This is a genomic window from Pseudomonas sp. NFACC10-1 (genome assembly GCF_900119195.1).
In the GTDB taxonomy this organism is placed as follows: Bacteria; Pseudomonadota; Gammaproteobacteria; order Pseudomonadales; family Pseudomonadaceae; genus Aquipseudomonas; species Aquipseudomonas cerasi.
Genome location: NZ_FPJB01000007.1, coordinates 1 through 115343, shown reverse-complemented (window position 1 = coordinate 115343; position 115343 = coordinate 1). Strand labels below are relative to the sequence as shown.

Here is a 115343-nt window from a genome sequence, read left to right as displayed (position 1 = left end):
CCTGTCCTCGGCTTTTTTCATTCAATAGGTTGATCTCGCATTCGACGAAAAACGTCCGGCAATGCGGCTCGCCCTGGATATCCACCACCTCGTAACGTGGCAGTTCGCAGGCCCGCGACTGGAGAAATTCCTGCAGTCGGGTCTTGGGGTCCTTGTTGGTGTCCACCAGCGTCAGGCTGTCAAACTCGGTTGTCAGCCAGGCCAGGACGCGCTCGCGCGCCGCCTCCATGCCTGCATCCAGATAGATCGCCCCGATCAGCGCCTCGAGCGCGTCGGCGAGAATCGACTCACGACGGAAACCACCGCTTTTCAACTCGCCCGAGCCAAGGCGCAGGTACTCGCCCAGATCGAAACCACGGGCCAGCAACGCCAGGGTCTCGCCCTTCACCAGTCGCGCCCGCAAGCGGGACAACTGGCCTTCGCGAGCCTGGGGGAAACGCTCGAACAGCGCCTCGCCCGCCACGAAGTTGAGAATGGCATCACCGAGAAACTCCAGACGCTCATTGTTGCGACCGGCAAAACTGCGATGGGTCAGGGCCAGGACCATCAGTTCCTGATCCTTGAAGGTGTAGCCGAGCTGACGCTCAAGGCGGCTCAAGGATACGCTCACGGTTTACCCACACTGAATTGCTTGTCGAACTTCAACACCAGATCGATGTTCTGGAACCACGGTTCACGCTGCTCATAGTTCAAATGAGCCTGGAACGCATTGTTCTCCACCGTCACTTTCAACGCCTTGTTCAAATCTATATCCCGAATGCTGTTGACCTGCATGTTCTTACCGACATAACCGTAAAAATCGTCGACCGTGGTGATGTCCAGGGTCTTGTTGGTGTCGACCGCTTCGATGATTTTCTTCATCGTCATGTAGTCGAGGTAGTGCGGAACCAGCTTGAAGGCCGTGCTCGTCGCAAACGCGACCAGCGCCAGTACCAACAGCCAGCCCACGAAAGAAAAGCCTTTTTGAGAAGTAGAGAACGTCATGTTCGACTTCGACCTCAAGAGTGCAACGCCTCCTGACCGGGTCGACTCATGCTTCAGAGGCGTTTCCAGTCAGCCCAAATGACATGCGGCGCTGCTCAGGCAGCGCCGCATCGATTACTTGATCAGCCCTACGCGCGCAAAATTGGGGAAGTGGCTCAGTTTCGGCTCGGGCCAGCTCATCCACACCGCGAACGCCTTGCCTACGATGTTCTTGTCCGGGACCATGCCCAGCTCGTCCTTGGGAATGTTGGGATCATCCCAGTAACGGCTGTCGTTGGAGTTGTCACGGTTGTCGCCCATCATGAAGTAGTGCGCGGCAGGCACTGTCCACTCACTGTCAGGCGGCGCGCGGTAGCGGCTCATTTCCTGACGGATCTGATGTTCGACTTCGCCCAGCTGCTCTTCATACAGTTCCGCGCTGCCCAGTGTACCGGGCTCGGTGCCGATCAGCTTCTTGGCGACCAGCTCGCCATTGATGAACAGCCGCTTGTCGCTGGTGTAGCGGATACGATCACCCGGCAGACCGACGACACGCTTGATGTAATTGACGCTCGGGTCGCTCGGATAACGGAACACCATCACGTCGCCACGCTGCGGATCACCGATCTGAATCACCTTCTGGTCCAGTACCGGCAGGCGAATGCCGTACGCGAACTTGTTGACCAGAATGAAATCACCCACATCCAGTGTCGGCTTCATGGAACCCGAAGGAATCTGGAACGGCTCGACCAGAAACGAACGAAGCACCAGCACGATGAACAACACCGGGAAGAACGATTTGCCGTACTCGACCAGCAAAGGCTCCTTGTTCAAGCGCTCCACGACAGCAATGTCAGGTTCGCCCACGCTGCCCTGATAGTTGGAAATGGCAGCCCGGCGGCGAGGCGCCAGGATGACCAGATCAATCAGTGCAAGCACGCCACAGACGAAGACAGCGATGACCAACAACAGCGGGAAATTTAGTGACATAGGACCTGACTATTCCAACCTGAGCACTGCAAGGAAGGCTTCCTGTGGAATTTCCACGTTGCCGACCTGCTTCATGCGTTTCTTACCGGCCTTTTGCTTCTCCAGCAATTTACGCTTGCGGCTGACGTCACCGCCGTAGCATTTGGCCAATACGTTCTTTCTAAGCGCCTTGACGGTTGTCCGGGCCACAATCTGACCGCCGATAGCCGCCTGAATTGCCACGTCGAACATCTGTCGAGGGATCAGCTCTTTCATCTTCTCGGTCAACGCACGCCCTTTGTAGTGTGCGTTGTCGCGGTGAACGATCAGGGCCAGGGCGTCGACCTTCTCGGCGTTGATCAGAACGTCGAGCTTGACCAGGTTGGCCGACTGGTAACGATCAAAATGATAATCCAGCGAAGCATAACCGCGGCTGACAGACTTGAGACGATCGAAGAAATCCAGAACCACTTCGTTCATCGGCAAATCGTAGCTCACCTGGACCTGCGTGCCGAGGAACAGCATGTCGTGCTGTACGCCACGTTTTTCGATGCACAACGTAATGACGTTGCCCAGGTGCTCCTGCGGCACAAGAATATTTGCGCGAACGATGGGCTCGCGCATGTCTTCGATGGCCGAGAGGTCAGGCAGCTTGGATGGGTTATCGACGTAAATCGTTTCGCCGGTCTTCAGCAACAGCTCGAAGATTACGGTTGGCGCGGTGGTGATCAGGTCGAGATTGTATTCACGCTCCAGGCGTTCCTGGATGATCTCCATGTGCAGCATGCCGAGGAAGCCACAGCGGAAGCCGAAGCCCAGCGCATCGGAGCTCTCGGGCAGGTATTGCAGTGAAGAGTCGTTCAGGGTCAGCTTCTGCAGCGCTTCACGGAAGTCTTCGAAGTCGTCCGAGCTGACCGGGAACAGGCCTGCATAGACTTGTGGCTGAATACGCTTGAAGCCGGGCAGCACGTCGACGTCGGGCGTGGTGCTCAGGGTCAGGGTGTCACCGACCGGCGCACCGTGAATGTCCTTGATGCCGGCGATGATGAAGCCTACTTCGCCCGCTTTCAGATCGACGGTTGCCGTGTGCTTGGGGTTGAACACGCCCACGCTGTCGACCAGATGCAGCTTGCCGGTCGACTTGACGAGAATCTTGTCGCCCTTCTTGACGCGGCCGTGGCGCACACGCACCAGGGACACGACGCCCAGGTAGTTGTCGAACCAGGAGTCGATGATCAACGCCTGCAGCGGATCTTCGATATTGCCGGTCGGTGCCGGAATGGTTGCGACCAGACGCTCGAGGACCTCATCCACGCCCATGCCGCTCTTGGCGCTGCACGCCACGGCATCGGTGGCGTCGATGCCGATGATCTTCTCGATTTCTTCCTTGACGCGGTCCGGATCGGCCTGCGGCAAGTCCATCTTGTTCAGTACCGGCATGACCTCAAGGCCCTGCTCGATGGCGGTATAGCAGTTGGCGACCGATTGCGCCTCGACGCCCTGCCCTGCATCGACCACCAGCAACGCACCTTCGCACGCGGCCAGAGAACGGCTGACTTCGTAGGTGAAGTCGACGTGCCCGGGGGTGTCGATGAAGTTCAGCTGGTAGGTAATACCGTCTTTGGCCTTGTAATACAGGGTAACGCTATGGGCCTTGATGGTGATCCCGCGCTCGCGCTCAAGATCCATGGAATCGAGCACCTGCGCTTCCATTTCGCGCTCGGTCAGGCCGCCGCACATTTGAATGAAGCGGTCGGCCAGCGTCGACTTGCCATGGTCAATGTGGGCGATGATGGAGAAATTGCGGATATGACTCAAATCACTCACGGATCAACACTCAAAAAGGTTGCAGGCAGATTGCCCGCCGAAAAATAGCCGGGAATTGTACCTGAACTAAGCAAGAGGCGTCACGCTTACAGGCACCTGGATCGGCGCACGGTAAACAAACGGGTACAAAAAAGGGTGGCCATGGCCACCCTTTCCTCTTAAACCGACCGGTTACTCGGACAGCTTGAAGGTAATGAAGGTCGCACGGCCCTGACGCAGAACACGCATCGAGACAGAGCGATCCTTGGGCAGGCTTTTCGCCACCTCGGTGAACTGCTTGCTGGACGTGATCGCCTGATTGTTCAGGTGAGTGATCACATCACCCGCCTGCAGACCGATCAGCGAAGCCGGGCCGCCTGTGACTTCCTTGATCGCCACACCACCTTTGAGATCCAGGGATTTCTTCTGCTCGGCGGTCAGCTCGATCACCGATACGCCCAGACGATTACTGCTGCGCTCGGCACCCGTACCGCCAACATCGCCCATTTCCTGACCTTCATCAGGCAGTGCACCGACGGTGACCGTCAGCTTCTGACGCTTGCCATCGCGAATCACTTCAAGTTCGGCCTTGCTGCCGTCCTTGAGGTTGCCGATCAGGTGCGGCAGGTCAGCCGACATGACGATTGGCTGACCGTTGGCGCTCAGAATCACGTCACCCACCTGCACACCACCCTTGGCAGCCGGGCCGTCTTCAAGCACTTGCGCAACCAGCGCGCCGGCAGGCTTGTCCAGGCCAAACGACTCGGCGAGGTCCTTGTTCACTTCCTGGATGACCACACCCAGCCATCCGCGGCTGACTTTGCCATTGGCCTTGAGCTGATTGGCCACATCCATGGCGACGTCGATCGGAATCGCGAACGACAGCCCCATGAAACCACCGGAGCGCGTGAAGATCTGCGAGTTGATCCCGACGACCTCGCCCGCCATGTTGAACAGCGGGCCACCGGAGTTACCCGGATTGATGGCCACGTCGGTCTGAATGAACGGCACATAGGTGTCGTTAGGCAGGCTGCGCCCCTTGGCACTGACGATACCCTTGGTCACGGAATGGTCGAAACCGAACGGCGAGCCGATCGCCAGGACCCATTCGCCGACCTTGAGCGTATTGGAATTACCCAGCTTGGCAGTTGGCAGGTCCTTGCCTTCAATTTTCAGGACGGCAACGTCGGTACGCGGATCGGTACCCACCAGCTTGGCCTTCAACTCGCTGCGGTCGGACAGGCGTACGAGAATTTCGTCAGCGCCGTCGATTACGTGATTATTGGTCAGCACGTAGCCGTCAGGAGAGATGATGAAACCCGAGCCGAGGGACTGGGCCTCACGCTGGCGATCACCCTTGCCAGCACCCGAACCTGGCGGACGCGAACCCGGCGGCATGCTGCGCTCGAGAAACTCGCGAAGCATCGGCGGCAAGCCTTCCAGATCAGGCATTTGCTGATTGGCGACGGCACGGTCCGGCAACTTCTGGCGCGTACTGATATTCACCACTGCGGGCGACGCCTGCTCGACCAGCCCGGTGAAGTCCGGCAGGTTTTCGGCTTGAGCCGTAGCAACCTGACCGAGCATCAGCACAGCGGCAATCAATGAAAAGTAGGATTTCATGCGTGGTATCGACATATGGCTCCCGTTCGTAACGAGGAAAAAATTAAGCAGTCCGAAGCAACCGACTCAAAGACCTCAAGCAGCGATGCTCATCTCTGGATCAGCGACATGGCCTCTGGAAACGACAAAAGGCCAGAGCTGCGAGGCTGTGACCTATAGAAAAAAAACAGAGCTTTTGCAATCTGCAAACCTCACCAAACATTTCAGCGCCTGTGCCCGAGCCAGGTTGAGTGCGGCCTGGCGGCTTCTGTAACCCAGGATGAAAATTTTTACATCCTGGGATCCGTGACTTCAAATGTTTATTTATTGGCTGGAGGTTCGTCGTTACGCATCGACAATGCTATGCGCTCCGCAGTGCCCATCGGAACTTCTCCGACGACCGTCACCATCATGTCGCCCTGCGGCGTGGTGAGACGGCGCGAAACAGCCACTGTAGGGCCTAGCTGGGTGCGAATATCCGAGGAAGATCCACCTTTCACCGACTCGATGAACACCGAAAAACGCGCCAGACCGTCACCATACATCAGATGGGTAACGGAGGATTGCGTGGAGGCGTCCTTGCGCACACCACTGCTGCTGACTTCGAAACCCGGCGGCAGCCAGTCCGAATGCCAGGCCACAGGACCTATGGACGCTTCGGACTTGGTTTTCACCACAGACACGGGTTTGCAATCGGCACTGGTCTTGAGCGCTTGCTCGGACAGAACACCGGCGGTATCGAGATCGGTAAACTGGAAACGTTCGAGCAACTGCCCCTTCTCGCTCAATAGAAGCGACTTGAGCACAAGACCGGTTTCGTTATCCAGGTGAAGTTCGAGGCCGTATCGATGCTGGTCCTTGGGGGACAGCGCAACGATGGTTGCCTGGCGACCGGCCACTCTGGATTTGCCGACAACTTTTATGTCGTACCAGGCGGAGAGTCTTTTGACATCGAAGGCGCGGGCAGATGAGTCGGCCGGATTGGCCACACCCGCTTCGAGTGTGCCGCTGACGCACTGGGTAAGCCCGTCAACACGCAACACTTCCTGAGCAGAACCATCAAGTTGCAGCAAGCGCTCCTGAACATGACCGTCCGCTATGCGGTGCCAGATTCGGTGGGTAGAAAAACTCCCGTTGCGCTCGTATACAAAAGTACCCTGATAGCTCTGCTGCTGATCAACCTTGGCAAGACGATTGATTGCGTCTTGCGCATCATCAGCCTGTACCGGGAGGGCAAGCCATCCACCAAGCAGTAGCGGCAGTAGAGGGACGGCTCGCATGATCCTCCTTAACGGTTTTCCAGACTCGCAGCACGAGCGTATGGCAACGCGCTTTCAGTGCCTTTCAACGCTGCTTCCTGGGCATGCTGACGCAGATAGCCCGGCAGACGCTGGTCACCTTGACCACCGCCCTGCAATACACCATTGGCCATAGGACCAGGCGCTTGCTCGGCGCTTTCAGTGTAGCCAGCCAGTACGGCCGGGCCTTTCACTTGCGGAACAGTCAGGTTTGCAGGCTGTTGGGTCTGCTGTGCCAGTTGCGCACCGGCAATGTCGTCCTGATTGTACAGGCGGACACTAGCCAGAACGGCTACGGTAACCGACGCTGCAACGGCCAGGCGACCCAGCGTACGCCAAGGACCGCGAGCTGCCTTGAGCGGGCTGACTTCATCGGCGATCGCGGCAGATACAGCAGCCGAGATATCCAGATGAGGGATCAGCAGCTCTTTGTGCATCGCTGCACGAGCAACTTGGTAACGCGACCAGGTGGCGCGAGTATCGGCATCGTCAATGGCATTCAATACCCGACGTAATTCCAGTTCGTCCGCTTCATTATCAAGTACCGCGGACAGCGATTCCTGCAGGGCTTCACGACTCATGGCGGGTTCCTCTCTTGGGCTATCGCCGCTGTCTCAGGATTCCTGCAACAACGGCTGCAGGGCTTTATCGATGGCTTCCCGAGCGCGGAAGATCCGAGAGCGCACGGTACCAACAGGACACTGCATGACGCTCGCAATGTCTTCATAACTCAGACCATCGAATTCACGTAAAGTTAGTGCCGTACGTAAATCTTCCGGGAGAAGCTGGATGGTCCGATGGACGGTGCCCTCGATCTCATCCCTCAACAATGCACGCTCCGGCGACTCGATGTCCTTGAGGCCGTGGTCGCCGTCGTAGAACTCCGCGTCTTCAGACCTTACATCGCTATCCGGTGGCCGCCGACCTCGCGAAACCAGATAGTTCTTCGCCGTGTTAATGGCGATGCGGTACAGCCAAGTGTAGAAAGCACTGTCGCCGCGAAAATTTCCGAGAGCACGATAAGCCTTGATAAAGGCTTCCTGTGCAACGTCTTGAGCCTCATGGGTGTCGTGCACGAATCGCACGATCAACCCTAGAATTTTGTGCTGATACTTCAGCACCAACAGATCAAATGCTCGCGTATCGCCACGCTGTACGCGTTCGACAAGCTGCTGATCCTCTTCCTGGGTTAGCATGAACACTCCTCGTTAAGCATGAAGGAGTGTTGCAACTGATATTGTTCAGGCTCGCAAACATAGACTCGGGCTTTTCGCAAAAGTTCTCCCCCTTCAAGCAAGTTTCCTGCAAGCCATCGTAAAGCCTGCACGAAAAACGCAGCTCGACACGGTCGGCTGCGCGAATAGTCTTGTCGCCGGTTTCGCAGTTGATGATCACTTATCTAACCCTGCGAAATCGACGCTGTTCCTGTGTAGGCAACCTGCTATTGAGCATGGTTCTTTAAGAAAAGTTCCATTGGCACAACCGCTGGCGTGAGCCGCAAACTGCATAAAACTCCCTTAAATCAATACACTGGAGCATTTCCAGCAACTCAACAAAAGGAAATCAATAGGCATGACGTCAGGGACTGGAGCACAATCCAGACCCGCTGTGGTCTCACATTGCCATGTAGGCGAGGCTATTGTGCCGTTACCCCAATACTTATACTAGTGGTCGCCAAGGGCAGAATTCGCAGATGAGTCAACATTTTCAGCATGACGTACTGGTAATCGGCAGCGGCGCGGCCGGGTTGAGCCTGGCACTGACCCTTCCCGACCACCTGCGGATTGCAGTCCTGAGCAAGGGCGATCTCGCCAATGGCTCGACCTTCTGGGCACAGGGCGGCGTTGCGGCAGTACTGGATGACACCGACACCGTGCAATCTCATGTTGAGGACACGCTGAACGCAGGCGGCGGCCTTTGCGACGAAGACGCTGTGCGTTTCACCGTCGAGCACAGCCGTGAGGCGATTCAATGGCTGATCGATCAAGGCGTACCTTTTACCCGTGGCGATGACGCAGACACCGACGAAAGCGGATTTGAATTTCACCTGACGCGTGAAGGCGGCCATAGCCATCGGCGGATCATTCATGCTGCAGATGCCACGGGTGCAGCCATTTTTCGCACCCTGCTGGAACAGGCGATCAAGCGACCCAACATTGAACTGCTCGATCAGCGCGCTGCCATCGACCTGATCACTGAACGCCGCCTCGGCCTGGACGGCCAGCGCTGCCTCGGTGCCTATGTGCTCAACCGCCACAGTGGCGAAGTGGATACTTACAGCGCGCGCTTCACAATCCTGGCGTCGGGTGGCGCCGCCAAGGTCTATCTGTACACCAGCAACCCTGACGGCGCCTGTGGCGACGGCATCGCCATGGCCTGGCGTTCCGGCTGCCGGGTGGCGAACCTCGAGTTCAACCAGTTTCACCCCACTTGCCTGTATCACCCGCAGGCCAAGAGTTTTCTGATCACCGAAGCACTTCGTGGCGAAGGGGCCTACCTCAAACTGCCCAACGGCGAGCGCTTCATGCAGCGCTTCGACGAGCGGGCAGAACTGGCCCCGCGCGATATCGTGGCCCGCGCGATAGACCATGAAATGAAGCGACTGGGCATCGACTGTGTGTATCTGGACATCAGCCACAAGCCGGAAGCCTTCATCAAGACGCACTTTCCAACCGTCTACGAGCGCTGCCTGGAGTTTTCCATCGACATCACACGCGAGCCGATACCGGTGGTTCCGGCCGCGCATTACACCTGTGGCGGCGTGATGGTGGACAGCAAGGGGCATACCGATGTGCCGGGCCTGTACGCCATCGGCGAGACCAGCTTCACGGGCCTGCACGGCGCCAACCGCATGGCCAGCAACTCGCTGCTGGAGTGCTTCGTCTATGCCCGATCGGCCGCCGCAGACATCGAAAAGCAATTGGCTGACGTGCAGATGCCCGCCGACCTGCCTGCCTGGGACGCCAGCCAGGTCACCGACTCGGACGAGGACGTGATCATCGCGCACAACTGGGACGAGCTGAGGCGGTTCATGTGGGACTACGTCGGCATTGTGCGCACCAACAAACGCCTGCAGCGCGCTCAACACCGCGTACGCCTGCTGCTGGATGAGATCGACGAGTTCTACAGCAACTACAAGGTCAGCCGTGACCTGATCGAGTTGCGCAATCTGGCGCAGGTCGCGGAACTGATGATCCGCTCGGCCATGCAGCGCAAGGAAAGCCGCGGCCTGCATTACACGCTGGACTATCCCGATATGTTGCCGGAGGCGCTGGACACTATTCTGGTGCCGCCCACCTATGCCGACTGAATTTCAAACGTACACGCAGACGTCGATGAATGTCCGGCGTCAATGCGTCATGCGGGATACAACAACTGTTTATTGATCGTGCTGGCCGACCGGCGATAATCGGGCGAAAACGCAGAATGACCACCCACGGCAAGGCAAGGCTGTCGGGGCATAACTGCACAGGCTGCCAGCCGTCACATGCATTCCACAGCTGCCAGCCTTGATGATCGCGCTTGAGTGCAGTGAATGCCGCCGGATGCGTCAGCAGGATGGAGCGTGGAATCACGCGGACAGCGTGCACCAGGCACATCAGCGCACACAGCGCCGCAGCCCACGCGGCGATGTCAAGCCAGTACAACGCGACCAGTGCCAGCGACTGAACCGCAAGATACGCCGTCACCAGCAGACGCGAAGCCTGCCAGTGACATTCAAAGCGATCACTGGGGCTGGACACGATCCAGAATCATGCGAACCATACGCTGCAATTCAGCGTCTTCGGATTCGGCGCGCTGCATGAACCAGCCGAACATATCCTGATCCTCACAGGTCAGCAGACGGCGGTACAAATCGCGGTCTACGTCATTCAGATGTGGATAGACCTCACGGACAAACGGCACCAGCAGCACGTCCAGTTCAAGCATGCCGCGGCGGCTGTGCCAGTAAAGGCGGTTGAGTTCAACGTCTTCGACCATGGAGCGCTCCTCAAAGTAGGCGGCAAGTATACAGCCGTGAGCCGGGCGCGCGAATCTCGCAATGGTCGCAGCAGTTTTCATGTACCCGTATGCATAACCTCGACTCGGCACTATGATGTGCCCCCGGACTTTTTTCCCAATCTGCGATGACCATGGCCCACACAGCTTTTTTCTGCACGCTAACCCATGAGGGCGTTCTCGCCGTTCGCGGCGTGGATGCCAGCAAGTTTCTTCAGGGTCAGCTAACGTGCAACCTCAATTATCTGAATGAAGACAAATCCAGCCTGGGTGCCCGTTGCACGCAGAAAGGCCGGATGCAGTCGAGTTTTCGCATCGTGTTCGAGGGCGACGGTTGCCTGTTGGCGATGGCTGGCGAACTGATCGAGGCGCAATTGCTCGACCTGCGCAAATACGCAGTGTTCTCCAAATCGAAGCTCACGGATGAAAGCGCAGACTGGGTGCGCTTCGGTCTGCAGGACGGGGACGCTGCGCTGGTCAGCCTGGGGCTGGATCTGCCACAGGAAACCGATAGCGTGGTGCGCGCCGATGATCTGATCGCGATCCGCGTCTCGCCAGGTCGGGCCGAGCTCTGGGTGCGCAGCGCACAGGTAGACAGCATCAAAGCGCGTCTGGCATCGCAGTTGAGCGAAGCCCCGCTGAACGACTGGCTGCTGGGCCAGATCCGTGTCGGTATCGGCCAGGTGTTCGGCAACACCCGCGAAGAATTCATTCCGCAGATGATCAATCTGCAAGCGGTTGGCGGGGTCAGCTTCAAGAAAGGCTGCTACACCGGCCAGGAAATCGTTGCCAGAATGCAATATCTTGGCAAACTAAAGCGCAGGCTTTACCGCCTGACCCTGAGCGGCGAAGAGATCCCGCAGCCCGGTACGGCACTGTTCTCACCGGTGCATGCCAGCGCAGTGGGCAACGTCGTCATTGCGGCACAGGATGGGCAGAACATCGAGCTGCTCGCGGTATTGCAGGGTGATGCGGCAGAAGACGGTCGTATCAATCTTGGTTCGCCAGAAGGCGCGGCGCTGCAAATGAGTGAACTGCCCTACACACTGGACAGCAAACTCGAAACTCAGCGCTAGCAGACGAACACATTCAGCTTCCTAGTGTCTTTAGAGCGATCCAGTACAGCCTGGCGCTCTGAAGAGCGCGCGGATAACTCTGGACACCCCCAACAGCTGCGAGATGCAACATGAGCAAGATGGCTGACGAGGTGCAGAGAAACTTGATCAAGGCCATCGACAGAGATGCCTTGTTTCTCCCCACCCTGCCGGAAGTGGCACTGAGGATTCGCCTGGCTGCTGAGGACACCGAGATCAGTATTTCGGCCCTGAGCAAGGTCATCGGTAGCGATACAGCCCTTTCCGCGCGCCTTATCAAGGTTGCGAACAGCCCCCTGCTGCGCCCGAATTTTGAAGTCAGCGACGTCAATACCGCGATTCGACGCCTGGGCGTCAACTACACCTGCAACCTGGCCATCGGCCTGGTGGTCGAGCAGATGTTCCACGCCAAGTCGCCGGTCATCGAGCAGAAGATGCGCGATATCTGGAAGCAAAGCCTGCAGGTGGCCGGTATCAGCTACACCCTGTGTCAGCACTACACCAGTCTGAAACCCGATCAGGCCACGCTCGCCGGGCTGATCCACCTGATCGGGATCCTGCCGATCCTGACCTATGCCGAAGACCATTACGAGCTGCTGTCCGACCCGATCAGCCTCAACCACGTAATCGACAGCATCCACCCGGTCATCGGCGAGCGCCTGCTGCGCTCATGGGATTTCCCCGAGCCGCTGGCCTGTGTGCCGGGCCAGTTCCAGAACTTCGCGCGCGTCTCGAAAAGCCCTGACTACACCGACCTGGTACAGATCGCCACGGTGCATATCCATAGGAATACCGACCATCCCTTCAGCCTCATCGAAATGGTCGACCTGCCTGCCTACAGCCAGCTGAGGCTCGCCAGAGGCGAAGGCGTGCTCAGCGCCCAGATGGACGAAGCCAAGAGCATGCTCTACTAGCCTCGGCTGGTCCAGGGTGTGTAAAAACGTCACGAGCGAAGGCAAGACAAGGCAAAAACAGGCGAAAAAGCGGAGTCTAGGTGTTCTAAATGAGCATTTTTCGCCTGTTTTTAACGCAGTATTGCCAAGCGCAGTAGTTTTTACACAGTCTGGATCAGGTGGCGCTGAAACTGACCCTTACCTTCAAGCCACGCTCAGCCCCCTCGTGCAAGGTGATCCTGGCCAGATGTGCCCGGCAGATTTCGCCCACAATCGCCAGCCCGAGCCCGGCACCACTGCCCTGCTGGCTGCGGCGATAAAAACGCTCGAAGACCCGCTCACGCTCATCGGGCGGAATGCCGGGACCATCATCCTCGACCTCCAGAACGCCCGGCGCATAGACCCGCAACACGACGTTGCCGCCCGGCGAGGTATGGGCCAGCGCGTTGTCGATCAGATTGCTCAGCAACTCGTTCAGCAAGGTCGGCTCGCCGCGCAGCCAGACCGGCTCGTCAGCCTCCAGCGCCAGCGCAACGCCCCGGGAATGAGCCAACGGTGCCATGGCCATGCCCAGCTCTCTGGCCAATTGACTGAGGTCCAGCTGTTGCGCCCCGCCCTCGGCGATGGCCCTGGCGCCGTTTTCGATGCGTGCCAGGGACAGCAGCTGGTTGGCCAGATGCGTGAGTCGATCGGTGCCGAGCGCCGCCGACTCCAGCGTGCTGCGCCAATGCTCCGGGTCGTGTTCGCGCAGCCCCAGCTCGACCCGCGCCTTCAAGGCGGCCAGCGGCGTGCGCAGTTCGTGGGCGGCATCGGCGATGAATTGCGCCTGGCGCTCGAACTGCACGCGCAATCGTTCGGTGAAGTGGTTCAGCGCCCCCACCAACGGACGCAGCTCGTGCTGCACTTCAACCATCGGCAAGGCGCGCAGATCATCCGGCTGACGCTCCTCGACGGCGGTGCGCAGGCGCTCCAGCGGTCGCAATGCCGCGCTGACCGTGAACCAGACCAGCAGCAGCGCGCCCCCTCCGAGCATGCCCAGGCGCAGCAATGTGTCGGCCATCAGGCTGCGCGCCATGCCCTTGCGCGCTTCCTGGGTTTCGGCAACGCGGATTTCAGCGGTGCCGTTCATGCCCGGGTCGGTCACCGGTTTGAGCAGACTGACAACCCGCACATCCTGGCCCTGATAGATCCCGTTATAAAATTTCGCCAGGGCCGGGTAATCGTCGGTACGCAAGGTACCGGGCGGCGGCGAAGGCAGGTTTTCATAACCGGAAATCAGCTTCTGATGAATGTCATTGACCTGATAGTAGATGCGCCCTTCGCTGTCGTAGGCGAAGGTATCCAGCGCCACGTAGGGAATGTCGGCGCTCAGCGTGCCATCACGCTGGGTCAGGCCGGCAGCGATGGTCCGCGCGGAAGCCAGCAACGTACGGTCATAGGCGGTGTCGGCCACTTCGCGGCCATTCCAGTAAGCGCTCATGCCGCTGGCCAGCATCAACACCACCAGCAGCAGGGCCAGGTTCCACAACAACCGCCAGCGCAGGCTGTTGTTAATCATCACGACTTTCCAGCAGATACCCCAGACCGCGAAAGGTCACGATCGCCACGGAATGCCCGTCGAGCTTTTTGCGCAGACGATGGACATAGATCTCGATGGCGTCGGGGCTGGCTTCTTCATCGAGCCCGAACACCTGCGCCGCCAGTTGCTCCTTGCTCATCACCCGACCCGGCCGGGCGATAAGCGCTTCCAGCACTGCCTGTTCGCGAGAGGTCAGGGTCAGCAGCTCTTCGCCGAGTGTGAAACGCCGCGTGTCCAGATCGTAGGCCAGCACGCCGCAGCGCTGTTGCCGCTCGCCACCCAGCACGCTGCGCCGCAGCAAAGCCTTGACCCTGGCCTCCAGCTCGGAGAGTTCGAAAGGCTTGGCCAGGTAGTCGTCGGCACCCAGATTCAGGCCGTGGACCCGGTCCTTGACGTCACTGCGCGCCGTCAGCATCAGCACCGGCAGGTTTTTGCTGCGCGCTCGCAGACGCGCCAGCACTTCAAAGCCGTCCATGCGCGGCAACCCGACATCGAGAATGGCGACCGCGTACTCCTCGCTGTTCAATGCCAGGTCGGCAGCCACGCCATCATGCAGCACATCAACGGTCAAACCCGCGCTTTTGAGCGCCTGCGCGACACTTTCAGCCAATTGCAGATGATCTTCCACAAGAAGAACACGCATCGCCGTCTCCTGATTGTCACTGTTGTTATCGATCTGGATATCGAGGCTCGTGGCGGTGGAGTTTACAGGCCGGCCGCCGTCTGTGAAGGGCAGAAACGATTCGCGGCTCGCTAATCAAGACGTGAAAGGCAACTGAAAGGTTTACGAAAGGTTTGTCGTTTAGCATCGCGAGACAACCCGATAAAAGGGTACGTAAAAAACAGGCGCCTGGATGCGTCTGAACAATAAAAACAATAAATTGCTAAACGGAGTCACGTCATGTCTACGCCCGTCCAGGCTTGCCAGCCCATGGAGCACCTCCCGTCGAGGATTGCTCTGCGCGCTCCTCACGCCACCTGCTTCAAAACACCACTTCAGCGCAAACGCCCGCCCCTGTGACACAGCACACAGGTTTTCCCGTGCGCGTGACAAAAGCGCATGGTGAACAGCTTCTCTCTGCCAAGAACAACAATATCCCTGGAGACTGAACATGAAATTTTCCCTGCGCCACATAGCCGCTACCGCTGGGTGCATGCTGATTGCCAGCCAGTTGCTTGCCGAACCCAAACGTCCGGAATGCATTGCCCCTGCCTCGCCAGGTGGCGGATTCGACCTGACCTGCAAACTGGTGCAGAGCGCGCTGATCAACGAGAAGATTCTGACCTCGCCGATGCGCGTCACCTACATGCCAGGCGGTGTCGGCGCGGTGGCCTACAACGCCGTCGTTGCGCAGCGCCCCGCCGATGCCGGCACACTGGTCGCGTGGTCCAGCGGTTCGCTGCTCAATCTGGCGCAGGGCAAATTCGGTCGTTTCGATGAGAACGCAGTGCGCTGGCTCGCCGCCGTGGGCACCAGCTATGGCGCCATCGCAGTGAAGAGCGACTCGCCCTACAAGAATCTCGACGATCTGGTCCAGGCGCTGAAAGCCGACCCGAGCAAAGTCGTGATCGGCTCAGGCGGCACCGTGGGCAGCCAGGACTGGATGCAGACCGCATTGATCGCCAAGGCCGCAGGCATCAACCCGCGCGCACTGCGCTACGTGGCACTCGAAGGCGGCGGTGAAATCGCCACCGCGCTGCTCGGCGGCCACATCCAGGTGGGCAGTACCGATATTTCCGACTCCATGCCGCACATTCTGAGCGGCGATATGCGCCTGCTAGCGGTGTTCGCCGAAAAGCGTATCGACGAACCTGAAATGAAAGACATCCCCACCGCCAAGGAGCAGGGCTACGACATCGTCTGGCCGGTGGTACGTGGCTTCTACCTCGGGCCGAAGGTCAGCGACAAAGACTACAACTGGTGGAAAGCTTCGTTCGACAAGATCCTGGCTTCCGAGGACTTCGCCAAACTGCGCGACCAGCGCGAGCTGTTCCCGTTCGCCATGACCGGCGCGGAACTGGACACCTACGTCAAAAAGCAGGTCGCCGACTACAAGTTGATGGCCAAGGAATTCGGCCTGATTCAGTAATTGAACTCAATTGACTGACATTCAGTTGCACCCGCTGCAGGGGCGCGACTCAGGAGCTTCTCATGGTCATACAACGCATCTTCGCTGGCCTGCTGTTACTGGCATGCGCAGGCCTGGCCCTCATGGCCTGGCCTTATCAGGCACCTTTTTCCTATGAACCGGTCGGACCACGCGCCTTCCCGCTGCTGATGCTCGGGCTGATGAGCGTCGCCCTGCTGTACCTGCTGATCAGACCCACGCCCATCGTGCACACCGAGGAAGACCCGGAGCTGGATCGCGAGACCCTGATCAAGATCGGCGTGTGCATCGTCCTGCTGCTGATATTCGCGGGGCTGTTCGAACCGCTGGGCTTCATCCTCAGCAGCATTCTGATCGGCATTCCCATGGCGCGCCTGTATGGCGGCCGCTGGCTGCCGAGCGTGGTGGTGGTGATTCTGATGAGCGTCGGCCTGTACATGCTGTTCGACAAGGCCATGGACGTCCCCTTGCCTTTAGGCCTGCTCAGCGTTCTGGAGAATTAAAATGGATACTTTCGGTTATCTGGGCCAGGGCTTCGGTGTCGCCCTGACGCCTTACAACCTGATCACAGCGCTGTGTGGAACATTGATCGGTACTGTCGTCGGCCTGCTGCCGGGGCTTGGACCGATCAACGGTGTGGCGCTGCTGATCCCTATCGCTTTCGCACTGGGCCTGCCGCCCGAATCGGCGCTGATTCTGCTGGCAGCCGTCTACCTGGGCTGCGAATACGGCGGGCGTATCAGCTCGATCCTGCTGAATATCCCGGGTGAAGCGTCCACCGTGATGACCACCCTGGACGGCTACCCGATGGCCCGCCAGGGCCTGGCTGGCGTTGCACTGTCGCTGTCGGCATGGAGCTCGTTCATCGGCGCGTTCATCGCCACCTGCGGCATGGTGCTGTTCGCGCCCCTGCTCGCCAAATGGGCGATTGCCTTCGGCCCGGCGGAATACTTCGTGCTGATGGTCTTCGCGATCGTCTGTCTGGGCGGGATGGCCGGTGACCGGCCGTTGAAGACGTTCATTGCCGCGCTGATCGGGCTGTTCCTGTCTGCAGTAGGTATCGATGCCAACAGCGGGGTATACCGTTTCACGGGCGACAATATTCACCTCACCGATGGCATTCAGTTCGTGGTGCTGGTGCTGGGCCTGTTTTCGATCAGCGAAATCCTTTTGCTGCTGGAGAAGACCCATCGCGGTCAGGAGGCCGTCAAGGCCACCGGGCGCATGATGTTCAACGTCAAGGAAGCCGCTGCCGTGTTCGTGGTGAACATTCGCTGCGGTCTGCTGGGGTTCATCCTTGGCGTATTGCCTGGCGCCGGTGCGACGCTGGCCAGCGCGGTCGCTTACATGACGGAAAAACGCATCGCCGGCGCCAGCGGCAAGTTCGGCCAGGGCGACATGCGTGGCCTGGCCGCACCCGAGACAGCCATCGGCGCAACGGCCTGCGGCGCCCTGGTGCCGATGCTGACGCTGGGCGTGCCGGGTTCAGGCACCACGGCGGTAATGATCGGCGCCTTGTCGCTGTACAACATCACGCCCGGCCCGATGCTTTTTCAACAGCAGCCGGACATCGTCTGGGGCCTGATCGCGTCGTTGTTCATCGCCAACATCATGCTGGTGATCCTCAACATCCCGATGATTCGCCTCTTCACGCGCATCCTTGCCGTGCCGAACTGGGCGCTGGTCCCGGTGATTGCGATCATCACCGGCATCGGTGTGTATGCGGTGCACGCCACCACGTTCGACCTGTTCCTGATGGTCGGTATCGGTATCTTCGGCTACATCCTGCGCAAGCTGGACTTCCCGCTGTCGCCGATCCTGCTCGGGTTCATCCTTGGCGGTCTGATGGAGCAGAACCTGCGTCGCGCCCTGTCGATCTCCAACGGCGAACTGGGGATCCTCTGGTCCAGCCCGATCACTCTCGGGGTCTGGGTGGTAACCGTGTTCATGCTGCTTTTCCCGCTGCTGCGCATCTGGCGCAAGCGCGCCAGACAGCAGGCCGCTGCGGCGCATGGCTGATTCGTCTCTGCGCCAATGGTGGGCAACGCCGCTGGTCGGCCTGCTGGGCGGCTACCTCGCCAGCCAGGTCGGCTGGCCGTTGCCATGGATGGTGGGATCGTTGCTGGCAATCATTCTGGTGCGCTGCCTGACACCCTGGCAACTGGCGCAGATTCCCGGCGGTCGCAAATTCGGTCAGTTGATCATCGGGATCGGCATCGGCCTGCACTTCACGCCGGTGGTCATCGAACAGGTACTGGCGCATTTCGGGCTGATTTTCATCGGAGCCCTGGTCACCAGTCTGTCGTGCCTGGTCGGCGTGTGGCTGATGCTGCGTACCGGAGAGGATCGCCCTACCGCGTTCTTCTCCAGCATGCCGGGCGGTTCCGGGGAGATGGTCAACCTTGGCGCACGTAACGGTGCAACGCTGAGCAGTGTCGCTGCCGCGCAAAGTCTGCGGGTACTTGCCGTAGTACTGTGCGTGCCGGCGATCTTCAAATACCTGCTGGGTGATGGCGCACCCGCCTTGCATGCCAGCATCGTGGACTGGCGCTGGCTGGCCGTTCTGCTGCCGCTCGGGGCTGCGCTGGCCTGGCTGTGGCAACGCCTCAAACAGCCCAATCCCTGGCTGTTCGGCCCGCTGTTGCTCAGTGCCGTGGCGAGCGTGGTCTGGGATCTGAAGATCGGCCTGCCCAACGGTGCCAGTCAGCTCGGTCAGTTGCTGATCGGCAGCGGGCTGGGCTGTCATTTCAATCGGGAGTTCTTTCGGCGTGCGCCATCGTTCCTCGCGCGCACGCTGCTGGGCACTGCCCTGACCATGCTGATCGCTGCACTGGCGGCACTGGCGCTGAGCGCCCTCACCCACCTGGACCTGCGTTCACTGACGCTGGGCATGATGCCCGGCGGCATCGCAGAGATGAGCCTGACCGCCGAAGTGCTGCAACTGTCGGTGCCGCTGGTCACGGCCATGCAGGTCATGCGCCTGCTGTTCGTGCTGTTTCTTGCCGAGCCGTTGTACCGGCGCTGGAGCAAACGGCTCGCTGACTGAACAGGTCGCTGGAATCCTCTCAAATCAAAGCGCAGGCAAGCGCCAGTCGATCGGCGCGATGCCGTTTTGCTCAAGGTACTTGTTGGCCCGTCCGAAGTGTCCATTGCCCAGGAAGCCTTTGTAGGCTGACAACGGCGACGGATGGACGGAGGTCAGCACCAGATGCTTGGTCGCATCGACCAGTTTCTGCTTGCTCTGCGCATGAGCGCCCCACAGCAGGAACACCAGATGCGGCTGGTGCTCGCTGACCACTTGAATGATCCGGTCGGTGAAGTGCTGCCAGCCTTTTCCTGCATGGGAAGCCGCGTTGGCGCGCTCGACAGTGAGGGTGGTGTTCAGCAACAAAACGCCCTGATCAGCCCAGGATTGCAGGCAACCGTGGTTCGGAATATCGATGTTCAGGTCGCGTTTCAGCTCTTTGTAGATGTTGACCAGCGATGGCGGCGTCGGCACACCCGGTTGCACCGAGAAGCACAGGCCATGCGCCTGATTCGGTCCGTGATACGGGTCCTGGCCAAGGATGACCACTTTCACGTTATCCAGCGGCGTGGAGTTCAACGCATTGAAAATCAGTGGCCCGGGCGGATAGATTTCCTTGCCGGCCGCGTGCTCCTGACGCAGAAACTCGCGCAATTGAGCCATGTAGGGTTGTTCGAATTCGTCACGCAGGGCGTTTTTCCAGCTGGGCTCAAGCTTGATGCGGTCGTCGCTAGTCATGGTTACATCCGGTAAAAACAATGCGCGGACACTAGGAAAGGCGGGCCGCAAAGTCAATGCCGGTTGCGACATGCGCCCTCAAGATCGGACGCAGAGCCTAAAGAAGAGCGTGCCGACGCGAGGCATCGGCACGCTGGTCAGTTCACAGCAGTCAGTCTGCTGCGTTGGCATGACAGTGAGCGCGCAGACTTCAGCTATCGATGCCCACCACGACCATCGCCGCGCCCGCCTCTTCCATGATCACGGCCATCCCGTCCGCCACGCCCACCGTGGTCATCCCAGCCTCGGTCGCCACGGAAGCCGTCGTTGCGTCCGAAGCCGTCATTGCGGCCGAAACCGCCATTGCCGCGAAAGCCATCGTTTCTCCAGCCATAACCCGGTGGACGTCCCGGCTGGTAATAGCGCGGCGGGGGCGGTGGCGCGTAATAGCGGGGTGCCGGGGCGTAGTAGCGAGGCTGGGTGTAATAGCGCGGTTGAGGCGCCACATAGATGCGTCGCTCCTGGTAGTAGGTTGAGCGGTAGCCATTGTCATACGCGTAGGCGCCGCCAACGACAGTCGGCTGCGTGTACACATCGGATTCGTAGTAACCGGGACCTGCGTAGCAACCAGAAAGGAAAAGGGTCAGCAACGTGATAAGCAAGGGTCTTCGATACATGGCGGCCTCCTGGACCGCAATTGGGCCAATCCAGCGACGCTGGTCGGCGTCCGTCAAAGCGGTTGGCGGACGAATTATCTGACATCGAAAAGGCACTCTAGTGCCTTGGGGCAGCGCCGAGGCCTGGCTATGAATGGCCCTTCACCGTCTCGCAAAGGCTCTGCAACCAAGGCCTGCAGGCGTATTTCAACGTTCTACAAAGATGCTACAAAACATTTCACCCACCATTGCCTCATCACGGTGCGCCCTCGCACCAGCACAAGGCGACTCCTGCGACAGATGACCGAAGACGACTCGCCCGGCCCTTGAAAAACAAGGCGCGGCACAAGTTGGCACAACTCTCGCTTGATGATGGGTGTGCAGGAGTCAACACAGGTTCGCGGCACCACAATTTGCAATAGCCGACTAGGGTTCCGGCTTGCCGCCAGGCAAGTGGCTGGTCCGAGAGTTGGCGACCTCCAGTAGAGGTTACACGGCGGGACAAAAGCCCGGGAGACAGGGACACCAGTGGTGTCACGTTGCTCCTGGCCGCCTTTTTTCACTACTGGAGATTTCTCAACATGCAAAAGTCTCGTCTCTTCGGCCTGCTGACGGCAGGCCTGCTTGCTGCGTTGAGCCTCTCGGCGAATGCCGCCCAGAAAGATCACTTCAACGTCTGCTGGACCATCTACGCAGGCTGGATGCCGTGGGAATACGCAGGTAGCCAGGGCATCGTCGACAAGTGGGCGAAAAAGTACAGCATCAAGATCGATGTCACCCAGCTCAACGACTACGTCGAATCCATCAATCAGTACACCGCCGGCCAGTTCGATGGCTGCACCATGACCAACATGGACGCCCTGACCATCCCGGCCGCAGGTGGCGTGGAAAGCACGGCACTGATCGTCAGCGACTTCTCCAATGGCAATGACGGCATCGTGCTCAAGGGCGAAGGCAAGAAAGTCGCCGATCTGAAAGGCATGGACGTCAATCTGGTCGAACTGTCGGTCTCCCACTACCTGCTGGCCCGAGCGCTGGACAGCGTCAAGCTCAGTGAAAAAGACCTCAAGGTGGTCAATACCTCGGATGCCGATATCTCGGCAGCCTTCAATACTGACGATGTACAGGCGGTCACCACCTGGAACCCGATGCTTTCGGACATCAAGGCCAGGCCCGGCGTCACCGAAGTGTTCAACTCCAGCCAGATTCCTGGCGAGATCATGGACATGATGGTCGTCAACACTCAGACCTTGAAAGACAACCCGGCTCTGGGCAAGGCCCTGACTGGCGCCTGGTTTGAAGTGGTCGCGCTGATGAACGCCAAAAACGCTCAGAGCAAGGCTGCGCTGGAACACATGGCCAAGGCATCGGGGACCGATCTGGCCGGCTTCCAGGCGCAACTGGACACCACCAAGCTGTTTGCCACGCCCAAGGAAGCCCTTGAGTTCGCGACCAGCAAACAGCTGCCGGACACCCAGCGCAAGGTGGCTGACTTCTCGTTCGCCCACGGTTTGCTCGGCGAAGGCGCACGCGATGCCGATGCGGTCGGCATGTCGTTCGCCAATGGCGTGATGCTCGGCGACAAGGGCAATCTCAAGCTGCACTTTGACCCCAGCTACGTGCAGATGGCCGTCGACGGCAAGCTGTAAATCACGTTCAGTAGAAAGGTCATTGCCATGCGTTTGATAAACCGCCATCCGGATCGTGCCGGTCGCCTGATACTGGTGATCCTGCCGTTCGCCCTGTTGCTGTTCGCCTATTTCATGGGCTCGGCCACCCGGCTTGCGGAAAACCCCAGCGACAAACTGCTGCCCAGCGCGGTACAGATGGCCGATGCGGTCAAGCGCATGGCGTTCGTTGCCGACCCGCGCAGCGGTGACTACCTGCTGTGGCAGGACAGCGCATCGAGCCTGCAACGCCTGGCCATCGGCTTGGGGATCAGCGCGCTGTTGGGTCTGTGTCTGGGCATCGCAGCGGGCATCCTGCCGTTGTGCGGCGCAACGCTGTCGCCCTTGCTGACGGTACTGTCGATGGTGCCGCCGCTGGCCATTCTGCCGATTCTGTTCATCGTGTTCGGTCTGGGCGAGTTGTCGAAGGTGGTGCTGATCGTGATCGGTATCACACCGATTCTGGCCCGTGATCTGGAACAGCGAGCCCGTGAAATCCCGGTCGAACTGCTGATCAAGGCGCAAACCCTCGGCGCCTCGACCTGGACACTGATCCTGCGGGTGATCCTGCCGCAATTGCTGCCACGCCTGTTGATCGCTTTGCGCCTGGTGCTGGGTTCGGCGTGGCTGTTCCTGATCGCCGCCGAGGCGATTGCCTCGACTGACGGTCTGGGCTACCGGATCTTCCTGGTGCGGCGCTATCTGGCGATGGACGTGATTCTGCCCTATGTGGTGTGGATCACCCTGCTCGCCTGGCTGATGGACTGGGGTCTGAAGGCCCTGACCCGACGTGCCTTTCCCTGGTACGAAGGAGCGCGGGCATGAGCTTTATCAGTGTGCGCAATGTCTGGCAGCAATACGCCGACCAGGTGGTGCTCGAGGGCCTCAACCTGGACGTGGCCGAAGGCGAATTCTGCACGCTGGTCGGTGCGTCGGGCTGCGGTAAATCGACCTTTCTGCGCCTGTTGCTGGGTCAGGAAACCCCCAGTCGCGGTCTGATCACGCTGGACGGGACGGCGCTGCGCAATGAGCCGGATGCCAGCCGAGGCGTGGTGTTTCAGCGCTATTCGGTATTCCCGCACCTGTCGGTGCTCGACAACGTGGCACTGGGTCTGGAGCTGCCCCGCTCGCCCTGGCTCGGCCGTCTGTTCGGCCAGGCAAAAAACGAGGCGCGCGAGCACGCCGCACAGTTGCTCGGCAAGGTCGGCCTGGGGCATGCGCTGGACAAGTACCCGACGCAATTGTCCGGCGGCATGCAACAGCGACTGGCGATTGCCCAGGCGCTGATCATGAAACCCCGCGTCCTGCTGCTGGACGAGCCGTTCGGCGCGCTCGACCCCGGTATCCGCAAGGACATGCATCACCTGCTGCTGGACCTGTGGCGCGAAACCAAACTGACCGTGTTCATGGTCACTCACGACCTGTCCGAAGGCTTCAACCTCGGCACCCGCCTGCTGGTATTCGACAAGGTGCGCCACGACCCGCACGCGCCCGGAGCCTATGGCGCGCGCATCACTTACGACATCCCCCTCAACAGCGAACGCCGCGCCGAGCGCGCCGCCATCGATTCGCTGCTCAACGTTTCAGAGGAGCCCGTTCAATGACTGACTCAACCACGCTTTATCCGGTTTTCGCCGAAGAACTGCTGCCCGGTGGCGGCCATCGTTCGTTCGTCCTCAAGCGCGGTGAATTGCTGCGCCTGACCGACCTGCACGGCAACGCCAACGTCAGCCTGACCCTGCTCAACGCCCACGAAAAAACCGAGCGGCTGAACCTGCCCGACAGCCTCAAATGCCAGCACACCGCTCGCCTGAGCAACGGTCATTGCCTGTATTCGGACATGGGCCGAGTGCTGGCGGCCATCGTCACTGACACCTGCGGCTGGAGCGACAGCATCGGCGGCGTGCTCAATGCGCAGGAAGTCGCTGAAAAATACGGCCAGGGCCGTTATCAGGAATTGCGCAACGGCTTCTTTCGCAATGGCGTCGACAACCTGCTGGTCGAGCTGGGCAAATGGGGGCTGGGGCTGTCCGACCTGTTGATGACCCTCAACCTGTTCAGCCGTGTCGATGTCGACGAGACAGGAACCCTGCACTTCGCGCCGAACAACTCCAAGGCCGGTGACTACATCGAACTCTACGCACCAATGGACACGCTGGTGGTACTGACCGCGCTGCAACACCCGATGGACCCCAACCCGGAATATGCCCCGCAACCGCTCAAGCTCAGCTGGATGAAGGCCGACGCCAGCGTTGCCGAGCACTGCCGTACATCGCGCCCGGAAAACGAGCGCGGCTTCATCAACACCGACCGCCTGTTCGCCTGAGGAGCCCTGTCATGAATTCACACACTCACCTTTGCTGCGACGCAACCATACCGGCAGGCGAGCCGTTCCTGGCCGAAGTCAAGGCCGGGCAGACCGTGCGCATCCTCGATCTGCAAGGCAACCAGGCCGTCGACACGCTGTTTTTCAGCCTGAGCAACCCGCGTGAGCGCTACGATGTGCAGCGCACCCTGCGCCGCCAGAACAGCGTGTACCTGACCACCGGCAGCGTGCTGTTTTCCAACCTCGGCCAGCCGATGCTGACCATTGTCGATGACACCTGCGGTCGCCACGACACACTCGGTGGCGCGTGCGCGCAAGAGAGCAACACCGTGCGCTACGCCCTGGAAAAGCGCTACATGCACAGCTGCCGCGACAACTACCTGCGCGCCTGTGTGCATGACGGCCGCCTGAGCAAGGCCGACATCGGCCCCAACATCAATTTCTTCATGAACGTACCGGTGACAGCCGAAGGCGGCCTGACCTTCGAAGACGGTATTTCCGCGCCCGGCAAATACGTCGAGCTGCGCGCTGAAATGGACGTGATCGTGCTGATTTCCAACTGTCCGCAGCTCAACAACCCCTGCAATGGCTACAACCCGACGCCTGCGCAGCTGTTGATTCGCGACTGACCCGGCACCTGCCCTCAGCAACGGACGACCGTTGCGTAGATTGATCAATAGCGGGACGGCCCGCTTCCCATCACGAAACCGAGCGCGACTGGGTTTCCGGGGTTATGCCATGTTCGACAAACTGCTGATCGCCAACCGTGGCGCCATTGCCTGCCGCATCCTGCGGACCCTGCGTACCTTGCAGGTCAAGGGCGTGGCGGTGTATTCCGAAGCCGACGCTGCCAGCCTGCACCTGATGCAGGCCGACGAAGCCCACAGCCTGGGCGAAGGTGGCGCAGCCGGAACCTATCTGGCGGTGGACAAGATCCTCGCCATTGCCAAAGCCAGCGGCGCCAAAGCCATTCATCCCGGCTACGGGTTCCTCTCCGAAAACGCCGCGTTCGCTCAAGCCTGCGAAGACGCCGGTATCGCCTTCGTCGGGCCAACGCCCGAGCAACTGCGCGTATTCGGCCTCAAGCACACTGCTCGCGCACTGGCCAGACAGCATGGCGTGCCCATGCTCGAAGGCACCGAACTGCTCGACAGCCTTGAATCAGCCATCGCGGCGGCCCGTACCATCGGCTATCCGGTCATGCTCAAGAGCACTGCAGGCGGTGGCGGGATCGGCATGCGAGTGTGCCGCAGCGCTGAAGAACTGGCCGACTCGTTCGAGGCGGTGAAGCGCCTTGGCCAGAACAATTTCAGCGACGCGGGTGTGTTCATCGAGAAATACATCCAGCGCGCGCGCCATCTGGAAGTACAGGTGTTCGGTGACGGCCAGGGCGAGGTGCTGGCGCTCGGCGTTCGCGACTGCTCGGTACAGCGGCGCAATCAGAAAGTACTGGAAGAAACCCCGGCCCCGAACCTGCCGCACGGCATGGCCGAAGAACTCTGCGCAGCGGCTGTCAAACTCGCCAGGGCAGTCAATTATCGCAGCGCCGGGACGGTCGAGTTCGTCTTCGACAGTGACGATCAGCGCTTCTATTTTCTGGAAGTGAACACACGCTTGCAGGTCGAGCACGGCGTCACCGAGCAGGTCTGGGGCGTGGATCTGGTCAGCTGGATGGTGCAACTGGCTGCCGGTGATCTACCGCCGCTGGATCAGTTGCAGGCCGGCCTGAAACCGGTTGGCCATGCGATTCAGGCGCGGCTGTACGCGGAAGATCCGGGGCGTGACTTTCAGCCTTGCCCTGGCTTGCTGACTGCGGCTGATTTCCCGCCTGCCGATGGCCGGACGCTACGTATCGACACTTGGGTCGAGGCCGGCTGCGAGATACCGCCGTACTTCGACCCGATGATCGCCAAGCTGATCCGTTGGGCACCGACCCGCGAGGACGCCAGCGCCGGACTGATCGATGCGCTGAACGAAACGCGTCTGTACGGTGTGGAAACCAATCGCGACTATCTGCGCCAGATCATTGCCGACGCGCCGTTCGCCAGTGGCCAGCCGTGGACCCGCTGCCTGGAAGGTCTGGTGTATCACGCTGACACCTTCGAGGTGTTGAGCGGCGGCACGCAGACCAGCGTTCAGGATTATCCGGGACGACTGGGCTACTGGGCGGTCGGCGTACCGCCATCCGGTCCGATGGACAGCCGCGCGTTGCGCCAGGGCAATGGCCTGCTGGGCAACCCGGAAGGATGCGCCGCGCTGGAAATCACCATGAGTGGGCCGCTACTGCGCTTCAACACCGATGCGGTGGTCGCAGTGACCGGTGCGCATATCCCGATCACCGTCGATGGCCAATCCTGTGCCATGAATACCGCGCTTCTGGTGCACGCCGGGTCGACGTTGTCGCTGGGCACCATCGCAGGTGCCGGTGTACGCAGCTACCTGTGCGTGCGCGGTGGGCTCGACGTGCCGGATTATCTGGGCAGCAAAAGTACCTTTACCCTCGGCCAGTTCGGCGGTCACGGAGGTCGCGCGCTGAGGGCCGGCGATGTGCTGCACATCGCGCCTCTGGTGGAACGCAGTGCGGGACAACGGATTGCCGATGAAGCCCTTGAAGCGCTGACAGATATCCGCCGGATGAGGGTCATTTACGGCCCGCATGCGGCCCCGGAATACTTCACCGAAGCGTACATCGAGAGGTTTTTTGCGACCGACTGGGAAGTGCATTTCAACTCCAGCCGCACCGGCGTACGTCTGATCGGCCCCAAACCCGAATGGGTGCGTGCAGATGGTGGTGAGGCGGGGTTGCACCCGTCCAACATTCACGACAACCCCTATGCGATAGGCGCGGTGGATTTCACCGGCGACATGCCGGTAATCCTGGGCCCGGATGGACCCAGCCTGGGCGGATTCGTATGCCCGGTGACCATCATCGAAGCGGACCTGTGGCAGCTAGGGCAATTGAAGGCTGGCGACAGGGTCCGATTCACTCCGGTAAGCGTCGAGGCTTGTCATACAGCGATGAACTCAACATCTCACTGGAAAAACACCCGTGGGAGCGAGCTTGCTCGCGAAAGCTATATTCCACACACAGAAAACCCATCGACTGTACCGACCTCTTCGCGAGCAAGCTCGCTCCCACAGAGTACCGCAAACTCCCGTGGGAGCGAGCTTGCTCGCGAAGGCTATATTCCTGACCCAGAAAATACATCGGCTGTACCGTCCTCTTCGCGAGCAAGCTCGCTCCCACAAGGCACCGCAAACTCCCGTAGGAGCGAACTTGTTCGCGAAGGCTATATTCCAGACGCAGTAAATCCATCGACTGCAACGCCCTCTTCGCGAGCAAGGTCGCTCCCACAAGGCATCGCAAACTCCCGTGGGAGCGAACTTGTTCGCGAAGGCTATATTCCAGACGCAGAAAACCCATCGACTGTACCGACCTCTTCGCGAGCAAGCTCGCTCCCACAAGGCACCGCAAACTCCTGTGGGAGCGAAGTTGTCCGCATAGAGGATCTGCCCTCCCCGATCATTCTCGACATCGGTCAGGACGATAAACGCCTGGTTGCGCGCCTGTCCGGCGATACCCATCTGCTCCTGGAAATCGGGGCGCCGGAGCTGGATCTGGTGCTGCGTCTGCGCGGCCATGCCTTGATGCTTGCGCTGGAGGCCAAGGCGCTGGCGGGGGTGATCGATCTGACGCCGGGCATTCGCTCACTGCAAGTCCATTACCGCCCCGAACAACTGCCGCTTCGGCAACTGCTCGACATCGTCGCCGGAGAATGGGATGCCGTGTGCGCCGCGAAAGACCTGCAAGTGGCCTCGCGCATCGTCCATCTGCCACTGTCCTGGGATGACCCGGCCTGCCAACTGGCCATCGAAAAATACATGACCACCGTGCGCAAGGACGCCCCCTGGTGCCCGAGCAATCTGGAGTTCATCCGCCGCATCAATGATCTGCCCAACCTCGATGAAGTACAGCGCACGGTGTTCGACGCCAGTTATCTGGTCATGGGGCTGGGCGATGTGTACCTCGGCGCACCGGTGGCCACGCCACTGGATCCGCGGCACCGGCTGGTCACTACCAAGTACAACCCGGCACGCACCTGGACCGCCGAGAATTCGGTGGGCATCGGCGGCGCCTACATGTGCGTGTACGGCATGGAAGGCCCCGGCGGTTATCAGTTCGTCGGCCGCACGCTGCAGATGTGGAATCGCTATCGCGACGTCGCCGCCTTCGAGGGCAAACCATGGCTGTTGCGCTTCTTCGATCAGATCCGTTTCTACCCGGTCAGCGCCGACGAACTGTTGCGTATCCGCCGCGACTTCCCGCTGGGTCGCTTCGCCCTGAACATCGAACACAGCACCCTGAATCTGACTGACTACCAGGCCTTCCTGAGCCGCGAAGCCGAAGGTATTACGGCATTCCGCGCCCAGCAAAACGCCGCCTTCAACGCCGAGCGCGAACGCTGGATCGCCAACGGGCAGGCCGATTTTGAGAGCGATGAAGGCGTGGCGCCGAACACTGAAGCACAGCCTCTGCAACCCGGTCAGCAAGGCGTCGACAGCCACATCGCCGGCAATCTCTGGCAAGTCCAGGTGCAACCGGGCGACCGCGTGGAAGCGGGCGATGTGCTGGTGATTCTGGAGTCGATGAAAATGGAAATCCCCCTGCTCGCCCCGATCGCCGGCGTGGTGCAGGACGTCAGGGTGCAACCCGGCTCGGCAGTACGCGCAGGGCAGCGGGTCGTGGTGCTGGCCGCAGACTGAATCGACCGACTTTTTACTTTCGAGGGAATCCCGTCATGAACGACACAGCACTGCTCAATGACCTGCGCCTGGACACCGTCCGCGCGGCCTACCAGTCCGGCCGGATATCACCGCGCCAGCTGATCCTGGCGCTGCGCGAAAAGGCCGCACGGCTGAACAGCGATTATCACCTGTTCATCCACCTGCTCAGCGCAGCTGAACTCGAGCCTTACCTGGCCGCGCTGGACGATCGTGATCCCAGCGACCTGCCGCTGTTCGGCGTGCCCTTCGCGATCAAGGACAATATTGATCTGGCGGCCATTCCAACCACCGCGGCCTGCCCGGACTATGCCTACTCACCCGAACACTCGGCAAGCGTCGTCACGCAACTGATCGCGCTGGGCGCAGTGCCCATGGGCAAGACCAATCTGGACCAGTTCGCCACGGGCTTGAACGGCAGCCGCTCGCCCTATGGCGCCTGTCCTAACAGCGTGTTGAACGAGTACCCGTCCGGCGGCTCGAGCGCCGGCTCGTCGCTGGCCGTGGCGCTGGGCGTCAGCAGTTTCTCGCTGGGCACCGATACGGCGGGCTCGGGCCGGGTGCCTGCGGCCCTGAACAACCTGGTGGGGATGAAAGCCAGCAAGGGGCTGATTTCCACGGCAGGCGTGGTGCCCGCATGCCGCACGCAGGATTGTGTCTCGACCTTCACCGCCACAGCACGGGAAGCCAGCGAGCTATTGGCGCTGATCGCCACATTTGATCCGCGCGACGAGTACAGTCGTCGCAACCCGCTGTGGAACGACGCCTCGGCTTTTGGCGCACCTCGCCCGTTTCGCTTCGGAGTACCCCGCGCCGAGGACCTGCAGTTCTTCGGCTGTACCGAAGGGCCGAGGCTGTTCAACGCTGCCATCGACCACCTTACCGCGCTGGGTGGCGAAGCGGTCACGGTGGACCTGTCACCGTTTCTCGAAGCGGCGCGGTTGTTGTACGAGGGGCCGTGGGTGGCCGAACGCTACAGCGTCGCCGGGCAGTTAATGGAAGAACACCCTGACGCGGTATTGCCGGTGATCCGCGACGTGCTGGCCAAGGCTCCCCAGGTCAGTGGAGTCGATACGTTTCGCGCGCAATACCGCCTGCAAGTGCTCAAGGCAGCGTGCGATCGGGCACTTGAAAGGCTGGAGTGCGTGGTGACGCCAAGCATCGGCCGCCCGGTGACATTGGCAGAGCTGGCGGCCGAGCCGGTGTTGCGCAATTCGGAGCTGGGTTACTACACGAACTTCGTCAACCTGCTCGATTACGCCGCCGTCGCCGTGCCCAGCGCTTTCATGGGCAACGGTCTGCCGTGGGGCGTGACGTTGTTCGGACGGGCATTCACCGATCAGTACCTGCTCAGTCTGGCCGACGCCTTGCAGCGGCAAACCGCCCTGCCCTTGATTGGCGGCGAATCACCTCGGCTGACTGTGCCGCAGACCACTGCGCGCAACGATATGGCGCGGCTGGTGGTCTGCGGTGCCCATCTGGACGGGCTGGCCTTGAACTGGCAGCTCAGGCAACGCGGGGCCCGCCTGCTGGAAACCACGCAAAGCTCGGCCGACTATCGGTTGTATGCGCTGGCCGGTGGTCCGCCCTTCCGGCCTGGCATGGTGCGGGTGGCCGAACACGGCGTAGCCATCGACGTGGAGGTCTGGGAGTTGCCAAGTATCGAGTTGGGGTCGTTTCTGACCGGCATTCCGGCACCGCTCGGGCTGGGCAAAGTGCAATTGGCCGACGGTCGCTGGGAGACCGGTTTCATCTGCGAAGCCTATGGTCTGGAGGGTGCCCGCGACATCAGCCCTCTCGGTGGCTGGCGCGCGCACGTGCAGCAACAGCATTAAGCATAAAGGCGGCATGCTCAGACGTGCCGCCTCGCTCTTTCAACGCGATGAGCAGTCGCACTACATAGTTATGACCTTCCACGTCGCGCTTCCCGAAATAATGGGCATTCATTCATTTTGACCGCACGTCATGAATCCCATCTGGAGTCCGCTTCGTCAGGACACACTGTTTCACCCGTCCTCTTTGCTGCTGGAACAAACCAGCATTCTGCGCCCCGAGCACAGCAATAGCAGGCACGACACGTTGAACGCGTCGGCGCCGTTTATCCTGCCGGACGGCTTTTCAGCGCCCGAACCGACGCCGTTGCCTGCGATAGCCGAAGAAAGCGAGCCGGAAGACGCCGCGCCACACATCGAACGTCAACTCAGAGCCATGCGTAGCAGCGCAGGTTTCCGGCTGATTGCCGACTCGACATTGCTCCTGAAAGCCTGCCAACTGGACATGGACTTTCCACCGACCCGACAGGATTACGTTCGCCAGCACCTGACCACGCTGCTCAGGCAGCAGAGCGGCAAGGCACTCGACCCGGACGTACTGCAAATCACCTTCAGCGATGATGACCGACCTGCTGTGGACGACAATGGACACGAGCATTACAGCGTCAGCCTGTCGCTGACCGATGTAGCGCTGGCCAGCTTCGACCCCGCGCATTTCCAGGCGCTGTCTCGTAGCCCCCTTGCCGACTTTTCACTGTGCGAAGACACGCCAGCGCTGACCACGGCGCGAATGTTCAAGCTGATCGGCGAGCTGCCGCTCAAACGCAATTACAACGCCGTACTGGAGGCGTTCAGAGCCCGCCACGAGGCGACCTGGCGCACCTTGTCGCGGCTGGCGTTCCTTGACAACCTGGCTCGGCAGCTCAACCACAGGCACATCAGCCGGGACGGTTATTGGCTGGCGCGGGACGCCATGGGACTTGACCGGTCTCCCGTCGATACCGACACGATCAGCATGAGCGGACGAGGTGAAAAATCCGAGGTCCGGGTCCTGACGCTGAATGGCAAACAGGTGCCGGGGATATTTCAGATCAGCTCGAAAACCACGTCGCACTGTTTCATTCACATTCTGGGTGCCAAGGGCAACGTCATCGAATACATCAGCGATGATCCACGCCAGATGAGCAAGCGGCTGTTGACGGCCATGAACGCCTCAGGGCTCTACGGCCAGGTATTTCTTTCGCTTGAGCAGCACGCCGGCATCGTTGTCGAGGCGCCACTGATCGAAGGCGACCTGTTCAGCGCACTGACCCAGGCTTCGTTCGCCGGGCTTCTTGCCGACAGCCACACGCGCAGCACGCTCGACCTGCTCAGGCCAGTCGCTCGCGGCCTGGCGCTGGCAGGTGCAGCCGACCTGTGGCAGACACAGCCGAGCATTTTGGAGCAGATCCCGGTTGCGTCGAAAATGGCCGGCCAGGTCATGGCGAACTATCTGCAGGAAAACCACGCGCTGACGCTCAACCCCGAGCAGGTGTTCATTGCTTATCAACCTGGCTATTCGAGCAACCCCTTAGGCAACCCCCGGTTGCCGCCTACGTATGTGCACACGCCCGACCCGAGGCCGATCAGCCTGAGCGAGGCGCTGATGAGCAATTATCGAGTCGATCATCCTGCTGGCTACAACGATCACGGCGGCGGTACCGTGGTCTTTTTCGACCCCACCGGACAGGGCGACAGTGAGCAGGGTCAGGTACTGGAGATCAGCCCGCAGGCGATCGAGGACTACATCAGAGCTTTCGACTTTCTGACCTGGATGACTCAGCGCATCCACGACTTCTGGGATCAGCAGAGAGCCCCCATAGAACAGGCGTTCAGAACCACGTTCATCAGCCAGGCGCTGATCAGCCTGAAGCGCGGCAGCCTCACGCGCGGCACCTTCGATCTGCTCGTGGAAACCCTTGCGCCGGCTGCGCCCGATCAATGGCGGTCACTCGGTTTTTTCGTTCAAGGCGCGTTGACCGACGGCATGCAGGAGCAATACACCGGCCTGCTGGTACTTGAGCAGCCTGGCTTGCCGAACGTGCTTTATCAGGCAGGACATGCCGATGCGTTCATCGAGTTTGCAGATGACACGACGCTGAAGCTGCATCTGAACCGGGCAGCAGCCAATCCAGAATGGCGTGAGACGGTCATGCGCTATGTTCCCCGCCGCCATCACCAGCGCCTGGACTACCTGCTCAAATTATGGGCCGGGACACACGTGCCCAACCCGCCCGTTTCCATCCTTCGCCCCTGGACCGATGCGCTTTACAACCCTGACACGCGCCAGGCCATGAGCCAGTCGTTGTGTGAAAAAAGGCTGGAAGACACGCCATTCGCTTTTCTGCACCAACTGCTCAAGCAGAACGCACTGGATGACGCAGAGGATCAGATCGTCACGTCGACGCAGGTAACACTGGCGGACTGGACCGACCGGCTTCAGCAATTACAGCGGCTGCTGGTGCCGATGTCATTGTTGCTGACACCTGCGCTTGTCGCCTCCCTGGCGACAGAGATTGGCATCACCTCGCTGGCTATTACCGCAACGCATCTGCCGGGCAGCCGTTACGCAGAGAAAAACCAGGCGCTGCTGGCCACGCTAACGCTGGGCTTGCTGCAACTGGCTCCGCACACGCCAAGAATGCTGCGCTCACTGAGCCGAATCGTAAAACCTGCCGTGAGCAGTTCCCAAACCGTAGCGATTACGCTCGACCGGGCGTTCGGCACACGACCGTTGCGCAGGCAGTTTGTCACACCGCGCCAGACCCGGCTGGAGAAGTTCTTTCACACCGACGCCCTGCTCAAACGCTGGACTGTCAGCACTGCCGTCTCGTCAAACCTGTTGCAGGTCCATGCCTGGAAGCTGGGTAGAAGGTTCCTTTTATGGACGTCGGACAGAGGTCAGGCGCGCACTCTGGTGGTCAGCAGCCACGGGTACTACACGCCGTGGTCCCGAACCGTGAAGATCCCCAATGGCACCGAGATTCGCACCTACGCGCCGCATGGCTACGAACTGGTGGACCCGAAACTGCATCGGGTCGTCAACAAGGATGCCCGGCCATTCGCACGTTCCAACACGGCAGTGCACAGCGTGATGCAGCCCACGCCGCTTGAACCCCTGCTTCTCACCAACAAGCTGATAGCAGGCACTTCGCTGCCCGGCAGACTGAAGAACTACAGCCTGTCCAAGTTTCAGACGGCGACCAGCGAGAGTTATGACGAGATCGCAAGCGTGGTGGGCAACTCGCGGGCGTCGCCCTTGCGCGGCTGGTTGCCGCCGACGCCGATGGATGTTCTGACAGTACGCAATCGCTTTGGCATGCCCCCACCATCGCTGGCCGACCTGTTCGAAAGCCTATCCATTCAAGGCATCCATTACGACAGAATATTGCTGGTGCACTGCCGGTGTGCGGCGATATCGGCGCTGATGAACCGTTCACCCGTCTATCATGCCCCGACAGCGAGCTCGGTGATTGCTAATATGGCCTGAACCAAACACCCCGATCATCCAGCACGGCATTTACCTCCGACATGACAACGGCCCCCCCTGACACCGCGCTGTGCCCCTTGTGCGGCTTCAGCAACCAATGCAGCCTGGCCGATCCGCGTACCGTGGACCAGCCCTGCTGGTGCTTTTCGCAAAGCATCGACCCTGCATTGCTGGCAGCGCTGCCGGATAACCTTCGCGACAAGGCCTGTCTGTGCCCGCGCTGCGCCGGGATCGAAGATGCAGCGCCAGGTCCACAGGCACGCCGGGCCACAGAGTAAGATGCGCACCCCATACTCCGCTCGCTGTTATCGCCATGCGCCTTGATCGTTTCCTCAGCAACCTGCCACGCTTCAATCGTCAACAAGTGCGCCTGGCGCTGGCCAGCGGACGAGTGCAGGTAGACGGCCAGGCAACCCGCGACCCGCATCACGAAGTACGCGAATTCAGTTGTGTGGCGCTTGACGAAGAAATCCTCCAGGCAGGCAAAGCTGCCCGCTACTTCATGCTGCACAAACCCGAAGGCTGTGTCAGCGCGACGAGCGATGCGCAGCATCCGACCGTGCTCGACTTGCTGGACGAGCCTGACAAGCACGAACTGCACATCGCCGGACGGCTTGACTTCAACACCACCGGCCTGATGCTGATAACCAACGATGGTCAATGGTCGCGACGACTGACTCAGCCACAGACCAAAATGCCCAAGGTGTATTACGTCGAGACCGAGCAACCGATCGACGAGCGCTACGCCGCGAAGTTTGCCGAAGGCCTGTATTTCGCATTCGAGAACATCACCACACAGCCGGCGCAATTGACCTTGTTGGGGCCGCGCAGTGCGCGCCTGAGCATTGTCGAAGGCCGCTATCATCAGGTGAAACGAATGTTCGGCCACTTCGACAACAAAGTGTTGCGCCTGCATCGGGAAAACATCGGCGCGCTGGCGCTGGACCACGACCTGCCCCCCGGCAGCTACCGCGCGCTTAACGTCGGGGAAATCGACCTGTTTTGAACGTCATGGCCGCCTGACAAACGCTAGTCGGATCGGCACAGGCTTTTGATCGACTATCGCCTGTCTGTCACGAAACTTGTGCAACGTCATAGGTACGCATACCTGTCTACGCCAGGAGTGACACCTATGTCGCCAGAAAAAGCAGTGCTCGACATACAAGGACAGTTTCGGGTTTATACCGAACTCTATCGCACCGATGCCGCCGCCAAGACCATCATTCTGGTCAACGGCTCATTGGCCACCACCGCTTCATTTACCCAGACCGTCCGCAACCTCTACCCGACCTTCAACGTGGTGCTTTACGACCAGCCCTATTCAGGCAAATCCAAACCGCACAACCTGCATGGTGCGCCACTGACCCGGGAAGAAGAAGGCCAGTTGTTGCTGGAGCTGATCGATCACTTCAACGCCGAGCACGTGCTGTCGTTCTCATGGGGCGGCGCGGCCACGCTGGTTGCCCTGGCGCATCGGCCAAAACGCATCGAAAGCGCGGTAATCAGTTCGTTCTCCCCAGTGATCAACGAGAAGATGCATGACTACCTGTGTCACGGCATCACGCACCTGGGCGCGCATAGCCGTTATGACATGGGCCACTTGATCAACAACACCGTCGGCAAGCATCTGCCTGCGTTGTTCAAGCGCTTCAATTTCCGTCATATCAGCAGCCTGGATGCTCACGAGTATGACCAGATGCATTACCACTTCAGCCAAGTCCTGGAGCTCGACCCGGACAATTACCTGACCGCAGGCAAGAACATCACCGTCCCCGTGCTGTTCATCAACGGAGCCCTGGACGAATACACCTGCGCAAACGACGCCGCCCACTTCTCCAGATACCTGCGCGACTGCTGCTTCAGCACCATCGACGCTACCGGCCACTTCCTGGACATGGAACACAAGGCCGCCTGCCGTGACTCGAAACAGGTGCTGATGAATTTTCTGCAACCGGCACAGACGCCACGCAACGCCCATAACCGCGCTCAGGACTACCCGTCCCTGACCTTCTGAAAACCGCACACGAAGCCACCGTCAGCTGCGCAGCAGTATCATCTGGCGGTTGGTTTTCGGGGTGAGTATCAGGAGGCAAAGCGCTGCGCAGTGAAATTAGCGCTTCAAATCAGGGCAGGGTTCTGGTACAAAGTCAGCCGCTCAGAGCAGCTATCAGAGCGGGTATAGTTTAGTGGTAAAACGAAAGCTTCCCAAGCTTTAGTTGAGGGTTCGATTCCCTCTACCCGCTCCATCTTTCAGCCAATGATTACGGGCATCCCAAGCAATTTCGCCCTAGCGCCTAAGGCAATCAATACCTTCTCGCCGCCCCACCATTAGTTCTTCCGGAATCCCCAAAATTTGATGCACCGTCGACTCCCTCGAGACGGCGTCCTGTCTGACCCGCGCGTCCCCTTCGATCACTCAATACCCCCCTGCCAGGATGTCTGAGTTTTGAAGCTCAACGATCGCCCGGACAACGTCAGGGTACAACTCAATCGACGAAATCTCCTTCTCCAATGCCTCGCTCAGCCCGACGCGTTTAGAAGCGGAGAGAGAAATCCCCAAGTGGTCTGCAATCCCCGCGTACGGAAGGTTTGCAGGCATCGCGAAGTCAAACCCAGTCAGCATGCCCTACCAAGTGAATGAAGCCGGCATCGCCTTGAGTCAGTGCAGCAGACTCCGCGGAGTTGGCGATATTGAATGCGACCTGTCCACGGCTTGTGCCTACGTCCAGCGAGTGGACCCAATGGGCAAGGCCGCCAGCGTCGCTGCCTCTGCCCAGGACATTGTGATACAGCTTTTCGACAAAGACTGCATTGCTGGCGTCGGGCAGGCTTTGGGAAAATTCGACAGATTGCACAAAACCACCCGCAACCTGGGCACCGGTTTCGCCTGCGGCGCCCTGGGACAGCCAGGACTTCAGGCCTTCGATATCGGGAGCACGACCCAAAATGGTATACAGACGACCAATGCTTGCCTGCGCCGAGTCGAGAACGAACAGTTCGCGATCTGCGAAATCGAGCACATTGAAGCCACTCAGTTCGAATTTCGCCGCAGCTCCCGTGGAACGACTGACTGATAGAGTGTCGGTATCGAGCGCGCTGATCGTGTAGGAGGATGCAGCGTCGTTGAAAATAAAGGTGTCTATACCGGCCTTGCCGGCCAGATGCGAAACCGCATTGCTGTCAAGGCTGACTTCCTGCTCACTGATCTGATCATCACCAGCCGTGCCGGTGGCCACGCCCTTGCCCACCACCACATCCAGATTGTTCCAGGCGTTATGAGCCACAATCCTGATGAACCCCGTCTCGCCTTCCGAGAGGTCACGGCTCTCGCGCGAATTCAGGAAGCCATCAGCGACCGTTGCTCGACTCCCACCCGCCTGCAGCAGAGTACTCCAGAACGACACACCGGATTCTTCGCCTGTGCGATGCAATACGGTCTGATAGAGATCAAGGACAAAGTCCCGATCACCAAGCCCGCTGTAGTGCTGCATCGCTTCAGTGGAATTCAGAAAGGCATCGCGAATCTCTACATCCGAACTGCCCATCGCCTGCTGCGTCAGCCAGTGATTCAAACCCTGATAATCGGGCGTCCGACCGAACAGTGAGTAGAGCCTGGCAACGTCAGCCTGATCCTCGGTGAGCGCGATGTGATGAATATCCATGCTAAAACTCAACGAAACAGTGGCGTCACTATCGGCGTTGAAGGCGCCATACCGGCTGCGAAAAGCCATGAGCAGTTCGTCAAGATTGGCATTGCGGTCGCTGAAAGCCAGCTTTTCGACGCTTGAAAGTGTGTCCACGTCGGACGTTTGCGCATCATGAACGCTGAGGGTGGCATTCCTCACCAGCGCAGCATCGTAGGTTGCAAAGTAGCGAGCACCTGCCTCGGTATACAAGGCGGTGTCGATGCCGTTGCCACCATTGAGCACGTCCGAACCCGCCCCCCCCATCAGCCGATCATTGCCATCGCCGCCTTGCAACTGGTCATTGCCCGCGTTTGCATTTAGAAAGTTGTCACTGGCGTTGCCTATCAGCGTATCTGCGCCCGCACCAGTTATGGCGTTCTCGATAACCGTACCGCGCGCGATTGCAATATTCGATAGACCGCCGTATAGGCTGGAAAAAGCTTCACTTCTCAGATCGACTGTCTGAGCACCGACATAGGTGCTGACGTTGATCGTGTCGTTGCCGCCCGAATCATAGATCGTGGCCACCAGGCCAGGCACGAAGTCGGTTCCGGTGTTGATGGAAGTCTTGTTGAAACTGTAGGTATTGTCACCTGTGCGGGTAACGGCGGTGCCGTACAGTGACTGGATGGCTACGATGTCTGCCAGCATGGGGGTAGCGACATAGCCGAAAGAGGCGTTGGAATACGTATTCTCGTCCTGACTGAAGTAGGACATCACCGAGTATTTCCAGCTGTCCTCTTGATAGAAGGCATTGTTGGGGAAGGTCGCGCTCCCGTTGTAATTGCCCGCATGGCCCAACCCCAGCGCGTGGCCGATTTCATGAATGTAGGTTTGCTGATAATACAAACCGTATTTCACCCAATCGGAAGCGATGTTGACGCTGCTGTTCGAGATGATGCTGCCTGCATAATTGGAGTTGCTGTACGCACCGCTTTTTTGTTCGCTGAAATTGATCGCAGCGGCAGCAGTGGTTTCCACAAAGTTTAGGCCGCTGGCATTAGTCCAGGTTTGCAGCGCATATCGAGCAACAGCCTGAGCGCTTGCGCTCAAACTTGCCAGGTTGACAGTGAGCGACCCTCCGGCGTGCACGTCAAAATGGTGCTGGGAATCGCCATAAGCGTCGTGCCAATAGCCATCAGTAAGGTAGTTGGCTTGCTGGTCAAGCGTCAGGTGCTCAAGCATCGCTTGGCTGGTGACTGTCTGTTTGGCCGCACCCTGGCCGGTCGCTCCTTCGGCCCAAAGTTGGGTGAGCGCGTCACACATTGAACACATGTAGAAACTCCGGGGCAAGGCATGCCTGGCCAAGTCAATGACGCAAGAATCGGGTATAGATCGGTGACAAGTTCAAGCCGCCGAGCCGGTTTTGAAAACTGGCGTCATGACCTTCACGCGTTTGCTCCGCCTTGATCTTGACGATCGTGTTGCTCTTCGAGAAGGTACGCCAGGACGCGGTCGAAGGCCGTCAACTTATTGCTGATGAGGTTGTCGGCATGCTTTCTTGCGACTTAAGGCGGTGTTTCCTGGAACCGATGAAATACAGCTGGAGGAGGCTGGAGGAAGCGTTCTGGCTGGGCAGGCGGGCAGGCCGCCCGCCGGGCTGTCACTATGCCTCCCCCCTTACTGCGTCCTGCTCGGCAGCATCTCTGGCTGTGTAAAAAATTGGCTGGGTTGGATGATGCTGTGGCGCCGCTGTTCACGTTGTTGTTCGGCCTGATCCGGGGCAATACCTACACAGATACACAGATACACAGATACACAGATACACAGATACACAGATACACAGATACACAGATACACAGATTCGAATAATGCTGTCCAATAAGGGTTCGATTCCCTCTACCCGCTCCACCGTTCTCATGCCCCATCGATTTACTGAAATCCATTGAGAAACGGCGAGATAGTCAAGCAGTCCTCCTGCGACGTGACGCAGCGACAATCTCCCCCGCCGTTCGAGCGGAATCTACGTCCTTCTCATCGCTGTCCCGGCTCGCTATCGCGTTCAATCGGGTCAAGACAAACTCACACATCCACCCAAACCACTGATCTCCGCTCAGCGAACGCTGCAGCATTGCATCTGGTGGCGCGGGGCATTCATGCGTAAAGCCCATTACTGGTGTGCTCGGATATCCTGAAGCGGAAGCAGATCCATGACGTCACAGAACAATTGCCGGTGCTTCCAGTCGTTTCTGTCGCCAATCACATAGAGGCGTCGCTTGGCACGCGTCGCCGCCACGTTCAGCAGGTTAGGTTCTGAAACAGCCCAGTTGCGAGCACCCGCTCCGGCAGTGTTGCCGCCCAATACGACGATGACGATCGATGCTTCCTTGCCTTGCATCGTGTGGATCGTGCCCGACACTAGCTTACTTCGGAGTATGCGCTTGAGGTTTTGCTGCGCAGCCTTGAAAGGCGTGATGACCGAAATATCTTTCGCCTCTACGCCATCGCCATGCAGCCGCTTGAGCAGGTCGCGTAAGACCTGGCCTTCCGCAGGCACCCAATTTCCTTCGGAAGACCCACTGACATGTATCCACCCTGTCGGCAGACTGGCGAGGGTTTCTTTCTCGGCGCGCGGTGCAATCGTTCCATACACCATTGCTCCGTCGTAGGCGATACGGTTGGCGAGTGCATACATAGGCTTGTCGCAGCGGCGATGCACGACCAGTGGCAATCCTACCCACGTCTTGCCGCCGGCAGGCCCGGCCATGCGTCCCCAAGGAGTGGCTTCGTCAGCCAGCACCTGTGCGGATTTTTGATTGGGAATCCAGTGCGCATCAACCCCGTAACGTGTACGCATGTGCTCCAGCACCGCATCGGATACGGTAACGATGGGCTTGAGTTGCAGCGGGTCCCCCACCAGCAACGCGCGTCGGGACCGCCACAGTGCGCCGACTGCCTGTTGCGGAGCGGCCTGACCTGCCTCATCCACGAGTAACCAGCCAATCTCACTGGCACCCAGCGAGCCAAACGAACGGGCGAATGATGCGAAGGTGCTGCTCAACACCGGAACGACCATGAACAAAGAAGCCCACGCCGAACGGATTGCATCGCGCGACAACCCTTGGAAACGCGAACCGGTCAGCAGACTATTGATCATGAATAAATTGGAACGCAGTCTTGACGCCTCAAGCTCGAAGAACGTCTGGTGGAGCTTCAGTGCCTGGATGAAAACCCGCGCACGTGCCTTCCGCCAGCCTTCAATGCGCCAGGGTTCGGCCAGTTCAATGGCATCCCCATCCCCGATAGCGTTGTCTTTTAACCAAGCAAGTAAATGGTCAGCCTGATGAGTGGTTGCCAGTTCCCAGGCATCGCGCGTAAGCGTTTGGTCCTGCTGCTGCGATCCCTGAAGCACTCGGTGCACGTCAGTGATTTTTCTTTCCGCCTGGACCTTATCGATATCGAGTTGTTGAGTAAGGCGTGCGATCCGCGCGAACTCGGCCTTGGCAACGTCACGTTGGCTTTCCAGCAGTGCTCGAGCGGCATTCCAGTCGCGTCGAGCATTTCCCAGGCTGACTACATTTGACCAGAAACCGGGTCTGGGTGGGAGCATCCCAAGCGCGTCAAGACACTTCTTCAGTGCCGTATTGGCGGGACCACCTTCCTCGTTATCCAGGCGCGAGAGTTCATTGGCTACCTCAATCAGCGACTGTTCGAATGACCTGAGTTTTTCGGAGTCTTCGGCAATCTTCTTCCTGGCCTCGAGGATGGCCAAGATCAACTCACGAATCCGACTGGCGTCACGGCATGCTTTGCGTTCTTGCGCCTTGACCGCCTCGTAGTCAGAGACTGCTTGCTGCCACAACGCTTGACGTTGCTCTGGAGAGCGGACCGCATTCACCTCGGCACTCACATTGAGCCACCCCCAAAATCCCTTCGGGCCCTTCTCTTCCTCGGGTGGAGCATCTTCGCTCTGGCTCTCGCTGTCGTCAGCGTCTTCCATCTCGGCAGAGGAGGCCGAAAAGAGTGCTTCCACGATGTTGTCGACTTCTTCGTCAGGGTCGACCTCCGTCTCGTCTTCTACCTGCGCCGCAGCCTTGTCTTCGCTGCCAAACGGGCGCTGACCATAGAAGTAACGATCCACGAATTTGTTGCGACGCGCCTTACTCCCCAATGCACCGGAAATCAGTCCCCATGCAGGTTTATCCGAGACCAGCTCCCCAAGTTCGGGAAAGTACTCTGCTTCTGGCAGCCAACTTTCATCAATCTTGTCTCTCTGCGGCAGTTCCAGTGTCACATTTTCCACGGCACCGTTGTTGGATGAAGCGACCACGATTTCGAAGCCATACAGTGCCGGGTTGAGCTTGAAACCATATTGCTGCCTGCCACCGTCGTTGGCAGCTTCGCGTCCGTCGCTTGCGAATGCATCGGAAGCACGGCGTAGCTTGGCAAACGCATCGGCGCGGCTGGTGATAATCGCTGCAATAAGGTCGCGCAACAGCGTCGTCTTGCCCGTTCCAGGTGGGCCGTTGACGCCAAGCAATCCTTGACCATCGGCAAGGGTGGACTGGATTGTGTTGACCGCCAGCTGCTGGGAATGCACCAGGCCCAAATGGTGCTCGGTGGGCCAACAGCTACTGGCGTAGGCATCCGGCATCAGTCGCGTCATCAGCGGCAGCGATGCAGACTTATCGTCCACATGCAGGCGAAGCTCGGGATCATGATGGCGCAGGTACTGGTCCAGTGGTTCGCTTTTCACCCCTCTGGAGATCGCATCGGCGACATCGGCAAGATCGTCCAGCAAAAAGCTGTTCAACGGATCGTCTTCCGACTCCGGTTTGTCGGGCTTGACGGGTTGTGAGCGAAAGCGAAAACGATGGCGGTCCATCTCCCCAAAAAAGTCCCCCAGCCCCAGGAACTCGAGGGTCCAGTGAGTCAGTTCGCGCAAGTCTGCGCTTGATACCTCACCTTCGAACAGGCTGTTAGCACGCTCCCTGACGGTCTTTTGGTCGGTCTCGAACCCTCTGGTCCAGTCCTTGCCGGTCAACACCCGCCCGAGAAACCACGCTTCACTCGAAAGCACGAAGCTGTCATCGACAAGTCGGCCCGCCATCGTGAACTTTGCCGCAAACACGGCTGACTCGCGAAACCCGGGCTCCTGGTAGCCCTGATCGGCGCCGTACATCACATCGAGCTTCTCGGCAACGAGACGGCTGTCGTAAAGATGAGCATAGAGCGTGTGGCTCCATATGCGCTTCTTGGGCAGCTCCTGTTGACTGACGATACTTTCCGGGGTCCACGGAAGCAGCGGGCGCTGAATTGACGTGTCATGGATAAACGCTTCGTATCGATTAGCGCGTTTTTTCAGCTTTGGTGCTGATTGTGGTTGCAACAACTCGACCGCATGCCAGTACCGGACGATGCTTTCTTGATCCATCAAAATGACTTCCCCTGACTCACTGATCGGGCCTTTTAAGGTGTTACAAGGCGCGGTGTTGCGTGATAGTAAAACGATTGGGTACAGGTGAGTGCAACTCAAACATCGAAGTCATTGCAGCAGACCGGCATTGGCCTTACCCACCCCCGCCTCTCCCGGCACCCGCGCCTTGGCTTCTTGCGCCGAAACCGGCACCACCAGGTACTGCCGATACTCGCGGAACGCCTGCAAGGCAGAAGCGTCCTGCGGGCGATAGTCGTCGCCGCTATCCTGTTGCCGATTCGCCACACAAGGCCTGCCGATCACGCTCATGCACACGTTGTTTGCAGCCGCTGAAACCGGATCGAACAAGGCGAATGCCGTACCTGGCTGATCCGTATCGTTGAACAGTGGGTGGGCTACGGTCTCGAAGTCGTTTCCCTCGACCAGCAGCTGTGAGGATGAGGTCCGCGACATGATTGCGCCTTGGTAGGTCATACGCTGAAAGACGTTGTTGACCAGTTGGGCACGAACCTGCGCATTGTTCATACCGCCTGAATGCGGTGCTCTGCCGGAGGTATCGTGTACGTAGTTTCTCGACAGCGTCAGCGTGTCCTGACTGCCGAGGAACAGCCATACCCAGTAATGATGGCCATCGCAGGTAGACGAGTAAGGCGTTCGGCCGTCGAACTCATTGCTGGAAATGGTGATGTGTGACGCAGAGCCCCAGCCCGTAACAATCATCTGTCTGCCGATCCGCGCGAAGGTATTGTGATCGATCCAGACGCCATCAGTCTTGTTCAGGGTCAGCGCATCGCCACCCCATACGACACGTGGATTGATATCCGAAAGCGTCAGGTTGCGAACGATCACGTTATGCGCGCCGTCGCCAATGAACAGCCCAGCGCCCTGAATGCCTGCCTTGTCGCCAAGCCCGATCAATGTCTTGTTGGAGCCGACTTTCAGTGGTTTCAGCCCCGCGTTATCGTAGGTCACCATAACGGGCGGCCTTGATTGGCAGAAGTTGTTCGCACCACTCAGTGCAAGCTGCTCACCCCCCTGCGGGCAAGGTTTCACGACGCAGCCAGGCTCAGTGGTTGTTGTATTGCCGTTGGCAATCACGCTCGTGCGGAAGTCGAACGTGCGGTCCAGTACAATCACTCGCGGTGTGTCATCGGTGCAGACCCCGTGTGAGTCATGAGACGAGCAGAGCGCTGATCGAAGTTCATCCAGCGTGGAGGGATGCACGGCAGCAGCGGAGCCTCCGCCGGTCACGCCCTTGGCAAAGCCATCAGGTATGTCTGCTGCGCGCAAGCATTGCGCTCCTGACAGGAGCAGAACCAGAGTGGCAGCGATCTTCAGATAGCCGCTTTGCAAAAGAGAACGCAGGGGCGTCATCGGTTGAGCTTCCCGTCATGCTCGCGGGAATCGCGAGGACAATCTGAATGCTAAACGGACTTCGGCCTGGCCTGCTCCGCTTCCATGGTGCTGGTCAGCCGCCGTTCAGGCACCCTCGCTCACGAAAACCTCTCGCTCCATCCTGACGCTGTCAATCCCGCGCCCATGCCCGTCGACATCGACCGAAACAACAGCAAAGCCCAGGTTCGAGTAGAACCCCTGAACATGCTGACTGGTATCGATAAAGGCTCGGGTGACGCCCGGTAAAGACCGCATGCGCTGCAGCCGGGCCTCGGTCAGAAATCTGCCAAGGCCGCTGCCGTGGCGATCGCTGATGACCATGCCCCAGGTCAGCTCTGCCACTTCCGGGTCTGACAACACCAGATAGCCACCACAGGCAACAACCTCGCCGTCACGCTCGGCGACAAAGTACTGGCCCAGCGGAGCCATCAGAAAGCTGGCAAATTGCTTGCGCTCCACTGGATCAAAGTAGCGTGGGACGTTGGTGTCGAAGATATCCAGACAACGCTCACGATCTGCGAGGGTGTAGGGCCGAAGCATGTCCATTGCGAGCCTTTTTGCAGAAAGAATTAAAGTGCCTGGCGAAATATATCCTGAATCTGCTCAAGATCGGCAGGACGCGGATTGGTCAGGCCACAGGCATCTTTCAGGGCATTGGTGGCCAGCATCGGGAAGTCTTCTTCCTTGACGCCCAGCGTAGCAAGGCCTGCCGGGATTTCCACGGCAGCTGACAATGCACGAATGGCGTCGATGGCCGCCTGGGCGCCTTCTTCCGGAGAGAGCCCACGGATATTGCTGCCCATGGCGTGTGCAACGTCGGTCAGGCGTGCAGCGCTGACGCTGGCGTTGAAGCGCTGCACATGTGGCAGCAGTACCGCGTTGCACACACCGTGAGGCAAATCATAAAAGCCGCCCAGCTGGTGCGCCATGGCATGCACGTAACCCAGTGAGGCGTTATTGAACGCCATGCCGGCCAGGAACTGGGCATAGGCCATGTTCTCGCGAGCAGTGATGTTTGCCCCGTTGTTAAATGCGTCGCGCAAATTGTTGGCGATCAGCGCCATGGCCTGCAACGCGCAGGCATCAGTGATCGGGTTGGCAGCCGTGGAGACATAGGCTTCGATTGCGTGAGTCAAAGCATCCATACCGGTGGCGGCGGTCAGCGATTTGGGCATGGCGACCATCATGTCGGGGTCATTCACCGACAGCAGCGGCGTGACGTTGCGGTCGATGATCGCCATTTTTACGTGCCGGGCTTCGTCGGTGATGATGCAGAAGCGGGTCATTTCACTTGCGGTTCCGGCGGTGGTATTGATGGCAATCAGCGGCAACTGCGGTTTTGCCGAACGGTCGACGCCTTCATAGTCGCTGATATGCCCTCCATTGCTCGCGCACAGGGCAATGCCTTTTGCGCAGTCGTGGGGCGAGCCGCCGCCCAGCGAGATGACGAAATCGCACTGGCGCTCCTGCAACAAGGCAAGACCGTTCTCGACATTGGCGATGGTCGGGTTGGGGCGGGCACCGTCGTACACGACCGAGTCGATGCCCTGCTCCACCAGCAGCCCGGCGACCTGACTGGCCACTCCTGCCTTGGCGAGGCCCACATCCGTGACGATCAGGGCCTTGCGAAATCCGTAGTTGCGTATGGCGAGCATGGCTTCATCAATGCAGCCAGTGCCGATGATGTTCACAGCGGGGATGAAAAAAGTGCTGATCATGACGGACCCTCGTGGGATGCCTGGAGATAGCTCAAGCATCCGCCTTGCGCGAGGTACAACCATTGACCTGGAGCAACGAAGCAGCCCACTGGCAGACCGTTGGTCGAAGACTCTTCGGTCTGCTGGCGCAGGGTGGCTGTTTCAGCCGATGAAACCGTCCGCCTCAAGGAGCGTTTCAAGGCACTGCTCGCTGATGCCATAGAACGTCTTGAGTTCCTGAATGCGTGCCAGCAACTGGGCCGGATCGACCGGCTCGGCACGCTTGACCGCGAGGATCATCTTGTTCTTGTTGGTGTGCTCCAGCGAGATGAACTCGAACACTTTGGTTTCGTAACCGCATGCCTCCAGCAACAGCGCGCGCAGGCTGTCGGTGACCATCTCTGCCTGCTGTCCCATGTGCAGACCGTATTGCAGCATCGGTTTCAACAAGGCAGGACTCTGGATCTGCAGACGAATCTGTTTGTGGCAGCACGGCGAGCACATGATGATCGAGGCACCGGAACGAATGCCCATATGAATGGCGTAATCGGTCGCGATGTCACAGGCGTGCAGCGCGATCATCACATCCAGCGCGCTGGGCGCGACAGTACGCACATCACCGTGCTGGAACGTCAGGCCGGGATGTTCAAGGCCCGCCGCAGCGTTGTTGCACAAGGTAACCATGTCCTCACGTAACTCGACGCCGGTCACTTGCCCTTGCGCCTGCAAGGTATTGCACAGGTAATCGTGAATGGCGAAGGTCAGGTAGCCCTTGCCTGAGCCAAAGTCCGCGACCTTGATCGGCTGATCGAGCTTGAGTGGCGATGAGCTCAAGGCATGGGAAAACACTTCGATGAACTTGTTGATCTGCTTCCACTTGCGCGACATGGCCGGGATCAGCTCATGCTGGCGATTGGTCACACCCAAGTCGGTCAGGAACGGCCGGGTCAGTTCCAGGTAGCGCTTCTTCTCGCGGTCATGTCCGGCTGAAGGGGCCTGACGCTCCTGCTGCGCCTTGCTTTTGAACAGCGTGGTCTTGCCCTTCTTGCTGTATTCCAGCTGCACCTCGTCGGTCAGCGACAACAGGTGCGCGTTCTTGAACGATTCAGGGATCAGGCTGGCAATAACAGCTACTGCTTCAGCAAGCGAAAAATTCTTGGTGATGTCACGAGTCTTGTAGCGATACACGAAGCTCAGGCACGGTTGTTCCTTGACGGTCAGCGGCTTGATGATAACGCGCTGCAGATCGGCCTCGCTGCCCACGTATTTGGCCAGGACCAGCTTGATCAACGAGTTCTGCGACAGACTGGTCTCCAGCAGGCCAAGGAACTGCGCGCGATGATCAGTCGCAGCGATGGGTGACGTGGAGGTAATGACTGACATTGAAAATGTGCCTCAAGCGTCCCGTCCGGGACTCGAAAAATCAGACCGGCATTTTAGGCGCGTCAGCGCGTCATGGGCACCCCTATTTTTCAGGGACTACACATACTGTTCGCGCGGTCGTACACGCCCTGAAGAAACGCACATAAACGGTAAAGTAATCCTTGTCAAAAACGACGCGCCATTACTTGCACGGCATACAAACATCTTTATAGTCGCCTTGGCTGATTACAGACAATCAGAACACACTTCTAGAGTCCTTTGTTCTACTGGAATAACTCGCACAAGGAACGTGCATTATGTTGAGTCAAGCAGCACTGTTGGAAAACGAAAACATCGCTCGGATTACCTTGAAACCCTTAGAGTATCTGAACGCTGTCTTTGATGATGAAAAAAGTGGTGGCCGAAGCGCCGGCCTTGTTCTAACCAAGGAAGACATTCTCAGCCTGAAGCGTTACGAACGACACGCCCTTAATATCCCCACGTCACTCGCTCGCGTCGAACAGCAATTGGGTTTTACCAAAAGTGGCATTCCCGGGCTTGAGCCTAAAGACATGCTGAAGACCTACAAGGCCATTAACAGTCACGGCAAAAGCTGGTCGGGGATCGAGAATGGCATCAAGCGCACCGGAACCAACATTGACCTGTTTGCCGCACAGTTCTCGGGGCAGGGTCAGCAGATCATCAACTACATTGAAAAGATGGATTTTGCCAGGCAGCTGGATCTGACCGTTGCCGATTTATCCATTGAAGAGGTCCGCAACACGCCTCCGGTACCTCTGGGTGAAACTGATCAGAGGGTCTGTGTCACGCTGGCCGAATTTCTGAAGAACACCGCGTCACAAATAAAAAACCATCAGCACGCTGCGCAAACGCTGGCGCAACACATCGAAACGTTCAGCACCGTCCTGAGCGTCCAGCTCATTCCCGGCATCAATGACAAGGTAAAACTGGCAACGCGCTCGGACCTGGACCAGCAAATCAAGGAGCTGGAACAAGATATCGAACAGCTGACGAGAGAAATCGAGCAGAAAAACAAAGAGTATAAAAACACACTGGATAATATTGCCTGGGGTGTTTTCGGCGGCCCCATCGGGGTCGCTATAACCGGAGGTATTTTTGGCGCCAACGCGGAAAAAATCCGAAAGGAAAAAAATCGAATGGTAGCGTCCAAGAGCCAGAAAGTTCAAAGACTCAAGGAAAAAATCCCCTTGGCAGCCGCCGTGCGCAGCCTGCAACTGCTGTTTGATGATATGTATATTCGCATGTTGGACGCTCATAAGGGCGCCACTCACCTGAAAGACCTCTGGGCCCTATTGGCCGCCTACATAGACAGTTCCGCAAACGAACTGGCGGCGATCAGAGACGATCAGGCCCTGCTGATTTTCGCCATGCAGTTTCACGGCGTTGTCATGCCGTGGCTGGAAATAAAAGGCAAAACGACTGAGCTATTGAAGATATTTAATAGTGCGCTGGATCAGTTTAAACGCGAACAGCAACCCGTCATTGTAATAGGACGATAATCATGAGCACTGAAACCCTGGGTGAGCTGTTGATCCTCACCCCGCCTGACACTGAAGTCATGAAAACCGCCCGCCAGAATATTCTTGCGCACGTGACCGCGCTGAAGCTGGACTTTCTGCCGGTCATGAAAGAAAAAATGCGGCCGCTTCAGGACGCCTTGATAAGTGCAGACAAGGTCTATAGCCAGGCACTGGCCACTGTCACCGTACAGCTGAATAACGTATACCTGAAGTCGATCGATCAGAAACAACAACTGATTGAAGCCGACACAAGGCTCAGCGACAAACAGAAACAACAAGCGATCAGCCAGCTGAACGGGCAGCGCATTCGGCAGGTATCGAATCTCACCGCCGTGGTGCGCCGCAGCGCTCAAGCGATTGCCGGACACAGCGATGATATGGCGCAGATCAACCTGACGCTGGAAAATAATCGTTTGCTGGAAACACTCCAGCAACAGATCGACAGCATAACCCAGCGCTCAGCCACGCTGGAAAGCGCAATGGCTTTAATCGCTGCAGACCGACGTCTGCTTGATACAACGATCACGACATTTGAAAAATACAACCTTGCCGATGTGTTCAAGGAAATGCTGCCTACTCCGGAGGAGCTCAAGCTGGTCAACATGACATCGCCGGAACTTGAGTTGGTCAACGCCGGGATTGCCAGACTCGGAAAATTACTCGACAAGGTCAGCAGCGCCTTGAAATACCTTGACCTCATTGAAGAACGCGACCGACTGAGGTCGCGCTATAACGCTCTGCTCGACGATTCCCGCACGGCTACCCGGGAAGCAAAGGCAATCAAAGAAAAACTCGACGAGTTGACAGCGCTCGCAGGCGTTGCGCAGAGCAAAGCGCTTTGGGTACAAGAGGCGAAAAAGGTTTATCAATCGCTCTACCATTTTCTGGATCAGATAACGTCGCCCGTTGATACTTCGACGCTGATCAGCCAGCAGGTCGAACAACTGCAGACTTACATAAAATCGTTTTACGACGTAAAGCGTATCGTCTGACCCGCACGGGTTTCAAGAAAGGCAGGTGTCGATAAACTCGACACCTGCCTTTTGGCCTTACCCCAACACCACCAGCCGATTGGGCAGCTCATTCCTGCCGTGAGTCACAGGAACGTGATCGGCAAGCAACTCGCCACAGGCGTGAATACAACCCAGAAATCCCTGCAGAATCTGCCCGTCCCGAACCTGCTGAGTAAACACATCAACCATCGCCTTCCAGGTGTCGTCGTGCAGACGACTGGCGATGCCATGGTCGACCAGAATTTCGACATAACGCTCGGCCTCGCTGACAAACACCAGAATGCCGGTGCCGTCATGGGTCTTGTGCAGGTTCTGTTCGAGGAACTGCCGACGCGCGAGGTTGCCGGCACGCCAGCGTCTGACCGAGACCGGCACCAGCAAGGCGGATACTTTCGGGATGCGGCACGCCAGCGCCACGATAATGAACGTGCTCATCTGCGCCAGCATCAACTCGTCAGCGCTCAGCCATTGAAAGCAGTAATTGACCGTACCCGGCAGCAGCAGACCGATCAGCCCGGCCCAGATCAGCGGCATGTAGGCGTAGTCGTCGGCACGTGAGGCCAGCACCGTGACCAGCTCGGCGTCAGTGCGCTGTTCGACGCGGTCGATCGCTTCGGCAACCTGCCGCTGCTCGTCTTTGTTCAGTAAAGCCATGGTTCCCTCATTCCCGAATCAATCAACTACCAGTTACCGGAAGCACCGCCACCGCCGAAACGTCCCCCACTGCGATCAGCGGCTCTTTCACGTGAGGGGCGGGTGACGCCGCTCCTTCTGACGCTGATGACTACAATCCCCAGAACGATGAGGGTCAACACGATACCGATCAGCCAGACCTGGTCGTCATTGGTCTGCTCGTCATATTCGGACATCTGACCTGTCGGCTCGGGGTAATCGGGGATCTGCCCGCCCAGTGCCGCGATGATCGCACGTGTACCGCGCTCTATACCGACGGCAAACCGGTTGTCGTCAAACTCCGGGGTCATCAGCATGTCGATGATCAGAGAAGCCTGGGCGTCATTGAGACGATCCTTCAGCGCTCCACCGACCTCCATGAACACCTTGCGCTTGTCGCGATAGACCACCAGCAGAACACTGTCATCCTTGCCGTGCAGCCCCAGGCCCCAGGTGTCCCCGAGTCGAGCGCCGAACTCTTCGATGCTCGTGCCCTGCAGATCCGCGAGGGTCACCACCACCACACGCTCCCCGGTCGCCTTTTCGTGGGCGCTTAGAAGTCTCGCCAGACGAACCGTAGTCTGGCTGTCGAGCATTTGTGCAGCATCCACCACACTGCCGGTCATCGGCGGAAAAACCAGTGCTTCTGGCTCTGCCTCGGCACGCAATACCCCTCCCAACAGCATCACCACGTATAACATCCACTGTGAAACAGACTTCAAAATCCAGACCTCCGGTGTTTTTTTGAATCCATTGAAACGACACGTCTTAGCCAAAACACAAGTTCCCCGGCATAATCCACCGCCAACACCTGATGCGGTCATTATTTGATCGACAGGGTCTGTACAAAAATCAATCAAACCGCCATTTTCGTACACACCTTGGGGAGACTTCGTACAGTGAAGTGGATAGCAACTATCCTTGCATCCCGTGCGAACCATAACGCCAAAGGTCCATAACCCAAAAACTGGCTGTCGGACATTAAACGCGAGTTACTGACAAAAGCCTTGAGAAATCATTCATGAATAAGCTGTGTTTATTAGGTTTGCTGGTCGGTATGGCCAGTCAGTCGGTGATGGCCCAGACCGCTGCCGCCACGGACAATACAACGCTTCAAGCCAAGAATGCCTTCATCGGCAAACTCATGAAACAAATGACTCTGGACGAAAAGATCGGTCAGTTACGACTCATCAGTATCAGTTCGGAAATGCCACAGCCGCAAATTCTCAAGGAAATTGCCGCCGGAAGAATCGGCGGAACGTTCAACTCCATTACCCGTTCGGAAAATCGTCCGCTGCAGGAAGCCGCAGTCGCCAAAAGCCGTCTGAAAATTCCGATGTTCTTTGCCTACGACGTGGTTCACGGTCATCGCACGATTTTCCCGATCAGCCTGGGCATGGCCGCCAGCTGGGACATGGACGCCATCGCACTGATGGCCAGGGTCTCGGCCAAAGAAGCCAGTGCCGACAGCATCGACATGACTTTCGCCCCCATGGTGGATATTTCCCGCGACCCTCGCTGGGGCCGCAGCTCCGAAGGCTTCGGTGAAGACACTTACCTGGTGTCACGCATTTCCGACGTGATGGTCAGGTCCTTCCAGGGCAAGAACGTCGCAGCCAATGACAGCATCATGGCTGCCGTCAAACACTTCGCCCTGTATGGCGCAGTAGAAGGCGGACGCGACTACAACACCGTGGACATGAGCATGACGCGCATGTACCAGGACTACCTGCCGCCCTACAAGGCCGGCATCGATGCCGGCGCCGGCGGCATCATGGTCGCACTCAACTCGATCAACGGCGTGCCGTCGACCTCCAACAAATGGCTGATGCAGGACCTGTTGCGCAAGGACTGGGGCTTCAAGGGCGTGACCATCAGCGACCACGGTGCGCTCAAGGAACTGATCGACCACGGCGTGGCCAAGGATTTCCGCGAGGCCGCCAAGCTGGCGATCAAGGCGGGCGTCGACCTGAGCATGAACGACGCGGCCTATGGCGAGCAATTGCCTGGCCTGGTGAAAGACGGCGAAGTTTCCATGAAGGAAATCGACAACGCCGTGCGTGAAGTGCTGGGTGCCAAGTACGACATGGGTCTGTTCGCCTCGCCTTACGGCCGCATCGGCGTCGCTGCCGATGACCCTGCCGATACCTATTCCGATGACCGCCTGCACCGTGCCGAAGCTCGCGATGTGGCGCGCAAGACACTGGTACTGTTGAAAAACCAGAACGAGACACTGCCGCTGAAGAAACAAGGCACCATCGCAGTGATTGGCGGACTGGCACAAAGTCACCTCGACATGCTCGGCAGCTGGTCGGCAGCGGGTCGTCCCAACCAGTCGGTGACGGTGTATGAAGGGCTGGCCAACGCGGTCGGCGACAAGGCCAAGCTGGTTTATGCGCGCGGTGCCAACGTCAGTGACAACGAACACGTCCTCAACTACCTGAACTTCATCGAGAAGGAAGTAGAGGTCGATCCGCGCCCGGCGCAGGAAATGATCGACGAAGCGGTCAAGGTCGCCGAGCAGGCCGATGTGATCGTTGCCGTGGTCGGCGAGTCGCGCGGCATGTCGCATGAGTCGGCCAGCCGCAGCAGCCTGGACATTCCGGGCAAACAGCGCGACCTGATCAAGGCGCTCAAGGCCACTGGCAAACCACTGGTGCTGGTGCTGATGAATGGCCGTCCGCTGGTTCTGGTCGACGAACAGGAACAGGCTGACGCCATGCTCGAAACCTGGTTCCCGGGCACCGAAGGCGGCAACGCAGTGGCTGATGTGCTATTCGGCGACTACAACCCGTCGGGCAAGCTGGCCATGTCGTTTCCACGCTCGATCGGTCAACTGCCGGTCTACTATGCGCACTTGAACACCGGCCGTCCGTATCACGAAGGCAAGCCAGGCAACTACACCTCGCACTACTTCGAGGAGCCCAATGGCCCGCTGTTTCCGTTCGGTTACGGCCTGAGCTACACCCAGTTCGACGTCTCGGACATCAAGTTGTCGGACGCCAGCATGACGCGCAAAGGCAAGGTGACTGCCAGCGTGACCGTGAAGAATACCGGCAAGGTGGCCGGTGCAACCGTTGTGCAGTTGTATCTGCATGACGTGGCAGCGTCGATCAGCCGTCCGGTAAAAGAACTGAAGAACTTCGAAAAGGTAATGCTTGAGCCCGGAGAAGAAAAAGTCGTGACCTTCACCCTCAGTGAAGACGATCTGAAGTTCTACAACAGCGAGCTCAAGCACGTGGCGGAACCTGGCGAATTCAAGGTCATGATCGGTCTGGACTCGCAAGCAGTGAAAGAAGCGACCTTCAATCTGTTGTAAACCCTGCGCGTGGCGCGTTCGTGAGCATTCGCTCGGGAACGCGCCGACAGGGTCCGATCAGGCTGCGACATGACGCTCAAGCATCGCTACTGGCGCATTACCCTGTACGTGCTGCTGATCCTGGCCGGTGCGGCCCTGTGCGCCGGGCTAGCGATGCGTCAGGCGCAGCGTCACGCCATGTCGGAAGATGCCGCGCGTGCCGAAGGACAGCTGGCACTGTATGCCAATACCCTGCACACCCTGATCGAGCGCTATCGCGCCCTGCCCTCCGTTCTGGCGCTGGACCCGGAAATTCGTGCCGCGCTGAGCGGCCCGGTGACCGGTGAGGTGCAGAACGCCCTCAACCTCAAGCTGGAAAAGATCAACAGCGCGGCTCATTCGTCGACGCTGGAGTTGCTCGACCGGCAGGGTCTGGCGATTGGCGCGAGCAACTGGCGCACGCCCAATAGCTATGTCGGCCACAACTACGCTTTTCGACCCTACTTCCTGCAAACCCGCGCCAAGGGCACCGGGCGTTTCTATGCGGTCGGTGTGACCACCGGAATTCCAGGGTACTTTCTGTCCAGTGCGGTATTGAACGATACCGGCGGGTTCATGGGGGCGATGGTCGTGAAGCTGGAGTTCCCGAGCCTTGAGCAGGAGTGGGATCAGGGTGAGGACCTGCTGCTGGTCAGCGATGAGAAAGGCATCGTGTTCATCGCCAATCAACCAGGCTGGCGCTATCGCGAGCTGCTGCCAATCTCGGTGGAAGATCGTGCCAGCCTGTTGCGCACCCGCCAGTACGACAAGAAGGTATTGTCACCGCTACGCAGCCGGGTCCTCGACAGCTTCAGCGAAAACAGTCATTTGAGCCGTGTCGAAGGCCCGGACGGCACCACGGATTATCTCTGGCAGTCGCTGCCCCTTGCGGATGAGAACTGGACTCTGCATCTGCTGCGCAAGCCGCCCGCGGCCAGTGAGGACGTTCGCAATGCAGGACTGGCTGCCGCGGGTATCTGGCTGGCGCTGGTATTTCTGAGTCTGTTTCTCTATCAACGCTGGCGACTGGCGCGACTGAGAGAACGCAACCGGGATGAACTGGAGCGCCTGGTGCAAGAACGCACGCGTGATCTGCAAACCGCGCAGGACGGTCTGGTGCAGTCGGCCAAACTGGCGGCGCTGGGGCAGATGTCGGCAGCGCTGGCCCACGAAATCAACCAGCCGTTGACCGCCCAGCGCATGCAACTGGCGACCCTGCGGCTGCTGCTCGATCAGGGCCGAATCGATGAAGCCTGCAAAGCACTGGTTCCCGTCGATCAGCAACTGACACGAATGGCCGCCTTGACCAGCCACCTGAAGACCTTCGCACGCAAGAGCCCCAGCGGACTGCGCGAACGGCTGGACCTGGCCACGGTGGTCGATCAGGCCTTGTTGCTGCTCGACCCGCGCCTGCGCGAGGAGCACGTCGACTGCGTTCTGCATGTGTCACGTCCGGCATGGGTGCGCGGCGACGCCATCCGCCTGGAACAGGTACTGATAAACCTGCTGCGCAATGCGCTGGACGCCATGCGCGAGTGCCGCTCCAGGCGCCTTGAAGTGCGTATCGACGCCGTCGACAACCAGTGGCGGCTCAGCGTCAGGGACAACGGAAGCGGGATCGCTGCGAAGGATCTGCCGAGCATTTTCGATCCGTTCTTCACCACCAAACCGGTAGGCGACGGCCTGGGCCTTGGCCTGGCTGTGTCGTACGCCATCATTCATGAACTGGGCGGACAACTGACGGCGCAAAACCATGCGGACGGCGCCGAGTTCTGGTTCAGCTTGCCCAATGACTTTCTGGAGGCCTGACCCGGCATGTTGAATTCGGTCATCGTGGTAGACGACGAGGCGCCCATTCGGCAAGCCGTCGAGCAATGGCTGACGCTGTCGGGGTTCGAGGTGCAGGTCTTCGCCCGCGCCGAAGAGTGCCTGGACCGTATACCGGAGCACTTCCCCGGCGTCGTGCTGACCGATGTGCGCATGCCGGGCATGAGCGGCCTGGAGTTGCTGACCCGGCTGCAAGGCGCAGACCGCGACCTGCCAGTCATCCTCCTGACCGGCCATGGCGACGTGCCGATGGCTGTGGAGGCTATGCGTGAAGGGGCCTATGACTTTCTGGAAAAACCCTTCAGCCCGGAAACCCTGATCAGCAACCTGCAGCGCGCCCTCGAGAAACGCCAACTGGTGCTGGAAAACCGCCGCCTGCATGAGCAGGCCGATGCCAGAACCCGCCTGGACGCCACGTTGCTCGGCGTATCGCCCGGTATGCAGACCCTGCGTCGCCAGGTGCTGGAACTGGCGCAACTGCCGGTCAACGTGATCATCCGCGGGGAGACCGGCAGCGGCAAGGAGCTGGTCGCTCGCTGCCTGCATGATTTTGGGCCGCGCGCCGCCAAACCTTTTGTCGCACTCAACTGCGCGGCCATCCCGGAGCACCTGTTCGAAGCCGAGCTGTTCGGCCACGAGAGCGGCGCCTTCACCGGCGCACAGGGCAAGCGCGTCGGTCGCCTGGAATATGCCCACGGCGGCACGGTGTTCCTTGATGAAATCGAGAGCATGCCGATGGCGCAACAGGTCAAGCTGCTGCGCGTTCTACAGGACAAGCGCCTTGAGCGGCTGGGCTCGAATCAGAGTATCGACGTCGACCTGCGAATCATCGCGGCGACCAAACCTGATCTTCTCGAAGAAGCGCGTGCCGGGCGCTTCCGCGAAGACCTGGCCTACCGCCTCAACGTTGCCGAGCTGCGCCTGCCGCCGCTGCGCGAGCGCCTTGAAGACATCGCGCAACTGTTCAGCCACTTCGCCCGCGCCGCCGCCGAGCGTGTAGGCCGGGAAGCGCCAGCGCTGGATGCCGCACATCTAGGTCAGTTGCTCGGCCATGACTGGCCAGGCAACGTGCGCGAGCTGGCCAATGCCGCCGAGCGCCAGGCCCTGGGGCTGGAGCAAGCCCTGCCGCAACCTGATACGCAATGGCCGGGGCACTCGCTGGCGGCGCGTCAGGAGGCCTTCGAAGCACAATGCCTGCGCGCCTCGCTGGCCCGTCACAAAGGCGACATCAAGGCGGTGCTCAATGAATTGCAACTGCCTCGAAGGACGCTGAACGAGAAGATGCAGCGCCATGCTCTGGTACGCGAAACGTTCCTCGAATGAGGGCTGCGCATATTCCGTACAGCTTGTTCCGGCGATAACCGAACATTTCCCGCAGCGCCGGGTCTGCATACTGTCACGGCCATGTGCGGTCGTGATGGCTGGATACTGGCAAGGCATAATGACATCATACCCGCCTGGCTATTCAGCTCATTTTGACAGTCCGAAAGATGGGGCATTTTCTACCGTGAATACTCCCCTCGACCTCCCATTGGGAGGCGGCGAAATGGGTCGGTTTATCCGAGAGACGGACTGGTCTACGTCCGCGCTTGGACCGAAGCAAGCATGGCCCGCAGCGCTACTGTCTTCAATGAACCTGATGCTCAGTTGCCCGGATAGCATGTACCTGCTCTGGGGCCCTGACTACATTCTGTTCTTCAATGACGCTTACTCTCAGGTGCTGCCCATTGCGGCACGACAGGCGCAGGGCCAACCCATTGCCTCGGTGTGGGGCGATGCCTGGGACGCCGTGCGGCCACTCGCCGAGCACGCGCTGGCCGGACAAAGCCGCCGATCCGACAATATTCAGCGCACCATCGTCCGTAATGGCAAGCCCGAGCAGACCTGGTGGTCGCTGTCCTATTCTCCACTGTACGGCGATAGCGGCCTGATCGAGGGGGTATTCTGCCGGGTCAACGAAACCACTTCGCAGGTCATGGCTGAAGCCCGTCAGTCGGAGAACGAAGCGTTCACGGACCGTGTGCTGTCGAGCATCAACGACTGCATCAAGGTGCTGGACCTCGACTCGCGCCTGACCTTCATGAGCGAAGGCGGCCAGCGGATCATGGAAGTCAGCGATTTCAACGCGATTCGCGGCTGCCCCTGGCCCGACTTCTGGCAGGACCAGGGCAATCTGGACGCCATCGCTGCGGTCGAAGCGGCCAGATCGGGTCAAAACGCCAGCTTCACCGGCTCGGCGCAGACCATGGCCGGCACCACCAAGTGGTGGCATGTGCAGGTCAGCCCGATTTTCGGCAAGGATGGCAAACCGGAAAAGATTCTGTGTGTTTCCCGAGACATGACCCAGCTCAGAGACGCTGAAGAAGCGTTGCTGTCGCTCAACGAGACACTCGAGCAGCGCGTGATCGAACGCACCCAGGACCGTGATCGTATCTGGCGGCTGTCGACCGACCTGATGCTGGTGGCGCAGTTCGACGGGATCGTCTCGGCGGTCAATCCGGCCTGGAATCAGGCTCTGGGCTGGTCGGAAGAGCAACTGCTCAACAGCCAGTTCCTGGCACTGGTGCACCCTGAAGACGTGGAAAGTACGCTGGCCGCCATGAGCGGGCTGGAGAACGGCCGCACTATTCCTCACTTCAAGAACCGCTATCGCCATCTGGACGGGTCGTACCGGACCATCTCCTGGACTGCCGTGCCGGACAAACAATTCATCCATGCCGTCGGCCGTGACATTCAGGCCGAGGAAGAGGCCAATGAAGCGTTGCGGCTTTCGCAGGACGCCCTGCACCAGGCGCAGAAGCTGGAAGCCATCGGTCAACTGACCGGCGGCGTGGCGCATGATTTCAATAACCTGTTGACGGTGATCCGCTCCTGCAGCGACCTGTTGAAATCGCCTAACCTCGAAGAATCCCGTCGCGTTAAGTATGTCGAGGCCATTTCCAGCACGGTAGACCGAGCTGCTCGCCTGACCGGACAGTTGCTGGCGTTTGCCCGCCGCCAGGCCTTGCAGCCGGAAGTGTTCGATGTCTGCAAGAGTGTGGCGCGCATTGGCGAGATGATGGACACACTTACCGGCGCACGTATTCAGGTCAGCATCGACCTGCCTGCCGAGCCGTGCTTCATCTTTGCCGACGGCAGCCAGTTCGACACAGCGCTGGTCAACATGGTGGTCAACGCCCGCGATGCCATGTCCGGCGCGGGTAAGTTGGTCATAAAGGTTGATTGCGCTGCCTGTGCTGCCGACGATCAACCCGCTTCACTCGGTGAGGGTGATTATGTAAGGGTATCGCTGACCGATACCGGCGCAGGTATCGCCAAGGAGAAGCTGGGGCTGATCTTCGAACCGTTCTATACCACCAAGAGTGTCGGCCAGGGCACGGGGCTGGGGTTGTCGCAGGTATTCGGTTTTGCCAAACAGTCGGGCGGTGAAGTTCTGGTTGAAAGCGAGCTGGGCAAGGGCAGCCGCTTCACGCTGTGCCTGCCCAGCGCACAACGTCACGAAGTGATCCAGGAAGATAATCACCATATCCTCCCCCCATTGCCAGGGATGTGCGTGCTGATGGTCGAGGACAATCAGGACATCGGCACCTATACACGCCCGATGCTTGAGCAATTGGGCTTTCAGGTGCTCTGGGTGAGCAGTGCCGCCGAGGCGCTGAAAGAGCTCTCCGGTAACCCGGAAAACTTTCATGTGGTGTTCTCGGACATCGCCATGCCGGGCATGAGCGGACTGGAGCTGTACGCCGAAATCGAAGCGCGCTATCCGTGGATGCCGGTGGTTCTTACCACCGGGTACAGCACTGAGTTCGCGACGATCGCTCAGGACGAAACACACCGCTTCGACCTGCTGCAGAAACCCTACTCCAAAGATGATCTGGCGGCGATTCTGCACAAGGCCGTGAGTCGTACCGGCGAACACTGATGGTGTGGATTGGTCTGAATCCATCATGCCAGCGGATTCACTGATGCCTGATACGCATGAGTGAACCCCGGCACTTCCCACGCATAAAACCAAGACAACACCGGTTGCCTTGATTCAGAATCACGCAAAACATCGCAACACTCTTAGAGCAGGGAGCATTTTCGAGATGATCGTTGGTATTGATCTGGGGACCACCAACAGCCTGGTGGCTGTATGGCGCGACGGCAGCAGTGAACTGGTGACCAACGCACTGGGTGAAACTCTCACCCCCAGCGTTGTCGGGCTGGACGATGACGGGCAGATTCTGGTCGGCAAGGCGGCCCGCGAACGACTGCAGACTCACCCGGAAAAAACCACGGCCCTGTTCAAACGCTACATGGGCAGTGCCCAGGAAATTCGCTTGGGCTCTGCTACTTACCGCCCGGAAGAGTTGTCCTCGCTGGTCCTCAAAAGCCTGAAAGCCGATGTCGAGCGCGCGTTTGGCGAGCCTGTTACGGAAGCGGTGATCAGCGTCCCGGCCTATTTCAGCGACGCTCAGCGTAAAGCCACGCGTATTGCCGGAGAGCTGGCGGGGCTCAAGGTCGAGAAGCTCATCAACGAGCCGACAGCGGCGGCACTCGCGTATGGCCTTCACCAGAAGGAAGGCGAAACTTCGTTTCTGGTCTTCGATCTGGGTGGCGGTACGTTCGACATCTCGATCCTCGAACTCTTCGACGGCGTGATGGAAGTGCGTGCCAGTGCCGGCGACAACTTTCTGGGGGGTGAAGATTTCGACCAGGTCATGGTCGATCACTTCGTGAAGCTGCACCGCGATGAGCCGGACTTCCCGTCAACGGAGCTGATTGCCCCGGCCTTGCGGCGCGAAGCCGAGCGAGTGCGCAGGGCTTTGGGTCAGGACGGAAGTGCCGACTTCGTATTGCGTCACGCCGAGAGGGAATGGCGCAAGACCATTACTCAAGAGCAGATGAGCGATTTTTATGCGCCCCTGCTTAACCGCCTGCGCGCTCCGGCCGAGCGTGCGCTTCGAGACGCGAGGATACGCGTCGCCGATCTGGACGAGATTCTGCTGGTGGGCGGCACAACGCGGATGCCACTGATCCGCAAGCTTGCCGCGAGCCTGTTCGGGCGCTTCCCTTCCATCGCACTCAACCCTGATGAAATCGTCGCACAGGGCGCCGCGGTGCAAGCGGCGCTCAAGCAGCGGGACGCAGCGCTGGAGGAGATCGTCCTCACCGACGTATGCCCTTACACGCTGGGAATCGAGACCATCGCGCAAATTGCCAATCGCTATGAAAGCGGTCATTACCTGCCCATTATCGAACGCAACAGCGTCGTACCGGTCAGCCGGGTAAAAACAGTTCAGACCGTCAGTGATGATCAGGAACACGTCATGGTGCGGATCTTTCAGGGCGAAAGTCGCATGGTCAAGGACAACATTGCGCTGGGTGAGCTCATCATTCCGATCCCCAAAGCCAAGGCCGGCGAAGTAGCGCTGGATGTGCGCTTTACCTATGACAATAACGGCCTGCTGGAGGCCGATGTGATGACACAGCTGACCGGGGAACGTCACAAGCTGGTTATCGAAAACAACCCTGGCGTGATGACGCCTGATGAAATACAGGAACGCCTTCAGGTACTCGAAGCGCTCAAAGTCCATCCACGCGAACAGCAGGCCAACACTCACCTGATCGCCAGACTTGAACGCCTGTACCAGGAATGCCTGGGCAGCGATCGAGAACTTATCGATCACTGGACCAGCCAGTTTCAGCATGTGCTGGAGACACAGGACGAGCGGCAGATCAGCGAAATTCGCAAGCAACTCAAACAGGAAGTCGACACGTTCGAGCAGGGCGCAAGATGATCGACTGTTGGTCCGTACTTGAGCTGAATAACGATGCCGACGAGCGCAGCATCAAACGACAATATGCCCGGTTATTGAAGGTCAACCGTCCCGATGAAGACCCGGCAGCCTTCCAGAATCTGCGTGATGCCTATGAAGAGGCGCTGCAGCTGGCACGATCACGCACGGACGAAGATGACCCGCCCGTCATGCTGCGCCAGCCTTTGCCTGAGCCCTCGCCTGCCCCCCTCCTGACAACGACTGTTATCGAGCAGCCCGATGGCATGGACTGGCTTCAACAGGTCAGGCAGACCACTGCGCAGAATCTGCCCGAGCAACAGCAGATCGCCATGGAGCACGGACAGGCGGAGCGCTTTCAACAACTGTTGCTGCTGGAGTGCCTGAACGACTCGGCGCGCCGTGTCGAGTTGATCAAAGCTGCATTTCAGCATTTGCGCTGGCTGACGGTATGGCAAAGCATTCATATCAGCAGCTACCAGCAGCACGCCTTGGCAGAGGCGATATTGCGCGAGGCGTTCGAAGCGTTCAGCGCACTCATCGAGAACGGGCAGCATGCGCGCTTCATTGAAGAACTTCGGGCGCTGGAACAACAGCCCTGGTTGACAGAACTGGAGCGTCGCGAGCATTTGCAATGCAGGTGCATGGTCTTGCTGATTGCCAGCCACCCTGTGACCTCTGACCTGCTGGAACAGACGCGCGCGGTATTTGGCTGGAACCTGCAGCAAAACCTCCACCCCGGTCCCGAAGACCTCTGGCAGGCGCTGCGCCAGCGATACGAAGAAGTGGAGTATGCCGAGCATCTGCAACGCCTGCTCGATGCCAAACCAAGCACTGCCGAAGGCAAGGCCGCGCACTTGATGTTCAAGCCGCCACGTCTGGCCGCGCGGATCCGTACCGCAGTCAAGCAAGACGCTTCGGTGTGGAACGCCTGCGCGCATATTCAGGAGCAGTTGACCGTTCACTACCCCGACGTCCTCAAGCGCTACCCCGAAGCGGACCTGAGCGCCTGGAAACTCATGCGTGAGCAGAGCGACTTCACGCCGCTCATCTGGGTCTACATAGGCGCGTTTCTGCTGGCGTTGCTGGCACCCCCGCTGGCGCCTGAAGGTGTGGAGTACGATCCGGGAACGCGGGTCCTCGTGCTATTCCTGTCACCGCTCTGGACAACCGTCGGCTTCTTCATCTTCATCTGCGTATGGCGTCCGCTGATGGTTCTGGCAGAGCCAGCCGATGCGTGGCTGAGCAGCAAGTTACTGCCCAAGGTGCTGAGCTGGCCCGGTGCCCAGGCGCTGGTCTTGCGGCATGGCCTCCCCTTTTTGTTTCTGGGCCTTGTCCAGGTGCTCGACGGCCCGCGGACACTTCTGGCTTATCTGGTGCTGGCGGTGCTGTGGGTCGCCGTGTCGCCTTATCGCTACCTGTTTCAAACAGCGCCTATCCGGCAAAGGATTCGGCAGTTTTATGCAAGGCACACGATCATGGTGATCATCGGCACGCTGAGCATCGTCATGGCGGCGCTGTTGCTCTCCTCCAAACTGAGCGCTTGAGCGGTCTTCTGTCGGCAATCGACCAGAACGCCCTGCTGCGAGCGCCCCCATCGGCAAGAATCCGCTTACCTCAACCGGGCAGATAAGCGGATTCTTGCTCATCAAAGATTCCCGACCGCTCTAGAACAAGCCCTCATGGTGTGGCACAGCTCCTGCTATGTAACAGGTAGGGCACCCAATGCCTCCTTCCAAAAATAATGAAAACAAGGAACATCATGGAAACCTCCAATCCCGCCTCCCATGGGTCGGCTGCTACTGCTGCTGGCCAGAAAACCACCTCCAGCCGTCTCAAATCGATTTTCAGTGGCTCGGTCGGCAACATGGTCGAGTGGTACGACTGGTACGTCTACGCCGCCTTCTCGCTGTACTTCGCCAAAGCCTTCTTTCCCAAGGGCGACACCACCGCGCAGCTGCTTAACACCGCCGCGATCTTCGCCGTCGGCTTTCTGATGCGGCCCATCGGTGGCTGGCTGATGGGGCTTTACGCCGACTACAAAGGGCGCAAGGCTGCGCTGATGGCCTCGGTGCTGCTGATGTGCTTCGGCTCGCTGATCATTGCCCTGACACCAGGCTATGAAAGCATCGGCGTCGGTGCTCCGATCCTGCTGGTGTTCGCCCGCTTGCTGCAGGGGCTGTCTGTCGGCGGTGAATACGGCACGTCCGCCACCTACCTGAGCGAAATGGCCACCAAGGAACGTCGCGGCTTTTTCTCCAGCTTTCAGTACGTGACGCTGATTTCCGGCCAGCTCATCGCACTGGGCGTGCTGATCGTGCTGCAACAGACGCTGACCACCGAGCAACTGTATGCCTGGGGCTGGCGCATCCCGTTCGTCATCGGTGCCCTGTGCGCAATCGTCGCGCTGTTCCTGCGTCGTGGCATGGAAGAAACCGAATCGTTCACGCGCAAGAAGAAGGAAAAGCCCAAGGAAAGCCTGATGCGCACGCTGATGCGTCATCCCAAGGAACTGATGACCGTCGTCGGTCTGACCATGGGCGGGACACTGGCTTTCTACACCTACACCACTTACATGCAGAAGTATCTGGTCAACACCGTCGGCATGAGCATCACCGACTCGACGTCGATATCAGCGGCAACACTGTTTCTGTTCATGCTGTTGCAACCGGTCGTCGGCGCGCTGTCCGACAAGGTCGGGCGTCGTCCGATCCTCATTGCGTTCGGCGTGTTGGGAACGCTGTGTACCGTACCGATCCTGACCACGCTGCATACCATTCAGACATGGTGGGGTGCGTTCTTCCTGATCATGGCGGCGCTGATCATCGTCAGCGGTTATACCTCGATCAACGCAGTGGTGAAGGCCGAGCTGTTTCCGACCGAGATCCGCGCGCTGGGCGTCGGCCTGCCTTACGCCCTGACGGTATCGATCTTCGGCGGTACTGCGGAATACATCGCGCTGTGGTTCAAGAGCATCGGTATGGAAACCGGTTACTACTGGTACGTCACTGCCTGTATCGCCTGCTCGCTGCTGGTGTATGTGTTCATGAAAGATACCCGCAAGCACTCGCGCATCGAAACTGACTGATCGGATTGCGACGATTCTCGTGCCCGGGCTCCGCTCTCATCGTTATATATAAATCTCGTGGGAGCGAGCTTGCTCGCGAAGAGGCCGGTACAACCTCCAGAAATAGAGCGTTATGACTGACTCTTCGTGAGCAATGGGGATCGCCGCCCCGTTCACTCTATTTTTCGGGCTTATCGAGGCCTGTGTATAACGCTGAGGACTCTGCCAAGGCACGAGAGTCATAAAGCTCGCTTACAACGATCAATATCATCGTCCGCATCGATACATCAGCCGCTACTAAACAATCAATTACATCCATGACCTGCAACAGAGTGTTACAGGGCGGTGCATCATTTGGCCAACTTTCAGCAATAACCGCTTGAATTAGCTGTACTTTTAATTTGTCAAGGGCCTTTATTACAAGACTTTTCAAGAATTGCACCACAATAATGCAACCCCGCCTGAAAGGCCCGAAACCAGAGCATTACAGCCAACTATCATTTTCAGCGATGATCGCTAGCAATCCTATTAACTTCTTAATAATCCGCTGGCGCGTAGCATTGCCTCCATACCGGGATGACAACTCACCCGACACTCATTGGAGACATCATCATGAAAACCAACACATTGATCTTTGGCCTGGCTATCTCTGTTCTGGCTTCCAGCGCATTTGCACTTCCAGTCACCCACGTTCAAAGCGACCTGTCCAGCGCCACCCTCGTTGCTGAAGGCGGTACCAAACATACCAACGTCGGCTCGATCCGCGTATCTGCTGACGGCGCCGATCACGTCGGTGCCAATCGTCTGGCCGCTGATGGTGCAGATCGCGTCGGTGCCAACCGTCAGGCTGCCGATGGTGCAGACCACGTCGGTGCCAATCGTCTTGCGGCAGACGGTGCAGATCGCGTAGGCGCCAATCGTCTGGGCTGATCGCTCACGCAACATCCCAAGCCCGGCCAATGTCGGGCTTCTTCATGTCTGGCTCAGAGTGAAACACGCGAACTGCTCTGGCATCCTCTGCAAATGCGCAGCACTATGCTGACATCCATTATTGAGCCCATCAGGAACCGAGCATGTCAGACGCTATTCACTCCTACGAGCCTTCCAAGGGTCACGGCCTGCCGCACGACCCGTTCAACGCGATTGTAGGCCCACGCCCGATTGGCTGGATTTCGTCGCAGGATGCCAACGGCAAACTCAACCTGGCACCTTACAGCTTCTTCAATGCGTTCAACTACGTGCCGCCGATCATCGGGTTCTGCAGCGTGGGTCGCAAGGACAGCCTCAATAATATCGAGCAGACCGGCGAGTTCGTCTGGAACCTGGCGACCCGCTCGCTGGCCGAAGCCATGAACCAGAGCTGCGCACCGGTAGCGCCGGATGTCAGCGAATTCGAGCTGGCAAACCTGACACCACTGGCCTCGCAGATCGTCTCGGTGCCGCGTGTACTCGAAACGCCGGTGTCGTTCGAGTGCAAGGTCACGCAGATCATTCAGTTGCAACGCGCCGACAAGGAACTGGTGCCCAGCTGGTTGATTCTGGGCGAGGTCGTGGCGGTGCACATCGACAAGTCACTGCTCAAGGACGGCGTTTACGACACTGCCGCCGCCGAGCCGATTCTGCGCGGCGGCGGCCCGGCGGATTACTTCCAGCTTGGCCCGGAAGCGCTGTTCAAGATGTTCCGCCCAGGCGCCTGATCAGGCGTCAGCCCAGACCGGTTCGCCCTCTGCATCAATATCGACCAGCCGCTTCAGCTCTTGCACAGCGGCCAGGTCGGCATCATCGGCGGTCTTGAATTTCTGGTCCGGCAGCAGCGCATGGAAGCGCGGTGCGCCGCCGGCACCCAGCGCCTTTACGGCAATCGCCGCGTTATAACCCTGCTCGGACGGCATCACTGCCGAGACCACTTCAAACCCGTTGTATTCCTTGCGTGCCATGTGTCTCAACCCTGCCAATACGTCAAAGCGCGAATTCTAGCGCGTCTTCCGGTTCGTCCGACATGCGGCATTCAGCGATAACGGCAGCCGACGCAAAACCCAACCTTGTCCTACACTCTAATCAGTTCTTTCAAACTGCTCTGTAGCCGAGGTAAGGAGTGCGTCATGAAAGCAATAACAAGAAAATGCATGGTTGTCTCAGGAGCTCTGGCGGTATTGGCCGTCTACACCGCCGGCGCCTATCGTAACGAACTGGCGCGCCAGGCCCCTTATGTCTCCAGCTGTACGTTTGGCCATTGCGTGCCAACCGATGCCACCTTCAGCGCCTTGCGATGAGGCTCGCACAGCGTGAATTGCATCGCCATTCCGCAAAGGCACCTATCGATTAGCAAGCTATCGGATTAGACTGGCCAGACTCTCCCGCCACACTTGCGGCGGGTCAACACTGCCATCAGGTTTTGCCTTGACCAGTCTTACTCATACGCCTCCGGACATTCGTAGCATCCTGTTTGCGTTGATGATGGCAGTCCTGCTCAGCGCGCTGGACCAAACCATCGTCGCGGTCTCGATGCCTGCCATTTCCGCCCAGTTCAGGGACATCGATCTACTGGCGTGGGTTATTTCCGCCTACATGGTGTCGCTGACCGTGGCTGTGCCGATCTACGGCAAGCTCGGCGATCTTTACGGACGACGTAAACTGATGCTGTTCGGACTGGGGATTTTTACCCTGGCCTCGCTGTTCTGTGGTCTGGCGCAAAGCATGGAACAACTGGTGCTGGCGCGCGTCCTTCAGGGTATCGGCGCGGGCGGGATGGTTTCGGTCAGCCAGGCGATCATCGCCGACATCGTTCCACCTCGTGAGCGTGGCCGTTATCAGGGTTACTTCAGCAGCATGTACGCCGTGGCCAGCGTCGCCGGGCCGGTGCTCGGTGGCCTGATGACTGAATACCTGTCCTGGCGCTGGGTGTTTCTGATCAATCTGCCGTTGGGGGCCGCCGCGCTGATCGTCGCGTATCGGACCCTCGTCGGCCTGCCAGTACCGCAACGCAAGCCGATTATCGATTATCTGGGTACCGTGCTGATGATCATCGGCCTGACAGCGCTGCTGCTGGGGATTACCGAGATTGGCCAAGGGCACGGTCTGGACGATACCGAGGTTCAGTTGTTACTGGGCACCGCCCTGCTGACACTGGCTATTTTCGTCTGGTATGAACGTCGCACGGCCGAACCCTTGCTGCCCATGCATCTGTTCACCAACAAGAGCGCGGTGCTGTGCTGGTGCACCGTGTTCTTCACCAGCTTTCAGGCCATCTCCCTGATTGTCCTGATGCCGCTGCGTTACCAGACCGTCACCGGTGGCGGAGCAGACAGCGCCGCCCTGCACTTGCTTCCGCTGGCGATCGGCATGCCGATGGGTGCCTATTTCGCCGGGCGACGCACCGCGCATACCGGGCGCTACAAGCCGCTTATCCTGACCGGTGCGCTGCTGATGCCGATTGCGATTCTGGGCATGGCCTTCACGCCGCCGCAATCGCTGATAGTGATGAGCCTGTTCATGATTCTCACGGGGGTTGCGACCGGCATGCAGTTCCCCACCTCATTGGTGGGCACTCAGAATTCGGTTCAGCCGCGGGATATGGGCGTGGCCACCAGCACGACCAATCTATTCCGCTCGCTGGGTGGCGCCGTGGGCGTGGCACTGATGTCGGCGCTGCTGCTGGCCATGTTGCAGCACACCGGCGTCGGTCAACTCGGTGCAGGGGCGCTGGGTGGCGAAGGCAGCTCCGGCAACGTCCTGCTCGACAGTCTGAACGCGGCCACCGGACCCGCGCTGGAAACCCTGCGCGCCGAACTGGCACTGACCTTTAGAAACCTGCTGATCACCAGCGCGGCCATTTCGCTGCTCGGCCTTGCGGCAGCCGCAGTGATGCCCAATACGCTATTGCGAGGACGGGACTGATTCGCTTCTCGGGCTCAGGAAGGCATCCCGGCCCAGAACCACTGCGTTTTCTTGCTCTTTATATGGGCAAACGCAGGCATCAGTTCGCCCTCATCGAAGTGCCGACGGGAGCCTGACTGAGCGCTGCTGAACCAGCTGCCTGAGCGAGGGCATACTTGCCCGGCATCGACCGGCGGCAGCGGCTTTTCATCGAATCGCGCATACCACTGCGCAGTGGTTTCATCGGTAAAGCCAATTCCTGGAGCCAGGTAGGGATGAAGATTGCCGGTGTCCTGCAAGCGGATTGGCTTGATCATCCTGTTGACCGTCACATAAGGCTTTGGCGGCGGCAGCCCTCGCCCACCCAACTCGGGCACCTCACCGGCGCGAATGATCAGGCCGTTGCGGTAGGTGTGGAACACGATCTCGCTGTGTGCACTCATCTCGCCGCGCATTTTGTCGCTGCCTCCCAACTGCCTGACGAACGCATCACCGAGCACGGTGTACCAACTGACACCCTTGATACGGTCCAGCAGGCGCAGGCTTTCAATGTGCGGGCCGGGGTCGACCATCAGCCCGCTGTAATCCTGAGCCAGCCGATATTCCCAAGGCAAATACTGATGACCGTCACACGGCAATACGCAGGCAAGACCACCAAAGCCGTGCTCGGCCTGCAGTTCGCTGCTGAGGTACCTGATCCAGTTCTCGTAATGCTTCAACCCCTCGGGCTCGGTCAGATACGACCAGGGCAAGACCATTTTCAGACACGATCGATCGTTGTCGGCCTGCCCCTCCGAGGTGTTCATCACAAACAGGCTGTAGGTGGCGACTTCAGCCTGAGTCGCACTGGCGATAGACCAGATGAACTGCTCGTCTGGCGGACTCTCGACAATCTGACGCCGGGTCGAGGCAAACCCGGTGCCGCTCAGGCGCCGCATGCGTTTGAACAGTTGCCATTTGAGTTTCGTTTTGAACGCGTCATAGAAGCGCGAAAAACAGGCCTCGACGCGACGCTTCATCTCCACGCTGTGGCCGTTGCGAAAATACAGCGTGGTGATCAACCCCAATCGAATGACCGGTGTGCCCAATACGGAATCCATGGCCACACGCTCGGATTGTTGCGTGATCCTGGCCAATAACCTCACAGCGTCAGTTGCAGTGTCCGACATGCTCCGCCCTCCCATTATTCGCGGAAGTCAGGTTTTTGCGCGTGCGTGCATGCCCTTCACAGGTTTTGATCAGCCCGGAAATCTCCCCGCTCATGGGGTAGCCGAGACCCTGCCCGCCCGATTGGACATCAACGTAACTGGCGATGATTTCAGGGCACATAAGCGCAAGATCCGGCAAAAACATGCAACTCTCCTCTCTTCTGTTCTTTCAGGGGGCGAAGAGTGAAGGGAGTTTTCCTGCGGAGCAATACTCGGAATTTACTTTGGGAAATCAGCTACATGTATCAGGAAATGTCCTACCTGCTTCCTACAATATCTTGTCAGATCAACGCTCGCCGATGCTTACACGGCGAGCGCAATCCATGAATACCGATAAACGATCGGTAAACCCGCTATATAAGAGGCACGAATTGGAGTTAGGCTCTGCACAGAGTCGCTGGGAGGCGGAACCGGCGGGTGCCGCCGGTCGTGTTTAGTCAGACGCCAGTCGTTGAGCGAGTGTCATTGATCAGCAACGTCGGACTGAAGCGCAGCATGTCCAGACACACGTCGACCAGTTGCTCGGCCTCTGCGGGCAACGAGAAGCTGTCCGGGACCAGCAGCCACTGATAGATGATGCCATTGACGTAGGCAAACAGGGCCACTGCAGCCCGGGCCGTGTCCAGCCCTTTGGGCAATTGCCCCTGGCGTACGGCATTGTTCAGCCCCAGGGTGATACGGTCGTGGCACTGTATGGCGTTGTCCTGGCGCTGACGACGAAAATCACACATCTCGTCGGTAAACTCGCACTTGTGAAACAGGATTTCATTGATGCGACGGGTTTTCGGGTCCAGTGCGAGTTCATGAAACAGGTGAATCAACAGATTTCTCATGCAGCCCAGCGGGTCTTCCTCGTCCTCGCTCTGACTGGCCTCCGCCATTTCGTCGAGAGGCTCCTGAAGACTGTCGAGCATGGCCTGCACCAGATCGGCCTTATTATTGAAGTGCCAATAAATGGCGCCTCGCGTCACACCGGCAAGCGTCGCAATATCGGCCAGCGTGGTGCGGGCGACGCCTCGCTCATAAAAAGCCTGCTCGGCAGCCTCCAGGATCTGGCTGCGAGTGATCTGAGCTTCCTCTTTGGTGCGACGAACCATGGCAATAAGACCTCAAAAAATTCACCTCAGGCACGCGTCTTGCGTCATGCCTCGAGATATGGCCGGGCGGCATTTGTCTCGCCTTGTCCCGAATCGGCTCCCGGCTCCCTGAATAGTGGCCGAATGCGCATTGCGGTGTTTACAAACAGCCGCGAATGTAAGTATATTCCTTAGCATGCTACTTATCTAGCCGAAATATTTTTTTACACTTCAACGTACTGTTGAGATAACAGGCTCCTGCCCCGAGGATCTTCATGCAATTCAAGCCAGCTGTTACCGTTCTGGTCACTGCCGTCGCCCTGGCAACCCTGCTCAGTGGCTGTAGCAAGAAGGAACAGGCCGCCCCGCCTGCGCAAACCCCTCAGGTAGGCGTCGTTACCATCAAAGCACAGCCGTATACCCTGACCACCGAGCTGCCAGGCCGGACCACCGCCTTCCGCGTCGCCGAGGTTCGCCCTCAGGTCAACGGCATCATTCTCAAGCGTCTGTTCACCGAAGGTGGCGATGTCAAAGCCGGTCAGCAGCTCTATCAGATCGACCCGGCTGTCTATGAGGCCAACGCCAACAGCGCCAAGGCCACCCTGCAGTCCGCCAAGTCGATGTCCGATCGCTACAAGCAACTGGTCAGCGAGCAAGCGGTAAGCCGTCAGGAATACGACACGGCGCTGGCCTCCACCCAGGAAGCTCAGGCTAGCCTGCAGACCGCCCAGATCAACCTGCGCTACACCAAGGTGCTGGCCCCTATTTCCGGCCGTATCGGTCGCTCTGCGGTGACTGAAGGCGCATTGGTGAGCAGCGCGCAGACCGACGCGATGGCAACCATCCAGCAGCTCGATCCGATCTATGTCGACGTGGTGCAGTCGTCTGCCGACATGCTCAAGCTGCGCAGCGATCTGGACAGCGGCAAGCTGCAGAAAGCCGGCGACAACGCCGCCAAGGTCAAGCTGACACTGGAAGACAACAGCGTCTACGGCCAGGAAGGCAAACTGGAATTCGCCGAAGTGTCGGTTGACCAGACCACCGGCTCCGTGACCCTGCGTGCCGTGTTCCCGAACCCTGAACACCGTCTGCTGCCGGGCATGTTCGTTCACGCCCAATTGCAGGCTGGCGTCAACTCGAAAGCCATTCTGGCACCGCAGCAAGGCGTGACCCGCGACCTGAAAGGCACGCCGACCGCCATGGTCGTCAATCAGGACAACAAGGTTGAAATGCGTACGCTGGTGGCCAATCGCACCGTGGGCAGCGACTGGCTGATCGAAGACGGCCTGAAGGAAGGCGATCGTGTCATCACCGAAGGCTTGCAGTACGTCAAACCCGGCGCCGAAGTGAAAGTCGCCGAAGCGACCAACGTCAAAGGAGCAAACCCGGCACCTGCCCCGGCCACTGATAAAGCCGCAGGCAGCAAAGGGGAGTAACCCATGTCGAAATTTTTTATTGATCGACCCATTTTTGCCTGGGTTATTGCCCTCGTGATCATGCTGGTCGGCGCGCTGTCGATTTCCAGCCTGCCGATCAATCAGTACCCGAGCATCGCACCGCCTGCCATCGGTATCCAGGTCACCTATCCGGGCGCGTCTGCCCAGACGGTGCAGGACACGGTGGTTCAGGTCATCGAGCAACAGCTCAACGGTATCGATAACCTGCGTTATGTCAGCTCGGAAAGTAACTCCGACGGCAGCATGACCATCACGGCGACCTTCAATCAGGGCACCAACCCGGATACGGCGCAGGTGCAGGTACAGAACAAGCTCAACCTCGCCACCCCGCTGCTGCCGCAGGAAGTGCAGCAACAGGGTATCCGCGTCACCAAGGCAGTGAAGAACTTCCTGATGGTGATCGGCCTGGTGTCGGAAGACGGCAGCATGGGCAAGGAAGACCTGGCCAACTACATCGTGTCGAACATGCAGGACCCGATCTCGCGGACCTCCGGTGTGGGTGACTTTCAGGTGTTCGGTTCGCAGTACGCCATGCGTATCTGGCTCGATCCGGCCAAGCTGAACAACTTCCAGCTGACGCCAGTAGACGTGAAAGACGCGATCACCGCGCAGAACGTCCAGGTGTCGTCCGGCCAGTTGGGCGGCTTGCCATCGATCAGCGGCCAGCAGTTGAACGCCACGATCATCGGCAAGACCCGTCTGCAGACCGCCGAGCAGTTCGGCAATATCTTCCTCAAGGTCAACACCGACGGCTCGCAGGTTCGCCTGAAAGACGTCGCCACCGTGGGCCTGGGCGCAGAGAACTACAGCACCGACTCGCAGTTCGACGGCAAACCGGCTTCCGGTCTGGCCATCAAACTCGCCACCGGCGCCAACGCACTGGACACCGCCAAGGCCATCCGCGCGACCGTTTCCTCGCTGGAGCCGTTCTTCCCGCCTGGCATGAAAGTCGTGTACCCGTATGACACCACACCGGTGGTCAGCGAATCGATCAACGGCGTGGTGCACACCCTGATCGAAGCGATCGTGCTGGTGTTTCTGGTGATGTACCTGTTCCTGCAGAACTTCCGCGCAACCATCATCACCACGATGACGGTTCCGGTGGTCTTGCTGGGTACGTTCGGTATCCTCGCCGCCTTCGGCTTCACCATCAACACCCTGACCATGTTCGGTATGGTGCTGGCCATCGGCTTGCTGGTGGACGATGCGATTGTCGTGGTGGAAAACGTCGAGCGGGTCATGGAGGAGGAAAAGCTCTCCCCGCGCGACGCCACGATCAAATCCATGACTCAGATTCAGGGCGCGCTGGTCGGTATTGCCCTGGTGCTCTCGGCGGTTCTGTTGCCAATGGCGTTCTTCGGCGGCTCCACCGGGGTGATCTACAAGCAGTTCTCGATCACCATCGTCTCGGCCATGGCCCTGTCGGTCGTGGTTGCGCTGATCTTCACCCCGGCGCTGTGCGCCACCATGCTCAAGCCCATCGATCACGAGAAGCACGGGCAACCGAAACGTGGTTTCTTCGGCTGGTTCAACCGCACCTTCGACCGCAGCGTTCTGAGTTACGAGCGCGGCGTCGGCAACATGCTCAAGCACAAGTGGCCTGCGTATCTGGGTTACATACTGATCTGTGCGGGCATGGTGTTCATGTTCATGCGTATTCCGGCTGCGTTCCTGCCCGAAGAAGACCAGGGCGTTATCTTCGCCCAGATCCAGACACCGGCCGGCTCCTCGACCGCGCGTACGCAGGAAGTCATCGATCAGATGCGTGAGTACCTGCTGACCAAGGAAAGCGGCGCAGTGAAGTCGGTGTTCTCGGTAAACGGCTTCAACTTCGCGGGCCGCGGTCAAAGCTCGGCGATTGCTTTCGTGATGCTCAAGCCGTGGGAGGAGCGTGATTCCAATAACAGCGTCTTCGAACTGGCCAAACGGGCTCAGGGCTATTTCTTCAGCCTGCGCGACGCGATGGTGTTTGCGGTCGTCCCGCCTTCGGTACTCGAACTGGGTAACGCCACCGGCTTCGACGTTTACTTGCAGGATCAGGGCGGCGTGGGTCACGACAAGCTGATGGAAGCGCGTAACCAGTTCCTCGGCATGGCCGCACAGAGCAAGATTCTGGCGGGCGTACGTCCGAACGGGCTGAACGACGAACCGCAGTACCAACTGATCATCGACGATGAGCGCGCCAGTGCACTGGGCATCACTCTGTCGGACATCAACAACACCCTGTCCATCGCGTTGGGTGGCAGCTACGTCAACGACTTCATCGACCGTGGCCGTGTGAAGAAGGTGTACATTCAGGGCGATGCAGGTGCGCGTATGACACCTGAAGACCTGAAGAAATGGTACGTGCGCAACAGCGCGGGTGAGATGGTGCCGTTCTCGGCCTTCGCCAGCGGCAAATGGTCCTACGGCTCGCCGAAACTGTCACGCTACAACGGCGTGGCGGCAGAGGAAGTGCTCGGTACTCCCGCCCCTGGTTACAGCAGCGGCGAGGCAATGGCTGAAGTCGAGGCGCTGGCCAAGAAGCTGCCACAAGGTATCGGCATTTCGTGGACCGGTCTGTCCTACGAGGAACGCCTGTCCGGATCGCAGGCCCCTGCCCTGTATGCCCTGTCGTTGTTGGTAGTGTTTCTCTGTCTGGCGGCGCTGTATGAAAGCTGGTCGATTCCGATCGCGGTCATCCTCGTGGTGCCACTGGGGGTTATCGGTGCACTGATGGCAACCAGCCTGCGCGGTCTGTCCAACGACGTGTTTTTCCAGGTCGGGCTGCTGGTGACGGTAGGTCTGGCGGCGAAAAACGCCATTCTGATCGTCGAGTTCGCCAAAGAGCTTCACGAACAGGGCAAGAGCCTGGTCGACTCGGCGATCGAGGCCTGCCGAATGCGTCTGCGCCCGATCATCATGACCTCCATGGCCTTCATCCTCGGCGTTGTACCGCTGGCGATTTCCTCGGGCGCAGGTTCGGGCAGTCAGCATTCGATCGGTACAGGCGTAATTGGCGGTATGATCACCGCAGTTATTCTGGCGATCTTCTGGGTGCCCCTGTTCTTCGTAACGGTTTCGGGGCTCTTCAAGAGCAAGCAGAAACATATTTCACACGATGAGGCTGGCCAATGAGCAAGTCATTGATCTCACTTGCAGTTACCGCGTTCATTCTCGGCGGCTGCTCTTTGATCCCCGATTACAAGCAGCCGGAAGCACCGGTCGCCGCACAATATCCGCAAGGGCCGGCGTACTCGCCGGTCGAAGGCGCCAAAATGGCCGCCGCGGAACAAGGCTGGCGGCACTTCTTCAATGACCCGGCGCTGCAACAGCTGATTCAGACTGCACTGCTCAACAACCGTGACCTGCGGGTTGCGGCGCTGAACATCGACGCCTACCGCGCCCAGTACCGTATCCAGCGCTCGGACCTGTTCCCTGCTGTTTCGGCCACCGGCAGCGGTACACGTCAGCGCGTGCCAGCCGACCAGTCGCAAACCGGTCAGTCCGGCATCACCAGCAGCTACTCGGCCAGCCTGGGCGTCAGCTCGTACGAGCTGGACCTCTTCGGCCGGGTCCGCAGCCTCAGCGAGCAGGCGCTGGAGACCTACTTCGCCAGCGAGGAAGCGCGTCGCAGCACCCAGATCAGTCTGGTGGCCAGCGTCGCCAATGCCTACATGACCTGGCAGGCCGACAAGGAACTGCTCAAGCTGACGCAGGACACCCTGAAGACCTACGAAGAAAGCTTCCGCCTGACCTCGCGTGCCAGCGAAGTCGGCGTTTCTTCGGCACTGGACCTGAGCCAGTCGCGCACCGCCGTCGAAAGCGCGCGCGCCAAACTGGCCCAGTACCAGCGCCTGGTTGCCCAGGATCAGAACAGCCTGGTGCTGCTGCTCGGCACCAGCCTGCCTGACAATCTGCCGGCCAGCCACTTGCTCGATTCCGACATGCTGACCGAAATGCCGGCAGGCCTGCCGTCCGACCTGCTGCAGCGTCGTCCGGACATTCTGGAGGCCGAGCACTCGCTCAAGGCGGCCAACGCCAACATCGGCGCGGCACGTGCGGCGTTCTTCCCGAGCATCAGCCTGACGGCCAGTGCCGGGACCAGCAGCAGCGAGCTGTCCGGCCTGTTCAAGGGCGGATCGGGTGCCTGGCTGTTCCAGCCAAGCATCAACATCCCGATCTTCAACGCCGGCAACCTGCGCGCCAGCCTGGACTACTCGAAAATCCAGAAGGAAATCAGCGTCGCCAACTACGAGAAGGCGATTCAGACCGCTTTCCAGGAAGTGTCCGACGGCCTGGCTTCACGCAAGACCTATGACGAGCAGCTCCAGGCGCAACGCGACTTCGTCGCAGCCAACCAGGACTACTACCGTCTGGCCGAGCGTCGCTACCGGATCGGCATCGACAGCAACCTGACCTTCCTCGACGCCCAGCGCTCGCTGTTCAGTGCGCAGCAAACGCTGATCACCGATCGCCTGTCGCAGCTGACCAGCGAGGTCAACCTGTACAAGGCCCTCGGCGGCGGCTGGTATGAAAGAACCGGACAGACCGAAACCATCTCCAAGGAGAAGCCTTCGGTTCAGCTGTTCTGATTGACAGCGGCACACAAAAAAACCACCTGATCAGGTGGTTTTTTTGTGGCCGAAACAAACCCTGCGATCAATGATCCTGATGCAGGTACTTGGGCTCTTTGGGCAAGCGCAGACTGAACAGGAACGCTACCGCCATCATGGCCGTCACGTACCAGTAAAAACTGTTCTCCATCCCGGCACTCTTGAGTTTCAGCGCAACCCACTCAGCCGAGCCACCGAACACCGCGTTGGCCACCGCATACGCCAGCCCCACGCCCAGTGCGCGAACCTGAGGTGGAAACATCTCGGCTTTGACCAGCCCGCTGATCGAGGTGTAGAAGCTGACGATCGCCAGCGCCAGGGTAATCAGCACAAAGGCAATGAACGGGTTGGTGGTGGTCTTGAGCGTCATCAGGATCGGTACTGTACACAGCGTACCCAGCGCACCGAACAGAAGCATCGAATTGCGACGGCCGATGCGGTCCGCGAGCATGCCGAAAAAAGGTTGCATGCACATGTACAGAAACAGCGCGCCGGTCATTATGTAGCTGGCGGTCTTGGCTTCCATGCCTCCGGTGTTGACCAGGTATTTCTGCATGTAGGTCGTGAAGGTGTAGAAAATCAGCGAGCCACCGGCGGTGTAACCCAGCACTGTGATGAAGGCTGCGGCATGATGCTTGAACAGTGCCGCGATACTGCCGGCGTCCTTGTCCTGCCGGCTTTCGGCTGTGGTGGTTTCGTTGAGGGTGCGACGCAGCAGCAAGGCGATGACCGCTGCGGCAGCACCGATCACGAAGGGGATGCGCCAGCCGTAGTCACGCAACTCTTCGGTGGTCAGGAATTGCTGGAGGATGACCACCGTCAACACCGCCAGCAGTTGCCCGCCGATCAGAGTCACGTACTGAAACGAAGCATAAAAGCCACGCTGGCCACGCAACGCCACTTCACTCATGTAAGTGGCCGTGGTGCCGTACTCGCCACCCACCGACAGGCCTTGCAGCAGGCGCGCCATCAGCAACAAGGCCGGCGCCCAGGCACCAATCGATGCATAGGTCGGCAGGCAGGCAATGATCAATGATCCGGCACACATCATGGTGACCGAAATCAGCATGGAGTTCTTGCGACCATGTTTGTCTGCGACACGACCAAACAGCCAGCCGCCAATCGGACGCATCAGAAAGCCAGCGGCAAACACACCTGCAGTGTTGAGCAACTGAACGGTCGGATCATCGGAAGGAAAGAAAGCCGGTGCGAAATAAATCGCGCAGAAGGCGTAGATATAAAAGTCGAACCATTCGACCAGGTTGCCGGATGAAGCACCGACAATGGCGAAAATTCTTTTGCTTCGCTCCTCGCCGGTGTAATGCGGTGCTTTTGATGTTGTAGTCATTATTTTCCCCAAGCAGAACTGTCCATAAGAAACAATCTGTAACACCGTCTTTAATCGAGCACAATAAGTCAGAGCAATTCAGCCACCAGGAAAAATCGGCAGGGTTGAACATCCAGTGCCCGGACGAACAACAACCCGGATCATCGGCCCGCCTTTTCGTGGAGGCAGACAAACGATCCGGGTTGCTGGACAACAGGTTGAAACGGGAGGGCTTACCGCTCGATGGCCAGCGCCAGCCCCTGCCCGACGCCGACGCACATGGTTGCCAGGCCTCTGCGCCCGCCGGTTTTCTCCAGATGATGCAGCGCCGTCAGCACCAGCCGCGCGCCACTCATGCCCAGCGGATGGCCAAGGGCAATTGCCCCGCCGTTGGGATTGACCTGCGGCGCATCGTCCGCCAGACCCAGTTCGCGCAGCACCGCAATACCCTGGCTGGCAAATGCTTCATTGAGTTCGATGACATCGAAATCGGTCACCGCCAAGCCCAGCCGCTCGACCAGTTTACGCACCGCTGGCACCGGGCCAATGCCCATCACCCGTGGTGCAACCGCCGCGCTGGCCATGCCAAGTACGCGGGCACGGGGTGTCAGGCCATGCTTTTTCACCGCTTCGGCCGACGCTAGAATCAGCGCCGCAGCACCGTCGTTGACCCCGGACGCATTACCGGCAGTCACTGTGCGGTCCGGGCCGTTGACCGGCTTGAGTTTGCTCAGGGTTTCCAGACTGGTATCGCCACGCGGATGCTCATCCTTGTCGACAATGGTTTCGCCCTTTTTGTGCGCGACCCGCACCGGCACGATCTCTTCCTCGAAAAAGCCCGCAGCCTGGGCAACGGCAGTGCGTTGCTGGCTGCGCAGGGCGAAAGCGTCCTGATCGGCTCGAGAAATCCTGAAGTCGGTTGCAACGTTGTCGCCTGTCTCCGGCATTGAGTCCACGCCGTACTGCGCTTTCATCGCCGGATTGATAAAGCGCCAACCGATGGTGGTGTCTTCCAGCTTCATGTTGCGCGAAAACGCGGCATCGGCCTTGCCCATCACGAAGGGCGCACGAGACATCGACTCGACGCCTCCGGCGATTGCCAGCTCGATTTCACCTGACGCGATGGCCCGGAAAGCGGTGCCGATGGCGTCCATTCCGGAAGCACACAGGCGATTGAGGGTGACGCCCGGTACGCTTTCCGGCAGCCCGGCCAACAGAGCAGCCATGCGCGCAACGTTGCGGTTGTCCTCACCGGCCTGGTTGGCACAGCCGAAGAACACTTCGTCGATTTCTTCCCAGTTGACCGAAGGATTGCGCTCCATCAGCGCCTTGATCGGCACCGCGGCCAGGTCGTCTGCACGCACTGAAGACAACCCGCCACCAAACCGACCGATGGGCGTACGAATCGCATCGCAAATGAATACTTCACGCATCACGCTTCTCCCGCAACCTGACCGTGAGCCGCAGCGGTTCGTGCTTCCAGATCACGCAGCGCCGTCAGTTCGACGTCAGTAGGCTCTTCGGACACAACAACGGTGTCGGCAAAGCGGATCGCCCAGCCGGTTGCGGCAATAACCTGCTCGCGGGTCACGCCAGGGTGGAGCGTGGTCACGACGAACTCATGGGTGCCGGCTTCCGGCTCCATGATGCACAGGTCGGTGATAATGCCCACCGGGCCAGCACCGGGCAGACCCAGACGCTTGCGCGAATCGCCGCCTTCGCCATGGCCAACCGAGGTGATGAAGTCCAGCTTGTCGACGAACGAACGCGCCGACTGCTTGAGAATGATCAGCACTGACTTGGCCGACCCGGCGATCTCCGGCGCACCACCGGCTCCCGGCAGACGCACTTTTGGATGATGGTAATCGCCGACCACGGTGGTGTTGATGTTGCCGAAACGGTCGACCTGCGCCGCGCCGAGAAAGCCGACATCGACACGGCCGCCCTGCAGCCAATAACGAAAGATTTCGCTGGTGGATACCACTGTGTCTGCGGTTTCAGCCAACTCGCCATCACCGATAGACAGCGGCAACACCGTGGGCTTGGCGCCGATCGGACCCGACTCGTAGATCAGTACCACGTCGGGCGCAGAGGTCAGACGTGCCAGATTCGCCGCCTTCGAAGGCAGGCCGATGCCGACGAAGCACACAGAACCATTACGCAAGCGACGGGCTGCGGCAACGGTCATCATTTCACTGGTGGAGTAAGTCATTATTTGGCCTCCGAAGCGCGAGCCAGCTTGCTCTGGAATTCACTGAAGTCTGCGGTGCCGTGGATGTATTCATCGATCCACGCCGTGAACGTCTCCCGGTCTCGGGCGATCGGGTCCCAGGCCTGATAGAACGGATTGTCACGCTCGTAGTAGCCGTGCGCATAAGACGGGTGAGCGCCACCTGGCACCAGGCACACCGCACTCAGCGCCCAGGTTGGCAGCACGCAGGAATTCATCGGTGCCTTGAGGTCATCGACGATTTCCTCCACCGTCACAATGCAACGCTTCGCAGCCAGCGCGGCTTCTTTCTGCGCACCGAGAATGCCCCACAACAGCACGTTGCCCTTGCGGTCGGCTTTCTGCGCATGAATCACGGTGACGTCGGGACGTACCGAAGGCACCGCTGCCAATACTTCGCCGGTGAACGGGCAGGTGACCGTCTTGATCAGCGGGTTGACCTTCGGCAGGTCGGACCCGGCATAAGCGCGCAGCACCGCAAACGGCAGACCGGATGCGCCAGCGACATAGGCGTTGGCGAGGTCGGCGTGGCTGTGCTCTTCAATTTCCATTTCACGCGGCCACTGTTTTTCAACGGCATCGCGCAAACGGTGCAAGGAGCCAACCCCAGGGTTGCCGCCCCACGAAAAAATCAGCCGCTTCGCACAACCGGCGCCGATCAACTGGTCGTAGATCAGGTCAGGCGTCATGCGCACCAGGGTCAGGTCTTTTTTACCCTGACGGATGATTTCATGGCCGGCGGCCGTGGGGATCAGATGAGTGAAGCCTTCCAGCGCAACGGTGTCGCCATCGTTGACCAGTTGCTTCACCGCATCGCGTAGAGAAAGAATGTCTGCCATGAGGTGCTCCGAACCCAACATCACGTTCAATGATCAGCGCGAAGACCTGCGCCGGAATGAAAATGAGGTTATGCCTGAGCACGAGGGCAAACAATCCGATAATCGACTAAACGTTCGGTAATCGAACGAATTCAGTCAGTCGAAAACACGGCCACGTCAGGTAAACAGTTGCGTGCTCAGGTCACGACTGGCATCGAGCATGATCGGCAAAAAGCGCTGCTCCAGCTCGCTGCGTGCCACACGCCCGGCACTGGTGCTGACATTCAGCGCGGCCAGCACCTGGCCCGACGCATCATAGACCGGCACGGCAATCGAACGCAGCCCCTGCTCCAGTTCCTGATCGACAATGCACCAGCCCTGCTGCCGAACCAGTTGCAGACATTCGAGCAGGGCTTCCGGCGTGCGAATGGTGCGGCTGGTCTTGGGCTGCAGATCCACATGGTCAAGGTATTCATGCAACGACACGTCATCGAGTGCGGCCAGCAGAATGCGGCCCATGGACGTGCAGTACGCTGGAAGACGGCCGCCCACGGAGAGGTCGACCGAGATCAGCCGCTGCGTCGTGGCAGAGCGCGCTATATAAAGAATGTCGTCGCCTTCCAGCGTGGCCATGTTGCACGCCTCATGCAACTGGTCACTCATACGGTCCAGATAAGGCTGCGAAGACGTTGCCAGTGGCGTCGATGACAAATAGGCGTGGCCCAGGGTCAGCACCTTGGGCAGTAGCGAGTAGGTACGGCCGTCAGTGGTCGCATAACCGAGCTTGATCAGCGTGTGAAGGCAACGGCGAACTGCCGCGCGGGGGATTTCCGTGCGGTGGCTGATCTGCGCAATGGTCAGGTGCCGCTTGCGCTCTTGAAAGGCGTGAATCACGGCCAGCCCACGCGCCAGCGACGTCATGAAATCCGGGTCACCGGTCAGCGCCTGAATGCGCTTTGCGGGCGATGCCACGATGGGCGGTGCCAATGAGGCAAAAGATTTACGCAGTTCGTCGTTCATTGACACACCTTATGTAACTGCCTTGAAGCCCTGTAAACCGCAGGTTTCAGCTCTTTTTAGAGAAGCGAAACCCGCACCCACTTGTGCGATTATCGAACAGGTGGCCGATAATCGCAATTGACCCCATGTAAATATACTTATACCTTTACCTCTGCCATGAAGTGACTTCTTGGAAATACTGGTCAGGTACCCACTGAGAAGTCCAAGGCAGCGGCCTTGCTCACCAAGCAAGGCCGTTTTCATTATTCAGGCACCTTCCGCGCGACAGACGCTTGCGACCCCCTCCTCGTCATCCCGTTCCCGGTCTGTGCCCGCCGCGTAACTCCACACATCCTGCATATAAAAGGCGTTGAATTTCTTCGCCAACATTTTGTCGTCGAAAGTGAAAACTGTTTTATAAAACTTATGTCATATAAACGGCTCACTGAAACTTCGGAACAATCGTACAAAAAAACCAGACCTGTGAACTCATTCAACCTCTGTTGTTGACGTAGCAGAAGTTCTTGGAGATAGTATCCGTCAGTTGGTCGGCATTACCCTCGCAACGATTGATCCGTTCACCCGATTCCCGCCTCGACTGTCCTGTCGGCGCGTTGTCGCGGTGCACCCTCGCAGCGAGACCTTAAGCAGGCCTGCCAGCGCAAGCCCTGCGCTTGAAATCAAACGAGTGTCGCTACGACAGGTGTTTTTCTCTGGTGCACGTAGCCGCAGACAACAACAGGCATGTCCGGTAAACCTTTCGCGCAATTGTCCGAACAGGTCGCTGACTGTATTGGGTATACAGCCAGACTGGAGTGAACATACTTGCAATGTTTTGCGTCATCGCCAGAGCCCATTCGACTCAAACAGGTATTAAAGTGACTAAAGATGAACTGCGCGCGGAACTTGAGCGCCAGGAGCAACGCTACAAGGATGTCTACGGCGGTGAAATCACCACCTACGCCGCGCAACCGGAACCGGAACGCAAGCCCTGGCGCAAAAGAGCCAGCCTGCTGGACCAGGCGTTCAAGCAAGAACTGCAAAAAATGGAAGAAGGCCTGAAAGAAGAGCCGTGACAGCGCGGGTCTGATGACCCAGCCCGATTCGCCTCTCACTTCCAGCACCCTGAATTACACGCCTTACTGCCTCATTGAGCATTCAACGGGGCGGCGCTCATGCGTCTTTTTTTTGGTTTGAGGCGACACCTGGCGGTGACGACAAGTCGTTCGGTATTTTTTCTGTCATAATCGCGCCCCCTTCAGACCCGGTCAGAAAACCTACATGATCGATTTATTCAGCGGGCTTGATGCCTGGGTGCTTGTGAGCCTGTTGCTCGCCCTGGCTTTCGTCCTCACCTTCGAGTTCATCAACGGCTTTCATGACACCGCCAACGCGGTGGCGACAGTCATTTACACCAAAGCGATGCCGCCTCATCTGGCCGTGTTCTTTTCCGGTGTATTCAACTTTCTCGGCGTGTTGCTGGGCGGCGTAGGCGTTGCCTATGCCATCGTCCATCTGCTGCCGGTCGAGCTGCTCATCAACGTCAACACCGGACATGGCCTGGCCATGGTGTTCTCGCTGCTGGCGGCGGCGATTACCTGGAACCTCGGTACCTGGTACTTCGGTATTCCGGCCTCCAGTTCGCATACGCTGATCGGCTCGATACTCGGTGTGGGTCTGGCCAATGCGCTGCTCAACGATATCCCGTTGGCCGATGGCGTGAACTGGCAAAAAGCGATCGATATCGGTGCTTCGCTGGTGTTCTCGCCGCTGGCCGGCTTTATCGTTGCGGGTCTGGTGCTGGTTGCCCTGAAATGGTGGCGCCCGCTGTCGAAGATGCACAAGACCCCCGACCAGCGCCGCAAGCTGGATGACAAGAAGCACCCGCCGTTCTGGAACCGTCTGGTGCTGGTCATTTCCGCCATGGCGGTCAGCTTCGTACACGGTTCGAATGACGGCCAGAAAGGCATTGGTCTGATCATGCTGGTGCTGATCGGTATCGTGCCCAGCCAGTTCGTGCTTGACCTCACCAGCACCACCTATCAGATTGAACGCACCCGCGATGCGACCCAGCACCTGAGCCAGTTCTATCAGCGCAACAGCAGCACGCTGGGTGAATATCTGGCGATGGGTAAAGCTGAAAAAGGCGACCTGCCGTCCAGCTCCGCCTGTAATCCGAAGCAGACCGAACCTACCATCGACGCGCTGCTCGACCGCCTGAAAGGCGTGTCCGACTACCACGCGCTGGCCCCTGAAAGCCGCATCGAAGTACGTCGCTATCTGTTGTGCCTGGACGATACCGCCCGCAAGGTCGGCAAACTTCCAGACCTGTCTGCGCGTGAAAAATCCGACCTGGAGAAACTTCGCAAGGACCTGACCACCACCACCGAATACGCACCGTTCTGGGTGATTCTCGCAGTGGCACTGGCGCTGGGCATCGGCACCATGGTCGGCTGGAAACGCGTGGTCCTGACGATCGGCGAGAAGATCGGCAAGCAGGGCATGACTTACGCACAAGGCATGTCGGCGCAAATCACCACCGCCTGCGCGATTGGTCTGGCCAACGTGTTCAGTCTGCCAGTCTCCACCACGCACATTCTGTCTTCAGGTGTAGCTGGCACCATGGTCGCCAACAAGAGCGGCCTGCAAGGCGGAACCGTGCGCACCATCCTGCTGGCCTGGGTGCTGACCCTGCCGGCGACCGTCGCCTTGTCCGCAGCGCTGTTCTGGCTGGCTTCCAAAGCCCTGGCCTGATCTGAAACCCTTTGGGCGGTGCATGCACGGCGCCGCTCAAGGGTTTGACTCACTTGCCCTCTTGCGTCCCCTCCTCCTCAAGCCCTTCATCAGGCGCTTGCGCTTGCTGCAGCTCGCGCCACAGTGCTGCGGCTCCGTCGAAATCAGTGCCGTTTTCCGCAGTCAGTTCAGCAGGGTCATAGCGGCTCAGGCAGCCTTCGCCAAGCGTTGCCGGAGCGGTGGAAGTGGCTTTGTCGAGAGGATCGGTCATTGGCGGTCACCTTGCGCGTTGCACCATTGCCGACATTGAGTCGGGAGCGCGACGGGCGCGCTCCGGAAAAGATAGATCAGTCGAAGACGACTGTCTTGTTGTCGTGAACCAGAACGCGGTCTTCCAGGTGAGCGCGCAGGCCGCGGGCCAGCACCATTTTTTCCACGTCGCGGCCGAAACGCACCATGTTTTCGATGCTGTCACGGTGGCTGACGCGCACGACGTCCTGCTCGATGATCGGACCGGCGTCGAGCTCTTCGGTCACATAGTGACAGGTCGCACCGATCAGTTTGACGCCACGCAACGAGGCCTGGTGATAAGGCTTGGCGCCGACGAACGATGGCAGGAAGCTGTGGTGGATATTGATGACCTGATGGGCATATTCACGGCACAGCTGTGGCGGCAGGATCTGCATGTAACGCGCCAGAACCACGACGTCGGCCTGGTGATGACCGACCAGACGCGATACCTCGGCGAACGCAGGCTCCTTGTCTTTCGGGTCCACCGGAACATGGTAGTAAGGGATGTCATGCCACTCGACCATGCTGCGCAGGTCCTGGTGGTTTGAAATCACACAGGCGATGTCGCAGTCGAGTTCGTCACTGTGCCAACGGTGCAGCAGGTCAGCCAGACAGTGCGATTCACGACTTGCCATGAGCACGACGCGCTTCTTCTGCGCCGAGTCGGTAATGCGCCAGTCCATCGAAAACTCTTCGGCGATCGGCGTGAAGGCTTCACGGAACCCGTCCAGGTCAAAAGGCAGGGTGTCGGCACGAATCTCGTGACGCATGAAAAACCAGCCGCTGAGATTGTCAGAATGATGACTCGCTTCGGTGATCCAGCCGTTATGGGACGCCAGAAAGTTACTGACTTTGGCAACGATGCCTACACGGTCCGGGCAAGCAATCACCAGACGAAAAGTGCGCATTAGGGGAAACTCCAGAACTTCGCAAAGCCGCTATTCTAGCGGCTGCGCAGCAAAACTGCAGTATCTCTGTTGCCTGAATTCAGATGCCGAAAAAGCACACCGCCAAGGCCAAAGATTGCACCTTGCCAGTATGGCTTTTTACGGGGTCCGCCGCTAAACAAAACCTGTAATAAGGAGGGCTTTATAGCGGCGATCTTTTGAAGGACGCACGGCCCACCCCTAGTTCAGAGGTCTGTAGGACGCGTGTATATTGCTAAATAATTCAAATAAAACTTTTATTTAATGTTTACTTGCTCATTTACAGTGACTATTATTGCCGCACTGTATCCCTGCAACCCTCACAACATAAGGTCTCCTCATGTCCCTGATCAACGAATACCGCGCCACAGAAGAAGCCATCAAAGAACTGCAAGCCCGTTTGAAGAACCTGTCGCAAGACGACAAACTGCAAACCGAGCTGGAATTCGAAGGCAAACTGCGCACGCTGATGGGCGAATACCAAAAGTCGCTGCGTGACATCATTGCCCTGCTGGATCCGGATGCCAAGGTAAACAAGGCCCCTCGTGGCGGCGCTGTTAAACCTGCCGGCACCAAACGCGCGCGCAAGGTCAAGCAATACAAGAACCCGCACAACGGTGAAGTCATCGAAACCAAAGGTGGCAACCACAAGACGCTGAAAGAGTGGAAAGCCAAGTGGGGCAGCGACGACGTTGAAAGCTGGGCCACTTTGCTGGGCTAAGCTTCACAAGGTCGCGGTTCATCGCGATTGCAAAAACGCCAGCTTGCTGGCGTTTTTTATTGCCCGGTATTTTCTATACGCCCAGACGGTTACTCAGTTCGTTTGCATAATCCTGCCATTGCCGCAACACCTCCAACTGCTCTGGCGCGGCACTAAGGGAGCATTCTATCAATGCGGCCGTAAAGTCATGCAGGGTGTTGGGAGCGCCCCATTCCGGGCTGCGCAATCGCTGCTGACAGAAATCCCGCCAGCGTGTTTGCTCTTCGCCACTCAAGGTGTCAGGAAAGTTACGAGCGCGATACCGGAATAACAATTCAGGCAATCGGGCATCATCAAACGGCCAGGCGTCACGCGCCAATTGTTCGGGTTCGGCCTGCCGAACTTGCTCACACAGTCGACGATCACGGTCCCCCATAAAACCATCATATAACTGCTGTTCGGGATCTTCACTTGCGGCGAAATCGTCCTTGCCGTAAACGGCCGCCAGTTTATCGTGCCAAACTTCGCGGTGTTCACTCAATTGCGTTGCGCGTGCCTGATAGCCGGCCATGTCCAGTTGCAGCCGCTGCTGATCTTCGCTACGCAGCACCCCCAGCGGCGCGATCACCGGGCAGCGGTTTATATGCAATAGTTTGAGCGGCACGGGCAATTCGCCGTCGCCCAGCGCGTCGTGCCGCGTATATAAACGCCGTTTGAGTATTTCAGCGTCCTCGTGCAACAACGGTGAATGATCCAGGTGCAGATCACACACGATCAGCGCATTGCGATTATGCGGGTGCCATGCCAACGGCAGCACCACGCCGAGGTAATTGCGCGCCGCAGAAAAGCGTCCGGAAATATGCACCAGAGGCTGCATCAGGCGAACCTGCTCCTGGACTTTCTGTTTGCTGCGCAATGCAAACAAATAGTCATAAAGCTTCGGCTGCTTTTCACGAATCAAACGGGCCAGAGCAATAGTTGCACGCACATCGGATAACGCGTCGTGCGCCTGTCCATGATCAATACCATTGGCAGCCGTCAGCCGCTCCAGTTTCAGCGTGACCCGACCGTCCTGCTCCGGCCAGACGATGCCATCGGGGCGCAATGCATAGGCAGCCCGGACAACATCGATCAGATCCCAGCGACTGTTGCCCCCCTGCCATTCGCGGGCATAGGGGTCGAAGAAGTTGCGATAAAAACTGTAGCGCGTGACTTCGTCATCAAAACGCAAGGTGTTGTAACCCGCGCCACAGGTACCCGGTGCCGACAGTTCGGCATGTACGCGCGTCATGAAATCGGCCTCGCACAAGCCTTTTTCTACCAGCGTGGCTGGAGTGATTCCGGTAATCATGCAGGCGGCAGGATGAGGCAGGATGTCATCGCTGAGCTGGCAGTGCAGATTGACCGGAGCCGCGATTTCATTGAGGTCGGTATCCGTGCGAATCCCGGCCATCTGCAGCGCACGATCATTGCGCGGGTTGATACCGGTGGTTTCGTAGTCGTACCAGAAGATGCTGGAAGTCACGGGCTGATCCTGAACAAAAGACCCGCGAAGTGTAGGGCGTGACAGGTGTCATTGGCTAATCGGGTCGTATCCGGCGCACCGGGAAATGTTTTCTTACGGCCCGCGTATTGAATGGTCGGTTGCTTAGCTCCGCTGCGGTAGCTAGCATCAGTTTTCGTTTTCAGGCGCGTCCTTCCGACAATGTCATCCCGTCCCGCTTCGCCAAGGAATGCAGCGCTGCCCACGCCATTGGACACGCGCATTGAAATCGAAACGCCAGAAGGCATCGACATGCTTCTGCGCCCTGCCGGGCTGGTTTCCCGCGCACTGGCGTTCGGCATCGACTTTGCTATTCGCGCAGCCCTCATCGGCGTGTTCTTTGTGCTTCTGCAACTGTTCGACAAGCTCGGCATGGGTCTGGCCGCTTTGGTGTTTTTTCTGCTGAACTGGTGGTACATGGTGCTGTTTGAAGTGCTCAACCAGGGACGCACACCCGGAAAGCGCATGCTCGGGCTGCGGGTGGTGCATGACGACGGCACGCCCATAGACTGGTCTTCGTCGCTGATCCGCAATCTACTGCGCTTCGTCGACATGCTCCCGCTGGGCTACGGGCTGGGGGCGATCACTTGTCTGAACCATTCGCTATTCAAACGGCTGGGTGATCTCGCCGCCGGAACGCTGGTGATTTACAGCGACCGGCCGGTGGCGCGCCCTACCCTGCCGCAGGCCGAACCGGTCATGGTGCCCTTTGCCCTGCATCTGGATGAACAGCGGGCGGTGCTCGGCCTGGCGGAGCGGCAGGGTGAACTGTCCAGCGCACGAACCCAGGAACTGGCGGCCATCCTTGCCGAACCCTTGCGTATCCCCGCCGACACGGCGGTCGCTCATGTCAACGGCATCGCCCGCCACCTGCTGGGGCCGACATGAAGCAGAGCCTGTTTGAAACCCGCCATCAGCAGGAGTGGCAACGCTTTGAGCAGCGCCTGACGGCCCTTGAACAGGGCAAGGGCGATGTCAGCGGCGGCGAGAGCTTTCCCGGCGATTATCGACGCCTCTGCCACCATCTGGCGCTGGCCCAGGAGCGCGGCTACAGCAGCCATCTGGTCGACCCCCTGCACCAATTGGCCATGCGCGGTCACCAGCAACTCTACCGTCACCGCAGCACTGCCGGGGTACGACTGCTGAGCTTCGTTCTGAGCGGCTTTCCGCGACGCGTGCGGGCCGAGTGGCGCTTTGTACTGGTTGCCAGCCTCCTGCTGTTCGGTAGCCTGATCGGCATGGCGTTGCTGGTGTATGGTTTTCCCCAACTGATCTACAGCGTCGTCAGCCCCGAACAACTGGCAGACATGCAGAGCATGTATGACCCGTCGGCCAGCCGGGTCGGACAGCCCGTCGAGCGGGGTTCCGATACGGACTGGATGATGTTCGGCTACTACATCATGAACAACATCGGTATCGCCTTCCAGACCTATGCCAGCGGCTTGCTGTTCGGACTGGGCAGCCTGTTCTTCCTGCTCTTCAACGGGTTGATGACCGGCGCAATCGCCGGGCACCTGACAGACATCGGATACGGACAGACCTTCTGGCCCTTCGTCATTGGTCACGGCGCCTTCGAGCTGACGGCCATCGCCCTCGCCGGGGCGGCGGGTCTCAAGCTGGGCTGGGCCTTGCTGGCCCCCGGAAGGCTGACGCGCAGTGCCGCGCTGCGCATCGCCGCGCGGGCCAGCATGCAACTGGTCGGCGGGGTAATCCTGTTTCTGCTGATCGCAGCCTTCATCGAGGCGTACTGGTCATCGATGACCTGGCCCGGACCACTTCTCAAGTACGTGACAGGTACCGTCCTGTGGGTGATGGTGGCCGCGTATCTGACTCTGGCAGGACGTACACCTCATGCGCCTGACTGAGTCGACCGTTGCCATACGCCCGCGCTTGCCCTGGGAAGCCATCGACCTGGGCGTGCTGCTCGCCGGGCGGCACCGCCGCGTGCTGATGAGCAGTTGGGCAATCGTCACCCTGCCCTTTTTCGGCATCCTCAGTGCGTTGCTCTGGGATTACCCCACGGCCGCCATCCTGCTGTTCTGGTGGCTCAAACCTGCGTTCGAACGGTTGCCGCTGCTGATCCTTTCGCAGTCACTGTTCGGTGCCACGCCGACATTGGGACAGGCCCTCAAGGCATGGCCGGCGACCCTGAAGGAGCAACTGCTGCCCAGCCTCTTGTGGCGACGTCTTTCCCTGAGTCGCAGTTTCCAACTGCCAGTGCAGCAACTGGAGCATCTGGCAGATACCGAGCGCGCCCTGCGCATCGGCCTGCTCAGCCAGAAAGACCTGCGTGCCGCACAGCTGCTCACCATCGTTGGCGCACACCTGGAATACGCACTGTGGATAGGCCTGCTGATCCTGCTCTACGCCCTGATACCGCAGCAGATCCAGATCGACTGGCACTGGATGAGTCTGCTCGACGTTGAAAACCAGTGGTTGTGGATCGACCACCTGACCAACCTTTTCTATGCCTTGGCGCTGGTCATCTGGGAGCCTGTGTATGTCGCCTGCGGCTTCACCCTGTATTTGAATCGCCGCACGGTTCTTGAAGCCTGGGATATAGAGCTGATCTTCCGGCGCCTGCGGCAGCGCCTGATCGGCACGGCCTATGCGGTGTTGATGGGCGTCGGGCTGGTACTTTCTGCAGCGCCAGCACCGGCTTGGGCCGATCAACCCAGCTACAGCTGCCCATTGCCGGAAACCGCTCAGACGGACCCTGACCCGTCCATGGCCGCGCCCGACACACCGCGCCTGACCCGCCAGTCCCTGACCAGCGAAGCGGCACGCAGCCAGATCCAGAACGTTCTGCAACAACCGCCCTTCCGTAATCCAAAGACTGAAACCGGCTGGCGCTTTCCTGAAAAACAGAAAGGCCAGTCTGCGGCTCGGGACACGCGCGACCAGAGCTGGCTGATGACCTGGCTCAATCGGCTTCTGCGCGCAGCGAGCGCCCTGGCCAGCCTGATTGAAGTGCTGCTGTGGGCCGTGGTCATCGTGCTTGTGGGGCTGGTGATCTTCCGTTATCGGGACTGGTTCAGGACCTTCGCAGGCCGAGAGGTCAGCAAGGTAAAAACCACCCGCCCGGCGCCGGAGCAACTTTTCGGCCTGCAAGTCAGTGCCGAAAGCCTGCCCGACGATGTTGCCGGCCGGGCCGAACAGCTCTGGAACAGCCAGCCTCGCGAAGCGCTGGGTCTGTTGTATCGCGCCCTGCTCAGCCGCTTGCTGAGCGACTATCGATTGCCATTAAAAAATGCCGATACCGAAAGTCAGGTGCTGGAACGTATCGCCGCGCTCAACCAGCCGCGGCTGAGTGAGTTCAGCCACACGCTGACCCTGCACTGGCAGAACCTCGCCTATGGACATCGCCTGCCACCGGCCCATGCCCGGCAGGAACTCTGCGATGGCTGGCGTCGTCTGTTCAGCCAGGCAGCGCAGCCATGAGCCGCCGCACCGGCCTGCTGATCGGGCTGCTGGCCCTGTTGCTGCTGGCAGGCGGCGCGCTGTTTCTGAGCACTCAGCTCGAGCGCTACGAGAAAACGGTCGATCAGGGCCCCTCGCCACAGGCGAAGGCCAATCCCTGGCTGGCGGCCGAACATTTTCTGCGTGGCCGCTCCATCACGGTCAATACCATCGACACGCTGGCTCAACTTCCCGACCCGACTCAGAGCACCCAGACCCTGCTGCTGCTCGATGACCGGGAAGACATGACCCCGGCGCAAACCCAAAAGCTGCTGAGCTGGGCCGAGGCAGGCGGGCACCTGCTGTTCGTCGCCGAACAACTTTGGGACGAACAAAAAGGCCGCAGCGGCGATCTGCTGCTGGACAGTCTGCAGATTCATCAGTACCTCACCAAAGACATCAATGCCAAGGAACAGCAGTTGACCGACGCTCAGCCGCCACTGCCCATCCCGCTGATGACGCCCGCCTCCAAACGCAAGAAAATGCCCTGGCCGGAGCTGACCCGCCTGTACCTGGAAAACGAGAGCGCCCCGGCCTACATGAGTTTCGATCCGGCGTTTCACCTCGAAGACCCGGAAGATAACGCTCAATCCTGGGCCAACAGCGCCGATGCCACACACCTGCTGCAAATAAGCCGGGGCAACGGGCTGATCACCGTCGTCACGGACGCCAACCTGTGGAAAACCCGCTCGATCGGCCACTATGACAATGCCTGGCTGCTCTGGTATCTGACGCAGGACAGCCAAGTGACCCTGGTGCAGCAAACCGAACACGACAACCTGCTGAGCCTATTGCTGCGCAACTATCCTCAGGCGCTGCTGACGCTGGCACTGCTGATCGGCCTGGGTCTCTGGCACATCGGTCTGCGCGAGGGCCCGTTGCGCAGGCCCGCGCCACTTGCACGCCGTCAACTGACCGAGCACCTGCGCGCCAGCGCCGAGTTCCTGCGCAAACACACCGGGCAGCAGGCGCTGATCAAACGCCTGCAACAGGACATCCTGCGTCGCGCCCGCCAACTGCATCCCGGTTTCGAGCGGCTGGTCGTTGCCGAACAGTGGCAAGTGCTTGCACGCCTGACCCGTCAGCCCACCAGCGCCATCAGCGACGCACTGCGCCCTCGCCCGCCGCAACGCCTGTCACACAGCGAATTCACCCGCCAGGTAGCCCACCTGCAAACGCTCAGGAATGCCTTGTAACCCGGCACCCGGAGAGGGCCGTTTTTCTGTACATCAATCACCCGGTGTGTGAATGCCAGGCCGAATAGGGATCATTCCAGTGAGCCCTGTCCGATAAATCACGTCCAGCAGCGTATAACGAATAAAGGGAGGCTCTTTCCAGGCAGAAAGAGACCTACCCCAGGCACCGGGTCACATGCTTCACCGCCTGATAGGCCGCCAGTCCCCAAGGCCCGAGCTCACGCCCGATACCGCTGCCCTTGTTGCCGCCCCACGACGTTTCGACAAATACCGCCTGGATCGAGTTGATCCACACATGCCCTACTTCCAGCGCATCGGCCACCCGTTCGGCGCGCTCGATATCAGCGCTGGCAACCGTCGCCACCAGCCCAAAGCAGCTGTCATTGGCCAGGTCGACAGCTTCCTGTTCAGTGCTGAAACAGCGGAGGCACAGTACCGGACCAAAGATTTCTTCACTCCACAGGCGACTGCTGACAGGCACGTCGCGGTACAACGTCGGGCTGACGAACCAACCATCACGTGCCAGTGCTGTTCCACCGGTCAGACACTGCATACCCTCCTCCTGGGCAACAGTGAAATACTCACGGACCTTGTGCCACTGCGCCTCACTGCTCAGTGGTCCCATGTCGACGTCTTCAGTCAGCGGATTACCGACCCGCAGCGCTTCGAATGCCTTCTGCAAACGAGGAATCAATGCCTCGGCGATGCCCTCTTGAACCAACAGCCGCGAGGTGGCCGAGCACATTTGCCCGGCGTTCCAGCAGATGCCAGCGACGATCCATTCCACCGCCTGATCCGGGTCGCAGTCGTCAAATACGATAATCGCGGATTTACCGCCCAGCTCCAGCGTCACCGGCCGACAATACGCCGCTGCGCTGTGCATGACCTGGCGGCCCACACCGTTGCTGCCGGTGAACGACAGCTTGTCCAGACCGGGATGGTTGCTCAACGCTGCGCCGGTATCAGCCCTGCCGCTGACGATATTCAGCACTCCGGCGGGCAAGCCGAGCGCGTCGGCAATTTCGCCGTAAACCTGCTCGATCAGGGGCGTGACCTCCGAGGGCTTGAGCACCACAGTGCAACCGGCAGCCAACGCCGGAGCGAGTTTCCAGGCACTGGTGACCAGCGGAAAATTCCACGGCACGATCAGACCCACTACGCCCACCGGCTCCAGGCGGGTACGCGAAGTAAAGCCGGAGGCGGCCAGTTCAACCTCGCGATGGGTTGGCTGAGCCTCGATCAGGTGGGCGAAGTAACTGAACGTTGCCACGGCGTCATCCAGATCGACTTCGGCTTCATGACGAGGCTTGCCGTTATTGCGCATCAGCAGCGCAATCAAGGCTTCGCGGCGCTGCACGAGGTGATCAGCAAAGCCGCGCAGCAATGAGGCACGTTCGGCAGCAGGCGTATTTTTCCAGACGGGAAGCGCGGCGCGGGCAGCGGCGACAGCCTGATCGACCTGCGCGCTGCTGGCGCTGATCACTTCGGCGAAGGGCTGGCCCAGAGCGGGCTCGTGGACGATCAAAACGTCAGCACCCTGGCCTTCCAGCCAGCGACCGTTGATGTAATGCGGGGTGTTCATGGCAGAGCTCCATCAAGAATTCCATGCAGGGCGCAATTACACCGGGCAGGCTTTATCCGCCAGGCAAACGCCACCGATTTGCGGCTGAAGCGGATTGGCTCGCAGCGGCGGCGGTGACGACGCGCGGCGGCTCAAGGCGCAAACGGCGGCGCCTCTTCGATTTCGATAATCAGCGGCCGGTCATCCGGCGCCTCACGCAGCAGCGCCTGCAGGTGCTGGTAATCCCGAGCACGTTCAGCCACACAGCCGAACCCTCGGGCGATGGTCAGAAAGTCCGGCGTATGGATGTCCACGCCCAGCGGCGTGATGTCGCGGCGCTCCATGTAGCGCTTGATCTCGCCGTAGCCCTGGTTATTCCACAACAACACAATAATGCCGACCCGCGCCTCCACGGCGCTGGCAAGTTCCGGCAGGGTGAACTGAATGCCGCCGTCGCCCATCAGGCTGATCACCGCGCGCGAGGGCTCAGCCAGTCTGGCCCCGATGGCCGCAGGCAAGCCGTAGCCCAGGGTGCCGTAACCGGTAGAGGCATTGAACCAGCGACGTGGGCTGTCCAGCTCGACCAGGTGATTGCCGCTGTACACCGTCTGCGTCGAATCGCCGACAAAACGCGCCTCGGGCAGCACTTCAAGCACGCACTCGAACAGTTTTCGGTAATGCGCCCAGGCGCTGAAGCCTTCGGCCAGTTGCTCCTGCGCCGCCGCGGTTCGTTGAGCACCCGGGCTGGCTTTATTGGCCGCACGCACTGGCAACTCGGCAAGCAAGGCACTTATTGCCGCAGTGGCATCGCTGAGGATCGCCAGACTCGGAGGATGGTTGCGGGTCAACTGCCCGGTATCGATATCGATGCGAATCAACTCGCCGCCAATCCTGAAATTGCCGTCGAACACCACATCGTAATCGGTCTCGCCCAGCTCGGTGCCAATCGCCAGCACCACATCGGCGTCCAGCGCCAATTGCCGAACCGGCATCAGCGACTGGTTGCTGCCCAGCAGCAACGGGTGCCCGGCCGGCAGCAGGCCTTTGGCGTTGATGGTCAGGGCCGTCGGTGCATCCAGCCGGGCCGCCAGCTCGCGCACTTGCTCCATCGCTGCGACACAGCCACCGCCGAGCAGCAACAGCGGACGCCGGGCCGAGCGCAACCGTGCAGCGGCCCGGGCAATGGCTGTAGGGTCCGGCGCGGGTCGATCGATGATCTGGCGCGGCTGCAGTGTCATGTGCGCGGCGCTGGCGACGATAATGTCCAGCGGCAGCTCGATGTGTACAGGCCGTGGACGCTGGCTGTCGAAGACGGCAAAGGCCCGTGCCAGAACCGCAGGCAGTTCCTCGACGCTCATCAGCGTGTGGCTGAAGGCACTGACCCCGGCGACCATCGCGCGCTGGTTCGGCAACTCGTGCAGATAGCCATTGCCCAGCCCCAGCCGATGACGTTCGTTGACGCTGGAAATCACCAGCATCGGGATCGAGTCCGCATACGCCTGGCCCATTGCCGTAAGGATATTGGTCATGCCCGGGCCAGTAATGATAAAGCACACCCCGGGCTTGCCGCTGACCCGTGCATAACCGTCGGCCATGAAGCCCGCGCCTTGTTCGTGGCGCGGCGTGATATGTCGAATGCCACTGCCCGGCAAGCCGCGATATAGCTCAACCGTATGCACGCCGGGGATGCCGAATACCGTGTCGACGCCCCAGGCGCTCAGTTGTCTGACCAGAAACTCTCCACAGGTGGTCATGCTGCGCGCTCCTGTTCCAGGCCGATAAAGCGTCGCACGCGCGGATCGCCGTCCTGGCGGATGGTCGCGGGCGAGGCATCAGTGACCACATGGCCGTTCTCCATGAACACGATGCGATCGGAAATCGACAACGCGAAATCCATCTCATGAGTGACGATCAGCATGGTCATGCCCTCGGCAGCCAGATCCCGAATGACGTTGAGCACGTCGCCGACCAACTCCGGGTCCAGCGCCGAAGTCGGTTCGTCGAAGAGCATGATGTCCGGCTCCATCGCCAGCGCACGGGCAATCGCCACACGCTGCTGCTGGCCGCCCGACAATTGATGCGGGTATTTGTCGGCATGCGCCAGCAACCCGACACGATCCAGCAGCGCATGGCCCTTGCGACGCAATTGAGCGGTGCTGGCCAGGCCGTGATAACGCGGCGCGAGAATGACGTTGTCAAGAATGGTACGGTGCGGGAACAGGTTGAAGTTCTGGAACACCATACCGATGCGCCGGATGCCCTGCCGGATCACCGGAGAGTCGGCGCGTTCTCCTGCGCGAATGAAGTCATTGCCGAACAGGACAATCTCGCCCTGATCGATGCTTTCCAGATTGTTGATCGTGCGGATCAACGAAGTCTTGCCGGAGCCGGACGGACCAATGATCGAAATGACTTCACCGGGCCTGACCAGCAGGTCGATGCCCTTGAGTACTTCGTGGTTGCCATAGCGCTTGTGGATACCGCGCAGCAGCAGGGCATCGGGTTGTCCCGGAACCGGCACGCAACGTGGCTTGCCAGACCCTGCGGGTTGGCGCAGGGCATCGGTCTGCGCATCCTCCAGGGTCTGTGCGTTTTTGCGCGACAAGTCCAGATGACGCTCGGCCCATTGCAACAGCCAGCCAAACAGCGTGACGATCAGCACGTAGTACATCGCTACTGCCGCCAGGGTTTCCAGCACCAGAAAGTTTTGTGCGTAAAGGCGCTGGCCAACCAGCAGCAACTCGTTGAGCGAGATCACCGACACCAGCGACGTCAGTTTGACGATGGTCACGTATTCGTTGGTCAACGTTGGCAGCGATATACGAATCGCCTGCGGAATGACCACCAGACGCTGCGCGCCCAGACCGCGAATGCCCAGCGCTCTGGCGGCTTCACGCTGGCCCTTGAGCACTGACAGCAGCCCGCCTCTGTGAATCTCGGCCATGTACGCCGTTTCGGTCAGTACCAAGGCGATCAGCCCGGAATAAAACGGCTGCGACAAGACACTGCTTGAGGCCGGAAACAGTTGCGGCAGGTTGTAAACGAACACCAGCAGCACCAGCAACGGGATGCTACGAAACAGCCAGATGTACAGACTGGCCGGCACGCGCAACCACGCATGCGTCGACAGCCTGGCGCTGGCCAGCAGGAAACCCAGTGCCAGACCTGCCGACCAGGACAGGACGCTGAGCTGAACCACCGTCAGGCAGGCTTTCCAGAAAGCCTGTACGGAGAACAGCGAGAAAAAATAGGCCCATTCGAATGCCATGATGACCTCGGTGCAGCAGATGGATGGCGAAGGCCGAGCGGCGAACCGCTGTCGCCGCAGGAGCGTCTCTGGCCGTTAAGCAGGCACCGCATTCGCGCAAGCAGCTCTTTGCCGGCTGCGCGATGCGCGCGCGTGACAAAAAGCCGCTTGCTGTGAAGTGTGCGGGCAGCCGTGACTTACGCCGGTTCCAGGTTGTACTTGCTCAGCAGCTCACGGTACGCATCGCTCTGCTTGTAGCGCTCGACCACATCGCGCAGTTTTTCAATCAGTTCGCCGTTGCCCTTCTTCACATAGATGCCCAGCGTCTGCGGGTAGAGGGACTTTTCAGAACTGATCACGATGCGGCCACGGGCCTTGTCGACGATCATTTTCGCCGCCGCCGAGATCTCCAGATGTGCCTGAATATTGCCGGAGATCAGTGCCTGCGACGCCTCTGCCGTGGTCGGAAACTCACTGATCGCGATTTCGCCCTTGTTCTGCCGGACGCAGTAATCGGCTGACACGGCCTTGAGCTGATTGATCCAGTTGGTGCCTTGCTGCAAACCGACCTTCAGGCCGCACAAGTCTTCAGGCTGCTGGGGTTTCGCGGTGCTGTCGCTGCGTACCATGATGGCTGCGCCCACCTGCGCATATGGAATCGCCTCGGCCTGCCGGGTCCGCTCATCAGTGATGTACATGCCGGAAATGATGGTGTCGAAGCGGTTGGCGTTAAGGCCCAGGATCAGATTCGGAAAGCGTGTGTCGACGAACTCGACCTTCATACCGCCCAGTTGCCTGGCCAGCTCGTTCGCCACCTCGGGGTCAAAACCCACCACCTTGTCACCCTCGTAGGACTCAAACGGTGGATAGGAAATCTCCATGCCGACTTTCAGCGTACCGGGTGTGGCGGTGGGCGCAGCCTGAACGCTGCCGGCAAACAGGGCCAGGCCCAACAGACATGTGGCGAAGCGCGAAAACGTGGTGTTTGGCATAGTCGTCATTCCAGATTGAGGGAAAAGGCAGATCACTAAGTCACGCTCTGGTTTTTCAGGTGCCCGAAGCTTGAAGGCTTTCTGGCGTGCTGAGGCAGGGCAAGCTGCCCATCGGCAACACGCTGGCGAAGGTATTGGTAGGTCTGCAAAGCCTGAGCCCACATGTGCTCGCCAATGGCGACAGGCGCGTAGTTCTGCTCGCCGTCCGCGAACTGCGGCAGGGGTTTGATCAGGGTGTGGTAGTCGCAGGCATAGAAAAGCGGGAACGAATAACGCTCTCGCTGGATCTTGCGCACGCGGTGCGCGGTGGCGACAAATGCACCCGCGGTCATTACCTCCAGCATGTCGCCGATATTGACCACAAAGGCCCCTTCCACCGGCGGCGCATCGATCCACTCACCCCCCTCGTTCATGACCTCCAGACCCGGCTGATCGGCCTGAAGAATGGTGAAACACTCATAGTCGGTGTGCGCGCCAATGCCTGGCGCGTCCTGGGCATCGCCATCGAACGGGTAGTGGATCAGGCGCAGCTTGGAAGGTGGAAAGCGGGCCATGTCATCGAAGGCATGCTCGTCCAGGTCAAGCGCCAGAGCAAAACCGCGGAACAACTGATGCCCCAGGGCGAATACCGCCTGATAGTAGGCCTGCACCGCCGCCCGAAAGCCCGGCAAGGCCGGCCAGTCGTTTGGCCCCAGCAGCGGTGTGCCGGCGAGTACCAATGGGTTGTCGGCGGGCACTTCAAAGCCGATGTCGAACGCCTCTTTATGGTCCGGCTTGCCAGTCCCGTACACTTCCTCGCCCTCGGGAACGAAGCCTTTGTGGCTCTGCGAAGCGCCGATGTAATGTCGCATCTTGGCGTCCAGCGGCTGGGCGAAATACTGCTCGGCAGCGCGGTGCAGATTCTCGATCAGTTCAGGCGCGATACCGTGACCGGTGATATACACAAAGCCCACACGCCGGGCCGCTTCGCCGAGAGCCTTGGCCACTGCCTGGCGATCGTCCAGACGTTCGCTGAACAGGCCGTGGATATCGACCAGCGGAACGTGGGTGAAAGCAGAAGGTTGACTCATGGCAGCAGGCTCCCCGGACGGTTGAAAAGCGCAGAAAAGTGTTCACGCTCGGTACGGCCCATCCAGGCGTTAAGGCCCCACAGATCGGCTACTGGCACATTGGTGAACGGTAAATGATGCAGGTAGCCATCAGGCCCGAACTCCGGCGTCAGCGTCGTGCCGGCAAAGCCACGGGCGCGCTGCGAGCGCCAGATCGCTTCCCAGTGCTGCTGATGGAATGCCAGCGCGGCGGCGTATTCCGGCGCGCCCGGGTGCGGCACTTGCGGCCCTTGGTCATAACCGACCCGGGCCTGAATGTGGTGCACACGCTCGACGAAAGCGCTGAGATCGTCGGCCGGGTCATCGAGCAAGCGCTCGCAGGTCACCACCCAATGGCTGATATCACTGGTGAAACGCAGATCCGGCACCTGCTCGATCAATTGCAGGGTCAGCCATGGGTTGAACAGTGAGCGCGCGCGGTGCGTCTCGAAGCTGCAGGTCAGGCCGCTGCGCCGGGCGATTTCCAGCGCTTCGCCAAAGAAATCCACTTGCTGAGCCAGCGGCCAGCGGTCGTTGCCGGCCAGCACATTGACAAACCGCGGCGCCAGTTCGGCAGCCTGTTGCAGCTTGCCGGCGAAATCCACCAGATGCTCGGCAGGCGTCGCCGCCTGCACCGGCAGCACTTGGCTGGAGGTGAATAGAGTGGCGATGTACGGCACACAGTTATCCCGCAGGAACGCCGCGAACGCTGCACGCTCGGCTGCCTGCTCGGGGATGCGCGCCTCGAAGCCCTCGAAGCCCGCTTCACGCGCCTCAAGCAGCGCCTGCTGCCAAGTGCCGTGATAGCCCCACAGTGTGCGAAAGAGTTCCAGTTTCATGGGCAAACCTCGCCGCCTGTGCCCGCAGTGGCACAGCGCGGATCACGAATGGGCGGTGGCTGACGGGGTGGCGCTGCTGATGGCCTTGCGCCCCAGCATCGGGTGCGCCCCCTTGGGGCCATACACTGACACTGGCTCCGGAAACGAGCGCAGCAAGGTCAGGTACAGCAGCGCCGCCAGGCCCAGAGTGATCGGCAGACTGATGTCGATGCCTGCGGCCAGCTCGCCCAGCGGCCCGACAAACTGGCCAGGCAGATTGACAAAGCACAGGCCCACCGCCGCACTCGGAATCCACGCGCCCAGCCCGCGCCAGTTCCAGCCGTGGTGAAACCAGTAACGCCCGCCACGCTGGCCACGGGTGAACACCTGCAAGTCATCGGCGTGGTAAAAACCGCGACGACTGATCAGGCCGAGGATCATCACCACCATCCATGGGCTGGTGCAGGTAATGATCAGCACTGCGAAGGTCGACACGCTCTGCACCAGATTAAAGGTGAAGCGACCTATGAAAATAAAGGCAATCGCCGCCACACCGATCAACAGCGTGGCTGCGGCTCGGTTGAGTAGACGCGGGAACATGCTCGACATGTCCAGTCCGGTGCCATACAACGCCGTGGTGCCGGTAGACAGCCCTCCGATCACCGCAATCAGGCACACCGGTAAAAAGAACCAGCCGGGTGAAATCGCCAGTAAGCCACCGACATAGTTGTTGGACTCGATGTACTGCGGCGCCTGAGTCGCGACCAGCGTCGCGGTGCACAGGCCAAACAGAAAAGGGATCAGCGTGCAGGCTTGAGCCGCGAGCACTGCCAGCATGATGTGCGATCTGGAGGTGTCGCGCGGGATGTAGCGCGACCAGTCGCCGAGAAAGGCGCCGAACGAAACAGGGTTGCTCATCGCCAGCAAGGCCGACCCGGTGAAGGCCGCCCAGAAGCCCGGTTGCAGCAGATTGACGCTGCCGGCATAGCCCGGATCGAACGGCCCTGCAAAGGCCAGGATGCCCGACAGAAACAGCAGGCTGGATGCCCAGACCGCGACCTTGTTGATCCACAGCATGAAGCGAAAGCCGAAGATGCATACGATCAGCACCAGCACTGCGAACAGCCCGTAGGCCAGCCCCAGGCTGGTATTGTTTTCCGGCAGGCCGACCAGCCGCTGAGCGCCGCCGACCAGCGCATCGCCAGAGCTCCAGACCGAAAGGGAAAAGAAGGCCACTGCGGTCAGCAGTGACAGAAACGAACCGATGATGCGCCCGTGCACACCGAAATGCGCGCCGGAAGATACCGCGTTGTTGGTGCCATTGATCGCACCGAACAGGCCCATCGGCGCGAGGATCAACGCGCCCATTGTCACGCCCAGAACGATCGCCCAGACGCCGGCCTGGAACGACAGCCCGAATAACACCGGAAAACTGCCCAGCACCGCCGTGGCAAAGGTATTGGCACCGCCGAAGATCAGACGAAACAGATCGATAGGGGAAGCATCGCGTTGGGTGTCGGGTATCTGTTCCACACCAAAGGTTTCGATACGCGTCGAATGGCTCATGTGTTGCTCCAGCGCCTGTCACGGTTGTTGTAAGGCCAGCGCAGGCACGCTGACCCTTTATAGCCGCCCGTTAACCACGGACGGAGGGTTTTTCCATTCAATCGACTTCCGGCACACTTCCAACGTCAGCACGCGACTACACCGGTGCGTGAGTCTTGCCCACCGGTTCGCGAACCACATTCGCTCCCGCGAATGAAACGTGTGTCGTGCTCATTGTTATTGTTGCGAACAAACCGTCCTTAAACCGATGTCACCACCGACAAGCGTGCGTGCCAGGCCAGCCATTGCCCGCTGCCGTAGCCGAACACAATCGTCTCGCACGCCTGCAACGACGTTCCTCAGCCGTACGGATCAACCCGGCTTCGCGAATCACCGGCGTATCACACCAGGCAGCACACAGAGCATCTCGTAGAGCAGATTGGCACCCAGCAGCGAGGTGTTGCCGGTGGTGTCGTACGGCGGCGACACCTCGACCAGATCGCAACCAATCAAGTCCAGCCCGTGACAACCGCGAATGATTTCCAGCGCCTGAATCGTGGTCAGCCCGCCGACCTCCGGTGTCCCGGTGCCTGGCGCCCAGGCCGGGTCGATACCGTCAATGTCGAACGACAGATACACAGGACCGCCGCCGACTTTCTCGCGCACTTCTGCCATCAGCGGTGTCAATGACTTGTGCCAGCACTCTTCGGCCTGCACGACGCGGAAGCCCTGTTTACGGCTCCAGTTGAAATCCTCAGCGGTATAACCCTGCGCACGCAGACCGATCTGCACAACACGGTTGCTGTCCAGCAGGCCCTCTTCCTGCGCACGGCGGAATGTGGTGCCATGGGCGATCTTTTCGCCGAACATGTGATCGTTGACGTCGGCATGCGCATCAATATGCACCAGCCCGACCTTGCCATGCTTCTTGTGGATGGCGCGCAGGATCGGCAGCGTCAGCGTGTGATCGCCGCCCAGCGTCAGCGGCACGATGTCGTGGCCCAGAATCCGGTCATACTCCTGCTCGATAATGCGTACTGCGTCCAGCAGGTTGAAGGTATTGATCGGCACGTCACCGATGTCTGCCACGTTCAGCGAATCGAACGGCGCGGCCCCCGTGGCCATGTTGTAAGGACGAATCATCACCGACTCGGCGCGGATCTGCCGTGGCCCGAAACGAGTGCCGGAACGCAGCGAGGTGCCGATGTCCAGCGGAATGCCGACAAACGCGGCGTTCAGCCGGTCGAGCTCTTCAGCGCTCTGCACATGCGGCAAACGCAGCATGGTGGCGATACCGCCAAAACGAGGCATCTCGTTGCCGCTCAGGGGCTGGTGGAAAGTCGTGTCCACAGGAGTGCCTCACCGTGTTGTCATTAATGTGAGGCCATTCTGGTGACGCCTGGCAGCCGGAAGAATCGCTGCAGACAAAAAATCAGTTCAGAGATTTCTAAACTATCCATGGATACACTCTGCCCCTGATCCTCTCCACACTCCCGCCGGCTTTGCACCTGCGTGAAGGGGCTCAGCCCACGGCAAGAACGTTACATACCCACTGCCTGAACATAGCGGTACACGCCAGCCGGCCTGAACCGGAAATACCCGAGCCACGCTGCGCCTGCCATCGGAGACGCCAATGTCCTCTGTCCTGCCTGACATCAAATTGCTGCGCATCTTCGCCAGCGTTGTGCGCCATCAGGGCTTCGCCGCCGCGCAGCAGGAGCTCAACCTCTCCACGTCTGCAATCAGCACCTACATGAGCCAACTCGAAAGCCAGCTTGGTCTGGTTCTCTGCCATCGGGGCCGCGGTGGATTCAGTCTGACCAGCAAAGGCGAATTGTTCCACCAGGAAACCCTGCGGCTGCTCGCTGAACTGGAGGGCTTCGAACGCTACAGCGCTGCCCTCAAGGGTGAACTGCGCGGCACCCTCAACCTCGGCGTTCTCGACTCCACTGTCAGCGACCCGGCCCTGCCGCTCGCGGACGTTATCGGCGCCTACAGCAAGGAGCACCCTGCCGTGCACTTGCACCTGAGTGTTCTCAGCCCGGCGCAGTTGCAACTGGGCGTACAGGAAAATCGCCTGGACCTGGCCATCGGTGCCTTCTCGGTTCGTATGAGCGGCCTGATGTATCAGGCTCTCTATCGCGAACAACACTGGCTGTATTGCAGCGATCGCCATGAACTGTTCGACCAGCGCCGCATTCCGGCAGAAGTGATCACCCAGCAGCGTATGGTCGGACGCGGCTACTGGAGCCAGGCAGAACTGGCGCGGCATGGGTTCAAACATAGCGCCGCTACGGTGGAGTCGATGGAGGCCCAGCTGATTCTGGTGCTGTCGGGGGCGTATATCGGCTACCTGCCCGAGCATTACGCGCAATTCTGGGCGGATCAGAAACGCTTGAAGGTGTTGCTGCCGACGACGTTCGGCTATCAGGCACCGTTTTCTCTGGCATTGCGCAGGGGCAGATCGAGGGAACCGTTGATACAGAGCTTTCGTGATCGGCTCAAAGGCTGGTTCGAGGCGGGATGACGATGCGCAGCGGAGGCAATCGTCGCGCTCGGAGATAATCCGGGTACAAGCGCGATTTCACACGGAGTGGTAGACCGCTCCCCCCTCTTTTCAGCACACTGAGAAACTTGAAAAAAGCCAAATCAGCTTAGCGCCTGATTTACCGACGATAAACACAGGCAACCGTCAACAGGACGCCGGAACGCATGAGCGAGCAAACGCCCGACCCATCGGTAAGCACCGAGCCATTTATCGAGCCCTCCATCGAGCCTGTCAGCCCGACCGTTGCGGCAAGCACCCAGTTGCAACAGCGTCAACGCGCCAGCCAGCTGGCCCAGGCGTTGCGCAACGAGCTGCAAAAGGCCGTGATCGGACAAAATGCGGTTATCGACGACGTGTTGACCGCGCTGATCGGCGGCGGACATGTACTGCTGGAAGGTGTTCCGGGGCTTGGCAAGACGCTGCTGGTTCGGGCGCTGGCCAGTTGTATCGGCTGCGAATTCGCCCGCATCCAGTTTACGCCGGACCTGATGCCCAGCGATGTCACTGGTCATGCGGTGTACGACATGCAGACCGAGCAGTTCAAGCTGCGCAAGGGGCCGCTGTTCACCAACCTGCTGCTGGCCGACGAAATCAACAGGGCACCGGCCAAGACCCAGGCCGCATTGCTCGAAGCGATGCAGGAGCGGCAAGTCACCCTTGAAGGGCGCGCCCTGCCGATCCCGCAGCCGTTCATGGTGCTGGCGACCCAGAACCCCATCGAACAGGAAGGCACGTATCCACTGCCTGAAGCTGAACTGGATCGTTTCATGCTCAAACTGCGCATGGATTATCCCGAAGCGCAGGAAGAGCTGAACATGGTGCGTCAGGTCACCCGCTCGTCCCGGGCTGACATGCTGGACGTGCGACCGCTCAGGGTCATCATGCAGGCCCGCGAGGTTCAGGCGTTGCAACGCATTGCCAGCGAGCTGCCGATTGATGAGCAGGTGCTGGACTACGCCGTGCGGCTGGCACGCAGCACGCGCACCTGGCTGGGTCTGAGTCAGGGCGCTGGCCCCCGCGCTTCGATTGCGCTGGTGCGTGGCGGGCGGGCCCGAGCCGTATTGCGTGGCGGCGAGTTCGTGACCCCGGACGATATCAAGGGCTGTGCACTGGCGGTGCTGCGACACCGGGTCAGGCTGTCGCCGGAGCTGGACATCGAAGGGCTGTCGGTGGATCAGGTGCTCAGGCAGATCCTCGATCAGGTCTCGGCCCCGCGCCTGTGACACAGGTCCTCAAGCCGTCGATAACGCTGCTGCGCTGGCTCGGCGGACTGATGGGCGTGGCCTTGCTGCTCGGCACGCTTCGTGCGCTGAGCATCGAGTATCCGGCAAAAATCGATGACCTTTACTGGGGAGCATTGCTGGCCCTCGTTGCCGTGAGCCTGCTGGATGCAATCTGGCTGCTCAGAAGCCCCTCGCCACGCGTGCAGCGCGAGCTGGCGGGCAGTCTGGCGCTGGACCGCTGGAACGAAGCCCGACTCGACGTGCAACACGACGGTGGCCGACCCGTTACCGTGCGGCTATTCGATCATATGCCGCACGGGCTGGAACACGAAAACCTGCCTCAGTCCCTCACCCTGGGCGCACGCGGAAAAGGCAGCATCGGCTATCGCCTGCGCCCCTCAAGCCGGGGTCATTTCACGTTTGAACGGTGCGAAATCAGCCTGCCGGGGCCTTTGCGCCTGTGGACAGTACGACGCTACCTGGCAGTGCCCGGCACCACGCGGGTCTATCCGGATTTCGCCCGCTTCTGCGGCGGGCAATTGGTGGCGGTGGATAACTGGCTGAGCCAACTGGGTGTGCGCCAGCTGCAACGTCGCGGGCTGGGCATGGAGTTCAACCAGTTGCGTGAGTTTCGCGAGGGCGACAGCCTGCGCCAGATCGACTGGAAAGCTACCGCCCGCCAGCGAGCGCCCATTGCACGGGAGTATCAGGACGAGCGGGATCAGCAGATCGTTTTCATGCTGGATTGCGGACGCCGAATGCGCAGTCAGGACGGCGAACTGTCTCACTTCGATCATGCGCTCAACGCCTGCCTGCTATTGAGTTATGTCGCGCTGCGTCAGGGTGATTCTGTCGGCATTGCGACCTTTGCCGGCGAGCAGGATCGTTATCTAGCTCCGGTGAAGGGGCCCGGGCAGTTGAATCGCGTGCTCAACTCGGTCTATGACCTGCAGACCACCCGGCGCCCCGCTGACTACAGCGCCGCTGTGCGCCAGCTGATGGTTCGTCATAAGAGACGCTCACTGGTGGTGTTGATGACCAACTTGCGCGATGAAGACGATGAGGAGCTGCTGGCCGCCGCAAGACAGCTTGGCAAACAGCATCGGGTACTGATCGCCAGTCTGCGCGAAGAAGTGCTCGACGGCCTGCGTCAGTCACCGGTACACACGTACGATGAAGCGCTGAGTTATTGCGGGACAATCGACTTTCTCAACGCCCGTACTTCGCTGCACGACCGTTTGAGTGCGCAAGGCATCGTGATCATGGATGCGCGACCAGGAGAACTGGGGCCACAGCTGGTCAACCGTTACATGAGCTGGAAAAAGGCAGGGGCGTTATGAACGACGTCCTGCCCGTCAGGCAGCAGCCTCAGGCAGAGGCTTCATAGGAAGGGTAAAAACAGAAGTACTGTCGCAACAGCTGCACGAACTCCAGATACTCTGTCGAGACCTGGCACAATTCAAAACCGGAGTCATAACTGCCAGGTGTCTCATCTTCATGACACCAGAGGCACGTGGCGCTCACGTCGATGGGCTGTCCGACATTGCCATTCGGCAATTTCAGACACAGATCGAACCTGGCGCCCACCAGGATCGGCAGGCTGCTGATAAGCATCAGCCCCTCACCGGACACATTCCCCAGACAGCCCATCAGCTTGCCAGTATGGCGATTGAAAACCTGCAGATAATCCTGCAGTTGATGGCGTTCGATTTTCCGCTCTTTATACATGGCAGGCTGCCTTCCGAGTCGGGTGTTGCGCCCAGGCAACACCGTGTATTCGTTGCGGACTTCAACTGCGCTGCACTACAGAAGCGATCCAAGAAACAGCCTCGACCCGGTGCCCTGCAGCTCGTCCAATGTGTGACCTCAGCCTAGCTCAGAATTATTCGAAAGCCACCCGAACACAACGCCTTCCATTCAAACGAGGGTAATTATTTCGATACAGGAGCGTTTCGAACAGGTACAGGTATGGTTCTGGCCGGCTGAGCCTTGGGATAAAGACCCGTTTGTGCCAGCGTGTCGAGTCTGGCGCGTGCACGGAAGGCGTATTCGCTCTCTGGATACTGGGCCATCAGAAATTGATAAGTCTGCGCTGCATCGACGTACAATTTCTGCCGTTCCAGGCACTGGCCGCGCAACATCGACACTTCCGGCTGGACATAACGGCGTGAGCGGCTCTGGCGTTCGACCTTGGAGAGATCGAGCATCACCCGATCACAATCACCTTCCTGATAGGCACGGTAGGCGTGATCAAGGTTGGAATTCATCGCCCAGCGGGTGCAACCGCTGAGCGCAGTCAGTAATACAACAATCGTTACAATACGCATGGGACTCTCCTGTTCTCTGCCCTGTATCGGCGTCACGGCCTGTTTCTTCAGGCCAATAGAGCGCCGGTTGTCAGCCGATTGCCCTCCCTGACCCTGACACGGTAGTGCAAAGGAACAATGACTAAAGACCCAGACAGGAGTAGCCTCTCGCTGCGCTTCAATTAAGGAGTTTGTGCATGACCGTTCGCCGCACCAAAATCGTCGCCACACTTGGCCCTGCCAGCAATTCGCCGGAAGTCATCGAACAACTGATCCTTTCGGGTCTCGACGTTGCTCGTCTGAACTTCTCTCACGGTACTCCGGACGAGCACAAGGCTCGCGCCAGGCTGATCCGCGAAATCGCCGCCAGACACGGGCGCTTCGTCGCTCTGCTGGGCGACCTGCAGGGTCCGAAGATCCGTATTGCAAAGTTCACCGACAAGCGAATAGAGCTGAAGGTCGGTGACAAGTTCACCTTCTCTACCGCTCATCCGCTGACCAGTGGCAATCAGCAGATCGTGGGTATCGACTACCCGGATCTGGTCAAGGATTGCGGCGTAGGCGACGAGTTGCTGCTCGACGATGGTCGCGTGGTCATGCGCGTCGACACCCAGACCGCCGACGAACTGCACTGCACCGTGCTGATCGGTGGCCCGCTGTCCGATCACAAGGGCATCAACCGTCGTGGCGGTGGCCTGACGGCGCCGGCACTGACCGAAAAAGACAAGCAGGACATCAAGCTCGCTGCCGAGATGGACCTGGATTACCTGGCCGTTTCCTTCCCGCGCGATGCCGCCGACATGGAATACGCTCGCCAGCTGCGCGACGAATCCGGTGGTACGGCCTGGCTGGTGGCCAAGATCGAACGTGCCGAAGCCGTTGCCAACGACGAAGTGCTCGATGAGCTGATCCGCGCCAGTGATGCGGTCATGGTCGCTCGTGGAGACCTGGGCGTTGAAATCGGTGATGCCGAACTGGTCGGCGTACAGAAACGCATCATCCTGCACGCTCGTCGCCACAACAAGGCGGTGATCGTCGCCACGCAGATGATGGAGTCGATGATCTCAAGCCCGATGCCGACGCGTGCCGAAGTGTCCGACGTGGCCAACGCCGTGCTCGACTACACCGACGCCGTGATGCTGTCGGCCGAAAGTGCTGCAGGCTCCTATCCGATCGAAGCGGTTCAGGCCATGGCCCGTATCTGCATCGGCGCTGAAAAGCACCCGACCGGCAAGACTTCCAGCCACCGTATCGGTCACTCCTTCACCCGTTGTGATGAAAGCATCGCGCTGGCGGCCATGTACACCGCCAACCACTTCCCGGGTGTAAAGGCGATCATCGCACTGACCGAAAGCGGCTATACCCCGCTGATCATGTCGCGCATCCGCTCTTCGGTGCCGATCTACGCGTTCTCCCCGCACCGTGGCACTCAGGCGCGTGCAGCGATGTTCCGTGGTGTCTACACCGTGCCATTCGACCCGGCAGCCCTGCCGCCAGGTCAGGTCAGCCAGGCCGCAGTCGATGAACTGCTCAAGCGTGGTCTGGTCGAGCAAGGTGACTGGGTCATCCTCACCAAGGGCGACAGCTACCACACCATCGGCGGCACCAACGGCATGAAGATTCTGCACGTCGGCGACCCGTTGGTCTGATCGCAGCACACTGCAAGCCAAAGGCCCCGTCTCGCAAGAGCCGGGGCCTTTTTGCATTGTGTCAGCCCGGGAAGTTGGGCTTTCAGGCTTCTGCCCGTAGGGCGTGGGAGCAGATGGAACGAGAGCTTTAACCAACGTGCCTTTTATTTATTCGCGCGCCACAAACACATCCGCCAGCAACTGATTACGCGGCAGCCCGGCCAGATACAGCCGTTTGGCAAACATCTCGACGCTGTCAGCACTGCCGCACACCAGCGCCATTGCGTGCCGCGACAACAGGCGCAGTTCAGCCAGGGTTGTTTGTAGCGTCTGCGGAGTAACCAGCTGAGCATGCAGCTGGGGATAACGTTCAGTCAGGGCGTGAAGTTCATCGGCCAGATAATGCTCCTGGCTGTCGCGGGCCAGATGAATCACACGTATGGCGCCCTGATGGTCCTGGCGCAGCGCCTCGCGCAACACACCCCATAAAGGGCCAAGCCCGGTGCCGGCGGCCAGCAGCAATAAGGGTTTTTCCTGCCAGTCCGGGTCGTAACGCAGCGCCCCGCCACGCAACTCGCCGAGCCTCAGGGCGTCACCCATCTGCAACTGGCGGGCAACGTCACGGAAGGCCCCGGGCTGCAGGCAGTCGATATGAAACTCCAGAAACGCATCCTCACCGGGAAGGCTCGCCAGCGAGTATGGTCGCGCAACACCGCTATCAGTCCACAACACCTGATGCTGCCCGGCGCTATAGCGCAGTGGTCGCGCAGGCTCCAGACGCAGGCGCAGCACCGACGCAGAGAGCCAGTCGCAGCCTGCTACTGTGGCAGGAAGGCCATCGCGCTGCGGGTCAAACACCTCGACAGCCAGATCTCCTGCCACTCGGCACTGACAGGCGAGCCGCCAACCCTGCTGGCGCTTTTCAGCAGGCAGCGCGTCGGGCAACGCGTCTTCAGGCTCGCCCTTTACGACGCGCACCAGACACGCGTGGCAACTGCCGGCACGGCAACTATAAGGGACCGGAATACCGGCATGGTTCAGGGCGTCGAGCAGATTGCTGGCCGACGCCACCGACCAGCTAAGCTCACCCACATGCAATTGAGGCATCAAAACGGCCTGTGCAGAAAATAACGGCGATTGTACAGACTGGCCTGTCGGGCGGGTTATACTGCCGCGCCTTTTTGCGCCCGCTACGGCCAACCTGACAGCTCTGGTTCAAGCCGCAGTTCCAGACTGCCGCCGATAGCGTAATTGAATGTTCCCGTCCTTACAGAGGAGCGCGCCGCATGACCGTGATCAAGCAAGACGACCTGATTCAGAGCGTTGCAGACGCACTGCAGTTCATTTCCTATTACCACCCCGTAGACTTCATCCAGGCCATGCACGAGGCGTATCTGCGTGAAGAGTCGCCTGCCGCTCGTGACTCCATCGCCCAGATCCTGATCAACTCGCGCATGTGCGCGACCGGTCACCGCCCGATCTGCCAGGACACCGGCATCGTCACGGTTTTTGTGCGCGTGGGGATGGATGTTCGCTGGGACGGCGCCACCATGGGCCTGGACGACATGATCAACGAAGGCGTGCGTCGCGCTTACAACCTGCCTGAGAACGTGCTGCGTGCCTCGATCCTTGCCGATCCGGCAGGCGCTCGCAAAAACACCAAGGACAACACCCCGGCCGTCATTCATTACTCCATCGTCCCGGGCAACACCGTGGAAGTGGACGTCGCGGCGAAAGGTGGCGGCTCGGAAAACAAATCGAAGATGGCGATGCTCAACCCTTCCGACTCGATCGTCGACTGGGTTCTGAAAACCGTCCCGACCATGGGCGCTGGCTGGTGCCCGCCGGGCATGCTCGGTATCGGTATCGGCGGCACCGCAGAAAAGGCTGCGGTCATGGCCAAGGAAGTGTTGATGGAGTCCATCGACATTCATGAGCTGAAGGCTCGCGGTCCGCAGAATCGTATCGAAGAGATGCGTCTGGAGCTGTTCGAGAAGGTTAACCAGCTGGGCATTGGCGCTCAGGGCCTGGGCGGTCTGACCACCGTGCTCGACGTCAAGATCATGGATTACCCGACCCATGCTGCGTCGCTGCCGGTGTGCATGATCCCCAACTGCGCCGCCACCCGCCACGCGCACTTCGTACTCGATGGCAGCGGCCCTGCTTCGCTGGAGGCTCCATCGCTGGACGCCTACCCGGAAATCGTCTGGGAAGCCGGCCCATCGGCCCGCCGCGTCGACCTCGATACCCTGACCCCGGAAGAAGTGCAGAGCTGGAAACCGGGCGAAACCGTATTGCTCAATGGCAAGATGCTCACCGGCCGCGACGCCGCGCACAAGCGCATGGTCGAAATGCTCAACAGGGGCGAAACGCTGCCGGTGGACCTCAAGGGTCGCTTCATCTACTACGTCGGCCCGGTTGATCCGGTACGCGAAGAAGTCGTTGGCCCGGCAGGCCCGACCACGGCCACCCGGATGGACAAGTTCACCCGTCAGATCCTCGACCAGACCGGCCTGCTGGGCATGATCGGCAAATCCGAACGCGGCCCGACCGCCATCGAAGCGATCCGTGACCACAAGGCCGTGTACCTGATGGCCGTTGGTGGTGCTGCATATCTGGTGGCTCAGGCGATCAAGAAATCCCGAGTCGTGGCGTTCGCCGAACTGGGCATGGAGGCGATCTACGAGTTCGAGGTCAAGGACATGCCGGTTACCGTTGCGGTGGACAGCAACGGTGAATCCGTTCACATCACCGGCCCGCAGATCTGGCAGAAGAAGATCAGCGACAGTCTGGCAGTGGAAGTGCAGTAAGCGCCATTCGGTCAGGTAGCGAATTCGGACTGTATTCCGAGTTCGTTACCACGGCTTATGCTTTCCTACAGCGAAGAAGACATGGTTAAGATGAGTGCAAGCGCGCCTTGACCGAATACCTTTCAAAAAAAGCCACCGCTGATGAGTTATCGAGTGCTTTTTCAAAATCCTGGCGCCTCTCGAAATCCAAAAACTCCATCTCCTTCCATGCTACAGGCGCATGCGACTGCCACTCTATATAACTGGAAGACACAGAAATACGCACGGCATTATCTTGACCGTTTATATGTTGGTTGAGCGCTTCCCATGTATCTGGCCGCATGTCGCGTATCAACGGGAATACATTCCGGGATGAAGCAAGGCTGTCCAGGCTGGCACCTGTAGAAAGGCTGTCCGCTCCGGTGAACGTCATGTAGGACCTTGCTTGATCAGACAAATGAAAAGCCGCACGGCCATAGGTAGGAGCGCCCCCCACTGTTGTGCTGTCCCTGGCGATCTGAAGGGCTCCATAAAAAGGACGGTGGTCTCCCTTGTTTTTTTGCTTTCCTGCCAATGCTGCTTTACGGGTGAGCGCAGACGATGATTTCTCATACTCAAACATCTGATTTTCAAACCTGTCCCTCAACGACGTATAGGTATTTTCTTTCTTTAACGTATGCCATGTATTAACCATGCCCTTACCTTTCAACGTTGCCAGTTTTTCTGGCTTGATATTGAAGGTCATTGGGGCTGTCTCAAGAACCCCGCTCACCGCCTCCAGGAGTTCTCCTACACTTCCTGAAGACGTCGCCCCCGTGCGCTTTTTCAATGACTCGATGGCGCTTTCCTTATCCGTTTCCCTCCGCGCCATTATTCTGGGTTGAAGATACGTATCAAAGTGCAGCTTGCTCGATTTGGCGGCCTGCTTCGCAGAGTTGCTTCGCTCACCAATCAAGCCGGCGCTGTCGACCATTAGTACCGGCGCATTGCCAACAAAGCGGTACAGATTCAACCCATCCACATCCCCTGCCGGGTCCGGACTGATCCAGCGCTGCAACCACGGCGCGTAATACCTGAACCCGTAATAATAAAGCCCGCTGGCATCGCGCTCTTTACCCGAGTACCGAACTGTTTTGTACTTGGCTTCCACTGCACTACGCGCCGCCCACCAGGCCGTGCCGCCAAAGGGGTAATAGCTTTCCTGGCTGATCAGGCCGCCTCCCTGATCCAGCTCCAGCGTGCTTGAGCCCAAATGATCGCCCAGGCTGTAACGCATCTGATCGTTCGCAATGGCGCCTGGTTTTCCAGCTTCCCAGTGCAATACCCGCACGCTGTTGCGACCCGCCTGAGCGATAACGACGTGAAGGATTTCTCCATCCGCCGTGGTCCGGATTTCCAGTCCCGGCAGGTAGCGCACTTCGTTGATCAGCGTGCGACCTGATGCCTGCGCAGTACTGATCTTGCGACAACGCTGACCCTGGCCATCGTAGATATAACGCTCTTCATCGTTCGGCTCGTCTTCACGTTGCACGGTGGTGATGTACTGCAACTGATTACGCGCATCCCAGCCCATGACCTGACCGCGCGCCAGTTGCAGCAGATTG

The 115343-nt window shown here is 59.4% G+C and carries 93 protein-coding genes, 1 tRNA gene and 1 riboswitch (1 of these 95 running past the window's edge); of the genes, 47 read left to right on the top strand and 47 right to left on the bottom strand.

Translation table 11 applies throughout. The features are described 5' to 3' along the window. From rnc to rpoE, 8 genes are all read right to left on the bottom strand, one after another. On the bottom strand, positions 1–610 hold the 5' portion of the coding sequence (rnc, locus tag BT119_RS19560) for a ribonuclease III (protein ID WP_002554906.1). The gene continues 80 nt to the left of window position 1, outside the view; the window shows 610 of its 690 coding nt (coding positions 1–610); it begins with the start codon at positions 608–610; its stop codon lies beyond the left edge, outside the window. Further along, on the bottom strand, positions 607–984 hold the full coding sequence (locus BT119_RS19555) for a DUF4845 domain-containing protein (RefSeq protein WP_003384196.1): 378 nt from the start codon (positions 982–984) through the stop codon (positions 607–609). Before BT119_RS19555 ends, rnc begins: the two co-directional genes overlap by 4 nt. Before the next feature lie 114 nt (positions 985–1098). Further along, positions 1099–1953, bottom strand: coding sequence for a signal peptidase I (gene lepB / locus BT119_RS19550; RefSeq protein WP_003363711.1), 855 nt, complete (start codon positions 1951–1953; stop codon positions 1099–1101). Positions 1954–1962: 9 nt separating this feature from the next. Further along, positions 1963–3759, bottom strand: coding sequence for a translation elongation factor 4 (lepA, locus tag BT119_RS19545; RefSeq protein ID WP_024660706.1), 1797 nt, complete (start codon positions 3757–3759; stop codon positions 1963–1965). A 171-nt stretch (positions 3760–3930) separates the two neighbouring features. Next, the gene (locus tag BT119_RS19540; protein WP_223272533.1) at positions 3931–5361 is read right to left on the bottom strand and encodes a DegQ family serine endoprotease; all 1431 of its coding nucleotides are present in this window, start codon (positions 5359–5361) and stop codon (positions 3931–3933) included. Between the two features lie 299 nt (positions 5362–5660). After that, complete coding sequence (locus BT119_RS19535; RefSeq protein ID WP_032609146.1) at positions 5661–6620, bottom strand: MucB/RseB C-terminal domain-containing protein; 960 nt, start codon at positions 6618–6620, stop codon at positions 5661–5663. Positions 6621–6628: 8 nt separating this feature from the next. Then, positions 6629–7219, bottom strand: a complete 591-nt coding sequence (locus BT119_RS19530; protein ID WP_003363721.1) for an anti sigma-E factor RseA C-terminal domain-containing protein — start codon at positions 7217–7219, stop codon at positions 6629–6631. Between the two features lie 33 nt (positions 7220–7252). After that, positions 7253–7834: an RNA polymerase sigma factor RpoE/AlgU gene (gene rpoE, locus BT119_RS19525; RefSeq protein WP_002554912.1), complete on the bottom strand. Its 582-nt coding sequence runs from the start codon at positions 7832–7834 to the stop codon at positions 7253–7255. Between the two features lie 497 nt (positions 7835–8331). Here rpoE and nadB point away from each other — a divergent pair, with 497 nt between their 5' ends. After that, positions 8332–9948: an L-aspartate oxidase gene (nadB, locus tag BT119_RS19520; RefSeq protein ID WP_072366744.1), complete on the top strand. Its 1617-nt coding sequence runs from the start codon at positions 8332–8334 to the stop codon at positions 9946–9948. On the opposite strand, the gene BT119_RS19515 is transcribed toward nadB, so the two are convergent. Beyond that, on the bottom strand, positions 9917–10381 hold the full coding sequence (locus BT119_RS19515; RefSeq protein WP_072366741.1) for a protein YgfX: 465 nt from the start codon (positions 10379–10381) through the stop codon (positions 9917–9919). The two genes, nadB and BT119_RS19515, sit on opposite strands and share 32 nt — an antisense overlap. Continuing rightward, on the bottom strand, positions 10365–10619 hold the full coding sequence (locus tag BT119_RS19510; protein ID WP_003363729.1) for an FAD assembly factor SdhE: 255 nt from the start codon (positions 10617–10619) through the stop codon (positions 10365–10367). Before BT119_RS19510 ends, BT119_RS19515 begins: the two co-directional genes overlap by 17 nt. A 152-nt stretch (positions 10620–10771) precedes the next feature. Here BT119_RS19510 and BT119_RS19505 point away from each other — a divergent pair, with 152 nt between their 5' ends. Further along, positions 10772–11713: a CAF17-like 4Fe-4S cluster assembly/insertion protein YgfZ gene (locus tag BT119_RS19505; RefSeq protein ID WP_032609198.1), complete on the top strand. Its 942-nt coding sequence runs from the start codon at positions 10772–10774 to the stop codon at positions 11711–11713. A gap of 110 nt (positions 11714–11823) precedes the next feature. Then, a complete protein-coding gene (locus BT119_RS19500; RefSeq protein WP_003431326.1) occupies positions 11824–12645 on the top strand; it encodes an HDOD domain-containing protein in 822 nt (273 codons plus the stop codon). 154 nt (positions 12646–12799) lie between these two features. Here BT119_RS19500 and BT119_RS19495 read toward each other — a convergent pair whose 3' ends face one another. Further along, entirely contained in the window at positions 12800–14182 is a 1383-nt protein-coding gene (locus tag BT119_RS19495; protein WP_072366736.1) for a sensor histidine kinase, read from the bottom strand. After that, complete coding sequence (locus BT119_RS19490) at positions 14175–14846, bottom strand: response regulator (RefSeq protein ID WP_003363740.1); 672 nt, start codon at positions 14844–14846, stop codon at positions 14175–14177. The genes BT119_RS19495 and BT119_RS19490 overlap by 8 nt, the downstream gene beginning before the upstream one ends. A 463-nt stretch (positions 14847–15309) precedes the next feature. Here BT119_RS19490 and BT119_RS19485 point away from each other — a divergent pair, with 463 nt between their 5' ends. The 4 genes from BT119_RS19485 to BT119_RS19470 all read left to right on the top strand — a co-directional run bounded on the left by BT119_RS19485 (position 15310) and on the right by BT119_RS19470 (position 19357). After that, entirely contained in the window at positions 15310–16293 is a 984-nt protein-coding gene (locus BT119_RS19485) for a Bug family tripartite tricarboxylate transporter substrate binding protein (RefSeq protein ID WP_175550601.1), read from the top strand. 62 nt (positions 16294–16355) lie between these two features. Continuing rightward, positions 16356–16814 (top strand): tripartite tricarboxylate transporter TctB family protein, encoded by a 459-nt coding sequence (locus tag BT119_RS19480; protein ID WP_060708208.1) that lies wholly within the window; start codon positions 16356–16358, stop codon positions 16812–16814. 1 nt (position 16815) lies between these two features. Next, positions 16816–18330 (top strand): tripartite tricarboxylate transporter permease, encoded by a 1515-nt coding sequence (locus tag BT119_RS19475; protein ID WP_003363746.1) that lies wholly within the window; start codon positions 16816–16818, stop codon positions 18328–18330. Continuing rightward, entirely contained in the window at positions 18323–19357 is a 1035-nt protein-coding gene (locus BT119_RS19470) for an AbrB family transcriptional regulator (protein ID WP_003431330.1), read from the top strand. Before BT119_RS19475 ends, BT119_RS19470 begins: the two co-directional genes overlap by 8 nt. A 24-nt stretch (positions 19358–19381) precedes the next feature. Here the strand turns inward: BT119_RS19470 and ung are convergent, their stop codons facing one another. Both ung and BT119_RS19460 read right to left on the bottom strand, forming a co-directional pair. Then, on the bottom strand, positions 19382–20074 hold the full coding sequence (ung, locus tag BT119_RS19465; RefSeq protein WP_003405314.1) for a uracil-DNA glycosylase: 693 nt from the start codon (positions 20072–20074) through the stop codon (positions 19382–19384). A gap of 194 nt (positions 20075–20268) precedes the next feature. After that, positions 20269–20730 carry a hypothetical protein gene (locus tag BT119_RS19460; protein ID WP_072366732.1) on the bottom strand — a complete coding sequence of 154 codons (462 nt, stop codon included), beginning with the start codon at positions 20728–20730 and terminating at the stop codon, positions 20269–20271. Between the two features lie 394 nt (positions 20731–21124). Beyond that, positions 21125–21227, top strand: a riboswitch (guanidine-I (ykkC/yxkD leader). Between the two features lie 63 nt (positions 21228–21290). On the opposite strand from BT119_RS19460, the gene BT119_RS19450 reads away from it, so the two are divergent. The 12 genes from BT119_RS19450 (at position 21291) to BT119_RS19395 (ending at position 37031) form a co-directional block, all read left to right on the top strand. Continuing rightward, on the top strand, positions 21291–22358 hold the full coding sequence (locus BT119_RS19450) for a putative urea ABC transporter substrate-binding protein (RefSeq protein WP_072366728.1): 1068 nt from the start codon (positions 21291–21293) through the stop codon (positions 22356–22358). Positions 22359–22385: 27 nt separating this feature from the next. After that, positions 22386–23201 carry an ABC transporter permease gene (locus BT119_RS19445; protein ID WP_003431335.1) on the top strand — a complete coding sequence of 272 codons (816 nt, stop codon included), beginning with the start codon at positions 22386–22388 and terminating at the stop codon, positions 23199–23201. Beyond that, positions 23198–23980: an ABC transporter ATP-binding protein gene (locus BT119_RS19440; RefSeq protein ID WP_003431337.1), complete on the top strand. Its 783-nt coding sequence runs from the start codon at positions 23198–23200 to the stop codon at positions 23978–23980. The genes BT119_RS19445 and BT119_RS19440 overlap by 4 nt, the downstream gene beginning before the upstream one ends. Beyond that, positions 23977–24702, top strand: coding sequence for an urea amidolyase associated protein UAAP1 (locus tag BT119_RS19435; RefSeq protein ID WP_003363757.1), 726 nt, complete (start codon positions 23977–23979; stop codon positions 24700–24702). The genes BT119_RS19440 and BT119_RS19435 overlap by 4 nt, the downstream gene beginning before the upstream one ends. A gap of 11 nt (positions 24703–24713) precedes the next feature. After that, the gene (locus BT119_RS19430; protein WP_002554928.1) at positions 24714–25331 is read left to right on the top strand and encodes an urea amidolyase associated protein UAAP2; all 618 of its coding nucleotides are present in this window, start codon (positions 24714–24716) and stop codon (positions 25329–25331) included. A gap of 109 nt (positions 25332–25440) precedes the next feature. Further along, a complete protein-coding gene (locus BT119_RS19425) occupies positions 25441–29466 on the top strand; it encodes a 5-oxoprolinase/urea amidolyase family protein (protein WP_072366725.1) in 4026 nt (1341 codons plus the stop codon). A gap of 35 nt (positions 29467–29501) precedes the next feature. Next, positions 29502–31319 carry an allophanate hydrolase gene (gene atzF / locus BT119_RS19420; protein ID WP_072366723.1) on the top strand — a complete coding sequence of 606 codons (1818 nt, stop codon included), beginning with the start codon at positions 29502–29504 and terminating at the stop codon, positions 31317–31319. A gap of 130 nt (positions 31320–31449) precedes the next feature. Beyond that, a complete protein-coding gene (locus BT119_RS19415) occupies positions 31450–34785 on the top strand; it encodes a dermonecrotic toxin domain-containing protein (protein ID WP_072366721.1) in 3336 nt (1111 codons plus the stop codon). A 41-nt stretch (positions 34786–34826) separates the two neighbouring features. Then, on the top strand, positions 34827–35063 hold the full coding sequence (locus BT119_RS19410) for a cysteine-rich CWC family protein (protein ID WP_044308879.1): 237 nt from the start codon (positions 34827–34829) through the stop codon (positions 35061–35063). A 35-nt stretch (positions 35064–35098) separates the two neighbouring features. Continuing rightward, positions 35099–35791 carry a pseudouridine synthase gene (locus tag BT119_RS19405; RefSeq protein WP_044308880.1) on the top strand — a complete coding sequence of 231 codons (693 nt, stop codon included), beginning with the start codon at positions 35099–35101 and terminating at the stop codon, positions 35789–35791. A 126-nt stretch (positions 35792–35917) separates the two neighbouring features. Further along, positions 35918–36799: an alpha/beta fold hydrolase gene (locus BT119_RS19400; RefSeq protein WP_054082094.1), complete on the top strand. Its 882-nt coding sequence runs from the start codon at positions 35918–35920 to the stop codon at positions 36797–36799. 158 nt (positions 36800–36957) lie between these two features. Continuing rightward, a tRNA-Gly gene (locus tag BT119_RS19395) sits at positions 36958–37031 on the top strand. Between the two features lie 360 nt (positions 37032–37391). On the opposite strand, the gene BT119_RS19385 is transcribed toward BT119_RS19395, so the two are convergent. The 6 genes from BT119_RS19385 to BT119_RS19350 form a co-directional block, all read right to left on the bottom strand. After that, positions 37392–39746, bottom strand: coding sequence for a DUF4214 domain-containing protein (locus tag BT119_RS19385; protein ID WP_072366719.1), 2355 nt, complete (start codon positions 39744–39746; stop codon positions 37392–37394). A gap of 835 nt (positions 39747–40581) precedes the next feature. Beyond that, positions 40582–43845, bottom strand: coding sequence for a DEAD/DEAH box helicase (locus BT119_RS19370; protein ID WP_072366716.1), 3264 nt, complete (start codon positions 43843–43845; stop codon positions 40582–40584). A 111-nt stretch (positions 43846–43956) separates the two neighbouring features. Next, a complete protein-coding gene (locus BT119_RS19365) occupies positions 43957–45222 on the bottom strand; it encodes a pectate lyase family protein (protein ID WP_072366714.1) in 1266 nt (421 codons plus the stop codon). A 105-nt stretch (positions 45223–45327) separates the two neighbouring features. Further along, positions 45328–45789, bottom strand: a complete 462-nt coding sequence (locus BT119_RS19360) for a GNAT family N-acetyltransferase (protein WP_003431350.1) — start codon at positions 45787–45789, stop codon at positions 45328–45330. Positions 45790–45812: 23 nt separating this feature from the next. Next, on the bottom strand, positions 45813–46961 hold the full coding sequence (gene yiaY, locus BT119_RS19355) for an L-threonine dehydrogenase (protein WP_003363779.1): 1149 nt from the start codon (positions 46959–46961) through the stop codon (positions 45813–45815). 141 nt (positions 46962–47102) lie between these two features. Further along, on the bottom strand, positions 47103–48323 hold the full coding sequence (locus BT119_RS19350; RefSeq protein WP_054082092.1) for a class I SAM-dependent methyltransferase: 1221 nt from the start codon (positions 48321–48323) through the stop codon (positions 47103–47105). Between the two features lie 296 nt (positions 48324–48619). Between BT119_RS19350 and BT119_RS19345 the strand changes: the two genes are divergently transcribed. Continuing rightward, complete coding sequence (locus tag BT119_RS19345; RefSeq protein ID WP_072366711.1) at positions 48620–49843, top strand: alpha-xenorhabdolysin family binary toxin subunit A; 1224 nt, start codon at positions 48620–48622, stop codon at positions 49841–49843. Continuing rightward, positions 49840–50856 (top strand): alpha-xenorhabdolysin family binary toxin subunit B, encoded by a 1017-nt coding sequence (locus BT119_RS19340; protein WP_060708215.1) that lies wholly within the window; start codon positions 49840–49842, stop codon positions 50854–50856. Before BT119_RS19345 ends, BT119_RS19340 begins: the two co-directional genes overlap by 4 nt. 57 nt (positions 50857–50913) lie before the next feature. Here BT119_RS19340 and BT119_RS19335 read toward each other — a convergent pair whose 3' ends face one another. After that, positions 50914–51531, bottom strand: a complete 618-nt coding sequence (locus BT119_RS19335) for a TPM domain-containing protein (RefSeq protein WP_003431360.1) — start codon at positions 51529–51531, stop codon at positions 50914–50916. Positions 51532–51557: 26 nt separating this feature from the next. Then, positions 51558–52250 carry a TPM domain-containing protein gene (locus BT119_RS19330; RefSeq protein WP_175550600.1) on the bottom strand — a complete coding sequence of 231 codons (693 nt, stop codon included), beginning with the start codon at positions 52248–52250 and terminating at the stop codon, positions 51558–51560. A 320-nt stretch (positions 52251–52570) separates the two neighbouring features. Here BT119_RS19330 and bglX point away from each other — a divergent pair, with 320 nt between their 5' ends. From bglX to BT119_RS19285, 9 genes are all read left to right on the top strand, one after another. Further along, complete coding sequence (gene bglX, locus BT119_RS19325; RefSeq protein WP_060708217.1) at positions 52571–54868, top strand: beta-glucosidase BglX; 2298 nt, start codon at positions 52571–52573, stop codon at positions 54866–54868. 69 nt (positions 54869–54937) lie between these two features. Continuing rightward, the gene (locus BT119_RS19320) at positions 54938–56695 is read left to right on the top strand and encodes an ATP-binding protein (protein ID WP_054082088.1); all 1758 of its coding nucleotides are present in this window, start codon (positions 54938–54940) and stop codon (positions 56693–56695) included. Between the two features lie 6 nt (positions 56696–56701). After that, positions 56702–58036: a sigma-54-dependent transcriptional regulator gene (locus BT119_RS19315; protein WP_072366705.1), complete on the top strand. Its 1335-nt coding sequence runs from the start codon at positions 56702–56704 to the stop codon at positions 58034–58036. A gap of 223 nt (positions 58037–58259) precedes the next feature. Beyond that, positions 58260–60635 carry a PAS domain-containing protein gene (locus BT119_RS19310; RefSeq protein WP_072366703.1) on the top strand — a complete coding sequence of 792 codons (2376 nt, stop codon included), beginning with the start codon at positions 58260–58262 and terminating at the stop codon, positions 60633–60635. Positions 60636–60801: 166 nt separating this feature from the next. Then, positions 60802–62496, top strand: coding sequence for a molecular chaperone HscC (locus BT119_RS19305; protein WP_003363802.1), 1695 nt, complete (start codon positions 60802–60804; stop codon positions 62494–62496). Then, complete coding sequence (locus tag BT119_RS19300) at positions 62493–64040, top strand: J domain-containing protein (protein ID WP_072366701.1); 1548 nt, start codon at positions 62493–62495, stop codon at positions 64038–64040. The genes BT119_RS19305 and BT119_RS19300 overlap by 4 nt, the downstream gene beginning before the upstream one ends. Before the next feature lie 215 nt (positions 64041–64255). Beyond that, a complete protein-coding gene (locus BT119_RS19295; protein WP_003363806.1) occupies positions 64256–65581 on the top strand; it encodes an MFS transporter in 1326 nt (441 codons plus the stop codon). Between the two features lie 591 nt (positions 65582–66172). Beyond that, positions 66173–66490, top strand: a complete 318-nt coding sequence (locus BT119_RS19290; RefSeq protein WP_003363807.1) for a hypothetical protein — start codon at positions 66173–66175, stop codon at positions 66488–66490. Positions 66491–66633: 143 nt separating this feature from the next. Next, positions 66634–67257, top strand: coding sequence for a flavin reductase family protein (locus BT119_RS19285; protein ID WP_003406312.1), 624 nt, complete (start codon positions 66634–66636; stop codon positions 67255–67257). Here BT119_RS19285 and BT119_RS19280 read toward each other — a convergent pair whose 3' ends face one another. Continuing rightward, positions 67258–67497, bottom strand: a complete 240-nt coding sequence (locus BT119_RS19280; protein ID WP_072366699.1) for a hypothetical protein — start codon at positions 67495–67497, stop codon at positions 67258–67260. A gap of 189 nt (positions 67498–67686) precedes the next feature. Here BT119_RS19280 and BT119_RS27310 point away from each other — a divergent pair, with 189 nt between their 5' ends. Beyond that, positions 67687–67833: a hypothetical protein gene (locus BT119_RS27310; protein WP_175550595.1), complete on the top strand. Its 147-nt coding sequence runs from the start codon at positions 67687–67689 to the stop codon at positions 67831–67833. Between the two features lie 109 nt (positions 67834–67942). After that, on the top strand, positions 67943–69457 hold the full coding sequence (locus tag BT119_RS19275; protein ID WP_371857183.1) for an MDR family MFS transporter: 1515 nt from the start codon (positions 67943–67945) through the stop codon (positions 69455–69457). A gap of 14 nt (positions 69458–69471) precedes the next feature. Here the strand turns inward: BT119_RS19275 and BT119_RS19270 are convergent, their stop codons facing one another. From BT119_RS19270 to BT119_RS19260, 3 genes are all read right to left on the bottom strand, one after another. Then, entirely contained in the window at positions 69472–70605 is a 1134-nt protein-coding gene (locus BT119_RS19270; RefSeq protein ID WP_032609153.1) for a DUF3396 domain-containing protein, read from the bottom strand. Further along, positions 70586–70789, bottom strand: a complete 204-nt coding sequence (locus BT119_RS19265; RefSeq protein ID WP_003363818.1) for a hypothetical protein — start codon at positions 70787–70789, stop codon at positions 70586–70588. Before BT119_RS19265 ends, BT119_RS19270 begins: the two co-directional genes overlap by 20 nt. Before the next feature lie 292 nt (positions 70790–71081). Beyond that, positions 71082–71741: an auxin-lysine conjugate-binding transcriptional regulator PmeR gene (locus tag BT119_RS19260; protein ID WP_003363819.1), complete on the bottom strand. Its 660-nt coding sequence runs from the start codon at positions 71739–71741 to the stop codon at positions 71082–71084. A 254-nt stretch (positions 71742–71995) separates the two neighbouring features. Here BT119_RS19260 and BT119_RS19255 point away from each other — a divergent pair, with 254 nt between their 5' ends. Genes BT119_RS19255 through BT119_RS19245 form a run of 3 tightly spaced genes read left to right on the top strand, consistent with a single transcriptional unit; the run spans position 71996 to position 77751 of the window. Then, on the top strand, positions 71996–73156 hold the full coding sequence (locus BT119_RS19255; RefSeq protein ID WP_003363822.1) for an efflux RND transporter periplasmic adaptor subunit: 1161 nt from the start codon (positions 71996–71998) through the stop codon (positions 73154–73156). Between the two features lie 3 nt (positions 73157–73159). Continuing rightward, positions 73160–76294, top strand: a complete 3135-nt coding sequence (locus BT119_RS19250) for an efflux RND transporter permease subunit (protein WP_044308897.1) — start codon at positions 73160–73162, stop codon at positions 76292–76294. Beyond that, positions 76291–77751: an AdeC/AdeK/OprM family multidrug efflux complex outer membrane factor gene (locus BT119_RS19245; RefSeq protein WP_003431378.1), complete on the top strand. Its 1461-nt coding sequence runs from the start codon at positions 76291–76293 to the stop codon at positions 77749–77751. The genes BT119_RS19250 and BT119_RS19245 overlap by 4 nt, the downstream gene beginning before the upstream one ends. A gap of 67 nt (positions 77752–77818) precedes the next feature. On the opposite strand, the gene BT119_RS19240 is transcribed toward BT119_RS19245, so the two are convergent. The 5 genes from BT119_RS19240 to pcaR all read right to left on the bottom strand — a co-directional run bounded on the left by BT119_RS19240 (position 77819) and on the right by pcaR (position 83167). After that, positions 77819–79120 (bottom strand): MFS family transporter, encoded by a 1302-nt coding sequence (locus BT119_RS19240; RefSeq protein ID WP_003431380.1) that lies wholly within the window; start codon positions 79118–79120, stop codon positions 77819–77821. Positions 79121–79332: 212 nt separating this feature from the next. Beyond that, a complete protein-coding gene (pcaF, locus tag BT119_RS19235) occupies positions 79333–80532 on the bottom strand; it encodes a 3-oxoadipyl-CoA thiolase (RefSeq protein WP_003431382.1) in 1200 nt (399 codons plus the stop codon). Next, positions 80532–81314 (bottom strand): CoA-transferase subunit beta, encoded by a 783-nt coding sequence (locus BT119_RS19230; RefSeq protein ID WP_170846028.1) that lies wholly within the window; start codon positions 81312–81314, stop codon positions 80532–80534. The genes pcaF and BT119_RS19230 overlap by 1 nt, the downstream gene beginning before the upstream one ends. Further along, on the bottom strand, positions 81311–82168 hold the full coding sequence (locus tag BT119_RS19225) for a CoA transferase subunit A (protein WP_003363839.1): 858 nt from the start codon (positions 82166–82168) through the stop codon (positions 81311–81313). Before BT119_RS19225 ends, BT119_RS19230 begins: the two co-directional genes overlap by 4 nt. Before the next feature lie 156 nt (positions 82169–82324). Then, positions 82325–83167 (bottom strand): pca regulon transcriptional regulator PcaR, encoded by an 843-nt coding sequence (pcaR, locus tag BT119_RS19220; RefSeq protein WP_003363842.1) that lies wholly within the window; start codon positions 83165–83167, stop codon positions 82325–82327. A gap of 857 nt (positions 83168–84024) precedes the next feature. On the opposite strand from pcaR, the gene BT119_RS19215 reads away from it, so the two are divergent. Together BT119_RS19215 and BT119_RS19210 are read left to right on the top strand one after the other, a co-directional pair. Beyond that, positions 84025–84222 carry a hypothetical protein gene (locus BT119_RS19215; protein WP_002554967.1) on the top strand — a complete coding sequence of 66 codons (198 nt, stop codon included), beginning with the start codon at positions 84025–84027 and terminating at the stop codon, positions 84220–84222. 205 nt (positions 84223–84427) lie between these two features. Beyond that, a complete protein-coding gene (locus tag BT119_RS19210; protein WP_003363847.1) occupies positions 84428–85900 on the top strand; it encodes an inorganic phosphate transporter in 1473 nt (490 codons plus the stop codon). Positions 85901–85949: 49 nt separating this feature from the next. Here the strand turns inward: BT119_RS19210 and BT119_RS19205 are convergent, their stop codons facing one another. Next, positions 85950–86150: a hypothetical protein gene (locus BT119_RS19205; RefSeq protein WP_003363849.1), complete on the bottom strand. Its 201-nt coding sequence runs from the start codon at positions 86148–86150 to the stop codon at positions 85950–85952. A 76-nt stretch (positions 86151–86226) separates the two neighbouring features. After that, the gene (gene purU / locus BT119_RS19200; protein WP_003363851.1) at positions 86227–87078 is read right to left on the bottom strand and encodes a formyltetrahydrofolate deformylase; all 852 of its coding nucleotides are present in this window, start codon (positions 87076–87078) and stop codon (positions 86227–86229) included. Between the two features lie 358 nt (positions 87079–87436). Here purU and mvaT point away from each other — a divergent pair, with 358 nt between their 5' ends. Continuing rightward, on the top strand, positions 87437–87817 hold the full coding sequence (gene mvaT, locus BT119_RS19195; RefSeq protein ID WP_002554971.1) for a histone-like nucleoid-structuring protein MvaT: 381 nt from the start codon (positions 87437–87439) through the stop codon (positions 87815–87817). A 73-nt stretch (positions 87818–87890) separates the two neighbouring features. Here the strand turns inward: mvaT and sbcB are convergent, their stop codons facing one another. After that, a complete protein-coding gene (gene sbcB, locus BT119_RS19190) occupies positions 87891–89321 on the bottom strand; it encodes an exodeoxyribonuclease I (protein ID WP_003431386.1) in 1431 nt (476 codons plus the stop codon). Further along, on the bottom strand, positions 89318–89593 hold the full coding sequence (locus BT119_RS27375) for a hypothetical protein (RefSeq protein WP_230082009.1): 276 nt from the start codon (positions 89591–89593) through the stop codon (positions 89318–89320). The genes sbcB and BT119_RS27375 overlap by 4 nt, the downstream gene beginning before the upstream one ends. On the opposite strand from BT119_RS27375, the gene BT119_RS19180 reads away from it, so the two are divergent. The 4 genes from BT119_RS19180 to BT119_RS19165 are packed head-to-tail and all read left to right on the top strand — an operon-like array spanning position 89502 to position 93994. Then, a complete protein-coding gene (locus BT119_RS19180; RefSeq protein ID WP_072366695.1) occupies positions 89502–90227 on the top strand; it encodes an RDD family protein in 726 nt (241 codons plus the stop codon). The genes BT119_RS27375 and BT119_RS19180 overlap by 92 nt on opposite strands. Then, entirely contained in the window at positions 90224–91204 is a 981-nt protein-coding gene (locus BT119_RS19175; RefSeq protein WP_003431389.1) for a stage II sporulation protein M, read from the top strand. Before BT119_RS19180 ends, BT119_RS19175 begins: the two co-directional genes overlap by 4 nt. Further along, positions 91191–92780: a DUF4129 domain-containing protein gene (locus tag BT119_RS19170; RefSeq protein ID WP_072366693.1), complete on the top strand. Its 1590-nt coding sequence runs from the start codon at positions 91191–91193 to the stop codon at positions 92778–92780. Before BT119_RS19175 ends, BT119_RS19170 begins: the two co-directional genes overlap by 14 nt. Continuing rightward, on the top strand, positions 92777–93994 hold the full coding sequence (locus tag BT119_RS19165) for a DUF4350 domain-containing protein (RefSeq protein ID WP_003431392.1): 1218 nt from the start codon (positions 92777–92779) through the stop codon (positions 93992–93994). Before BT119_RS19170 ends, BT119_RS19165 begins: the two co-directional genes overlap by 4 nt. 154 nt (positions 93995–94148) lie before the next feature. Here the strand turns inward: BT119_RS19165 and BT119_RS19160 are convergent, their stop codons facing one another. The 8 genes from BT119_RS19160 to speB form a co-directional block, all read right to left on the bottom strand. Further along, positions 94149–95576, bottom strand: a complete 1428-nt coding sequence (locus BT119_RS19160) for an aldehyde dehydrogenase family protein (RefSeq protein WP_072366691.1) — start codon at positions 95574–95576, stop codon at positions 94149–94151. A 131-nt stretch (positions 95577–95707) separates the two neighbouring features. Next, positions 95708–97309, bottom strand: coding sequence for a 5-guanidino-2-oxopentanoate decarboxylase (locus tag BT119_RS19155; RefSeq protein ID WP_072366689.1), 1602 nt, complete (start codon positions 97307–97309; stop codon positions 95708–95710). Beyond that, positions 97306–98823: an amino acid ABC transporter permease/ATP-binding protein gene (locus BT119_RS19150; RefSeq protein ID WP_072366687.1), complete on the bottom strand. Its 1518-nt coding sequence runs from the start codon at positions 98821–98823 to the stop codon at positions 97306–97308. The genes BT119_RS19155 and BT119_RS19150 overlap by 4 nt, the downstream gene beginning before the upstream one ends. Before the next feature lie 176 nt (positions 98824–98999). Then, positions 99000–99794, bottom strand: coding sequence for a transporter substrate-binding domain-containing protein (locus tag BT119_RS19145; RefSeq protein WP_003363874.1), 795 nt, complete (start codon positions 99792–99794; stop codon positions 99000–99002). 35 nt (positions 99795–99829) lie between these two features. Continuing rightward, positions 99830–100864 carry an isopenicillin N synthase family dioxygenase gene (locus tag BT119_RS19140; protein ID WP_072366685.1) on the bottom strand — a complete coding sequence of 345 codons (1035 nt, stop codon included), beginning with the start codon at positions 100862–100864 and terminating at the stop codon, positions 99830–99832. Then, positions 100861–101721: a sugar phosphate isomerase/epimerase family protein gene (locus BT119_RS19135; RefSeq protein ID WP_072366683.1), complete on the bottom strand. Its 861-nt coding sequence runs from the start codon at positions 101719–101721 to the stop codon at positions 100861–100863. The genes BT119_RS19140 and BT119_RS19135 overlap by 4 nt, the downstream gene beginning before the upstream one ends. A 42-nt stretch (positions 101722–101763) precedes the next feature. Next, positions 101764–103266 carry a purine-cytosine permease family protein gene (locus BT119_RS19130; RefSeq protein WP_003431399.1) on the bottom strand — a complete coding sequence of 501 codons (1503 nt, stop codon included), beginning with the start codon at positions 103264–103266 and terminating at the stop codon, positions 101764–101766. A 369-nt stretch (positions 103267–103635) separates the two neighbouring features. After that, the gene (speB, locus tag BT119_RS19125; protein ID WP_044308907.1) at positions 103636–104595 is read right to left on the bottom strand and encodes an agmatinase; all 960 of its coding nucleotides are present in this window, start codon (positions 104593–104595) and stop codon (positions 103636–103638) included. Between the two features lie 283 nt (positions 104596–104878). Between speB and BT119_RS19120 the strand changes: the two genes are divergently transcribed. The 3 genes from BT119_RS19120 (at position 104879) to BT119_RS19110 (ending at position 108356) form a co-directional block, all read left to right on the top strand. Next, on the top strand, positions 104879–105772 hold the full coding sequence (locus BT119_RS19120; RefSeq protein WP_072366681.1) for a LysR family transcriptional regulator: 894 nt from the start codon (positions 104879–104881) through the stop codon (positions 105770–105772). 185 nt (positions 105773–105957) lie between these two features. Next, entirely contained in the window at positions 105958–107016 is a 1059-nt protein-coding gene (locus BT119_RS19115) for an AAA family ATPase (protein WP_003363887.1), read from the top strand. Then, positions 107013–108356 carry a DUF58 domain-containing protein gene (locus tag BT119_RS19110; RefSeq protein ID WP_003363888.1) on the top strand — a complete coding sequence of 448 codons (1344 nt, stop codon included), beginning with the start codon at positions 107013–107015 and terminating at the stop codon, positions 108354–108356. Before BT119_RS19115 ends, BT119_RS19110 begins: the two co-directional genes overlap by 4 nt. Before the next feature lie 28 nt (positions 108357–108384). On the opposite strand, the gene BT119_RS19105 is transcribed toward BT119_RS19110, so the two are convergent. Both BT119_RS19105 and BT119_RS19100 read right to left on the bottom strand, forming a co-directional pair. Next, positions 108385–108744: a PilZ domain-containing protein gene (locus BT119_RS19105; protein ID WP_003363889.1), complete on the bottom strand. Its 360-nt coding sequence runs from the start codon at positions 108742–108744 to the stop codon at positions 108385–108387. Positions 108745–108947: 203 nt separating this feature from the next. Continuing rightward, positions 108948–109343, bottom strand: coding sequence for a tetratricopeptide repeat protein (locus BT119_RS19100; protein WP_003363891.1), 396 nt, complete (start codon positions 109341–109343; stop codon positions 108948–108950). 176 nt (positions 109344–109519) lie between these two features. Here BT119_RS19100 and pyk point away from each other — a divergent pair, with 176 nt between their 5' ends. Continuing rightward, positions 109520–110971: a pyruvate kinase gene (gene pyk / locus BT119_RS19095; RefSeq protein ID WP_003363893.1), complete on the top strand. Its 1452-nt coding sequence runs from the start codon at positions 109520–109522 to the stop codon at positions 110969–110971. 147 nt (positions 110972–111118) lie between these two features. Here pyk and BT119_RS19090 read toward each other — a convergent pair whose 3' ends face one another. Continuing rightward, complete coding sequence (locus tag BT119_RS19090; RefSeq protein ID WP_072366679.1) at positions 111119–112057, bottom strand: iron-sulfur-binding ferredoxin reductase; 939 nt, start codon at positions 112055–112057, stop codon at positions 111119–111121. Positions 112058–112236: 179 nt separating this feature from the next. On the opposite strand from BT119_RS19090, the gene BT119_RS19085 reads away from it, so the two are divergent. After that, the gene (locus BT119_RS19085) at positions 112237–113760 is read left to right on the top strand and encodes a fumarate hydratase (RefSeq protein WP_003363897.1); all 1524 of its coding nucleotides are present in this window, start codon (positions 112237–112239) and stop codon (positions 113758–113760) included. A gap of 85 nt (positions 113761–113845) precedes the next feature. Here the strand turns inward: BT119_RS19085 and BT119_RS19080 are convergent. Next, on the bottom strand, positions 113846–115343 hold a 1498-nt coding region (locus BT119_RS19080; RefSeq protein WP_139271368.1), incomplete at its 5' end, for an RHS repeat-associated core domain-containing protein.

Coding starts and splice junctions, on each gene's coding strand:
- BT119_RS19555 (WP_003384196.1), bottom strand. CDS start 984: ATGACGTTCTCTACTTCTCAAAAAGGCTTTTCTTTCGTGGGCTGGCTG.
- lepB (WP_003363711.1), bottom strand. CDS start 1,953: ATGTCACTAAATTTCCCGCTGTTGTTGGTCATCGCTGTCTTCGTCTGT.
- BT119_RS19540 (WP_223272533.1), bottom strand. CDS start 5,361: ATGAAATCCTACTTTTCATTGATTGCCGCTGTGCTGATGCTCGGTCAG.
- BT119_RS19535 (WP_032609146.1), bottom strand. CDS start 6,620: ATGCGAGCCGTCCCTCTACTGCCGCTACTGCTTGGTGGATGGCTTGCC.
- BT119_RS19530 (WP_003363721.1), bottom strand. CDS start 7,219: ATGAGTCGTGAAGCCCTGCAGGAATCGCTGTCCGCGGTACTTGATAAT.
- rpoE (WP_002554912.1), bottom strand. CDS start 7,834: ATGCTAACCCAGGAAGAGGATCAGCAGCTTGTCGAACGCGTACAGCGT.
- nadB (WP_072366744.1), top strand. CDS start 8,332: ATGAGTCAACATTTTCAGCATGACGTACTGGTAATCGGCAGCGGCGCG.
- BT119_RS19510 (WP_003363729.1), bottom strand. CDS start 10,619: ATGGTCGAAGACGTTGAACTCAACCGCCTTTACTGGCACAGCCGCCGC.
- BT119_RS19505 (WP_032609198.1), top strand. CDS start 10,772: ATGGCCCACACAGCTTTTTTCTGCACGCTAACCCATGAGGGCGTTCTC.
- BT119_RS19500 (WP_003431326.1), top strand. CDS start 11,824: ATGAGCAAGATGGCTGACGAGGTGCAGAGAAACTTGATCAAGGCCATC.
- BT119_RS19495 (WP_072366736.1), bottom strand. CDS start 14,182: ATGATTAACAACAGCCTGCGCTGGCGGTTGTTGTGGAACCTGGCCCTG.
- BT119_RS19490 (WP_003363740.1), bottom strand. CDS start 14,846: ATGCGTGTTCTTCTTGTGGAAGATCATCTGCAATTGGCTGAAAGTGTC.
- BT119_RS19480 (WP_060708208.1), top strand. CDS start 16,356: ATGGTCATACAACGCATCTTCGCTGGCCTGCTGTTACTGGCATGCGCA.
- BT119_RS19475 (WP_003363746.1), top strand. CDS start 16,816: ATGGATACTTTCGGTTATCTGGGCCAGGGCTTCGGTGTCGCCCTGACG.
- BT119_RS19470 (WP_003431330.1), top strand. CDS start 18,323: ATGGCTGATTCGTCTCTGCGCCAATGGTGGGCAACGCCGCTGGTCGGC.
- ung (WP_003405314.1), bottom strand. CDS start 20,074: ATGACTAGCGACGACCGCATCAAGCTTGAGCCCAGCTGGAAAAACGCC.
- BT119_RS19460 (WP_072366732.1), bottom strand. CDS start 20,730: ATGTATCGAAGACCCTTGCTTATCACGTTGCTGACCCTTTTCCTTTCT.
- BT119_RS19450 (WP_072366728.1), top strand. CDS start 21,291: ATGCAAAAGTCTCGTCTCTTCGGCCTGCTGACGGCAGGCCTGCTTGCT.
- BT119_RS19445 (WP_003431335.1), top strand. CDS start 22,386: ATGCGTTTGATAAACCGCCATCCGGATCGTGCCGGTCGCCTGATACTG.
- BT119_RS19440 (WP_003431337.1), top strand. CDS start 23,198: ATGAGCTTTATCAGTGTGCGCAATGTCTGGCAGCAATACGCCGACCAG.
- BT119_RS19435 (WP_003363757.1), top strand. CDS start 23,977: ATGACTGACTCAACCACGCTTTATCCGGTTTTCGCCGAAGAACTGCTG.
- BT119_RS19430 (WP_002554928.1), top strand. CDS start 24,714: ATGAATTCACACACTCACCTTTGCTGCGACGCAACCATACCGGCAGGC.
- BT119_RS19425 (WP_072366725.1), top strand. CDS start 25,441: ATGTTCGACAAACTGCTGATCGCCAACCGTGGCGCCATTGCCTGCCGC.
- atzF (WP_072366723.1), top strand. CDS start 29,502: ATGAACGACACAGCACTGCTCAATGACCTGCGCCTGGACACCGTCCGC.
- BT119_RS19415 (WP_072366721.1), top strand. CDS start 31,450: ATGAATCCCATCTGGAGTCCGCTTCGTCAGGACACACTGTTTCACCCG.
- BT119_RS19410 (WP_044308879.1), top strand. CDS start 34,827: ATGACAACGGCCCCCCCTGACACCGCGCTGTGCCCCTTGTGCGGCTTC.
- BT119_RS19405 (WP_044308880.1), top strand. CDS start 35,099: ATGCGCCTTGATCGTTTCCTCAGCAACCTGCCACGCTTCAATCGTCAA.
- BT119_RS19400 (WP_054082094.1), top strand. CDS start 35,918: ATGTCGCCAGAAAAAGCAGTGCTCGACATACAAGGACAGTTTCGGGTT.
- BT119_RS19385 (WP_072366719.1), bottom strand. CDS start 39,746: ATGTGTTCAATGTGTGACGCGCTCACCCAACTTTGGGCCGAAGGAGCG.
- BT119_RS19370 (WP_072366716.1), bottom strand. CDS start 43,845: ATGGATCAAGAAAGCATCGTCCGGTACTGGCATGCGGTCGAGTTGTTG.
- BT119_RS19365 (WP_072366714.1), bottom strand. CDS start 45,222: ATGACGCCCCTGCGTTCTCTTTTGCAAAGCGGCTATCTGAAGATCGCT.
- BT119_RS19360 (WP_003431350.1), bottom strand. CDS start 45,789: ATGGACATGCTTCGGCCCTACACCCTCGCAGATCGTGAGCGTTGTCTG.
- yiaY (WP_003363779.1), bottom strand. CDS start 46,961: ATGATCAGCACTTTTTTCATCCCCGCTGTGAACATCATCGGCACTGGC.
- BT119_RS19350 (WP_054082092.1), bottom strand. CDS start 48,323: ATGTCAGTCATTACCTCCACGTCACCCATCGCTGCGACTGATCATCGC.
- BT119_RS19345 (WP_072366711.1), top strand. CDS start 48,620: ATGTTGAGTCAAGCAGCACTGTTGGAAAACGAAAACATCGCTCGGATT.
- BT119_RS19335 (WP_003431360.1), bottom strand. CDS start 51,531: ATGGCTTTACTGAACAAAGACGAGCAGCGGCAGGTTGCCGAAGCGATC.
- BT119_RS19330 (WP_175550600.1), bottom strand. CDS start 52,250: ATGTTATACGTGGTGATGCTGTTGGGAGGGGTATTGCGTGCCGAGGCA.
- bglX (WP_060708217.1), top strand. CDS start 52,571: ATGAATAAGCTGTGTTTATTAGGTTTGCTGGTCGGTATGGCCAGTCAG.
- BT119_RS19320 (WP_054082088.1), top strand. CDS start 54,938: ATGACGCTCAAGCATCGCTACTGGCGCATTACCCTGTACGTGCTGCTG.
- BT119_RS19315 (WP_072366705.1), top strand. CDS start 56,702: ATGTTGAATTCGGTCATCGTGGTAGACGACGAGGCGCCCATTCGGCAA.
- BT119_RS19310 (WP_072366703.1), top strand. CDS start 58,260: ATGGGTCGGTTTATCCGAGAGACGGACTGGTCTACGTCCGCGCTTGGA.
- BT119_RS19305 (WP_003363802.1), top strand. CDS start 60,802: ATGATCGTTGGTATTGATCTGGGGACCACCAACAGCCTGGTGGCTGTA.
- BT119_RS19300 (WP_072366701.1), top strand. CDS start 62,493: ATGATCGACTGTTGGTCCGTACTTGAGCTGAATAACGATGCCGACGAG.
- BT119_RS19295 (WP_003363806.1), top strand. CDS start 64,256: ATGGAAACCTCCAATCCCGCCTCCCATGGGTCGGCTGCTACTGCTGCT.
- BT119_RS19290 (WP_003363807.1), top strand. CDS start 66,173: ATGAAAACCAACACATTGATCTTTGGCCTGGCTATCTCTGTTCTGGCT.
- BT119_RS19285 (WP_003406312.1), top strand. CDS start 66,634: ATGTCAGACGCTATTCACTCCTACGAGCCTTCCAAGGGTCACGGCCTG.
- BT119_RS19280 (WP_072366699.1), bottom strand. CDS start 67,497: ATGGCACGCAAGGAATACAACGGGTTTGAAGTGGTCTCGGCAGTGATG.
- BT119_RS27310 (WP_175550595.1), top strand. CDS start 67,687: ATGGTTGTCTCAGGAGCTCTGGCGGTATTGGCCGTCTACACCGCCGGC.
- BT119_RS19270 (WP_032609153.1), bottom strand. CDS start 70,605: ATGTCGGACACTGCAACTGACGCTGTGAGGTTATTGGCCAGGATCACG.
- BT119_RS19265 (WP_003363818.1), bottom strand. CDS start 70,789: ATGTTTTTGCCGGATCTTGCGCTTATGTGCCCTGAAATCATCGCCAGT.
- BT119_RS19260 (WP_003363819.1), bottom strand. CDS start 71,741: ATGGTTCGTCGCACCAAAGAGGAAGCTCAGATCACTCGCAGCCAGATC.
- BT119_RS19255 (WP_003363822.1), top strand. CDS start 71,996: ATGCAATTCAAGCCAGCTGTTACCGTTCTGGTCACTGCCGTCGCCCTG.
- BT119_RS19250 (WP_044308897.1), top strand. CDS start 73,160: ATGTCGAAATTTTTTATTGATCGACCCATTTTTGCCTGGGTTATTGCC.
- BT119_RS19245 (WP_003431378.1), top strand. CDS start 76,291: ATGAGCAAGTCATTGATCTCACTTGCAGTTACCGCGTTCATTCTCGGC.
- BT119_RS19240 (WP_003431380.1), bottom strand. CDS start 79,120: ATGACTACAACATCAAAAGCACCGCATTACACCGGCGAGGAGCGAAGC.
- pcaF (WP_003431382.1), bottom strand. CDS start 80,532: ATGCGTGAAGTATTCATTTGCGATGCGATTCGTACGCCCATCGGTCGG.
- BT119_RS19225 (WP_003363839.1), bottom strand. CDS start 82,168: ATGGCAGACATTCTTTCTCTACGCGATGCGGTGAAGCAACTGGTCAAC.
- pcaR (WP_003363842.1), bottom strand. CDS start 83,167: ATGAACGACGAACTGCGTAAATCTTTTGCCTCATTGGCACCGCCCATC.
- BT119_RS19210 (WP_003363847.1), top strand. CDS start 84,428: ATGATCGATTTATTCAGCGGGCTTGATGCCTGGGTGCTTGTGAGCCTG.
- BT119_RS19205 (WP_003363849.1), bottom strand. CDS start 86,150: ATGACCGATCCTCTCGACAAAGCCACTTCCACCGCTCCGGCAACGCTT.
- purU (WP_003363851.1), bottom strand. CDS start 87,078: ATGCGCACTTTTCGTCTGGTGATTGCTTGCCCGGACCGTGTAGGCATC.
- mvaT (WP_002554971.1), top strand. CDS start 87,437: ATGTCCCTGATCAACGAATACCGCGCCACAGAAGAAGCCATCAAAGAA.
- BT119_RS19180 (WP_072366695.1), top strand. CDS start 89,502: ATGTCATCCCGTCCCGCTTCGCCAAGGAATGCAGCGCTGCCCACGCCA.
- BT119_RS27375 (WP_230082009.1), bottom strand. CDS start 89,593: ATGTCGATGCCTTCTGGCGTTTCGATTTCAATGCGCGTGTCCAATGGC.
- BT119_RS19175 (WP_003431389.1), top strand. CDS start 90,224: ATGAAGCAGAGCCTGTTTGAAACCCGCCATCAGCAGGAGTGGCAACGC.
- BT119_RS19170 (WP_072366693.1), top strand. CDS start 91,191: ATGCGCCTGACTGAGTCGACCGTTGCCATACGCCCGCGCTTGCCCTGG.
- BT119_RS19165 (WP_003431392.1), top strand. CDS start 92,777: ATGAGCCGCCGCACCGGCCTGCTGATCGGGCTGCTGGCCCTGTTGCTG.
- BT119_RS19160 (WP_072366691.1), bottom strand. CDS start 95,576: ATGAACACCCCGCATTACATCAACGGTCGCTGGCTGGAAGGCCAGGGT.
- BT119_RS19155 (WP_072366689.1), bottom strand. CDS start 97,309: ATGACCACCTGTGGAGAGTTTCTGGTCAGACAACTGAGCGCCTGGGGC.
- BT119_RS19150 (WP_072366687.1), bottom strand. CDS start 98,823: ATGGCATTCGAATGGGCCTATTTTTTCTCGCTGTTCTCCGTACAGGCT.
- BT119_RS19145 (WP_003363874.1), bottom strand. CDS start 99,794: ATGCCAAACACCACGTTTTCGCGCTTCGCCACATGTCTGTTGGGCCTG.
- BT119_RS19140 (WP_072366685.1), bottom strand. CDS start 100,864: ATGAGTCAACCTTCTGCTTTCACCCACGTTCCGCTGGTCGATATCCAC.
- BT119_RS19135 (WP_072366683.1), bottom strand. CDS start 101,721: ATGAAACTGGAACTCTTTCGCACACTGTGGGGCTATCACGGCACTTGG.
- BT119_RS19130 (WP_003431399.1), bottom strand. CDS start 103,266: ATGAGCCATTCGACGCGTATCGAAACCTTTGGTGTGGAACAGATACCC.
- BT119_RS19120 (WP_072366681.1), top strand. CDS start 104,879: ATGTCCTCTGTCCTGCCTGACATCAAATTGCTGCGCATCTTCGCCAGC.
- BT119_RS19115 (WP_003363887.1), top strand. CDS start 105,958: ATGAGCGAGCAAACGCCCGACCCATCGGTAAGCACCGAGCCATTTATC.
- BT119_RS19105 (WP_003363889.1), bottom strand. CDS start 108,744: ATGTATAAAGAGCGGAAAATCGAACGCCATCAACTGCAGGATTATCTG.
- BT119_RS19100 (WP_003363891.1), bottom strand. CDS start 109,343: ATGCGTATTGTAACGATTGTTGTATTACTGACTGCGCTCAGCGGTTGC.
- pyk (WP_003363893.1), top strand. CDS start 109,520: ATGACCGTTCGCCGCACCAAAATCGTCGCCACACTTGGCCCTGCCAGC.
- BT119_RS19090 (WP_072366679.1), bottom strand. CDS start 112,057: ATGCCTCAATTGCATGTGGGTGAGCTTAGCTGGTCGGTGGCGTCGGCC.
- BT119_RS19085 (WP_003363897.1), top strand. CDS start 112,237: ATGACCGTGATCAAGCAAGACGACCTGATTCAGAGCGTTGCAGACGCA.